This is a genomic window from Pseudomonas sp. WAC2 (genome assembly GCF_030403525.1).
Taxonomy (GTDB): Bacteria; Pseudomonadota; Gammaproteobacteria; order Pseudomonadales; family Pseudomonadaceae; genus Chryseomonas; species Chryseomonas luteola.
In genome coordinates this window covers 1-115343 of record NZ_JAUEPD010000012.1, presented here as the reverse complement: position 1 = coordinate 115343, position 115343 = coordinate 1, and the positions used below count along the sequence as shown (strand labels likewise).

The 115343-nt window shown below is 54.0% G+C and carries 111 protein-coding genes, 6 tRNA genes and 1 pseudogene (1 of these 118 running past the window's edge); 94 read left to right on the top strand and 24 right to left on the bottom strand.

Annotated features, from left to right (window positions below):
• From QWJ10_RS22095 to QWJ10_RS21860, 48 genes are all read left to right on the top strand, one after another.
• Positions 1-811, top strand: partial view of a phosphoenolpyruvate carboxykinase gene (locus QWJ10_RS22095; protein ID WP_125888626.1) — the 3' portion only. It extends 731 nt beyond the left edge of the window; only the last 811 of its 1542 coding nucleotides appear in the window; the start codon falls outside the window, past its left edge; the stop codon is at positions 809-811.
• 223 nt (positions 812-1034) lie between these two features.
• Positions 1035-1119 (top strand) — tRNA-Tyr (locus QWJ10_RS22090).
• A 22-nt stretch (positions 1120-1141) separates the two neighbouring features.
• Positions 1142-1215 (top strand) — tRNA-Gly (locus QWJ10_RS22085).
• A 14-nt stretch (positions 1216-1229) separates the two neighbouring features.
• Positions 1230-1305, top strand: a tRNA-Thr gene (locus QWJ10_RS22080).
• A gap of 81 nt (positions 1306-1386) precedes the next feature.
• The gene (tuf, locus tag QWJ10_RS22075) at positions 1387-2580 is read left to right on the top strand and encodes an elongation factor Tu (protein ID WP_010796738.1); all 1194 of its coding nucleotides are present in this window, start codon (positions 1387-1389) and stop codon (positions 2578-2580) included.
• Positions 2581-2634: 54 nt separating this feature from the next.
• Positions 2635-2710, top strand: a tRNA-Trp gene (locus QWJ10_RS22070).
• A gap of 36 nt (positions 2711-2746) precedes the next feature.
• Positions 2747-3115, top strand: a complete 369-nt coding sequence (gene secE / locus QWJ10_RS22065) for a preprotein translocase subunit SecE (protein WP_019366107.1) — start codon at positions 2747-2749, stop codon at positions 3113-3115.
• 9 nt (positions 3116-3124) lie between these two features.
• Entirely contained in the window at positions 3125-3661 is a 537-nt protein-coding gene (gene nusG, locus QWJ10_RS22060) for a transcription termination/antitermination protein NusG (RefSeq protein ID WP_074830397.1), read from the top strand.
• 113 nt (positions 3662-3774) lie between these two features.
• The gene (gene rplK / locus QWJ10_RS22055; RefSeq protein WP_010796741.1) at positions 3775-4206 is read left to right on the top strand and encodes a 50S ribosomal protein L11; all 432 of its coding nucleotides are present in this window, start codon (positions 3775-3777) and stop codon (positions 4204-4206) included.
• Entirely contained in the window at positions 4206-4901 is a 696-nt protein-coding gene (gene rplA / locus QWJ10_RS22050; RefSeq protein WP_010796742.1) for a 50S ribosomal protein L1, read from the top strand. Before rplK ends, rplA begins: the two co-directional genes overlap by 1 nt.
• 192 nt (positions 4902-5093) lie before the next feature.
• Positions 5094-5594 carry a 50S ribosomal protein L10 gene (gene rplJ / locus QWJ10_RS22045; RefSeq protein WP_010796743.1) on the top strand — a complete coding sequence of 167 codons (501 nt, stop codon included), beginning with the start codon at positions 5094-5096 and terminating at the stop codon, positions 5592-5594.
• Between the two features lie 78 nt (positions 5595-5672).
• On the top strand, positions 5673-6041 hold the full coding sequence (gene rplL / locus QWJ10_RS22040; RefSeq protein WP_010796744.1) for a 50S ribosomal protein L7/L12: 369 nt from the start codon (positions 5673-5675) through the stop codon (positions 6039-6041).
• 224 nt (positions 6042-6265) lie between these two features.
• Positions 6266-10339, top strand: a complete 4074-nt coding sequence (gene rpoB, locus QWJ10_RS22035) for a DNA-directed RNA polymerase subunit beta (RefSeq protein ID WP_122043688.1) — start codon at positions 6266-6268, stop codon at positions 10337-10339.
• Between the two features lie 64 nt (positions 10340-10403).
• Positions 10404-14606, top strand: coding sequence for a DNA-directed RNA polymerase subunit beta' (gene rpoC, locus QWJ10_RS22030; protein ID WP_289929677.1), 4203 nt, complete (start codon positions 10404-10406; stop codon positions 14604-14606).
• Positions 14607-14755: 149 nt separating this feature from the next.
• The gene (gene rpsL, locus QWJ10_RS22025) at positions 14756-15127 is read left to right on the top strand and encodes a 30S ribosomal protein S12 (RefSeq protein WP_010796747.1); all 372 of its coding nucleotides are present in this window, start codon (positions 14756-14758) and stop codon (positions 15125-15127) included.
• A gap of 96 nt (positions 15128-15223) precedes the next feature.
• Positions 15224-15697: a 30S ribosomal protein S7 gene (gene rpsG / locus QWJ10_RS22020; protein ID WP_010796748.1), complete on the top strand. Its 474-nt coding sequence runs from the start codon at positions 15224-15226 to the stop codon at positions 15695-15697.
• An 18-nt stretch (positions 15698-15715) separates the two neighbouring features.
• Entirely contained in the window at positions 15716-17818 is a 2103-nt protein-coding gene (gene fusA / locus QWJ10_RS22015; protein ID WP_010796749.1) for an elongation factor G, read from the top strand.
• A gap of 29 nt (positions 17819-17847) precedes the next feature.
• Complete coding sequence (gene tuf, locus QWJ10_RS22010; protein WP_010796738.1) at positions 17848-19041, top strand: elongation factor Tu; 1194 nt, start codon at positions 17848-17850, stop codon at positions 19039-19041.
• 142 nt (positions 19042-19183) lie between these two features.
• Positions 19184-19495: a 30S ribosomal protein S10 gene (gene rpsJ, locus QWJ10_RS22005; protein WP_003243886.1), complete on the top strand. Its 312-nt coding sequence runs from the start codon at positions 19184-19186 to the stop codon at positions 19493-19495.
• A gap of 83 nt (positions 19496-19578) precedes the next feature.
• Complete coding sequence (gene rplC / locus QWJ10_RS22000; protein ID WP_010796750.1) at positions 19579-20214, top strand: 50S ribosomal protein L3; 636 nt, start codon at positions 19579-19581, stop codon at positions 20212-20214.
• Between the two features lie 14 nt (positions 20215-20228).
• The gene (rplD, locus tag QWJ10_RS21995; RefSeq protein ID WP_010796751.1) at positions 20229-20831 is read left to right on the top strand and encodes a 50S ribosomal protein L4; all 603 of its coding nucleotides are present in this window, start codon (positions 20229-20231) and stop codon (positions 20829-20831) included.
• Entirely contained in the window at positions 20828-21127 is a 300-nt protein-coding gene (gene rplW, locus QWJ10_RS21990) for a 50S ribosomal protein L23 (RefSeq protein ID WP_010796752.1), read from the top strand. Before rplD ends, rplW begins: the two co-directional genes overlap by 4 nt.
• A gap of 13 nt (positions 21128-21140) precedes the next feature.
• The gene (gene rplB, locus QWJ10_RS21985; RefSeq protein WP_010796753.1) at positions 21141-21962 is read left to right on the top strand and encodes a 50S ribosomal protein L2; all 822 of its coding nucleotides are present in this window, start codon (positions 21141-21143) and stop codon (positions 21960-21962) included.
• Positions 21963-21980: 18 nt separating this feature from the next.
• Complete coding sequence (gene rpsS, locus QWJ10_RS21980; RefSeq protein ID WP_010796754.1) at positions 21981-22256, top strand: 30S ribosomal protein S19; 276 nt, start codon at positions 21981-21983, stop codon at positions 22254-22256.
• A 13-nt stretch (positions 22257-22269) separates the two neighbouring features.
• The gene (gene rplV / locus QWJ10_RS21975; RefSeq protein ID WP_003103908.1) at positions 22270-22602 is read left to right on the top strand and encodes a 50S ribosomal protein L22; all 333 of its coding nucleotides are present in this window, start codon (positions 22270-22272) and stop codon (positions 22600-22602) included.
• A gap of 13 nt (positions 22603-22615) precedes the next feature.
• Positions 22616-23302: a 30S ribosomal protein S3 gene (gene rpsC / locus QWJ10_RS21970; RefSeq protein ID WP_010796755.1), complete on the top strand. Its 687-nt coding sequence runs from the start codon at positions 22616-22618 to the stop codon at positions 23300-23302.
• 12 nt (positions 23303-23314) lie between these two features.
• Positions 23315-23728, top strand: coding sequence for a 50S ribosomal protein L16 (gene rplP / locus QWJ10_RS21965; protein WP_010796756.1), 414 nt, complete (start codon positions 23315-23317; stop codon positions 23726-23728).
• A complete protein-coding gene (gene rpmC, locus QWJ10_RS21960; protein WP_010796757.1) occupies positions 23728-23919 on the top strand; it encodes a 50S ribosomal protein L29 in 192 nt (63 codons plus the stop codon). The genes rplP and rpmC overlap by 1 nt, the downstream gene beginning before the upstream one ends.
• A gap of 2 nt (positions 23920-23921) precedes the next feature.
• Positions 23922-24188 carry a 30S ribosomal protein S17 gene (gene rpsQ / locus QWJ10_RS21955; RefSeq protein WP_010796758.1) on the top strand — a complete coding sequence of 89 codons (267 nt, stop codon included), beginning with the start codon at positions 23922-23924 and terminating at the stop codon, positions 24186-24188.
• A gap of 12 nt (positions 24189-24200) precedes the next feature.
• Positions 24201-24569 carry a 50S ribosomal protein L14 gene (gene rplN, locus QWJ10_RS21950; RefSeq protein WP_007161241.1) on the top strand — a complete coding sequence of 123 codons (369 nt, stop codon included), beginning with the start codon at positions 24201-24203 and terminating at the stop codon, positions 24567-24569.
• A 12-nt stretch (positions 24570-24581) separates the two neighbouring features.
• A complete protein-coding gene (rplX, locus tag QWJ10_RS21945; RefSeq protein ID WP_010796759.1) occupies positions 24582-24896 on the top strand; it encodes a 50S ribosomal protein L24 in 315 nt (104 codons plus the stop codon).
• A gap of 19 nt (positions 24897-24915) precedes the next feature.
• A complete protein-coding gene (rplE, locus tag QWJ10_RS21940) occupies positions 24916-25455 on the top strand; it encodes a 50S ribosomal protein L5 (RefSeq protein ID WP_010796760.1) in 540 nt (179 codons plus the stop codon).
• Positions 25456-25467: 12 nt separating this feature from the next.
• The gene (rpsN, locus tag QWJ10_RS21935) at positions 25468-25773 is read left to right on the top strand and encodes a 30S ribosomal protein S14 (RefSeq protein ID WP_010796761.1); all 306 of its coding nucleotides are present in this window, start codon (positions 25468-25470) and stop codon (positions 25771-25773) included.
• Between the two features lie 161 nt (positions 25774-25934).
• Complete coding sequence (gene rpsH / locus QWJ10_RS21930) at positions 25935-26327, top strand: 30S ribosomal protein S8 (RefSeq protein WP_010796762.1); 393 nt, start codon at positions 25935-25937, stop codon at positions 26325-26327.
• An 11-nt stretch (positions 26328-26338) separates the two neighbouring features.
• Positions 26339-26872 (top strand): 50S ribosomal protein L6, encoded by a 534-nt coding sequence (rplF, locus tag QWJ10_RS21925; RefSeq protein ID WP_010796763.1) that lies wholly within the window; start codon positions 26339-26341, stop codon positions 26870-26872.
• A gap of 10 nt (positions 26873-26882) precedes the next feature.
• Complete coding sequence (rplR, locus tag QWJ10_RS21920; RefSeq protein ID WP_010796764.1) at positions 26883-27233, top strand: 50S ribosomal protein L18; 351 nt, start codon at positions 26883-26885, stop codon at positions 27231-27233.
• A gap of 3 nt (positions 27234-27236) precedes the next feature.
• Positions 27237-27737 (top strand): 30S ribosomal protein S5, encoded by a 501-nt coding sequence (gene rpsE, locus QWJ10_RS21915; protein WP_010796765.1) that lies wholly within the window; start codon positions 27237-27239, stop codon positions 27735-27737.
• Between the two features lie 2 nt (positions 27738-27739).
• Positions 27740-27922: a 50S ribosomal protein L30 gene (gene rpmD, locus QWJ10_RS21910; protein ID WP_010796766.1), complete on the top strand. Its 183-nt coding sequence runs from the start codon at positions 27740-27742 to the stop codon at positions 27920-27922.
• A gap of 3 nt (positions 27923-27925) precedes the next feature.
• On the top strand, positions 27926-28360 hold the full coding sequence (rplO, locus tag QWJ10_RS21905) for a 50S ribosomal protein L15 (protein ID WP_019366103.1): 435 nt from the start codon (positions 27926-27928) through the stop codon (positions 28358-28360).
• Positions 28361-29689: a preprotein translocase subunit SecY gene (gene secY, locus QWJ10_RS21900; protein ID WP_010796768.1), complete on the top strand. Its 1329-nt coding sequence runs from the start codon at positions 28361-28363 to the stop codon at positions 29687-29689.
• Between the two features lie 29 nt (positions 29690-29718).
• The gene (gene rpmJ / locus QWJ10_RS21895; RefSeq protein ID WP_003281814.1) at positions 29719-29835 is read left to right on the top strand and encodes a 50S ribosomal protein L36; all 117 of its coding nucleotides are present in this window, start codon (positions 29719-29721) and stop codon (positions 29833-29835) included.
• 132 nt (positions 29836-29967) lie between these two features.
• Positions 29968-30324, top strand: a complete 357-nt coding sequence (gene rpsM / locus QWJ10_RS21890; protein WP_010796769.1) for a 30S ribosomal protein S13 — start codon at positions 29968-29970, stop codon at positions 30322-30324.
• Positions 30325-30354: 30 nt separating this feature from the next.
• Positions 30355-30744, top strand: a complete 390-nt coding sequence (gene rpsK, locus QWJ10_RS21885) for a 30S ribosomal protein S11 (RefSeq protein WP_003093689.1) — start codon at positions 30355-30357, stop codon at positions 30742-30744.
• Positions 30745-30760: 16 nt separating this feature from the next.
• On the top strand, positions 30761-31381 hold the full coding sequence (gene rpsD / locus QWJ10_RS21880) for a 30S ribosomal protein S4 (RefSeq protein WP_010796770.1): 621 nt from the start codon (positions 30761-30763) through the stop codon (positions 31379-31381).
• 22 nt (positions 31382-31403) lie between these two features.
• Entirely contained in the window at positions 31404-32405 is a 1002-nt protein-coding gene (gene rpoA, locus QWJ10_RS21875; RefSeq protein WP_010796771.1) for a DNA-directed RNA polymerase subunit alpha, read from the top strand.
• A gap of 43 nt (positions 32406-32448) precedes the next feature.
• Positions 32449-32841 (top strand): 50S ribosomal protein L17, encoded by a 393-nt coding sequence (rplQ, locus tag QWJ10_RS21870; protein ID WP_010796772.1) that lies wholly within the window; start codon positions 32449-32451, stop codon positions 32839-32841.
• Between the two features lie 167 nt (positions 32842-33008).
• Positions 33009-34466 carry a catalase gene (locus QWJ10_RS21865; protein WP_019366102.1) on the top strand — a complete coding sequence of 486 codons (1458 nt, stop codon included), beginning with the start codon at positions 33009-33011 and terminating at the stop codon, positions 34464-34466.
• Between the two features lie 129 nt (positions 34467-34595).
• Positions 34596-35468 carry an MBL fold metallo-hydrolase gene (locus tag QWJ10_RS21860; RefSeq protein ID WP_289929662.1) on the top strand — a complete coding sequence of 291 codons (873 nt, stop codon included), beginning with the start codon at positions 34596-34598 and terminating at the stop codon, positions 35466-35468.
• A 15-nt stretch (positions 35469-35483) separates the two neighbouring features.
• Here the strand turns inward: QWJ10_RS21860 and uvrA are convergent, their stop codons facing one another.
• Positions 35484-38318 (bottom strand): excinuclease ABC subunit UvrA, encoded by a 2835-nt coding sequence (gene uvrA / locus QWJ10_RS21855; protein WP_019366100.1) that lies wholly within the window; start codon positions 38316-38318, stop codon positions 35484-35486.
• 299 nt (positions 38319-38617) lie between these two features.
• Here uvrA and QWJ10_RS21850 point away from each other — a divergent pair, with 299 nt between their 5' ends.
• The 5 genes from QWJ10_RS21850 to QWJ10_RS21830 all read left to right on the top strand — a co-directional run bounded on the left by QWJ10_RS21850 (position 38618) and on the right by QWJ10_RS21830 (position 44943).
• Positions 38618-40006, top strand: a complete 1389-nt coding sequence (locus QWJ10_RS21850; RefSeq protein WP_289929661.1) for an MFS transporter — start codon at positions 38618-38620, stop codon at positions 40004-40006.
• Positions 40007-40031: 25 nt separating this feature from the next.
• Positions 40032-40544: a single-stranded DNA-binding protein gene (gene ssb / locus QWJ10_RS21845; RefSeq protein WP_019366098.1), complete on the top strand. Its 513-nt coding sequence runs from the start codon at positions 40032-40034 to the stop codon at positions 40542-40544.
• Between the two features lie 251 nt (positions 40545-40795).
• Entirely contained in the window at positions 40796-43009 is a 2214-nt protein-coding gene (gene yccS, locus QWJ10_RS21840; RefSeq protein ID WP_289929660.1) for a YccS family putative transporter, read from the top strand.
• Positions 43010-43115: 106 nt separating this feature from the next.
• Positions 43116-44015 carry a sugar nucleotide-binding protein gene (locus tag QWJ10_RS21835; protein WP_010796788.1) on the top strand — a complete coding sequence of 300 codons (900 nt, stop codon included), beginning with the start codon at positions 43116-43118 and terminating at the stop codon, positions 44013-44015.
• Complete coding sequence (locus QWJ10_RS21830) at positions 44008-44943, top strand: NAD-dependent epimerase/dehydratase family protein (protein WP_289929659.1); 936 nt, start codon at positions 44008-44010, stop codon at positions 44941-44943. Before QWJ10_RS21835 ends, QWJ10_RS21830 begins: the two co-directional genes overlap by 8 nt.
• 65 nt (positions 44944-45008) lie before the next feature.
• Here QWJ10_RS21830 and QWJ10_RS21825 read toward each other — a convergent pair whose 3' ends face one another.
• Positions 45009-45557, bottom strand: coding sequence for an outer membrane protein assembly factor BamE (locus QWJ10_RS21825; RefSeq protein WP_010796790.1), 549 nt, complete (start codon positions 45555-45557; stop codon positions 45009-45011).
• 92 nt (positions 45558-45649) lie between these two features.
• Between QWJ10_RS21825 and fur the strand changes: the two genes are divergently transcribed.
• Positions 45650-46054 carry a ferric iron uptake transcriptional regulator gene (gene fur, locus QWJ10_RS21820; RefSeq protein ID WP_010796791.1) on the top strand — a complete coding sequence of 135 codons (405 nt, stop codon included), beginning with the start codon at positions 45650-45652 and terminating at the stop codon, positions 46052-46054.
• Between the two features lie 61 nt (positions 46055-46115).
• On the opposite strand, the gene recN is transcribed toward fur, so the two are convergent.
• Positions 46116-47783, bottom strand: a complete 1668-nt coding sequence (gene recN / locus QWJ10_RS21815; RefSeq protein ID WP_289929658.1) for a DNA repair protein RecN — start codon at positions 47781-47783, stop codon at positions 46116-46118.
• 194 nt (positions 47784-47977) lie between these two features.
• Between recN and grpE the strand changes: the two genes are divergently transcribed.
• From grpE to greA, 8 genes are all read left to right on the top strand, one after another.
• On the top strand, positions 47978-48547 hold the full coding sequence (grpE, locus tag QWJ10_RS21810) for a nucleotide exchange factor GrpE (RefSeq protein ID WP_019366093.1): 570 nt from the start codon (positions 47978-47980) through the stop codon (positions 48545-48547).
• A gap of 91 nt (positions 48548-48638) precedes the next feature.
• Positions 48639-50564, top strand: coding sequence for a molecular chaperone DnaK (gene dnaK / locus QWJ10_RS21805; protein WP_010796794.1), 1926 nt, complete (start codon positions 48639-48641; stop codon positions 50562-50564).
• 116 nt (positions 50565-50680) lie between these two features.
• Complete coding sequence (gene dnaJ / locus QWJ10_RS21800) at positions 50681-51811, top strand: molecular chaperone DnaJ (RefSeq protein WP_289929657.1); 1131 nt, start codon at positions 50681-50683, stop codon at positions 51809-51811.
• Positions 51812-51871: 60 nt separating this feature from the next.
• Positions 51872-52678, top strand: a complete 807-nt coding sequence (gene dapB, locus QWJ10_RS21795) for a 4-hydroxy-tetrahydrodipicolinate reductase (protein WP_289929656.1) — start codon at positions 51872-51874, stop codon at positions 52676-52678.
• Between the two features lie 255 nt (positions 52679-52933).
• A complete protein-coding gene (gene carA, locus QWJ10_RS21790) occupies positions 52934-54070 on the top strand; it encodes a glutamine-hydrolyzing carbamoyl-phosphate synthase small subunit (RefSeq protein ID WP_289929655.1) in 1137 nt (378 codons plus the stop codon).
• A gap of 3 nt (positions 54071-54073) precedes the next feature.
• Positions 54074-54733, top strand: a complete 660-nt coding sequence (gene leuE, locus QWJ10_RS21785) for a leucine efflux protein LeuE (RefSeq protein WP_289929654.1) — start codon at positions 54074-54076, stop codon at positions 54731-54733.
• A 19-nt stretch (positions 54734-54752) separates the two neighbouring features.
• Positions 54753-57974 (top strand): carbamoyl-phosphate synthase large subunit, encoded by a 3222-nt coding sequence (gene carB / locus QWJ10_RS21780; protein WP_010796799.1) that lies wholly within the window; start codon positions 54753-54755, stop codon positions 57972-57974.
• Positions 57971-58447, top strand: a complete 477-nt coding sequence (greA, locus tag QWJ10_RS21775) for a transcription elongation factor GreA (protein ID WP_019366089.1) — start codon at positions 57971-57973, stop codon at positions 58445-58447. The genes carB and greA overlap by 4 nt, the downstream gene beginning before the upstream one ends.
• 178 nt (positions 58448-58625) lie before the next feature.
• Here greA and yhbY read toward each other — a convergent pair whose 3' ends face one another.
• Positions 58626-58937 (bottom strand): ribosome assembly RNA-binding protein YhbY, encoded by a 312-nt coding sequence (yhbY, locus tag QWJ10_RS21770; RefSeq protein ID WP_289929653.1) that lies wholly within the window; start codon positions 58935-58937, stop codon positions 58626-58628.
• Positions 58938-59199: 262 nt separating this feature from the next.
• Here yhbY and QWJ10_RS21765 point away from each other — a divergent pair.
• The 17 genes and pseudogenes from QWJ10_RS21765 to QWJ10_RS21685 form a co-directional block, all read left to right on the top strand.
• Positions 59200-59397, top strand: a pseudogene (locus tag QWJ10_RS21765) (SAM-dependent methyltransferase); the annotation flags it as partial.
• Positions 59398-59588: 191 nt separating this feature from the next.
• Entirely contained in the window at positions 59589-61499 is a 1911-nt protein-coding gene (gene ftsH / locus QWJ10_RS21760) for an ATP-dependent zinc metalloprotease FtsH (RefSeq protein WP_019366086.1), read from the top strand.
• A 7-nt stretch (positions 61500-61506) separates the two neighbouring features.
• Positions 61507-62355: a dihydropteroate synthase gene (folP, locus tag QWJ10_RS21755; RefSeq protein WP_289929652.1), complete on the top strand. Its 849-nt coding sequence runs from the start codon at positions 61507-61509 to the stop codon at positions 62353-62355.
• 15 nt (positions 62356-62370) lie between these two features.
• Positions 62371-63708, top strand: coding sequence for a phosphoglucosamine mutase (gene glmM, locus QWJ10_RS21750; RefSeq protein WP_289929651.1), 1338 nt, complete (start codon positions 62371-62373; stop codon positions 63706-63708).
• 66 nt (positions 63709-63774) lie between these two features.
• The gene (gene tpiA / locus QWJ10_RS21745; protein WP_286790295.1) at positions 63775-64533 is read left to right on the top strand and encodes a triose-phosphate isomerase; all 759 of its coding nucleotides are present in this window, start codon (positions 63775-63777) and stop codon (positions 64531-64533) included.
• Complete coding sequence (gene secG, locus QWJ10_RS21740; protein ID WP_219652548.1) at positions 64533-64919, top strand: preprotein translocase subunit SecG; 387 nt, start codon at positions 64533-64535, stop codon at positions 64917-64919. The genes tpiA and secG overlap by 1 nt, the downstream gene beginning before the upstream one ends.
• A 12-nt stretch (positions 64920-64931) precedes the next feature.
• A tRNA-Leu gene (locus tag QWJ10_RS21735) sits at positions 64932-65017 on the top strand.
• Between the two features lie 84 nt (positions 65018-65101).
• Positions 65102-65178: transfer RNA gene (locus tag QWJ10_RS21730), tRNA-Met, on the top strand.
• Positions 65179-65306: 128 nt separating this feature from the next.
• On the top strand, positions 65307-65765 hold the full coding sequence (rimP, locus tag QWJ10_RS21725; RefSeq protein WP_010796808.1) for a ribosome maturation factor RimP: 459 nt from the start codon (positions 65307-65309) through the stop codon (positions 65763-65765).
• Between the two features lie 47 nt (positions 65766-65812).
• Positions 65813-67294: a transcription termination factor NusA gene (nusA, locus tag QWJ10_RS21720; RefSeq protein WP_010796809.1), complete on the top strand. Its 1482-nt coding sequence runs from the start codon at positions 65813-65815 to the stop codon at positions 67292-67294.
• A gap of 26 nt (positions 67295-67320) precedes the next feature.
• Positions 67321-69915, top strand: coding sequence for a translation initiation factor IF-2 (gene infB / locus QWJ10_RS21715; protein WP_019366081.1), 2595 nt, complete (start codon positions 67321-67323; stop codon positions 69913-69915).
• Between the two features lie 94 nt (positions 69916-70009).
• The gene (gene rbfA, locus QWJ10_RS21710; protein ID WP_019366080.1) at positions 70010-70390 is read left to right on the top strand and encodes a 30S ribosome-binding factor RbfA; all 381 of its coding nucleotides are present in this window, start codon (positions 70010-70012) and stop codon (positions 70388-70390) included.
• Between the two features lie 2 nt (positions 70391-70392).
• On the top strand, positions 70393-71307 hold the full coding sequence (truB, locus tag QWJ10_RS21705; protein ID WP_010796812.1) for a tRNA pseudouridine(55) synthase TruB: 915 nt from the start codon (positions 70393-70395) through the stop codon (positions 71305-71307).
• A 95-nt stretch (positions 71308-71402) separates the two neighbouring features.
• Positions 71403-71672, top strand: coding sequence for a 30S ribosomal protein S15 (gene rpsO / locus QWJ10_RS21700; RefSeq protein WP_010796813.1), 270 nt, complete (start codon positions 71403-71405; stop codon positions 71670-71672).
• A gap of 153 nt (positions 71673-71825) precedes the next feature.
• Complete coding sequence (pnp, locus tag QWJ10_RS21695) at positions 71826-73931, top strand: polyribonucleotide nucleotidyltransferase (protein ID WP_019366078.1); 2106 nt, start codon at positions 71826-71828, stop codon at positions 73929-73931.
• 235 nt (positions 73932-74166) lie between these two features.
• Positions 74167-74529, top strand: a complete 363-nt coding sequence (locus QWJ10_RS21690; protein ID WP_019366077.1) for a BON domain-containing protein — start codon at positions 74167-74169, stop codon at positions 74527-74529.
• Positions 74530-74584: 55 nt separating this feature from the next.
• On the top strand, positions 74585-75028 hold the full coding sequence (locus tag QWJ10_RS21685) for a PA2169 family four-helix-bundle protein (RefSeq protein ID WP_019367432.1): 444 nt from the start codon (positions 74585-74587) through the stop codon (positions 75026-75028).
• On the opposite strand, the gene QWJ10_RS21680 is transcribed toward QWJ10_RS21685, so the two are convergent.
• From QWJ10_RS21680 to dksA, 16 genes are all read right to left on the bottom strand, one after another.
• Entirely contained in the window at positions 75029-75340 is a 312-nt protein-coding gene (locus tag QWJ10_RS21680) for a DUF2845 domain-containing protein (RefSeq protein WP_019367431.1), read from the bottom strand.
• A gap of 9 nt (positions 75341-75349) precedes the next feature.
• Positions 75350-75643 carry a DUF2845 domain-containing protein gene (locus QWJ10_RS21675; RefSeq protein WP_219652523.1) on the bottom strand — a complete coding sequence of 98 codons (294 nt, stop codon included), beginning with the start codon at positions 75641-75643 and terminating at the stop codon, positions 75350-75352.
• Positions 75644-75651: 8 nt separating this feature from the next.
• Complete coding sequence (locus QWJ10_RS21670) at positions 75652-78510, bottom strand: DUF748 domain-containing protein (RefSeq protein ID WP_289929650.1); 2859 nt, start codon at positions 78508-78510, stop codon at positions 75652-75654.
• Between the two features lie 80 nt (positions 78511-78590).
• Entirely contained in the window at positions 78591-79607 is a 1017-nt protein-coding gene (locus tag QWJ10_RS21665; protein WP_239382177.1) for a class I SAM-dependent methyltransferase, read from the bottom strand.
• Between the two features lie 71 nt (positions 79608-79678).
• Complete coding sequence (locus tag QWJ10_RS21660) at positions 79679-80557, bottom strand: oxygenase MpaB family protein (RefSeq protein ID WP_125888608.1); 879 nt, start codon at positions 80555-80557, stop codon at positions 79679-79681.
• A gap of 87 nt (positions 80558-80644) precedes the next feature.
• Entirely contained in the window at positions 80645-82594 is a 1950-nt protein-coding gene (gene acs, locus QWJ10_RS21655; RefSeq protein WP_197873319.1) for an acetate--CoA ligase, read from the bottom strand.
• 160 nt (positions 82595-82754) lie between these two features.
• Positions 82755-84419: a glucose-6-phosphate isomerase gene (gene pgi, locus QWJ10_RS21650; protein ID WP_289929649.1), complete on the bottom strand. Its 1665-nt coding sequence runs from the start codon at positions 84417-84419 to the stop codon at positions 82755-82757.
• A 182-nt stretch (positions 84420-84601) separates the two neighbouring features.
• Entirely contained in the window at positions 84602-85456 is an 855-nt protein-coding gene (panC, locus tag QWJ10_RS21645; protein ID WP_125888605.1) for a pantoate--beta-alanine ligase, read from the bottom strand.
• Entirely contained in the window at positions 85453-86253 is an 801-nt protein-coding gene (gene panB / locus QWJ10_RS21640; protein ID WP_019367423.1) for a 3-methyl-2-oxobutanoate hydroxymethyltransferase, read from the bottom strand. Before panB ends, panC begins: the two co-directional genes overlap by 4 nt.
• 254 nt (positions 86254-86507) lie before the next feature.
• Positions 86508-86993, bottom strand: a complete 486-nt coding sequence (gene folK / locus QWJ10_RS21635) for a 2-amino-4-hydroxy-6-hydroxymethyldihydropteridine diphosphokinase (protein WP_289929648.1) — start codon at positions 86991-86993, stop codon at positions 86508-86510.
• 3 nt (positions 86994-86996) lie between these two features.
• Entirely contained in the window at positions 86997-88400 is a 1404-nt protein-coding gene (locus QWJ10_RS21630) for a polynucleotide adenylyltransferase PcnB (RefSeq protein WP_122043650.1), read from the bottom strand.
• A gap of 688 nt (positions 88401-89088) precedes the next feature.
• Positions 89089-90519, bottom strand: a complete 1431-nt coding sequence (locus QWJ10_RS21625; protein ID WP_019367421.1) for a sigma-54 dependent transcriptional regulator — start codon at positions 90517-90519, stop codon at positions 89089-89091.
• Positions 90520-90581: 62 nt separating this feature from the next.
• Complete coding sequence (locus tag QWJ10_RS21620) at positions 90582-93539, bottom strand: sensor histidine kinase (RefSeq protein WP_074829436.1); 2958 nt, start codon at positions 93537-93539, stop codon at positions 90582-90584.
• The gene (locus QWJ10_RS21615) at positions 93523-93699 is read right to left on the bottom strand and encodes a hypothetical protein (protein ID WP_010796831.1); all 177 of its coding nucleotides are present in this window, start codon (positions 93697-93699) and stop codon (positions 93523-93525) included. The genes QWJ10_RS21620 and QWJ10_RS21615 overlap by 17 nt, the downstream gene beginning before the upstream one ends.
• A gap of 104 nt (positions 93700-93803) precedes the next feature.
• Positions 93804-94691, bottom strand: coding sequence for a tRNA glutamyl-Q(34) synthetase GluQRS (gene gluQRS / locus QWJ10_RS21610; RefSeq protein ID WP_010796832.1), 888 nt, complete (start codon positions 94689-94691; stop codon positions 93804-93806).
• 57 nt (positions 94692-94748) lie between these two features.
• Positions 94749-95192 (bottom strand): RNA polymerase-binding protein DksA, encoded by a 444-nt coding sequence (gene dksA / locus QWJ10_RS21605; protein ID WP_010796833.1) that lies wholly within the window; start codon positions 95190-95192, stop codon positions 94749-94751.
• Positions 95193-95430: 238 nt separating this feature from the next.
• On the opposite strand from dksA, the gene QWJ10_RS21600 reads away from it, so the two are divergent.
• The 6 genes from QWJ10_RS21600 (at position 95431) to deoA (ending at position 101819) form a co-directional block, all read left to right on the top strand.
• A complete protein-coding gene (locus tag QWJ10_RS21600) occupies positions 95431-96603 on the top strand; it encodes a pyridoxal phosphate-dependent aminotransferase (protein ID WP_289929647.1) in 1173 nt (390 codons plus the stop codon).
• 21 nt (positions 96604-96624) lie between these two features.
• Positions 96625-97332: a DNA/RNA nuclease SfsA gene (gene sfsA / locus QWJ10_RS21595; RefSeq protein WP_289929646.1), complete on the top strand. Its 708-nt coding sequence runs from the start codon at positions 96625-96627 to the stop codon at positions 97330-97332.
• A 367-nt stretch (positions 97333-97699) separates the two neighbouring features.
• Entirely contained in the window at positions 97700-98638 is a 939-nt protein-coding gene (locus tag QWJ10_RS21590) for a nucleoside-specific channel-forming protein Tsx (protein ID WP_037030719.1), read from the top strand.
• 58 nt (positions 98639-98696) lie between these two features.
• Positions 98697-99110: a cytidine deaminase gene (locus tag QWJ10_RS21585; RefSeq protein WP_074829428.1), complete on the top strand. Its 414-nt coding sequence runs from the start codon at positions 98697-98699 to the stop codon at positions 99108-99110.
• Between the two features lie 66 nt (positions 99111-99176).
• Positions 99177-100442 (top strand): NupC/NupG family nucleoside CNT transporter, encoded by a 1266-nt coding sequence (locus QWJ10_RS21580; RefSeq protein WP_289929645.1) that lies wholly within the window; start codon positions 99177-99179, stop codon positions 100440-100442.
• A gap of 69 nt (positions 100443-100511) precedes the next feature.
• Positions 100512-101819, top strand: a complete 1308-nt coding sequence (deoA, locus tag QWJ10_RS21575; protein ID WP_289929644.1) for a thymidine phosphorylase — start codon at positions 100512-100514, stop codon at positions 101817-101819.
• Positions 101820-102055: 236 nt separating this feature from the next.
• Here the strand turns inward: deoA and QWJ10_RS21570 are convergent, their stop codons facing one another.
• From QWJ10_RS21570 to QWJ10_RS21560, 3 genes are all read right to left on the bottom strand, one after another.
• Positions 102056-102853, bottom strand: coding sequence for a cyclic nucleotide-binding domain-containing protein (locus QWJ10_RS21570; protein ID WP_289929643.1), 798 nt, complete (start codon positions 102851-102853; stop codon positions 102056-102058).
• 75 nt (positions 102854-102928) lie between these two features.
• Positions 102929-103216: a TfoX/Sxy family protein gene (locus QWJ10_RS21565; RefSeq protein ID WP_010796841.1), complete on the bottom strand. Its 288-nt coding sequence runs from the start codon at positions 103214-103216 to the stop codon at positions 102929-102931.
• 115 nt (positions 103217-103331) lie between these two features.
• Positions 103332-104873, bottom strand: a complete 1542-nt coding sequence (locus tag QWJ10_RS21560) for a bifunctional aminoglycoside phosphotransferase/ATP-binding protein (protein ID WP_289929642.1) — start codon at positions 104871-104873, stop codon at positions 103332-103334.
• Between the two features lie 116 nt (positions 104874-104989).
• On the opposite strand from QWJ10_RS21560, the gene mrcB reads away from it, so the two are divergent.
• Genes mrcB through QWJ10_RS21545 form a run of 3 tightly spaced genes read left to right on the top strand, consistent with a single transcriptional unit; the run spans position 104990 to position 108386 of the window.
• Positions 104990-107311 (top strand): penicillin-binding protein 1B, encoded by a 2322-nt coding sequence (gene mrcB / locus QWJ10_RS21555; protein WP_289929641.1) that lies wholly within the window; start codon positions 104990-104992, stop codon positions 107309-107311.
• A gap of 11 nt (positions 107312-107322) precedes the next feature.
• Entirely contained in the window at positions 107323-108060 is a 738-nt protein-coding gene (locus QWJ10_RS21550; protein WP_150348143.1) for a tetratricopeptide repeat protein, read from the top strand.
• Complete coding sequence (locus QWJ10_RS21545; RefSeq protein ID WP_289929640.1) at positions 108060-108386, top strand: YqcC family protein; 327 nt, start codon at positions 108060-108062, stop codon at positions 108384-108386. The genes QWJ10_RS21550 and QWJ10_RS21545 overlap by 1 nt, the downstream gene beginning before the upstream one ends.
• 3 nt (positions 108387-108389) lie before the next feature.
• Here the strand turns inward: QWJ10_RS21545 and QWJ10_RS21540 are convergent, their stop codons facing one another.
• Complete coding sequence (locus QWJ10_RS21540; protein ID WP_125888593.1) at positions 108390-108839, bottom strand: DUF4124 domain-containing protein; 450 nt, start codon at positions 108837-108839, stop codon at positions 108390-108392.
• A 387-nt stretch (positions 108840-109226) separates the two neighbouring features.
• Here QWJ10_RS21540 and QWJ10_RS21535 point away from each other — a divergent pair, with 387 nt between their 5' ends.
• The 6 genes from QWJ10_RS21535 to msrQ all read left to right on the top strand — a co-directional run bounded on the left by QWJ10_RS21535 (position 109227) and on the right by msrQ (position 115230).
• On the top strand, positions 109227-110954 hold the full coding sequence (locus QWJ10_RS21535; protein WP_010796848.1) for an acetolactate synthase 3 large subunit: 1728 nt from the start codon (positions 109227-109229) through the stop codon (positions 110952-110954).
• A 2-nt stretch (positions 110955-110956) separates the two neighbouring features.
• Positions 110957-111448, top strand: a complete 492-nt coding sequence (ilvN, locus tag QWJ10_RS21530) for an acetolactate synthase small subunit (protein WP_010796849.1) — start codon at positions 110957-110959, stop codon at positions 111446-111448.
• A 39-nt stretch (positions 111449-111487) separates the two neighbouring features.
• Positions 111488-112504 carry a ketol-acid reductoisomerase gene (gene ilvC, locus QWJ10_RS21525; protein ID WP_010796850.1) on the top strand — a complete coding sequence of 339 codons (1017 nt, stop codon included), beginning with the start codon at positions 111488-111490 and terminating at the stop codon, positions 112502-112504.
• Positions 112505-112672: 168 nt separating this feature from the next.
• Positions 112673-113539, top strand: a complete 867-nt coding sequence (gene pssA / locus QWJ10_RS21520; RefSeq protein WP_019367407.1) for a CDP-diacylglycerol--serine O-phosphatidyltransferase — start codon at positions 112673-112675, stop codon at positions 113537-113539.
• 63 nt (positions 113540-113602) lie between these two features.
• Positions 113603-114613 (top strand): protein-methionine-sulfoxide reductase catalytic subunit MsrP, encoded by a 1011-nt coding sequence (gene msrP / locus QWJ10_RS21515; RefSeq protein WP_289929639.1) that lies wholly within the window; start codon positions 113603-113605, stop codon positions 114611-114613.
• Entirely contained in the window at positions 114613-115230 is a 618-nt protein-coding gene (gene msrQ / locus QWJ10_RS21510) for a protein-methionine-sulfoxide reductase heme-binding subunit MsrQ (RefSeq protein ID WP_197873330.1), read from the top strand. The genes msrP and msrQ overlap by 1 nt, the downstream gene beginning before the upstream one ends.
• Positions 115231-115343 lie beyond the last annotated feature (113 nt).

The following is a 115343-nucleotide window of genomic DNA, read 5'->3' as shown; positions in this document are numbered from 1 at the left end:
TGTCGGCACCGTCTTTAATATAGAAGGCGGCTGCTACGCTAAGTGTATCGACCTGTCCGAAAAGAATGAGCCTGTCATCTGGAAAGCCATTCAGTTCGGCGCTGTGCTGGAAAACGTGGTGCTTGATCCACAGTCTCGCCTGCCAGACTACTCGGACGATAGTCTGACCCAGAACAGCCGGGCGGCCTATCCTCGTGAGTTGATTGAAAAGCGTGCGGAACTGAACCGCGGTGGCGAGCCTAATGCGGTAATCTTTCTCACCTGCGATCTGACGGGTGTGCTTCCTCCTGTATCTATCCTTAATAACGAGCAGGCGGCTTATCATTTCCTTTCGGGTTACACTGCGCTGGTGGGTTCTACTGAAATGGGATCGGGGGCTGGCATCAAATCCACTTTCTCTACCTGTTTCGGCGCACCCTTCTTCCCGCGCCCGGCGGCCGAGTACGCTGAGCTTCTCATCAAGCGTATCAATGGGTTCGGCTCCAAAGTTTACCTGGTGAACACCGGGTGGACCGGGGGCGGTTACGGTGTAGGCAAGCGCTTCAATATCCCAACGACACGAGCAGTGATTGCCGCTATTCAAAGTGGGGCGCTGGTCGATGTTGAGACCGAGCATTTGCCCATTATCAACCTTGATGTTCCCAAGGTCGTAGCTGGTGTCGATACTGCATTGCTCAACCCGCGTAACACTTGGGAAGATAAAAATGCCTATGATGAATCGGCGAAGGCGCTGGCAGGCAAGTTCATCGAGAACTTCAAAAAGTTCAGTGGCGTCTCCGAAGCGATCAAGGCGGCTGGTCCACAGTTATAATCGTTAGGCTGAAAACAAAGGGTCGCTTAAGCGACCCTTTGTTTTTTAAGAAAAAATTTAAGAAAAACGCATTTAATGATTGCATGTGAAAAATTAAATGCATAAAATGCGCCCGCCTTGAACATGTAAGTCCACTGGTTGGCGGTCAAGGCAACGTAAGTTGAGGAAAAGTAAGAAAATCCTTGACACGACGGCAGCAGGCAAATAGAATGCTGCCTCCTTTGGAGGGATTCCCGAGCGGCCAAAGGGATCAGACTGTAAATCTGACGTCTACGACTTCGAAGGTTCGAATCCTTCTCCCTCCACCAAATTGCAAGAGCTACAGGCTCTGCGGGTATAGTTTAGTGGTAGAACCTCAGCCTTCCAAGCTGATGATGCGGGTTCGATTCCCGCTACCCGCTCCAGTTTGTTGTAGTTTGCTCATGTAGCTCAGTTGGTAGAGCACACCCTTGGTAAGGGTGAGGTCAGCGGTTCAAATCCGCTCATGAGCTCCATTATTAAGGGCAGATATGAGAATATCTGCCTTTATTTTATGGCGGCGTTACTTGCTCAATTCTTGATGGGAGAGAGTGTCGATGGCTAAAGAAAAATTTGAACGTAACAAACCGCACGTCAACGTCGGCACCATCGGCCACGTCGACCATGGTAAGACAACGCTGACTGCAGCACTGACCAAGGTTTGCTCTGAAACTTGGGGTGGTTCTGCTCGTAACTTCGACCAGATCGATAACGCTCCGGAAGAAAAAGCGCGCGGTATTACCATTAACACTTCCCACGTTGAGTACGATTCGGCCACTCGCCACTACGCTCACGTTGACTGCCCTGGCCACGCTGACTATGTGAAGAACATGATCACCGGTGCTGCGCAGATGGACGGTGCGATCCTGGTTTGCTCGGCAGCTGACGGCCCCATGCCGCAGACTCGTGAGCACATCCTGCTGTCCCGTCAGGTAGGCGTTCCTTACATTGTTGTGTTCCTGAACAAGGCCGACATGGTTGACGACGCTGAGCTGCTCGAGCTGGTAGAAATGGAAGTTCGCGATCTGCTGAACACCTATGACTTCCCAGGTGACGACACTCCGATCGTTGTAGGTTCCGCGCTGATGGCGCTGGAAGGCAAAGACGACAACGAAATCGGTGTTTCTGCTGTGCGTAAGCTGGTTGAAACTCTGGATGCTTACATCCCTGAGCCAGTTCGTGCAATCGACCAGCCGTTCCTGATGCCGATCGAAGACGTATTCTCCATCTCTGGTCGCGGTACTGTAGTAACAGGCCGTGTTGAGCGTGGTATCGTCAAGGTGGGTGAGGAAGTTGAAATCGTAGGTATCAAAGCTACGACCAAAACTACCTGCACCGGCGTTGAAATGTTCCGTAAGCTGCTAGACGAAGGTCGTGCAGGTGAGAACGTTGGCGCCCTGCTGCGTGGTACCAAGCGTGAAGACGTTGAGCGTGGTCAGGTTCTGGCCAAGCCGGGCACCATCAAGCCGCACACCAAGTTCGAGTGCGAAGTGTACGTTCTGTCCAAGGAAGAAGGCGGTCGTCATACTCCGTTCTTCAAGGGCTACCGTCCTCAGTTCTACTTCCGTACTACTGACGTGACTGGTAACTGCGAACTACCGGAAGGCGTTGAGATGGTAATGCCGGGCGACAACATCAAGATGGTTGTTACCCTGATCGCTCCGATCGCCATGGAAGAAGGTCTGCGTTTCGCTATTCGCGAAGGCGGCCGTACCGTAGGCGCCGGCGTGGTTGCCAAGATCGTCGAATAAGTTCTTGATCTTGGGTTGTTAGGCCGGCATAATAGTCGGCCTGATTTAAGTTACAGGCCAGTAGCTCAATTGGCAGAGCGGCGGTCTCCAAAACCGCAGGTTGGGGGTTCGATTCCCTCCTGGCCTGCCAGATTTAATCTGGCATTTCCTGACAGGATTTCAATTGATGAGCGTCAAGGCGGAAGCCAAAGAGTCACGCTTCGATGCGATGAAGTGGCTTGTGGTCGTCTTGCTGGTAGCAGTAGGTGTTGTTGCTAACCACTACTACTCAGCCCAGCCGATCCTGTATCGCGTTATCGGTTTGCTGGTTCTGGGTGCTGTAGCTGCTTTCGTTGCATTACAGACTGTCAAAGGGCAAGCGTTTTTCACGCTGCTCAAAGAGGCGCGCACCGAGATTCGTAAGGTTGTCTGGCCAAGTAGGCAAGAGACAACTCAGACCACATTGATTGTGGTTGCAGTAGTGCTGGTCATGGCGCTGCTGTTATGGGGATTAGATTCCCTGCTCGGATGGCTTGTTTCCATGATCGTAGGTTAAGGGTTCGCCGTGGCTAAGCGTTGGTACGTAGTGCATGCATACTCGGGTTACGAGAAGCATGTCATGCGCTCTTTGATTGAGCGCGTCAAGCTTGCCGGAATGGAAGATGAGTTCGGCGATATTCTGGTTCCCACTGAAGAAGTAGTGGAAATGCGTAATGGCCAGAAGCGCAAAAGCGAACGTAAATTCTTTCCAGGTTATGTGCTCGTTCAGATGGAGATGAACGAAGGTACATGGCACCTCGTTAAAGATACCCCGCGGGTTATGGGTTTTATTGGTGGGACGGCTGATAAGCCAGCACCGATTACTGATCGTGAGGCAGAAGCGATTCTTCGTCGTGTTTCCGACAGTAGTGATAAGCCCAAGCCGAAAACACTGTTTGAGCCAGGTGAGACTGTTCGTGTTATCGATGGTCCGTTTGCTGACTTCAATGGTGTTGTCGAAGAAGTGAATTACGAAAAAAGCCGGATTCAAGTGGCTGTCCTGATTTTTGGACGTTCTACGCCGGTTGAGCTGGAATTCAGTCAGGTCGAAAAAGTCGTCTAACTGATGCCTGGTCCCATACCCCGCAGTTTAGGCTGCGGGGTTTTGTCGTCAGTGGGATAAGGTGAATCAAACCGGGGAGCCTTAAGGCGTTAGACCCGTCATTGGAGTAGCAAATGGCTAAGAAAATCCAAGCTTATATCAAGCTGCAAGTTAAAGCGGCCCAAGCTAACCCGAGCCCGCCAGTAGGTCCGGCGCTGGGTCAGCATGGTGTGAACATCATGGAATTCTGTAAGGCATTCAACGCCCGTACCCAAGGTATGGAACCAGGTCTGCCTACTCCGGTAATTATTACCGTTTACAGTGACCGTAGCTTCACGTTTGAGACCAAGAGTACTCCTGCTTCCGTTCTTCTGAAGAAGGCTGCGGGCATTCAGAGCGGTTCTAGTCGTCCTAACTCTCAGAAAGTCGGCACCGTAACGCGTGCTCAGCTTGAAGAGATTGCTAAGACCAAGAATGCTGATCTGACTGCTGCTGATATGGATGCAGCTGTACGTACTATCGCTGGCTCTGCGCGTAGCATGGGCCTCAATGTGGAGGGCGTGTAATGGCCAAGCTCACTAAGCGTCAAAAGGCTATTGCTGCCAAGATTGAAGCAGGCAAGCAGTACAGCTTTGAAGAGGCTGCTGCGCTTCTGTCTCAGCTGTCCACTGTAAAGTTCAAAGAGTCGGTAGACGTTTCAGTTAATCTGGGCGTTGATCCTCGTAAATCTGACCAGGTTGTTCGTGGTGCTACCGTTCTGCCAAACGGTACTGGCAAGAGCGTCCGTGTAGCCGTGTTTACTCAGGGCCCCAATGCTGAAGCAGCGCTGGCTGCTGGTGCAGAAAAAGTGGGTATGGACGACTTGGCTGCCGAGATGAAAGCTGGCGATCTGAGCTATGACGTCGTGATTGCTTCTCCAGATGCAATGCGCGTAGTAGGTCAGTTGGGTCAGATCCTTGGTCCTCGTGGTCTGATGCCTAACCCCAAAGTTGGCACTGTGACTCCGGACGTTGCTACTGCAGTCAAGAACGCAAAGGCCGGTCAGGTTCGTTTCCGTACCGACAAGAACGGCATCATCCATGCCTCCGTTGGCAAGGTTGATTTCGAACCCGTTAAGCTTAAGCAGAACGTTGAAGCGCTGCTGGCTGACCTGAAGAGACTCAAGCCGTCTACTTCCAAAGGTATTTATGTCAAGCGCGTGACTCTGAGCACCACTATGGGCCCAGGTCTGCAGATTGATCAGGCTTCCCTGGAAGCCTAAGTGATTCGAGCGAAGCACTGCTTCGCTCTCTTATTGGGGTCCCTGCCTGGCGGGGGCTGTCCAAGACCGTAGGTGACGAAAGTCTTAAATTAAGCCTACGCAGATGGTGCTCCCGATTCGGTTACCGAGTCAGACACCAAAACGACGTCCGGCTTAGGTTGGGCGATACGGTAACATCCAGGAGTAAAACCCGTGGCAATTAAACTCGAAGACAAGAAGGCTATCGTCGCTGAAGTCAACGAGGCTGCCCAAAGTGCCCTGTCTGCTGTCGTGGCTGATGCCCGTGGCGTGACAGTAGGTGCAATGACCGGACTCCGTAAAGAGGCCCGTGCGGCTGGTGTTTACGTGAAAGTTGTGCGTAACACACTGCTGCGTCGCGCTGTTGAAGGTACTTCGTTTGACGTACTGAACGACGCGTTCAAAGGCCCGACCCTGATTGCTTTTTCCACTGAACATCCGGGCGCTGCTGCTCGCATTTTCAAGGAATTCGCCAAGGGTCAGGACAAGTTCGAGATCAAGGCAGCCGCGTTTGAAGGCAAGCTGATCCCAGCTAACCAGATCGACGTATTGGCAACTCTGCCAACCTACGACGAAGCTGTGTCCCAGCTGATGAGCGTTATCCAGGGCGCAACCAGCAAGCTGGCTCGTACTCTGGCAGCTATTCGCGACCAGAAAGAATCTGCTGCAGCCTAAGGCTAAGCATCTACTTTCTCGCTTTTTTGTTTAATTCTAGTGGCTACGAAGCCCCTAAACGATACAGGAATTAGAGTCATGGCTCTGACCAACGAAGATATCATCAACGCCGTATCCGAAATGTCCGTCATGCAAGTGGTCGAACTGATCAAGGCGATGGAAGAGAAGTTCGGTGTAACTGCTGCTGCCGCTGTAGCTGCTGGTCCGGCTGCTGCCGCTCCTGCTGCTGAAGAGCAGACTGAATTCACTATCATGTTGACCGAGGCTGGCGACAAGAAAGTGAACGTCATTAAGGTCGTTCGTGAACTGACTGGTCTGGGCCTGAAAGAAGCCAAGGCAGTTGTTGACGGCGCTCCTGGCGTTGTTAAAGAGGGCGTTTCCAAAGAGGAAGCCGAGGCTGCCAAGAAGTCTCTGGAAGAAGCTGGCGCCAAGGTCGAGCTCAAGTAAGCTCAGACATTGCGTCTACAGCCTGAGCGTTAAAGTTCGGCTGATGGCTGGTGGCAATAGCCACCGGCCTTTTTCTGTTTCGATGCAGCCCGGTCGGGCTTGTGATCAAATAGAAATAAAGAAGGCCATCATAGGTGATGGCGCAAACGATAACGTTTGCAAGATTTTCCGGCTGCTCCCGTCGGAGAGGCCAAACAAGCAGGTGACCAAGCTGGGGAACGCTGATGGCTTACTCATACACTGAGAAAAAACGTATCCGCAAGGACTTTAGCAAGTTGCCGCACGTTATGGACGTGCCGTATCTATTGGCTATCCAGCTGGATTCGTATCGCGAATTCCTGCAGGCGGGCGCAGGCAAAGATCAGCTCCGCGATATCGGTCTGCACGCGGCCTTCAAGTCCGTTTTCCCGATTATCAGTTATTCCGGCAATGCTGCCTTGGAATATGTCGGTTATCGCCTTGGCGAGCCGGCGTTCGATGTTAAAGAATGTGTTCTGCGCGGCGTGACATTTGCTGTTCCGCTGCGAGTAAAAGTGCGCCTGATTATTTTTGATCGTGAGTCGTCCAACAAGGCGATCAAAGACATCAAGGAGCAAGAAGTTTACATGGGGGAAATTCCCCTGATGACAGAAAACGGCACCTTCATTATCAATGGTACCGAGCGTGTCATCGTTTCCCAGTTGCACCGTTCTCCTGGTGTCTTCTTCGATCACGACCGTGGTAAGACCCACAGCTCCGGTAAGCTGCTGTATTCCGCTCGTATTATTCCTTACCGTGGTTCTTGGTTAGACTTCGAGTTTGACCCCAAGGACAGCGTATTTGTTCGTATCGACCGTCGCCGCAAGCTACCTGCGACCGTTCTGCTGCGCGCGCTTGGTTACGGTACTGAAGAAGTGCTGGATATGTTCTACGACACCAACGTATTCCACATCAAGGGTGAAACCTTGAATCTGGAATTGGTGCCGCAGCGTCTGCGTGGCGAAATTGCCAGCTTTGATATTAAGGACAATGCAGGCAAGGTGATTGTAGAGCAGGGACGTCGTGTTACTGCGCGCCATATCAATCAGCTTGAAAAATCAGGTATTACCGAGCTGGAAGTGCCATTCGATTATGTTATTGGCCGTACTACTGCCAAGGCGATCGTGCATCCTGCTACTGGTGAAATTATTGCCGAGTGCAATACCGAGTTAACCCTCGATATGCTGGCAAAAATTGCAAAGGCAAATGTCGTCCGCATCGAAACGTTGTACACCAACGACATTGACTGTGGTCCGTTTGTTTCCGATACGCTGAAGATCGATTCCACAACCAATCAACTCGAAGCATTGGTTGAAATCTATCGTATGATGCGTCCAGGCGAGCCTCCAACCAAGGAAGCTGCTGAGACACTATTTAACAACCTGTTCTTCAGCGCCGAGCGTTACGATCTATCTGCCGTTGGCCGTATGAAGTTCAATCGTCGTATCGGCCGTGACGAAATCGAAGGCCAGGGTGTACTGAGCCGCGAAGACATCGTTGACGTGCTCAGAACGCTGGTAGACATTCGGAACGGTAAAGGTATCGTCGATGATATCGATCACTTAGGTAACCGCCGTGTACGTTGCGTAGGTGAGATGGCTGAAAATCAGTTCCGTGTTGGCCTGGTGCGTGTTGAGCGCGCGGTCAAGGAACGTCTATCGATGGCCGAAAGTGAAGGACTGATGCCGCAAGACCTGATCAATGCAAAGCCGGTGGCTGCTGCGATCAAGGAGTTTTTCGGATCGAGCCAGTTGTCTCAGTTCATGGATCAGAACAACCCGCTTTCTGAGATCACGCACAAGCGTCGTGTCTCAGCACTCGGCCCGGGTGGTTTAACACGGGAGCGTGCGGGCTTTGAGGTTCGTGACGTTCATCCGACTCATTACGGTCGCGTATGTCCGATTGAGACACCAGAAGGCCCGAACATTGGTCTGATCAACTCGCTGGCAACCTATGCACGCACGAATCAGTATGGTTTTCTGGAGAGTCCTTATCGCGTAGTCAAGGATGCCGTGGCCTCTGATGAGATTGTGTTCCTGTCAGCGATCGAAGAAGCCAATCATGTAATCGCTCAGGCCTCTGCGGCTCTGGACGAAAATAACCGACTGGTCGATGAGCTTGTAGCGGTACGCCATCAGAACGAATTCACGGTTAAGAGCCCGGAAGACGTAACTCTGATGGATGTGTCACCTAAGCAGGTGGTTTCCGTTGCTGCTTCGCTGATTCCTTTCCTCGAGCACGATGATGCGAACCGTGCCCTTATGGGTTCGAACATGCAGCGTCAGGCTGTTCCGACTCTGCGCTCGGACAAGCCGCTAGTCGGAACGGGTATGGAGCGTAACGTAGCACGCGACTCTGGTGTTTGTGTTGTGGCACGTCGAGGCGGTGTGATCGACTCCGTTGACGCAAGCCGTATCGTGGTGCGCGTTGCTAATGCCGAAGTTGAAACGGGCGAGGCGGGTGTAGATATCTACAACCTGACCAAATATACCCGCTCCAACCAGAACACCTGCATTAACCAGCGTCCGCTGGTAAATAAGGGTGACGTCATTGCGCGTGGCGACATCCTGGCTGATGGCCCGTCTACCGATATGGGTGAGCTGGCACTAGGTCAGAATATGCGCGTTGCGTTTATGACCTGGAACGGCTTCAACTTCGAAGACTCGATCCTGTTGTCTGAGCGCGTTGTGCAGGAAGACCGCTTTACTACGATCCACATTCAGGAGCTGACCTGTGTGGCTCGTGATACAAAGCTCGGCCCAGAAGAAATCACTTCTGATATCCCGAACGTAGGCGAGGCAGCGCTTAACAAGCTTGATGAAGCCGGTATTGTTTACGTTGGTGCCGAGGTGCAGGCAGGTGACATTCTGGTCGGTAAGGTAACGCCGAAAGGTGAAACCCAGCTGACTCCAGAAGAAAAGCTGCTACGTGCCATCTTTGGCGAAAAGGCGTCCGATGTTAAGGATACTTCCCTGCGCGTACCAACGGGTACCAAGGGTACGGTCATTGATGTACAGGTCTTTACCCGTGATGGGGTAGAGCGTGACTCTCGTGCACTGGCAATCGAGAAGTCCCAGCTCGACGAGATTCGCAAGGACCTCAATGAGGAGTTCCGTATCGTTGAAGGTGCCACCTTCGAGCGTCTGCGTCAGGCACTTGTAGGTCAGGTTGCGGATGGCGGACCGAATGTCAAAAAGGGTTCTGTCATTACTGACGAGTACCTGGATGGTCTGGAGCGTGGCCAGTGGTTCAAGCTGCGTATGGCAGAAGATGCACAAAACGAGCAGTTGGAAAAGGCTCAAGCCTATCTATCCGATCGCCGTCAGCTCTTGGACGACAAGTTCGAGGACAAAAAGCGCAAGCTGCAGCAAGGCGATGACCTGGCACCTGGCGTCCTTAAGATCGTGAAGGTTTACCTGGCAATCCGTCGCCGTATCCAGCCTGGTGACAAGATGGCAGGTCGTCACGGTAACAAGGGTGTGGTATCGGTCATCATGCCGGTTGAAGACATGCCTTACGATGAGACGGGTACTCCGGTTGACATCGTATTGAACCCGCTGGGTGTTCCGTCACGGATGAACGTTGGTCAGATTCTTGAAACGCACCTAGGCCTTGCTGCTAAGGGGTTGGGCGAGAAGATCAATCGCATGCTTGAAGAGCAACGCAAAGTAGCTGAGCTGCGTAGTTTCCTGCATGAGCTCTATAACGAGATCGGTGGCCGCCAGGAAAACCTGGATGAGCTGAGCGACGAAGAAGTGTTGCGTTTGGCTAAAAACCTGCGTGGTGGCGTGCCGATGGCTACGCCGGTCTTCGATGGTGCCAAGGAACGTGAAATCAAGGCTATGCTGAAGCTGGCTGATCTGCCCGAAAGTGGTCAGATGCGCCTGTTTGACGGCCGTACCGGTAATCAGTTCGAGCGTCCGGTTACTGTCGGCTACATGTATATGCTGAAGCTCAACCACCTGGTCGATGACAAGATGCATGCCCGTTCCACAGGATCGTATAGCCTGGTTACTCAGCAGCCGCTGGGTGGTAAGGCGCAGTTCGGTGGACAGCGTTTCGGAGAGATGGAGGTCTGGGCGCTGGAAGCTTATGGTGCCGCCTACACCCTTCAGGAAATGCTGACGGTCAAGTCGGACGATGTGAATGGCCGGACCAAGATGTACAAGAACATCGTGGACGGAGATCATCGTATGGAGGCCGGTATGCCGGAGTCCTTCAACGTACTGATCAAGGAAATTCGCTCGCTCGGTATCGATATCGAATTGGAAACCGAATAACACGCGACGCCAAGAAGGCATGGCCGTCAAGGCGGTCATGCCTGGTCCGTGAGGAGGAAAGGCCTTGAAAGACTTGCTGAATCTGTTGAAAAACCAGGGTCAACTCGAAGAGTTCGATGCCATTCGTATCGGTCTGGCCTCGCCCGAGATGATCCGTTCCTGGTCCTTTGGCGAAGTGAAGAAGCCCGAGACCATCAATTACCGTACGTTCAAGCCTGAGCGTGATGGTCTTTTCTGTGCCAAGATCTTTGGTCCAGTAAAGGACTACGAGTGCCTGTGCGGAAAGTACAAGCGCCTTAAGCACCGTGGCGTTATTTGTGAAAAGTGTGGTGTAGAAGTTGCGCTGGCCAAAGTGCGTCGTGAGCGCATGGGTCATATTGAGCTGGCGTCCCCAGTTGCACACATTTGGTTTCTGAAGTCACTGCCGTCCCGTATCGGCCTGCTGCTGGACATGACTCTGCGGGATATCGAGCGAGTGCTCTATTTCGAGAGCTACGTTGTCATCGATCCGGGCATGACCACGCTTGAAAAATATCAGCTGCTCAACGACGAGCAGTACTTTGAAGCTCTTGAAGAGTTCGGTGACGATTTTGACGCCCGCATGGGCGCCGAAGCGGTTTTCGAATTGCTGGGCGGCATTGATCTGGAGCACGAAATTGGCCGTCTGCGCGAAGAAATTCCGCAAACCAATTCTGAAACCAAGATCAAGAAGCTATCCAAGCGCTTGAAGCTGATGGAAGCCTTCCAGGGCTCCGGCAATAAGCCTGAATGGATGGTCATGACGGTGCTGCCCGTTCTGCCTCCAGATCTGCGTCCGCTAGTTCCGCTGGATGGCGGCCGTTTTGCAACGTCTGATCTAAACGATCTTTATCGTCGCGTTATCAACCGTAATAACCGACTGAAGCGCCTGCTTGATCTGTCTGCGCCCGATATTATCGTGCGTAACGAAAAGCGGATGTTGCAGGAGGCGGTTGACGCACTGCTGGATAATGGCCGTCGCGGTCGCGCAATCACGGGCTCTAACAAGCGTCCGCTGAAATCGCTGGCTGATATGATCAAGGGTAAGCAGGGCCGCTTCCGTCAAAACCTGCTGGGTAAGCGCGTGGACTATTCAGGCCGTTCGGTTATTACCGTAGGTCCGACCTTGCGTCTGCATCAGTGCGGTCTGCCCAAGAAAATGGCGTTGGAGCTATTCAAGCCATTCATCTTTGGCAAGCTGGAAGCTCGCGGTATGGCGACTACCATCAAGGCCGCCAAGAAAATGGTTGAGCGTGAGCTGCCTGAGGTCTGGGACGTTCTCGCCGAGGTCATTCGCGAACACCCTGTATTGCTGAACCGTGCTCCGACATTGCACCGTTTGGGTATTCAGGCGTTTGAGCCTGTGCTCATTGAAGGCAAGGCGATTCAGTTGCATCCATTGGTGTGTGCGGCTTATAACGCTGACTTCGATGGTGACCAGATGGCCGTCCACGTGCCGCTGACACTGGAAGCTCAGCTGGAAGCTCGCGCATTGATGATGTCGACCAACAACATCCTGTCGCCTGCTAATGGTGAGCCGATTATTGTGCCGTCGCAGGACGTGGTGCTGGGCCTCTATTACATGACGCGCGAGGCGGTGAACGCCAAGGGTGAAGGTCGTATATTTGCTGACCTGCAAGAAGTCGATCGCGTATTCCGCGCTGGCGAAGCTGCGCTGCATGCCAAGATCAAGGTTCGTATCAATGAAAAGGTGAAGCAGAAGGACGGCTCTGTCGTTAGCAACACCCGTATCGTTGATACGACAGTAGGTCGTGCCTTGCTGTTCCAGGTTGTTCCTGCCGGTTTGCCGTTCGATGTCGTAAACCAGTCCATGAAGAAAAAGGCGATCTCCAAACTGATTAACCATTGCTATCGCGTGGTAGGTCTAAAGGATACCGTCATTTTTGCAGACCAACTCATGTACACCGGTTTCGCCTATTCGACCTTGTCGGGCGTTTCCATTGGCGTGAACGACTTCGTTATTCCAGACGAGAAGGCTCGTATCATTGATGCCGCTACGTCTGAAGTAAAAGAGATCGAAAGCCAGTATGCCTCTGGTCTGGTTACTCAGGGTGAGAAGTACAACAAGGTGATCGACCTTTGGTCGAAGGCTAACGACGAAGTATCCAAGGCGATGATGACCAATCTCTCGAAGGAGAAGGTGATCGATCGTGAGGGTAAGGAAGTTGATCAGGAGTCATTTAACTCCATGTATATGATGGCTGACTCAGGTGCGCGGGGCTCCGCTGCACAGATTCGTCAGTTAGCCGGTATGCGTGGTTTGATGGCCAAGCCTGATGGCTCCATCATCGAGACGCCTATTACTGCGAACTTCCGTGAAGGTCTGAACGTACTCCAGTACTTCATTTCCACGCACGGTGCACGTAAAGGCTTGGCGGATACCGCCTTGAAGACTGCGAACTCAGGTTACCTGACTCGCCGTCTGGTTGACGTTGCGCAAGACTTGGTTGTAACCGAAGTCGACTGTGGTACCGAGCATGGCCTGGTTATGACGCCGCACATCGAAGGTGGCGACGTGGTCGAGCCGTTGGGCGAGCGCGTCCTTGGTCGGACCATTGCACGTGATGTCTTCAAGCCCGGTGCGGATGACGAAGTCATTGTTCCTGCAGGCACTCTGGTAGATGAGCGTTGGGTTGAGTTCCTCGAGCTGAATAGCGTAGACGAGGTAGTGGTTCGCTCTCCAATTACCTGCGAAACACGTCATGGTATCTGTGCCAAGTGCTACGGCCGTGATCTGGCTCGCGGACATCAGGTTAATATCGGTGAGGCGGTTGGTGTTATTGCTGCTCAGTCGATCGGTGAGCCTGGTACACAGCTGACCATGCGTACGTTCCACATTGGTGGCGCGGCCAGCCGTACATCCGCAGCGGACAATGTTCAGGTGAAGAACGGCGGTACCATCCGTCTGCATAACCTGAAACACGTTGAACGCGCTGACGGTGCGTTGGTTGCTGTATCCCGTTCCGGTGAGCTAGCTATTGCGGATGACTTTGGTCGTGAACGTGAGCGCTATCGTCTGCCGTACGGTGCAGTAATCTCTGTCAAGGAAGGTGACAAGGTTGAGCCGGGTGCTGTGGTGGCCAAGTGGGATCCGCATACCCACCCGATCGTAACCGAGATGGACGGTACCGTAGCCTTTGTCGGCATGGAAGAAGGTATCACGATCAAGCGTCAGACCGATGAGTTGACAGGTTTGACCAATATCGAAGTATTGGATATCAAAGATCGTCCAAGCTCCGGTAAAGACATTCGTCCGGCTGTAAAGTTGATTGATGCAAATGGTCGCGACTTACTGTTGCCAGGTACTGACGTACCAGCCCAGTACTTCCTGCCGCCCAATGCATTGGTTAACCTGAACGATGGTGCCAAGGTTCATGTGGGTGACGTCATTGCACGTATCCCGCAGGAAACATCGAAGACCCGAGATATTACGGGTGGTCTGCCGCGTGTGGCTGACCTGTTCGAAGCGCGTCGTCCAAAAGAGCCGGCTATTCTTGCGGAAATCAGCGGTACGATTTCTTTTGGTAAGGAAACAAAAGGCAAGCGTCGTTTGGTAATTACGCCTACCGACGGTAGTGAGCCGTACGAGGAGCTAATTCCTAAGTGGCGTCACCTTAACGTCTTCGAGGGCGAGCAGGTGAGTCGCGGTGAGGTTATCTCCGATGGCCCAAGCAATCCGCATGACATCCTTCGGTTGTTAGGCGTAAGTGCGCTGGCGAAATACATCGTGAACGAAATTCAGGATGTATATCGTCTGCAAGGCGTGAAGATCAACGACAAGCACATTGAGACCATCCTGCGCCAGATGCTGCGCAAGGTGGAGGTAAGTGAAGTTGGTGATTCAAGCTTCATCAAGGGTGATCAGATGGAGCTGACCCAGGTGCTGGAAGAAAATGAGCGCCTGGTTGCAGAAGATAAGTTCATTTCCAAGTACGAGCGTGTGCTGCTGGGTATCACGAAGGCATCCTTGTCAACGGAGTCCTTTATTTCGGCAGCTTCCTTCCAGGAGACAACGCGCGTTCTTACTGAGGCGGCGGTAACAGGTAAGCGTGACTTCCTGCGTGGCCTGAAGGAGAACGTTGTTGTGGGTCGTCTGATTCCGGCGGGTACTGGTCTGGCTTATCACAGCGAGCGCAAGCGTCAGCGGGAAATTGGCAAGCCTCAGCGTGTGAGTGCGAGCGAGGCGGAAGCTGCGCTGACCGAAGCGTTGAACTCAAGTGGTAGCTAAGCAGTAAATCAAACGAAGCTTGGCCGAGTGGTCAGGGCTTCGTATTGACGGTGCGGGAGAACCTCTTTAGACTTTCGTACCCCGAAAATTGGCAGGGCCCATGGTCCTGCCATTTCGTTTGTGTCGTAAGACAATCAGTGGAGCTATAGATGGCAACTATCAACCAGCTGGTGCGTAAGCCGCGCAAGCGTCTCGTCGAAAAGAGCGACGTGCCTGCGCTGCAAAACTGCCCGCAACGTCGTGGTGTTTGCACCCGCGTATATACAACTACCCCTAAGAAACCTAACTCGGCACTGCGTAAAGTATGCCGTGTGCGTTTGACAAACGGCTTCGAAGTGACTTCCTACATTGGTGGTGAAGGTCACAACCTGCAAGAGCACAGCGTGGTACTGATCCGTGGCGGTCGTGTAAAGGACCTTCCGGGTGTGCGCTACCACACTGTACGCGGCTCTCTGGACACCTCTGGTGTTAAAGACCGTAAGCAGGGTCGTTCTAAGTACGGCGCGAAGCGTCCGAAGTAATCTATTCTTTTTGTTCGAGTCGATAAGAGTAAGGTCAGGCGTAACCTGCTTGTTACAGTCCTGAGCTAACCTGAAGACCGTTTTGAGGGCTTATCAATGCCAAGACGTCGTGTAGCGGCCAAGCGCGAAATACTTGACGATCCAAAATACGGAAGCCAGATCCTGGCCAAGTTCATGAACCACGTAATGGAAAGCGGCAAGAAAGCCGTTGCTGAGCGTATCGTTTATGGTGCTCTGGACAAGGTCAAAGAGCGTTCCAAGAATGCCGACCCCCTGGAAGTTTTCGAAAAAGCGCTCGACGCCATCGCTCCGCTGGTCGAAGTGAAGTCCCGCCGTGTAGGCGGTGCTACCTACCAGGTGCCGGTCGAAGTTCGTCCGTCCCGTCGTAACGCTCTGGCTATGCGCTGGCTTGTGGACTCTGCGCGTAAGCGTGGTGAGAAGTCCATGGCTCTGCGCCTGGCAGGAGAGCTCATGGATGCATTCGAAGGCAAGGGCGCCGCAGTCAAGAAGCGCGAAGACGTGCATCGCATGGCAGAGGCCAACAAGGCCTTCTCGCACTACCGCTTCTAATCAAGCGAGGACCTTATCGTGGCTCGTACTACCTCAATTAATCGCTACCGTAATATCGGTATCTGCGCCCACGTGGACGCAGGTAAAACGACTACCACGGAGCGTATTCTGTTCTACACCGGCGTGAACCATAAGATGGGTGAGGTTCATGACGGCGCAGCTACCATGGACTGGATGGTTCAGGAGCAGGAGCGTGGTATTACCATTACTTCTGCTGCTACCACAGCGTTCTGGTCCGGCTCCACTAAGCAGTATGACAAGTACCGCGTAAACATTATTGATACCCCTGGTCACGTTGACTTCACTATTGAAGTTGAGCGTTCCTTGCGTGTGCTGGACGGTGCTGTTGTTGTTTTCTGCGGTACTTCGGGTGTTGAGCCTCAGTCTGAAACTGTATGGCGTCAGGCTAACAAGTACGGTGTTCCGCGTATTGTCTACGTCAACAAGATGGACCGTGCTGGTGCCAACTTCCTGCGTGTTGTTGAGCAGATCAAAAAGCGTCTAGGTCATACACCTGTCCCGGTTCAGCTGGCTATCGGTGCTGAAGATAACTTTCAGGGTCAGATTGACCTTCTGAAGATGAAAGCGATCTTCTGGAACGATGATGACCAGGGCATGACCTATCGCGAGGAAGAAATTCCTGCAGAGCTTCAGGACTTGGCCGACGAGTGGCGCTCCAACATGGTTGAAGCAGCTGCTGAAGCTAACGAAGAGCTGATGAACAAGTACCTGGAGGAAGGTGAGCTGTCGATCGAAGAGATCAAGGCTGGCCTGCGTCAGCGTACTATCGCATGCGAAATCGTTCCGGCTGTGTGTGGTTCCTCCTTCAAGAACAAGGGCGTTCCACTGGTTCTTGATGCCGTGATTGACTTCCTGCCGGCTCCGACAGAAATTCCTGCGATCAAAGGTGTCCATCCGGACAACGAGGAGCAGGAAGATGAGCGTCATGCTAATGACGAAGAGCCCTTCTCTGCTCTAGCGTTCAAGATTGCCACCGACCCGTTTGTAGGTACGCTGACTTTTGCGCGCGTTTATTCTGGTGTTCTGAATTCCGGTGATTCGGTTCTGAACTCTGTGAAGGGTAAGAAAGAGCGTGTGGGTCGTATGGTGCAGATGCACGCGAACACCCGTGAAGAGATCAAGGAAGTTCGTGCAGGTGACATTGCTGCTCTGATTGGTATGAAGGATGTTACTACGGGCGATACTCTTTGCTCGCTAGAAAAGCCGATTATCCTTGAGCGTATGGACTTCCCTGAGCCGGTAATTTCGGTTGCGGTTGAGCCGAAGACCAAGGCTGACCAGGAGAAAATGGGTATTGCATTGGGCAAGCTGGCCCAGGAAGACCCGTCTTTCCGAGTTAAGACCGACGAAGAGTCTGGTCAAACCATTATTTCCGGTATGGGTGAGCTGCACCTGGATATTCTGGTTGATCGTATGAAGCGCGAGTTTGGTGTTGAGGCTAACATCGGCAAGCCTCAGGTAGCCTACCGTGAAACTATCCGGAACAAGTGCGAAATCGAAGGTAAGTTCGTTCGCCAGTCCGGTGGTCGTGGTCAGTTCGGTCACTGCTGGATTCGTTTCGCCCCGGCTGATGAAGGTCAGGAAGGTCTCGAATTTACCAGTGAGGTAGTGGGTGGTGTGATTCCGAAAGAATACATCCCTGCTATTCAGAAGGGCATCGAAGAGCAGATGAAAAACGGTATCGTTGCCGGTTATCCGCTGCTTGGCCTGAAAGCAACTGTATTCGACGGCTCTTATCATGACGTCGACTCCAACGAAATGGCGTTCAAAATCGCTGCTTCGATGGCGACCAAGCAGTTGACCCAGAAGGGTGGTGCTGTTCTGCTTGAGCCAATCATGAAGGTCGAGGTGGTAACGCCTGAAGACTACATGGGCGACGTAATGGGTGACCTGAACCGTCGTCGCGGCCTGATCCAGGGTATGGAAGATACTGTATCCGGTAAGGTGATTCGTGCTGAAGTTCCGCTGGGCGAGATGTTTGGCTACGCTACTGATGTGCGTTCCATGTCTCAAGGTCGTGCTAGCTACTCCATGGAGTTCGCCAAGTACGCTGAAGCGCCATCGAACATCGCCGAAGCTATTATCAAGAAACAAGCTTAATAAACGCTTTCTAGTAGGGGTTTATACTCGTGGCTAAAGAAAAATTTGAACGTAACAAACCGCACGTCAACGTCGGCACCATCGGCCACGTCGACCATGGTAAGACAACGCTGACTGCAGCACTGACCAAGGTTTGCTCTGAAACTTGGGGTGGTTCTGCTCGTAACTTCGACCAGATCGATAACGCTCCGGAAGAAAAAGCGCGCGGTATTACCATTAACACTTCCCACGTTGAGTACGATTCGGCCACTCGCCACTACGCTCACGTTGACTGCCCTGGCCACGCTGACTATGTGAAGAACATGATCACCGGTGCTGCGCAGATGGACGGTGCGATCCTGGTTTGCTCGGCAGCTGACGGCCCCATGCCGCAGACTCGTGAGCACATCCTGCTGTCCCGTCAGGTAGGCGTTCCTTACATTGTTGTGTTCCTGAACAAGGCCGACATGGTTGACGACGCTGAGCTGCTCGAGCTGGTAGAAATGGAAGTTCGCGATCTGCTGAACACCTATGACTTCCCAGGTGACGACACTCCGATCGTTGTAGGTTCCGCGCTGATGGCGCTGGAAGGCAAAGACGACAACGAAATCGGTGTTTCTGCTGTGCGTAAGCTGGTTGAAACTCTGGATGCTTACATCCCTGAGCCAGTTCGTGCAATCGACCAGCCGTTCCTGATGCCGATCGAAGACGTATTCTCCATCTCTGGTCGCGGTACTGTAGTAACAGGCCGTGTTGAGCGTGGTATCGTCAAGGTGGGTGAGGAAGTTGAAATCGTAGGTATCAAAGCTACGACCAAAACTACCTGCACCGGCGTTGAAATGTTCCGTAAGCTGCTAGACGAAGGTCGTGCAGGTGAGAACGTTGGCGCCCTGCTGCGTGGTACCAAGCGTGAAGACGTTGAGCGTGGTCAGGTTCTGGCCAAGCCGGGCACCATCAAGCCGCACACCAAGTTCGAGTGCGAAGTGTACGTTCTGTCCAAGGAAGAAGGCGGTCGTCATACTCCGTTCTTCAAGGGCTACCGTCCTCAGTTCTACTTCCGTACTACTGACGTGACTGGTAACTGCGAACTACCGGAAGGCGTTGAGATGGTAATGCCGGGCGACAACATCAAGATGGTTGTTACCCTGATCGCTCCGATCGCCATGGAAGAAGGTCTGCGTTTCGCTATTCGCGAAGGCGGCCGTACCGTAGGCGCCGGCGTGGTTGCCAAGATCGTCGAATAATATCGACGTTCGTCCAGAGAAGGCCCTTCGGGGCCTTTTCTGCTTTGTCTATTATTGACACCCCTCTGGCGTCTCTATAGAATTGCGCCTCCTTTTATCGGGCATATTCTGCCTGAGGGGAAAGCTTGGAGTCTGAGGTCAAATGCAAAACCAACAAATCCGTATTCGGTTGAAGGCTTTTGATCATCGCCTGATTGATCAGTCCACCCAGGAAATCGTGGAAACCGCGAAGCGTACTGGTGCTCAGGTGCGTGGTCCGATTCCTCTGCCTACCCGCAAGGAACGTTACACAGTGCTGATTTCTCCGCACGTCAACAAGGATGCACGTGACCAGTACGAGATTCGTACTCATAAGCGTGTGCTGGATATCGTCCAGCCAACGGATAAAACCGTTGATGCGCTGATGAAGCTCGACCTTGCTGCTGGTGTAGAAGTACAAATCAGCCTCGGCTAAAACCTTGGGGTTTTAGTCGTGTAACGCTCTGAAATGGGCGGCCATAGCGGGTGAAAGCCCCGTACACTCAAGAGGTTTATACAATGACTATTGGTGTAGTCGGTCGTAAGTGCGGCATGACCCGCGTTTTCACCGAGGAAGGTGTTTCCGTTCCGGTTACAGTCATCGAGATTGAGCCGAACCGTGTAACACAGATGAAAGTAGAAGAGACTGATGGCTATCGTGCTGTTCAAGTGACAGTGGGTGAGCGTCGTGCTTCTCGTGTTAGCAAGGCTCAGGCAGGTCACTTTGCCAAAGCGAGCGTTGCTGCTGGTCGTAGCGTTCTGGAGTTTCGTCTTGAAGAAGGCGAGTACAACGCTGGTGATCAGATCACGGTTGATATTTTCCAAGCTGGACAGCTGGTCGATGTGACTGGTCAGTCCAAAGGTAAAGGCTATGCCGGTACCATTAAGCGTTGGAACTTCCGTGGTCAAGATAATACTCACGGTAACTCCGTTTCTCACCGCGCACCTGGCTCTATCGGCCAGTGCCAGACTCCTGGTCGAGTGTTCAAGGGCAAGAAGATGTCCGGTCACCTGGGTGCTGAGCGTGTAACTGTGCAGTCCCTTGAAATTGTCCGTGTTGATGCTGAGCGCAACCTGCTTCTGGTCAAGGGTGCCATTCCTGGCGCGCCTGGCGGTGATGTGGTTGTTCGTCCTGCAGCCAAGGCTCGCGGTTAAGAGGGGAACGGAACATGCAACTAAATGTAAATGGCTCGCAGGCTATTGAAGTCTCTGAGCGCGCCTTTGGTGGCGAATTCAACGAGACGCTGGTCCATCAGGCAGTAGTCGCCTACATGGCTGGCGGTCGTCAGGGTACTCGCGCTCAAAAGACTCGCTCCGAAGTATCTGGCGGTGGCAAAAAGCCCTGGCGTCAAAAGGGTAGCGGTCGTGCCCGTGCAGGTACTATTCGTAGCCCTATCTGGCGTGGCGGTGGTACCACTTTTGCTGCTAAGCCGCAGAACCATGAGCAGAAGCTCAACAAGAAGATGTATCGCGCTGCGCTGCGCTCCATTCTGGCGGAGCTGGTACGTCTGGATCGTCTGGTCGTAGTGGACGAGTTTTCTATCGATGCCCCTAAGACTAAAGGGTTGGTAAACAAGCTTGACGGCCTTGGCCTGAAAGATGTCCTGATTGTGACTGATAACGTCGATCAGAACCTTTACTTGGCTGCCCGCAACCTGCCTTTCGTTGACGTTCGTGATGTACAGGGTTCCGACCCTGTTAGCCTGATCGCTTACGACAAGGTTTTGGTCACAGTGTCTGCCGTGAAGAAATTCGAGGAGCTGCTGGGATGAACCAGGAACGTGTATTCAAGGTACTGCTTGGTCCGCACATCTCCGAGAAGGCAACTGTGCTGGCGGAAAACCAAAAGCAGTTTATTTTCAAGGTTGCTACTGATGCAACCAAGCTGGAAATCAAGAAGGCGGTCGAGCAGCTGTTCGACGTTAAAGTGCGCAGTGTTAGCACCCTGAATGTAAAGGGTAAGACTAAGCGTACCGCACGTGGTCTGGGCAAGCGTAACGATTGGAAGAAGGCATATATTGCTCTCCAGCCGGGCCAAGACCTCGATTTCTCCAGCAATGCTGAGTAAGTAAGGGGGCATCATGGCAATCGTAAAATGCAAGCCGACCTCCGCTGGCCGCCGTTTCGTGGTCAAGGTTGTCAATGCTGATCTGCACAAGGGCGCCCCGTATGCTCCTCTTCTGGAGAAGCAGGGTAAGTCCGGTGGCCGTAATAACAACGGTCGTATCACCACTCGTCACAAGGGTGGCGGTCATAAGCAGCACTATCGTCTGGTTGATTTCCGTCGCGATAAGGACGGTATCCCGGCTGTTGTTGAGCGCGTTGAGTACGATCCAAACCGTACTGCTCACATCGCGCTGCTGAAGTACGCTGATGGCGAACGTCGTTACATCATCGCTCCGAAAGGTGTGACGGCAGGTGATCAGCTGATCTCTGGTGCTGGTGCTCCAATCAAAGCAGGTAACAGCTTGCCTCTGCGCAATATCCCGGTAGGTAGTACTGTTCACGGTATTGAGCTCAAGCCAGGCAAAGGCGCACAGATCGCCCGCTCAGCTGGTGCTTCCGCCCAGCTAGTTGCTCGTGAAGGCGCTTATGTAACGCTGCGTCTACGCTCTGGCGAGATGCGCAAGGTTCTAAGTGAATGTCGCGCAACGTTGGGTGAAGTATCCAATACCGAGCACAGCCTGCGTTCCCTGGGTAAAGCAGGTGCTAAGCGCTGGCGTGGTATTCGTCCAACCGTCCGCGGTGTGGCGATGAACCCTGTTGATCACCCGCATGGTGGTGGTGAGGGTCGTACCTCCGGTGGCCGTCATCCGGTGTCTCCATGGGGCTTCCCGACCAAGGGCGCGAAGACCCGTGCGAACAAGCGCACTGACAAGATGATCGTCCGTCGCCGCAAGTAACGAATTGAGGATACGACTGTGCCACGTTCTCTTAAGAAAGGTCCTTTTATCGATCTTCACCTACTGAAGAAGATCGAAGTTGCGGTAGAGAAGAACGATCGTAAACCAATTAAGACTTGGTCGCGTCGCTCGATGATTCTTCCGCAGATGGTCGGCCTGACCATCGCTGTACACAACGGCCGCCAGCATGTCCCGGTGCTAGTCAACGAAGACATGGTTGGTCATAAACTCGGCGAGTTCGCTGCTACCCGCACTTATCGCGGTCATGCGGCTGACAAGAAAGCCAAGCGTTAAGGGGTAAGGAAAGATGGAAGTAGCCGCTAAGCTGTCGGGCGCTCGAATCTCCGCCCAGAAAGCCCGCTTGGTCGCCGACCAGATTCGCGGGAAGAAGGTGGGCGAGGCGCTCAACCTCCTGGCTTTCAGCAGTAAGAAAGCTGCCGAGATCATGAAAAAAGTGTTGGAGTCGGCTGTTGCCAATGCCGAGCACAACGAAGGCGCAGACGTGGATGACCTAAAAGTCTCCACGGTTTTCGTCAACGAAGGGCGTTCGCTGAAGCGCATCATGCCGCGCGCCAAAGGTCGTGCTGATCGCATCGTGAAGCGGTCTTGCCATATCACGGTCAAGGTTGCGGACAAGTAACGGAGTCGATCAGATGGGTCAGAAAGTACATCCCAATGGCATTCGCCTGGGCATCGTCAAGGAGCATACTTCCGTTTGGTATGCAGATAAGCGCACTTACGCTGATTATCTGCTCTCCGACCTGAAGGTTCGTGAGTACCTCCAAGACAAACTAAAAAGCGCGTCCGTAAGCCGTATCGATATTCATCGTCCGGCGCAAACTGCACGCATTACCATCCACACTGCTCGTCCCGGTATCGTTATCGGCAAGAAAGGTGAGGATGTAGAAAAGCTGCGTCAGGACCTGACCAAGCAAATGGGTGTGCCTGTGCACATCAACATCGAAGAGATCCGTAAGCCGGAACTCGACGGTGCGCTGGTTGCGCAAAGCGTGGCTCAGCAGCTCGAGCGTCGCGTTATGTTCCGTCGTGCGATGAAGCGCGCAGTGCAGAGTGCGATGCGTCTTGGTGCCAAAGGCATCAAGATTCAGGTGAGTGGTCGTCTTGGCGGGGCAGAAATTGCTCGTACCGAGTGGTATCGCGAAGGTCGTGTGCCGCTGCACACACTGCGTGCCGATATTGACTACGCAACTGCGGAAGCGCACACCACTTATGGTGTGATCGGTGTGAAGGTTTGGATCTTCAAGGGCGAGGTCATTGGTGGCCGCCAGGAAGAGCTTAAGCCTGTAGCTCCTGCTCCGCGTAAAAAAGCTGCTAAGTAAGGAGTACGCATCATGCTGCAACCTAAGCGTACAAAATTCCGCAAGCAGATGACCGGTCACAACCGTGGCTTGGCTCATCGCGGTAGTAAAGTAAGCTTTGGCGAATATGCGCTGAAAGCTGTTGGCCGTGGCCGTCTTACTGCTCGCCAGATCGAAGCAGCTCGTCGTGCCTTGACTCGTCACGTTAAGCGTGGCGGTAAAATCTGGATCCGTGTGTTCCCGGACAAGCCTGTTACCAAGAAGCCTCTTGAAGTGCGTATGGGTAAAGGTAAGGGTAGTGTTGAGTACTGGGTAGCCCAGATCCAGCCGGGCAAGGTCCTCTACGAGATCGAGGGTGTTTCTGAGGTTCTGGCTCGTGAAGCTTTTGCGCTCGCGGCTGCCAAGCTTCCCGTTGAAACCTCCTTTGTTAAGCGGACGGTGATGTAATGAAAGCGCAAGAATTACGTGAGAAATCCGTCGAGGAGCTGAACGAGCAGCTCCTCAGCCTGCTGCGTGACCAGTTTAATCTGCGTATGCAGAAGGCAACTGGCCAATTGGGGCAGTCTCACATGCTCTCGCAAGTGAAGCGCGACATTGCTCGTGTCAAGACTGTGCTGAACCAGCAAGCAGGTAAGTGATCATGGCTGAAGCTGAAAAGACCGTCCGTACACTGACCGGCCGAGTGGTCAGTGATAAAATGGACAAAACCATCACTGTATTGATCGAGCGTCGCGTTAAGCACCCGATCTACGGTAAATACGTCAAGCGTTCCACCAAGCTGCACGCCCACGACGAAAACAATCAGTGCCGCGCTGGTGACCTGGTCACCATTCGCGAAACCCGCCCTCTGGCAAAGACCAAGGCGTGGACGCTGGTTGATGTCGTTGAGCGCGCCGTACAAGTGTAAGGGTGAAGAGCCATGATTCAGACTCAATCCATGCTCGATGTGGCCGATAACAGCGGCGCTCGTCGTGTTATGTGCATCAAGGTGCTGGGTGGTTCGCATCGCCGCTACGCAGGTATTGGCGACATCATCAAGGTCACCGTAAAAGAAGCCATTCCTCGTGGAAAGGTGAAGAAGGGCCAGGTGATGACGGCTGTTGTGGTGCGTACTAAGCACGGTGTGCGCCGTACTGACGGCTCCATCATTCGCTTCGACGGTAACGCGGCTGTTCTGTTGAACAACAAGCAGGAGCCTATCGGTACCCGTATCTTTGGGCCGGTGACGCGTGAACTTCGCTCTGAGAAGTTCATGAAGATCGTCTCCCTTGCCCCCGAAGTGCTGTAAGGAGTAGCCGTCATGCAAAAAATTCGTCGTGACGATGAAGTAATCGTCATCGCAGGCAAGGACAAGGGCAAGCGCGGTAAGGTGCTCAAGGTTCTGGCTGATGACCGTTTGGTTGTTGGTGGTGTTAACCTTGTCAAGCGTCACACCAAGCCTAACCCCATGCTGGGCGCGCAAGGTGGCATTGTTGAGAAGGAAGCTCCTCTGCATGTCTCCAACGTTGCTATCTTCAACCCTGAAACTAACAAGGCTGACCGCGTAGGTTTCAAGGTAGAGGACGGTAAAAAAATTCGTATCTTTAAGTCGAACCAGAAAGCGGTTCAGGCTTAAGGTTGCTAGGTAGATCACCATGGCACGATTGAAAGAAGTTTATCGGAAGGACATCGCGCCCAAGCTGAAAGAACAGCTTCAGCTGGCTAACGTGATGGAAGTTCCGCGTATCACTAAAATCACTCTGAATATGGGTGTTGGTGAGGCGGTAGGCGATAAGAAGATTATCGACAATGCGCTGGCTGACCTTGAGAAAATTGCTGGTCAGAAGCCGGTTGTAACTTATGCGCGTAAGTCGATCGCTGGTTTTAAGATCCGTGATGGTTGGCCGATTGGCGTCAAGGTAACTCTGCGTAGCGATCGCATGTACGAGTTCCTGGATCGTCTGCTGGCTATCTCTTTGCCGCGCGTTCGTGACTTCCGTGGTCTGAATGCCAAGTCCTTTGATGGTCGCGGTAACTACAGCATGGGTGTTAAAGAGCAAATCATCTTCCCGGAAATCGATTACGATAAAATCGATGCGCTCCGCGGTATGGATATTACTCTGACTACAACTGCTCGTACGGATGAGGAAGGTCGTGCACTGCTTCGTGCATTTAACTTCCCGTTCCGTAACTGATAGGAGCTACGTATGGCTAAGCAAAGCATGAAGAACCGTGAGCTGAAGCGTCAGCAAACGGTTGCTAAGTTTGCAGCTAAGCGCGCTGAGTTAAAGGCAGCTATTGCCAATCCCAACACTTCTCCGGAAGATCGTTGGGCTGCACAGGTTGCACTTCAAAAGCAGCCTCGCGACGCTAGCGCCAGTCGTCTGCGTAATCGCTGCCGTTTGACTGGTCGTCCGCACGGTGTATACCGTAAGTTCGGTCTGTCGCGTATTATGTTGCGCGAAGCTGCGATGCGTGGTGATGTTCCTGGTCTGGTTAAAGCCAGCTGGTAATTTCATAGCAATTTGCAGTAAGTATGCGAATCAAGCCCCTTTTGGGGCTTGATTCGTTTTTGTATGCCTACTAGAATATCCGGCTCGCCCGAGTCGGCATGTTTTCGGCTGGGCAGTTTCAGAGCTATAGGCTCATTTATGCATTTAGGAGCTACAAGCCCATGAGTATGCAGGACCCGTTAGCAGATATGCTAACTCGTATCCGTAATGCCCAGATGGCTGAAAAGTCCGTCGTAAGCATGCCTTCCTCCAAGCTGAAGGTAGCGGTAGCTAAAGTCCTTAAGGACGAAGGTTACATCGCGGGTTTTCAGGTCAGCACGGAAGTTAAGCCGCTGCTGTCCATCGAGCTGAAGTACTTCGAAGGTAAGCCTGTAATCGAAGAGCTTAAGCGTTCTAGCCGTCCTGGCCTTCGCCAGTACAAATCTGTTGACCAGTTGCCGAAAGTGCGCGGCGGTTTGGGTGTATCGATCGTGTCCACCAACAAGGGTGTGATGACTGATCGTGCAGCCCGTGCTGCTGGTGTTGGCGGCGAAGTGCTCTGCACTGTTTTCTAAGGGGAAGAAGCATGTCTCGCGTTGCTAAAAACCCCGTTAAGCTTCCTGCCGGTGTTGAAATTAACCTGGCTGGTCAACAGCTTTCTATTAAGGGTTCCAAAGGCTCTCTTGAGCTTAAGGTTCATCCTTCTGTTGAAGTCTCTCAAGAGTCCGGTGAGCTTCGTTTCGCCGCTCGTAATGGTGATCAGCAGACTCGTGCCATGGCTGGTACTACCCGTGCGCTGGTCAACAATATGGTCATTGGCGTGAGCCAAGGCTTTGAGCGCAAGCTTCAGCTGGTTGGTGTTGGTTATAAAGCTCAGGCCAAGGGCCAGGTTCTTTCGCTTTCCCTGGGTTTCTCTCATCCGGTCGACTATGAATTGCCGCAAGGCATTACTGCTGAGACCCCGAGCCAGACTGATATCCTGATTAAGGGTATTGATAAGCAGCTCGTTGGACAGGTGGCAGCAGAGATTCGTGATTTCCGTCCGCCAGAGCCCTATAAGGGCAAAGGTGTACGTTATTCCGATGAAGTCGTTCGCCGTAAAGAAGCCAAGAAAAAGTAGGGCATAGCAAATGAGCGTAAAGAAAGAAACTCGACTGCGTCGCGCTCGCAAGGCACGCCTGAGAATGCGCGAGCTGGAAACTGTACGTCTGTGCGTCTACCGTTCCTCTCAGCACATCTATGCCCAGGTCATCGCGGCCGACGGCAGCAAGGTTCTGGCCAGTGCGTCTACGCTGGACAAAGACCTGCGCGAAGGCGCAACCAGCAACATCGAAGCGGCGCAAAAGGTCGGCAAGCTGGTAGCAGAGCGTGCCAAAGCGGCTGGCGTTACTCAAGTAGCGTTTGATCGTTCTGGCTTCAAGTATCATGGTCGCGTTAAGGCGCTGGCCGATGCCGCTCGTGAAGGCGGGCTGGAGTTCTAAGTCATGGCAAACAACGATCAAAAGCGCGACGAAGGTTACATCGAGAAGCTCGTTCAAGTTAACCGTGTTGCTAAAACCGTTAAAGGTGGCCGTATCTTCGCTTTCACTGCACTAACCGTGGTGGGTGATGGTAAGGGTCGTGTTGGTTTTGGCCGTGGTAAGGCGCGCGAAGTTCCTGCAGCTATTCAAAAGGCTATGGAAGCTGCGCGCCGTAACATGATTCAGGTTGATCTGAACGGCAACACACTTCAATACCCAGTGAAGTCTGCTCATGGCGCATCCAAAGTTTTCATGCAGCCTGCTTCTGAAGGTACGGGTATCATTGCCGGCGGTGCCATGCGTGCCGTTCTAGAGGTGGCTGGCGTTCAGAACGTTCTGGCTAAGTGCTATGGCTCCACTAATCCAGTAAACGTTGTCTATGCAACGTTTGAGGGTTTGAAGCACATGCAGTCGCCTGAGTCGGTCGCGGCCAAGCGTGGCAAGAGCGTCGAGGAGATTCTCTGATCATGGCTACTTCAACTGTTAAAGTTACGCTGATCAAAAGCGTGAATGGCCGTTTGGCTAATCACAAAGCCTGCGTCAAGGGTCTCGGCCTGCGTCGCATCGGTCATACCGTTGAAGTTCTGGATACTCCAGAAAACCGCGGCATGATTAATAAGGCTTACTATTTACTGCGTGTGGAGGGTTAAGTTATGAAACTTAACGATCTACGTTCCGCTCCTGGTGCACGTCGTGAAAAGCTGCGTCCAGGTCGTGGTATCGGTAGCGGTCTTGGTAAGACTGGCGGCCGTGGCCACAAGGGTGCTACTTCCCGTTCCGGCGGTAAGGTTGCTCCTGGTTTCGAGGGCGGTCAACAGCCCCTTCACCGTCGTCTGCCGAAGTTTGGTTTCGTATCGCTGAAAGCCCTTGATCGCGCTGAGGTTCGTACTTCAGAGCTGGCAAAGGTAGAAGGCGGCGTGATCACTTTGCAAGCGCTGAAAGATGCCAATGTTATCAATCGTAGCGTTGTGCGCGTTAAGGTCGTTCTCTCTGGCGAAATCAGTCACGCTGTTACCTTGAAGGGCATTCCTGCCACTAAGGGTGCTCGCGCGGCTATCGAAGCAGCTGGCGGTAAGATCGAGGAATAAATGGCTAAGCAAGGTTCTCTCTCTGCGCTCAACAATGGCGGTTTGTCGGAACTGTGGGCGCGCTTGCGCTTCCTGTTTCTGGCAATCATCGTTTATCGAATTGGTGCGCATATTCCAGTTCCAGGTATAAATCCTGATCAATTGGCTGCACTGTTTCGGCAGAACGAGGGGACCATTCTTAGCCTGTTCAACATGTTCTCTGGCGGTGCGCTGGAGCGGATGAGTATATTTGCACTTGGGATCATGCCGTATATCTCGGCATCGATCATCATGCAGCTTCTCACTGCTATCAGCCCACAGCTAGAGCAGTTGAAAAAAGAAGGCGAGTCTGGTCGCCGCAAGATCAGTCAGTACACTCGTTACGGTACACTCGTGCTTGCGCTGGTTCAGGCTACGGGTATGTCTGTAGGACTGGCGAGTCAAGGTGTAGCCTTTTCAGCAGGGTTCAGCTTCTATTTTGTTGCTGTAACCACATTTGTTGCGGGCGCACTTTTTATGATGTGGCTGGGTGAACAGATAACCGAGCGAGGTGTTGGTAATGGAATTTCCATGCTGATCTTCTCGGGAATCGTTGCTGGCTTACCGCGGGCGATTGGTCAATCCTTCGAGTCTGCTCGTCAAGGCGATATTAATATCTTCGCTCTGATAGCTGTGGGCCTTGTTGCTGTTGCTATCATTGCGTTCGTGGTCTTCATCGAGCGCGGCCAGCGTCGTATCGCTGTTCATTATGCTAAGCGCCAGCAAGGCCGTAAGGTGTTTGCAGCGCAAAATAGTCATTTGCCACTGAAAGTAAATATGGCGGGTGTCATACCTGCTATCTTTGCAAGTAGCATTTTGCTGTTCCCGGCCTCGCTAGGCTCGTGGTTCGGTCAGTCTCAAGGGCTCGGTTGGCTTCAGGATGTGGCTCAGGCCATTGCTCCAGGGCAGCCGCTTAATATCTTGCTGTTTAGTGCGGGGATCATATTTTTCTGCTTCTTTTACACAGCCTTGATGTTTAACCCTAAGGACGTTGCCGAGAACCTAAAGAAGTCTGGTGCGTTTATTCCAGGAATCCGTCCTGGTGAGCAGTCTGCACGCTATATAGATGGTGTGTTGACGCGTTTGACCATGTTCGGCGCCCTGTATATGACGGCGGTCTGCTTGTTGCCCCAGTTTCTGGTGGTTGCAGCCAACGTGCCGTTTTACCTCGGCGGGACTTCGCTGCTGATCGTAGTTGTGGTGGTCATGGACTTTATGTCCCAGGTCCAATCGCATCTTGTATCCCACCAGTATGAGTCTCTGATGAAGAAAGCCAACCTGAAGGGTTACGGCGGCGGAATGCTCCGCTGATCTGTACCCGTAAGGTTAAGGAGTTGGTGATGAAAGTTCGTGCATCGGTCAAGAAGCTGTGCCGTAACTGCAAAATCATCCGTCGCGACGGCGTCGTTCGGGTGATCTGCAGCGCGGAGCCGCGTCACAAGCAGCGCCAAGGCTGAGTGTGAATACACGCGTATAACCCGACAGCTAGTGTGCTGTCGGGTTGATCATTTTTTATTACAGCGTTAATATCTCGCGCCCTTTTCTTGGCTTCCAGGGCGTGGGTTGCTGTCACATGGAGTTTTTCTAGAATGGCCCGTATTGCAGGCGTTAACATTCCGGATAACAAGCATACTGTTATCTCGCTGACCTATATCTATGGTATTGGTCGCACTACTGCTCAGAATATCTGTGCGGCCACAGGCATCAGCCCGTCCGCCAAAATTAAGGATCTGAGCGACGAGCAGATCGATCAGCTGCGTAATGAAGTCGCTAAGCTCGTCACTGAAGGTGACCTGCGTCGCGAACTCAACATGAATATCAAGCGCTTGATGGACCTGGGTTGCTACCGTGGCCTTCGCCATCGTCGCGGTCTGCCGGTTCGTGGTCAGCGTACCAAGACCAACGCGCGTACCCGTAAGGGCCCGCGTAAGCCGATCCGCAAGTAATCGCATCCGCGAATCGACAGGAATTTAGTCATGGCAAAACCTGCTGCTCGTCCTCGTAAGAAAGTCAAAAAGACAGTGGTTGATGGCATCGCCCACATCCACGCGTCTTTCAATAACACCATCGTAACCATTACTGATCGTCAAGGTAATGCGTTGTCCTGGGCTACTTCTGGTGGTTCCGGTTTCCGTGGCTCCCGTAAGAGCACTCCGTTCGCTGCCCAGGTTGCAGCTGAGCGTGCCGGACAGGCAGCTCTTGAGTACGGTCTCAAGAACCTTGACGTAAACGTCAAAGGCCCAGGCCCGGGCCGTGAGTCTGCAGTGCGTGCATTGAACGCCTGTGGTTACAAGATCGCCAGCATTACCGACGTGACGCCCATCCCGCATAATGGATGCCGTCCGCCGAAGAAGCGTCGCGTGTAATAGGAGACAGTAAGAAATGGCTCGTTACATTGGTCCCAAGTGCAAACTGTCCCGCCGTGAAGGCACCGATCTCTTCCTGAAGAGCGGTGTGCGCGCGATTGAATCCAAGTGCAATATTGAAACTGCTCCTGGAGCTCACGGTCAGCGTCGTGGTCGTTTATCCGACTATGGCCTGCAGTTACGTGAGAAGCAAAAAGTTCGCCGTATCTACGGCGTCCTGGAGCGTCAGTTTGCTGGTTATTACAAAGAAGCTGCTCGTCGCAAAGGTGCAACAGGCGAAAACCTGCTGCAGCTGCTAGAAACTCGTTTGGATAACGTTGTTTACCGTATGGGTTTCGGTGCTACTCGTGCAGAGTCTCGCCAGCTGGTTTCTCACAAGTCCATTACTGTTAATGGTCAGACTGTAAACATCCCGTCCTACCAAGTTAAGCCTGGTGATGTGGTAGCAGTACGCGAGAAGGCAAAGAATCAACTGCGTATCGCCCAAGCTCTCGAGCTTTGCGCCCAGCGCGGTCGTGTTGAGTGGGTAGAAGTCGACTCCGAGAAGAAGTCTGGTACGTTCAAGAGCGTTCCGGCTCGTGGCGACCTTTCCGCCGACATCAACGAAAACCTGATTGTCGAGCTCTACTCCAAGTAAGGGCTAGAAAATAGGTGCATCCATGCAGAGTTCGGTAAATGAGTTCCTGACCCCCCGGCACATTGATGTGCAGGCGGTCAGTCCAACCCGCGCCAAAATCACGCTCGAGCCTCTCGAGCGCGGTTTTGGTCATACCTTGGGCAACGCGCTTCGTCGCATCTTGTTGTCCTCCATGCCTGGCTGCGCGGTGGTCGAAGCCGAAATTGATGGCGTACTACACGAGTACAGCGCAATCGAAGGCGTGCAGGAAGACGTTATTGAAATCCTGCTTAACCTTAAAGGTCTGGCTATCAAGCTTCATGGTCGTGACGAGGTGACTCTGACCCTTTCCAAGAAAGGTCAAGGTCCCGTTCTGGCTTCCGATATTCAGCTTGAGCATGACGTTGAAATCGTCAATGGCGATCATGTCATTGCTCATCTGGCTGATAACGGTTCGCTGAACATGCGGCTTAAGATTGCTCGTGGCCGTGGCTATGAGCCGGCTGATGCTCGCCAGAGTGAAGAAGACGAGACGCGTGCGATTGGTCGCCTGCAGCTCGATTCCTCTTTTAGCCCGGTTCGCCGTGTGGCCTATGTGGTCGAAAACGCTCGTGTTGAGCAGCGTACTAACCTGGATAAGCTGGTTCTTGATCTTGAGACCAATGGTACTCTGGATCCTGAGGAAGCTATCCGTCGTGCTGCAACCATCTTGCAACAGCAATTGGCTGCTTTCGTTGATCTCAAAGGTGACAGTGAGCCTGTTGTCGTTGAGCAGGAAGACGAAATTGATCCGATTCTGCTGCGTCCGGTTGATGACCTTGAACTGACCGTCCGTTCGGCTAACTGCTTGAAAGCTGAGAATATCTACTATATCGGTGATCTGATTCAGCGTACCGAAGTAGAGCTGCTCAAGACGCCTAATCTAGGTAAGAAGTCGCTTACCGAGATTAAGGATGTCCTAGCTTCACGTGGTTTGTCGCTTGGCATGCGCCTGGACAACTGGCCCCCGGCAAGTCTTAAGAAGGACGATAAGGCTACAGCCTGATCGTTATTAGTCACCGAACGTTAGTTTGGTAAGGAATTTAACCATGCGTCATCGTAAAAGTGGTCGTCACCTGAACCGCACGAGCGCACACCGCAAGGCTATGTTCCAGAACATGGCTGTGTCGCTGTTCGAGCATGAACTGATCAAAACTACTCTTCCAAAAGCCAAGGAACTGCGTCGCGTTGCCGAGCCGCTGATCACTCTGGCCAAAGAAGATAGCGTTGCCAACCGTCGTCTGGCTTTCGACCGTACTCGTTCGAAAGCTGCTGTCGGCAAGCTGTTTAACGATCTGGGCAAGCGTTATGCAAATCGTCCAGGTGGTTATCTGCGTATTCTCAAGTGCGGCTTCCGTGCTGGTGATAACGCTCCTATGGCCTATGTTGAGCTGGTTGACCGTCCTATTGGCGGCACAGTTGAGGCTGAATCTGCTGAATAAGCAGTGAGTGTTATCAAAAGCCGGGCCTAGTGTCCGGCTTTTTTTATGCTTAAAATAGGTGGTTTTTCTATCACAAGGCTAGATCTAATAAATTAGATCTACCGTCCCGCTTTTAACATACTTCTCTGCAAGACGCGCTGAAGCGCAATTCCAAGGGAGAAGTTTTCATGAGCCAGAACAATACGCTCACTACTGCTAGCGGCATTCCAGTTGCCGACAATCAAAACTCTCGCTCTGCCGGTGAACGTGGCCCGTTGCTGTTGGATGATTTTCATCTTGTTGAAAAGCTGGCTCACTTCAACCGTGAAGTGATTCCTGAGCGTCGTGTACATGCGAAAGGTTCTGGGGCTTACGGCACTTTTACTGTTACTCAAGATATTACCCATCTATCCTCTGCTCGGCTTTTTGAAAGCGTAGGTAAGCAGACGCCGGTATTCTTGCGTTTTTCTACTGTTGGCGGTGAGCGTGGCTCGGCAGATACCGAACGTGATCCTCGTGGTTTTGCCTTGAAGTTTTACACGGAAGAGGGTAACTGGGATATCGTTGGTAACAACACGCCTGTTTTCTTCCTGCGTGATCCACTGAAGTTTCCTGATTTCATTCATACGCAGAAGCGCAATCCGCAGACTAACCTAAAGAGCCCGCAAATGATGTGGGACTTCTGGTCGCATTCTCCGGAGTCACTGCACCAGGTAACCATTCTATTCTCTGATCGTGGTATTCCTGACGGCTATCGCTTCATGCATGGCTTTGGGAGTCACACGTTTAGCGTTATCAATGAAGCGGATGAGCGGCGCTTCGTGAAGTGGCATTTTAAAAGCAAGCAGGGCATCAAGAACCTATCTTCCGCGGAAGCTACGAGGTTGGCCGGTACTGATCCAGATTATGCTCAGCGTGATCTGTTCGATGCAATCGAGCGGGGTGACTTTCCGAAATGGCGCGTTTGCATTCAGGTGATGGACGAAGCTGAAGCGTTTAGCCGCACAGAGAATCCGTTCGATGTCACCAAGGTATGGTCGCAAAAAGAGTTTCCGTTGATTGAAGTGGGTGAGCTGGTGCTTAACCGTAATCCGCTCAACTATTTTGCAGAGGTTGAACAGGCAGCTTTTGCTCCTAGCAATGTAGTGCCAGGGGTTGGTCTGTCGCCTGATCGAATGTTGCAGGGGCGTGTGTTCGCTTATGCTGATGCTCAGCGTTATCGCGTCGGAACCAACTATCAGCAGCTGCCTGTAAATGTTCCGCGTTCGCCTTACCAGAACTACCAGCGTGATGGTGCCATGCGTTTTGATGGTAATGGTGGGGCCGCACCCAACTATGAGCCAAACAGCTTTAGCAATGCACCCAAGCAGGCCCCTCAGTACCGTGAGCCTGCAATGACATTGAGTGGTGCAGCGGATCGTCATGATCATCGCCTGGACGAGGATTATTACTCTCAAGCAGGAGCGTTGTTCCGCCTGATGTCCGATGCGCAAAAGGCATTGTTGATCGATAACATCACTGGTGCTATGCGTTCTGTTGCGCGTGACGTTCAATGCCGCCAGATTGCTCATTTCCTTAAGGCGGATCGCGCTTATGGTGAGGGGATCGCCAGTGGTTTGGGTGTGTCCTTAAGCGAAGTGGAATAATTATCGTCAGTTCAGAAGGCCCCTCCTACGAGGGGCTTTTTTTATTGTCTGCAAATAAATGTACAGATAGAGGAAACACCTGCCGCCCGCGGTGTGTCGCAATAAAAGAATCACACTGGGATTGATCTCATGCGTATACATCATCTTAACTGCGGTTGTATGTGTCCGTGGGGCGGTGCGCTTTTTGATGGATTCAGCAAAGGCCTGACAGGACATCTTGTTTGTCATTGTCTGTTGATTGAGACAGACAATGATGGCCTTGTCTTGGTTGATACAGGGTTTGGTGCCCGTGATGTTCATGCACCGCACAAGCGTCTTAGCGGATTTTTCATTGGGTTCAACAATATCCAGTTTGAGATGCGTTATACCGCTATCGAGCAAATTCGGCAGCTTGGATTCCAGGCTAGCGATGTACGCCATATTGTGCTTACCCATCTGGACTTCGACCATGCGGGTGGTTTGGAAGATTTTCCAGACGCGACGGTTCATGTGCTAGAGCGTGAGATAAATATGGCCCGTTTGCCTCACGGCTATATAGGCAAGCGACGCTACCGCTTTCATCAGTGGGACCAGGTAAGGCGCTGGGAGCTATATGAGCCTCAAGGCGAGGCATGGTATGGCTTTTCTGCAGTTCGGGATTTGAAAGGGCTGCCTCCAGAAATTCTCATGATTCCATTGGCAGGCCATACCTGGGGACATGCGGGGGTTGCTATTCAGACACCGACAGGTTGGTTGCTTCACGCTGGCGATGCTTACTTTTATCGTGAAGAAGTCGGGCAGCCGAAGCGTTCCTGTACGCCAGGTTTGCGTTTTTATCAAACGATGATGGAAGTTAACCGAGAGCTACGTCTGCGTAATCAGCAGCGGCTGCGTGAGCTTTCGTTGACACATAAGAGTGAGGTGGAGCTTTTTTGCAGTCATGATGCAAAGGAGCTGGAGCGCTGCCAGCAGAGTAGGCCGACAGAGCTCCAAGTTGTAGATGCAGCGCCTACTAACCTATAAAGGTTAGTAGGGGCATCATGCCCGGTCACGCTCCAGCAATGGTTGCAGAAACCGTCCGGTATGCGAGGCTGGATTCTCGGCTACGTCTTCTGGTGTACCTGTCGCGATGATCTGACCGCCCTTCGAGCCGCCTTCAGGTCCTAGGTCCACCAGCCAATCTGCCGTCTTGATAACATCCAGGTTATGCTCGATTACTACGACGGTATTGCCGTGGTCACGTAGGCGGTGAAGTACGTCAAGCAATTGCTGGATATCCGCAAAGTGAAGACCGGTTGTGGGTTCGTCAAGGATATAGAGTGTCTTGCCTGTATCACGCTTGGATAGCTCTCGAGCCAGTTTGACGCGCTGTGCTTCTCCACCAGAGAGCGTGGTTGCGCTTTGGCCCAGGCGGATGTAGGACAGGCCGACATCCATCAGGGTTTGAAGCTTACGCGCCAGGGCAGGCACTGCATCAAAGAACTCACGCGCTTCTTCGATGGTCATGTCCAACACCTCTGTGATGGTCTTACCCTTGTATTTGACCTCAAGTGTTTCACGGTTATAGCGCTTGCCTTTACAGACATCGCATGACACATAAATGTCGGGCAAGAAGTGCATCTCTACCTTGATAACGCCGTCACCCTGACATGCCTCACAGCGGCCACCTTTCACGTTAAAGGAGAAGCGGCCCGGCCCGTATCCTCTAGAGCGCGCCTCTGGCACACCCGCGAACAGCTCACGTATGGGTGTGAAAATGCCCGTATAAGTCGCCGGGTTTGATCGAGGGGTGCGTCCAATAGGGCTTTGGTCGATATCGACAACTTTGTCGATATGCTGCAGGCCATCGAACGAATCATAGGGTGCTACTTCCAGCGTAGTGGCGCCGTTGAGTGCGGTAGCTGTAATAGGGAACAGGGTATTATTGATGAGTGTTGACTTGCCTGAGCCTGAAACACCTGTAATGCATGTGAACAAGCCTACTGGAATACGCAACTCAACGTTCTGTAGGTTATTGCCACGGGCACCTTTAATGACCAGCTCTTTCTTCTTGTCACGCTTGGTGCGCTCGGCAGGCACGACGATTTTCTTTCGTCCTGAAAGATACATCCCCGTTACGGACTCTGGGTGTGCCATGACTTCTGCCGGTGTACCTTGGGCAATGATCTGGCCGCCGTGTACGCCTGCCCCTGGGCCAATATCTACAACATAATCGGCAAGGCGGATTGCATCCTCATCGTGCTCTACGACGATGACAGTATTGCCCAGGTTACGCAGGTGCGTAAGTGTTCCTAACAGGCGTTCGTTGTCCCGTTGATGCAGGCCAATAGAAGGCTCATCAAGAATGTACATGACCCCGACAAGGCCTGCGCCAATCTGGCTGGCGAGGCGAATACGCTGAGCCTCGCCCCCGGAAAGTGTGTCGGCGCTGCGGTCCAGGGTGAGGTAGTCCAGTCCTACATTGACCAGGAACTGCAAACGCTCGCGAATTTCCTTGAGAATCTTGTCTGCGATCTGGCCTTTATGTCCGGCCAGGGTCAGGTCCGCAAAGTAGCTGGTTGCATCTCCTACCGGTAAGCGCGTCACGGCAGGTAGCGTTTTGTCCCCGACCCATACGTGACGTGACTCACGGCGCAGACGTGTACCGTTACACTCCGAACATGGCTGTGTGCTCAGATATTTGGCCAACTCGTCCCGTACGCTTTGTGATTCGGTTTCACGATAGCGTCGCTCCAGATTCGGCAGAATGCCTTCGAATGGGTGAGAGCGCTTGACGATGTCTCCGCGATCGTTGAGATAGCGAAACTCTACGCCCTCACGACCAGAGCCGTTGAGCACCGCTTTCTGATGGTTGGCGCTGAGGTTCTTAAAGGGTTCTTCAAGGCTGAAGCCGTAATGGGCTGCGAGTGAACCCAGCATTTGGAAGTAATAGACGTTGCGGCGATCCCACCCTCGTACGGCCCCTTCTGCCAGGGAAAGCTCGCTATTTACAACCCGGCGTGCATCGAAAAACTGCCTAACGCCTAGGCCGTCACAGGTAGGGCAGGCGCCGGCCGGGTTGTTGAACGAGAATAGCTTGGGCTCAAGCTCGCCGATGGAGAATCCGCAAATCGGGCAGGAGAAGCGAGCTGAAAAGAGCACTTCTTCACCATCCTCGCCCTCCAAGGGAGCGATTACAGCAATATCATCGGCCAGTTTAAGCGCTGTCTCAAACGATTCTGCCAAGCGCTGCTGGATGTCGCCGCGTACTTTAAAGCGATCGACTACGATTTCGATGGTGTGCTTTTTTTGCTTGTCTAGCTTGGGCAGGTCGTCTAATTCGTACAGGCGACCATCCACTCGGGCACGAACAAAGCCCTGCGCACGCATTTCTTCGAAGATAGCCTGATGCTCACCCTTGCGCTCACGGATGACAGGAGCCAGCAACATAAGGCGGCGACCTTCCGGCATGCTGACGACCTGATCGACCATCTGACTGACGGTCTGTGCTTCCAGAGGCACGTCGTGATCGGGACACCGTGGCGTGCCTACACGCGCGTAAAGCAAGCGCAGGTAATCGTAGATCTCGGTGATCGTCCCTACCGTTGAGCGAGGGTTGTGCGAGGTAGACTTCTGCTCAATGGAAATCGCAGGTGATAAGCCTTCTATGCTATCGACCTCAGGCTTTTCCATCATTGACAGGAATTGGCGAGCGTAAGCCGATAGTGATTCGACGTAGCGGCGCTGCCCTTCGGCATAAAGCGTATCGAATGCCAGAGACGATTTGCCCGAGCCGGACAAGCCTGTAATGACGATGAGCTGATCGCGGGGTAGGGTAAGGTCGAAATTTTTTAGATTGTGGGTTCGCGCCCCACGGATAAGGATCTTATCCACGTATGTTATGGCCTCGCTTGGCGGGCATCTGAGACCCCGCAATTGTACGACGTCGGCCGGGTGCGCGTCGAAACGTCGCGCCTGTGCCGGACAGGTCAAGACTGGTAAAATTGTGAGTGCTCTTCAGCAGTAATTGCCGCGTTGCCAAATTGGCAACGGTACAGCCAAGGGACAGCATGTCTGGGGTATAAGTCGGCATGCTTGGGCTTCGTCCCGCTTTCCTATATGTGGTCATTCTTTCGCTATTTTTAAAGTTATCCGGCACGATGAATTTTGAGGTGCCGACAAGAGGAGTATTCATGCACGATAAGCTCAGCGACCGCATGAGCGCTTTAGAGCGCCGTGCGGCGGTCGGACTGGCCCTTGTGTTTGCCTTTCGCATGCTTGGTATGTTCATGGTGTTACCGGTGCTGGCCACCTATGGTCAGGAGCTGGCAGATGCGACGCCAGCCCTCATCGGTTTGGCAATCGGTGCTTATGGTTTGACCCAGGCTGTACTGCAAATTCCCTTCGGTACGCTTTCTGATCGTATTGGTCGGCGGCCGGTTATCATTGCCGGCCTGCTGGTGTTTGCTGCAGGTGCTGCAGTGGCTGCTAATGCGCACAGCATATGGGGTGTTATTCTGGGTCGTGTCATTCAAGGGGGCGGAGCTATTTCTGCCGCCGTGATGGCACTGCTGTCCGATCTGACTCGCGAACAGCATCGTACGAAGGCCATGGCTACCATTGGAATGAGTATTGGCGTGTCCTTTGCGGTTGCAATGGTGTCCGGTCCTCTGCTGACGCGCTCGTTTGGTTTGTCAGGTCTCTTCTGGGCGACTTCTGCGCTGGCGCTGATTGGACTCCTGTTGATTCTTTTCCTCGTGCCCAAGGGGGCGCGCGTCATGCAACATCGCGAGTCCAGTGTTGCCAAACAGGCATTGGGCAAAACGTTGCGCAACAAGGACCTTTTGCGCCTGGACCTTGGCATTGGCGTATTGCATGCCGTGCTGATGTCCAGCTTTGTAGCGCTGCCATTGGCACTGGCTGAGCATGCCGGGTTGCCCAAGGAGCAGCACTGGTGGGTTTATCTGACTGCCTTGGTCGTAGGGTTCTTTGCCATGGTGCCCTTTATCATCTATGGCGAAAAGAGGCGGCAGATGAAGCGGGTGCTCGTGGGCGCTATTGCGGTACTGGCTTTGTGTGAGCTGTTTTTCTTTGCCTTTGATGAAAGTCTGACGGCACTGGTAATTGGCATCGTTGTATTCTTTGCTGCCTTTAATCTGTTGGAAGCTTCACTGCCCTCGCTAGTAAGCAAGGTGGCCCCTGCTGGAGGAAAGGGGACGGCAATGGGCATCTATTCCACCAGTCAGTTTCTGGGTTCGGCGGTCGGTGGCATTTTAGGTGGCTGGCTGTTCCAGCATGGAGGGTTGAATACCGTTTTTCTAGGGTGTGCGGCGCTTTGTGTCGTTTGGCTGCTAATAGCTGTTACGATGCGCGAACCCCCTTATGTCACCAGTCTGCGCATGCCGTTGGCGCCATCCGTTGCCCAGGATGCGGCATTGACTGATAGGCTAATGGCTTTGCCCGGCGTTACCGACGCGGTAGTCGTAGCGGAAGAAGCTGCGGTCTACGTTAAAATAGATACCAAACAGGTCAATCGTGAGGCCTTGGAGCGGTTGGTAAATCCCGCGGCGGCAGCTCATTGATTGATGAAGATTTCAGGAGAAGTAAATGGCTCGTGGTGTTAATAAAGTAATCCTGGTCGGGAACGTCGGCGGCGACCCGGAAACTCGTTATATGCCCAATGGCAATGCAGTGACCAATGTCACGCTGGCAACCAGTGATAGCTGGAAAGACAAGCAGACCGGCCAGCAGCAAGAGCGTACCGAGTGGCACCGCGTGGTTTTCTTTGGCAAGTTGGCTGAAATTGCCGGGGAATACCTGCGTAAAGGCTCACAGGTCTATGTGGAAGGTAGCTTGCGCACCCGTAAGTGGCAGGGCCAGGACGGACAGGACCGCTATACCACCGAGATCGTGGTAGATATCAACGGTACCATGCAGCTCCTGGGCGGCCGTGGTGGCGCGTCTGCTGGTGGTGGCGATGAGTACAATCAGACTCAACAGGCGCCTCGGGCACCTCGTCCCCAGCAAGCTGCGGCGCCTCAGCGTGAAAACCGTCCGGCACCTGCGCCACAGCAGCCGGCACCAGACTACGACAGCTTTGATGACGATATCCCGTTCTGATATGTATTGAGCTGGTTCTGAACGAAAAGCCCGACTTGAAAGAGTTGGGCTTTTTTATTTTTACCGCTCAAGACGTGTGCTTCAGTTATTCCTGTTCGAGCCGATCTTTGAGGCTGCTTGTCCTTGTATTGGTGGATTGGCCTGGAAACAATAAAAACACTTTCATCTGTAGGATGTCTTTTCCTCTTTGCCCAGCGTCTATTGGTAACAGCCTCGCTGAAGAGGCACAACGGAGCTAACGAAGCCTCACTATGACTTTATTCGGCAAACCTCTGCGTCATTTGTGGGCCCATGATAAGGCCAGCTACAGTGTTCGTGTGTTTGTCGCCCTGACAGGGGCTATGGCCGTATGCTGGTATCTAGGGGATCTACGCTCCATTTCTCCTGTCTTTCTCGGAATTATTGCCAGTGCCCTGGCCGAGACCGATGACAATTGGCTGGGACGACTGAAGTCCCTGCTGGTAACGCTGGTCTGCTTTGCCATCGCTGCGTTTTCTGTGGAGATACTGTTCCCTTATCCTTGGATCTTTGTCTGTGGGCTGGCGCTGGCTACATTCTTGTTGACGTTGCTGGGCGCGCTTGGCGAGCGGTATGGTTCAATAGCCCAAGCAACAGTGATCTTGTCCATCTACGGAATGATCGGTGTGGATCAGCGGCTTGGAGGCGAGGTGCCGATCTGGCATGAGCCCGCGCTTTTATTGGCGGGCGCCACGTGGTACGGCTTTCTATCGGTGCTATGGTGTGCCTTGTTTGCACATCAGCCGGTGCGGCAGCACCTAGCAGCTTTGTATTATGAACTGGGTCTCTTTCTACGCTACAAGGCTGATCTGCTTGAGCCGGTGCGTCAGGTAGATCTCCATGAGCGCCGCTTGAAACTGGCGCAGCAGAATGGGCGTGTTGTCGATGCACTGAACAAGGCCAAGGCCACTATTCTGATTCGCTTTGGCCGCTCGGGTAGACCAGGCGTACGTTCGGGGTTCTATTTCAAGCTCTATTTCATGGCTCAGGATATTCACGAGCGGGCCAGCTCTTCCCATTATCCTTATAGCGCATTGACCGAGGCGTTTTTCCATAGCGATGTGCTGTTTCGTTGCCAGCGGTTGCTGAGTCTGCAGGCAAAGGCTTGTGCCTTGCTAGGTGAGGCTACTCGATTGCGGCAGCCCTTTGAGTATGGCCAGCAGAGTCATCAGGCTATGGCTGACCTGCACGCATCGATCGAACACCTCAAACAGCAGAACAACCCCCGTTGGCGTGGACTGTTACGTTCTCTGGATTCGTTATCCACCAATCTGACGACTCTGGAGCGCCAGCTTTCCAATGCCAGCCAGCCTGATGTCAATATAGGAGAGTTGGATACCAGCCTGCTTGATCCAGCGCCGCGCTCCCTCAAGGACATGTTGCAACGCATACGGCTGCAACTTACGCCAACATCGCTTCTGTTTCGCCATGGGCTGAGAATGGCTATTGCTCTGGCTGCCGGCTATGGCATCTTGCATTTGATTCACCCGAACTACGGCTATTGGATATTGCTCACGACTGTTTTCGTATGCCGTCCAAATTATGGCGCTACGCGGGTACGTCTGGTTCAGCGAATAGTGGGTACCGTCATAGGTCTATTGTTGGGAAATGCCTTGCTGCAGCTTTTTGGCAGTACCGAGGCTCAGCTGTCGTTGGCGGTTATCGCAGGTACGGTCTTTTTCGTGACTCGGACCGATCGATATACCATTGCCACAGCGGCTATCACGGTTATGGTGCTGTTCTGCTTCAACCAGGTGGGCGATGGTTTCGGTCTGATCTGGCCGCGTCTGATCGATACCCTTATCGGTTGCCTAATCGCAGTATTGGCTGTCTTCTTTATCTTGCCCGACTGGCAGGGAAGACGCTTGCATCAGGTGATGGCCAACACATTGCTGACCAGCAATAACTACCTGCGTAGCGTCATCGACCAGTATCGCCACGGCAAGCGGGATGATCTGAATTACCGGGTGGCGCGGCGTAACGTACACAACGCAGACGCGATGTTATCGGCAGCACTGGCTAACATGTTGCGAGAGCCTGGGCATTTTCGCCGTAATCTAGAGGCAGGGTTTCGCTTTCTGGCGTTATCCAATACCTTGCTGGGTTATCTCTCAGCATTAGGGGCTCACCGTATACAGCTGGCTGAGCATCCCGTAGATGTCCTGATTGAAAAAGCCATGGACCGCTTGAGCGCAGGGCTGCTTGAAATAGCCCAAGCGCTCAATGAACGGCGTTCTCTGGTGCCTACGGCAGAAGAAGAAAATGCCTTGGCTGATGAGCTGGAACAGTTTCCGGATGATCTTGACGATGGGCATCGTCTGGTACTGACCCAATTGGCCTTGATCAGCCGTCTGCTACCCAATCTCAAGAGCGCAGCGGCCTATGTGCTGCGTGCGCCAAAAGAAAATACCGAAGATGAGACAACCGTTGAGGCTGTCCCATCCTGACGCGGATGACGAAAGCTTCCGCTATGCTGCACAATGATGACACTGTCGGCGTGCCTGTTTTCAGGCACGCCATTTATGATTAGATTTTGGAAGATACCCGAACTCCATGCGCATGCGCCTCATGCTGTTGGGCGGCGGTAATGCCCTGGGTCAGGCGCTGATCCGTCTGGGTGCTGAAGAAGATATTCACTTTCTTGCACCTCGTCCGCCAGCGCAGGGCTGGAACGCCAGCCACCTGACTCAGTTGCTTGATGACACCCGTCCCGATGTAATCATCAACCTGGCCTATTATTTCGACTGGTTTCAGGCCGAGCACGTCGATGATGACCAGCTCTCTCGGCAGGCCAGTGCTATCGAGCGGCTGGCTGAACTCTGCCAACATTACTCAATTGCCTTGATACAGCCCTCCAGCTACCGTGTTTTCGATGGGAGTAGAGCGAGTGCGTATAGCGAGAAAGATGAGCCCAATCCTCTTGGTGTTCGCGGACAGGCGCTATTGACTATAGAGCAAACAGTACGTGCCTTGTGCCCCCAGCATGTTCTGTTGCGATTGGGATGGCTTCTGGATGAAAGCCCGCAAGGTGAGCTGGACCGTTTCCTGTCGCGGGCTGAGGTAGGGCAATTGATGCCGCTTGCTGATGACCGTCGTGGAAGTCCAACCCCTGTCGATGACGCCGGGCGGGTTATCCTAGCCGTCATCAAACAACTGGATTGCAGTGCTCCTCTGTGGGGGACCTATCATTACGGCGGTATTGAGGCTGTTACTCAATTGACGCTGGGACAGGCGATTATTGCCGAGGCCCTGACTCTGCACGGGATGCCAGAGCCAAACCTTGAGCCAAGAGCTCATGGCGCGACTCTCGATGCTTCTGAAGAGCCGCAAAATGCAGTGTTAGCTTGCAGAAAGATTTTGAACACGTTTGGCGTCAAGCCGCGTAACTGGCGTAGCGGAATGTCCGCTTTGCTGGACCGTTATTATCGGCAAACAGGAAGTCGCCATGACTGAGCAACCAATTCTCATAACGGGCGGAGCCGGGTTCATCGGTTCTCATCTGGTTGATGTGCTACTAGCCAAAGGCAAACGTGTCCGGGTACTGGACGATTTCTCTACCGGTAAACGGGACAATCTCCCAGCAGATAATGCTTGGTTGGAAATCATTCAAGGGGACGTGGCCGATACCGATACGGTCCACCAAGCGATGACAGGTTGCTGTGCTGTTGTGCATTTGGCGGCTGTCGCCTCTGTTCAGGCGTCGGTAGACAACCCGGTTAGTACGCATCAGAGCAATTTTATAGGCACGTTGAATGTCTGCGAAGCCATGCGCAAGCATCATGTTCGCCGTGTGGTTTTTGCTTCAAGTGCTGCGGTATATGGGCCGAACGGAGAAGGGCAGGCCATTGCCGAGGAAACGCCCAAGGCGCCGCTTACGCCCTATGCAGCTGATAAGCTGGCTGGCGAGTATTACTTTGATTTCTACCGCCGTGAGCACGCTCTGGAACCGGTCGTCTTCCGGTTCTTCAATATATATGGCCCTCGGCAGGATCCGTCTTCACCATACTCGGGGGTCATCAGTATCTTTACAGATCGAGCACGTCAGGGAGAGCCAATAACCGTTTACGGCGATGGCGAGCAGACCCGCGATTTTGTATATGTGGGCGATCTGGTAGGGCTTATTGTCCAAGGTCTTGAAAGGGCTGAACCCGTGGTTGGGGCTGTCAATGTAGGGCACGGCCAAGTCGTTAGCCTGAATCAATTGTTACAGGAAGTTGGCGACTTAGTAGGTGGTCTTCCCAAGATCACACATGCAGCAACACGCGCGGGTGACATCCGTCATTCAAAAGCAGATAACTCGCGTCTGAAGGCATATTTCACTTTTGATCGCGTTACGTCTATGCGTGAGGGGCTGAGCCTGTTGTTAAAGACAGACAGCTAACCATGGCGCCCCCATAAAAAAGCCCCGTCAACCGGGGCTTTTTTATTTGAAATAGATAATGGAATCTATTCGTTCTGTGTATCAATAGGGGCTGGCGTAGGGACTGGAGTCGACTGTGTTCTATCGATTTCCTGCTGGATCTGCTCTTCAACTGAGCCAGGTGCTGGCGGTTGATCAACCGGCTGCTGAGGTTGCTGTTGAGCGGGTTGGTCCGCTGGGCTGGAAGTCTCTGGAGCAGCGGTTTGACCGTCTGTGCCCATGATTTCCTGCTCCCGGGTAACACCCGGTTTGAAGTCGCCGGCGAGGCCTACAAGATGATCGCTGTCATCGAAAACCAGGCTCACACGCTCCTGCTGGCGCTGACCGCCACCCGGCTGCATGCTATAGAGGTAATCCCAACGATTAGCGTGAAAAGTGTCGGTAATCAGGGGGCTCCCCATGATAAACCTTACTTGTCGTCGGGTCATTCCTGGGCGAAGCTGGTCTATCATGTCCTGCGTGACAACGTTGCCCTGCTGGATATCAATTTTGTAGACCCCCGGAAAAGAACATCCGGCGAGCGTGGCGAGGCTCAGAAAGGTAAGCCCGGTCAGCGTTAGCTTGAGGTTTTGCATCGGGGGAAGACTTCCACTATCTTGCTAGGCAATGAACTCTGATCATACCTGCATTCCGAAGTGCTGCGAAGCGTTCGAAGCCGAGAAAGAACATGGTTGAAAATAACGAGCTCCGTAAAGCCGGGCTAAAAGTGACTCTTCCAAGGGTCAAGATCCTGCAAATGCTGGATTCCGCCGGTCAGCGCCATATGAGTGCTGAAGATGTATACAAGGCGTTAATGGAGGCCGGCGAGGATGTCGGGCTCGCTACTGTTTATCGTGTATTGACCCAGTTTGAAGCCGCTGGACTGGTGGATCGCCACAATTTTGATGGTGGCCATGCCGTGTTTGAGCTGGCGGATACGGGACATCATGATCACATGGTGTGTGTAGACTCAGGCGAGGTCATCGAGTTCACAGATGCCTCAATCGAAAAGCGTCAGCGTGAGATTGTTGAAGAGCACGGCTATGAGCTGGTCGATCACAATCTTGTGCTGTACGTCAAAAAAAGAAAATAAGCCTTGCTGCGCAATAAAAAACAGCGGCCTTTGCCGCTGTTTTTGTTTCGTCTTAACGCTGTTATTTCGCTGTAACCATCTTTTTGGCATGCGCAAGGGATTCGCGCGTCAGGTCGATGCCCCCTAGCATGCGGGCCACTTCCTCAATGCGGCGCTGTTTGTCGAGTATCGCAACCGCCGTCCGTGTTTCACTGACGCCACGCTCCTTATGAACAAAGAGGTGGTGATGCCCCTGAGCCGCTACCTGTGGCAGGTGAGTAACGGTTAAAACCTGTCCATCTTCGCCGAGGCGTCGTAGCAATTGACCTACAATTTCAGCAGTAGGCCCGCCGATCCCTACATCCACTTCGTCGAATACAAGCGTAGGGACGCGTGACGTCTGGGCTGTGATGACCTGAATGGCCAAGCTGATACGAGACAGCTCGCCTCCTGACGCTACCTTGGCCAGAGGTTTCAAGGGCTGACCTGGGTTTGCGCTTACGCGAAACTCCACCGTTTCTTGACCGTAAGGTTGCAGGTCGTCTGAGGATTCAGGCTGTAGCGTAATAGAGAAGCGACCGCCAGGCATGCCGAGGCGCTGCATCTCTGTCTCTACGGCTGCCGCCAATTCGGGCGCACGGGTTTGTCGCCGTTCGCTCAGTTCATTGGCCTTTTCCTGATAATGACGTGCATACGCTGCCAGCTCTTCCTGGAGGCGCTCAACCGCTGCATCATCAGCATTAAGCGACTCGAGCTCACTCTGAAGTTGTGTCTGCAAGTGAACAAGCTCTTCGGGCTGTACGCGATGTTTACGCGCCATGGTGTAGATGGCATCCAAGCGCTCCTGTACTACCTGTTGGCGCTCTGGATCGGCCTCGAAGTTATCGATAAAGCGGTTGAGCTCGGAGACGGCTTCTTCGATCTGTATCTGCGCCGAACCAATTAGGTTTGTCGCTTCCTCTAGCGCTTTGGGCGCATGACTGAATCCGCCCAGGCGGTGAGTACTTGTGTTCAGGGCCGACAGGACGTTGCCGCCTTCGCCCTCACTGCATAGGTCGATGACCTGACGACAGGCAACAAGAAGCTGCTCTGCGCTGGCTAATGTCTTCTGCTCTTGTTCAAGTGCTTCGATTTCCCCTTCGCTCAAAGCGAGATTTGCCAGCTCTTCAAGCTGATAGCTCAGCAGCTGATAGCGAGCCCGTTGTTCTTCACCGCTGCTCGACAATCGCTCAAGGGTTTGCTTGGTCTGGCGCCAACGCTGTGAAGCCAACTGTACCTGGCGTGCCAGCTCTTTTGCCTCGGCAAATTCATCCAGCAAGCGACGATGGGTATCCGTTTTCAGCAGAGACTGATGTTCATGCTGGCTATGGATGTCGATGAGCAGGCTGCCCAATGCCTTAAGGTCCCCTTGAGGGCAGGGCGACCCGTTGATGTAGGCCCGCGAGCGACCTTCGGCTGTAATAACACGGCGCAAAATACATAACCCATCATTATCAAGGTCTCGCTCAGCCAGCCAGCTTTGCGCCTCGGGGATGCGTTTCAGATCAAAGGTGGCCAGAATGTCCGCCTTGTCGGCGCCAGGGCGTACTACGCCGCTATCTGCCCTGTCACCCATGGTAAGGCCGAGCGCATCCAGCATGATTGATTTGCCGGCGCCCGTTTCGCCGGTAATCACTGTCATGCCACGCTCAAGTTCAAGATCAAGATGTTCAACAATCGCGTAATTACGGACGGACAGATGCACCAGCATGTGGGTGGGCTCCGAAATCTGTTGATCTGGTTATTTATTCAGTGGTGTTCATTTATACAGTTTTTCTTTTCGTTCTGGCAATAAGCTCAACCCTTGAAGCTTTAAAAGCCGGCCCCATATTGCGGGCAGAACCGCAGGCTTTGCAGCGCTTTATATGGCGCCTCGCCTGCCAACTGATTCGACAGGAGGACGACATGGCTGACGAACAAAATCCAGATATTCAAAAGCCTGAAACCAATCAAGACGCCCAGGCTTCTCAAGGAGATGACCTGGCTGCTCGCGTAGCGTCATTGGAAGAACAGCTAGCGGCTGCACAAGATCAGATGCTGCGTAGCGCGGCTGAGTTGCAGAACGTCCGTCGCCGCGCTGAGCAGGATGTCGAGAAAGCGCACAAGTTTGCCTTGGAAAAGTTCGCGGGCGACCTATTGGCTGTGATCGATAGCCTTGAGCGTGGTCTTGAGATGTCGGATGCCAACAACGAGGCGTTGCGCCCTATGCGTGAAGGCATGGAGCTGACGCTCAAGGTTTTCCAGGACACGCTCAAGCGTTACCAGGTAGAGGTCATTGATCCGCATGGTGCGCCCTTTAATCCAGAGCATCACCAGGCTATGGCAATGGAAGAAAGTGCCAATGTCGAGCCGGGCAGCGTGCTGAAAGTATTCCAGAAGGGCTATTCCATCAATGGGCGCCTGTTGCGTCCGGCCATGGTGGTTGTTAGCAAAGCACCTTCGAATCAGCAGCCGACAATTAACGAAAAGGCTTGAAATAATCTGCTCGATCCCCATTTGGTGAAACAACCGAGCAAAAAAGATCCGCAGACGGATCGCACGGAATCAAGATTTCTGGAGAGTGAACATGGGTAAGATCATTGGTATCGACCTGGGGACGACCAACTCCTGCGTGGCCATCCTCGAAAACGGCAATGTAAAGGTGCTTGAGAACGCTGAAGGCGCTCGCACCACGCCGTCCATTATTGCCTACACCAACGATGGCGAAACACTGGTAGGTCAGCCTGCTAAGCGTCAGGCGGTGACTAACCCGCAAAACACGCTGTACGCCGTCAAGCGTCTGATCGGCCGCCGCTTCGAAGAGAATGTGGTACAGAAAGATATCCAGATGGTGCCTTACAGCATCGTCAAGGCAGACAATGGTGATGCGTGGGTAGAAGTGAAGGGCCAGAAGATGGCTCCTCCGCAGATTTCTGCCGAAGTGCTGAAAAAGATGAAGAAAACCGCCGAGGATTACCTGGGCGAGACAGTAAGCGAAGCGGTAATTACCGTTCCGGCCTACTTCAATGACAGCCAGCGTCAGGCTACCAAGGATGCCGGTCGTATCGCAGGGTTGGATGTTAAGCGAATCATCAACGAGCCGACGGCTGCTGCGCTGGCGTATGGCCTGGACAAGGCCAAGGGCGACCACACCGTTATCGTGTACGATCTGGGTGGCGGTACCTTCGACGTGTCCGTGATTGAAATCGCGGAAGTGGATGGGGAACACCAGTTCGAAGTACTGGCGACCAATGGTGATACCTTCCTGGGTGGTGAAGACTTCGATATTCGTCTGATCGACTATCTGGTAGACGAATTCAAAAAAGAAAGCGGCATCAACCTCAAGGGTGATCCGCTGGCTATGCAGCGTCTGAAAGAAGCTGCTGAGAAAGCCAAGATCGAGCTTTCTTCTGCTCAACAGACTGATGTGAACCTGCCGTACATTACCGCAGACGCAACAGGTCCCAAGCACCTGAACGTGAAGATCTCCCGTGCCAAGCTGGAGTCGCTGGTAGAGGACTTGGTCGAGCGCACCATCGAGCCCTGCCGCACGGCGCTGAAGGATGCCGGTATCGATGTGTCCAGCATCGATGAGGTGATCCTGGTTGGTGGTCAGACGCGTATGCCTCTGGTTCAGAAGCGTGTAGCTGAGTTCTTTGGCAAAGAAGCACGTAAAGATGTCAATCCTGACGAAGCGGTAGCTATCGGCGCTGCGATTCAGGGTGCCGTACTGGCAGGTGACGTTAAAGACGTTCTGCTGCTGGACGTAAGTCCGCTGACGCTGGGCATCGAAACCATGGGCGGCGTGATGACTCCGCTGATCGAGAAAAACACTACGATTCCAACCAAGAAGTCGCAGGTGTTCTCGACGGCAGATGATAACCAGAGCGCTGTGACTATTCATGTGCTGCAGGGTGAGCGTAAGCAGGCTGCACAGAACAAGTCCCTGGGTAAGTTTGACTTGGCTGAGATTCCGCCAGCACCCCGTGGCGTACCGCAGATCGAGGTCACATTCGATATTGATGCCAACGGCATTCTGCATGTGTCTGCCAAGGACAAGGCCACTGGTAAGCAGCAGTCCATTGTCATCAAGGCGTCTTCTGGTCTTTCCGAAGAAGAGATCCAGCAGATGGTTCGTGATGCCGAGGCCAATGCTGATGAGGACCGTAAGTTCGAAGAGCTGGTAACTGCACGTAACCAGGGCGATGCGCTGGCGCACGGCACGCGCAAGATGCTTACCGAAGCGGGTGACAAGGCGAGCGCTGACGAAAAAGCGGCCATCGAAAAAGCGCTTGGTGAGCTTGAAGCAGCGGTGAAGGGTGATGACAAAGAAGCCATCGAGGCCAAGATGAACGCTTTGTCTCAGGCTTCTGCTCCGTTGGCTCAGAAGATGTATGCTGAGCAGCCTGCTCCAAATGCAGAAGGCGCAGCCAAGGCAGATACCAACAGCGACAAGCCTGCCGGCGATGACGTTGTGGATGCCGAGTTCGAAGAGGTCAAGGACAATAAGTAAGCCTCGCGCTTGCTTGAGCCCTGGCAGGTCACTTGACCTGCCTGATCCGCTGCGCGGGAGCCTGCCTCCCGCGTTGGCGTGTCTGGAGGGTTGAAAAATGAAGGTGCAGGAAACTTATGGCCAAGCGTGATTATTACGAGATTCTTGGTGTCGAGCGTGGCGCTAGTGATGCTGACCTGAAAAAGGCTTACAGGCGCCTTGCGATGAAATATCACCCGGACCGTAATCCGGGCGATAAGGCCGCTGAGGAAAAATTCAAAGAGGCCAATGAGGCCTATGAAGTGCTGTCCGATGCGGGTAAGCGCTCTGCATACGACCAATATGGGCATGCAGGGATTGATCCCAGCATGGGGGCTGGTGGCTTCGGCGCCGGAGCGGCAGGCGCCAGCTTCTCCGACATATTTGGCGATGTGTTTAGTGACTTCTTTGGTAACGCTCGTGGAGGCGGACGTGGTGGTCCGCAGCGTGGCGCAGACCTGCGTTATACGCTGGATCTAGACCTTGAAGAGGCTGTGCGTGGCACTAATGTCACGATCCGTGTCCCAACACTGGTCGGGTGTAAGACCTGTGATGGCAGCGGTGCAAAGCCCGGCACGTCGCCAACTACCTGTACGACCTGTGGTGGTATTGGTCAGGTTCGCATGCAGCAAGGCTTCTTTTCGGTTCAACAGACCTGTCCGCGGTGTCATGGCACTGGCAAGATCATTCCTGAGCCATGCCAGACCTGTCATGGTCAGGGGCGTATCGAAGAGCAGAAGACGCTGTCGGTCAAGGTTCCGGCAGGTGTTGATACCGGTGACCGCATCCGCCTTTCTGGCGAGGGCGAGGCGGGAACGATGGGTGGGCCGGCCGGCGATCTATACGTGGTTGTGAACGTTCGTGAGCATGCCATCTTCCAGCGTGACGGTAAGCATCTCTACTGTGAAGTGCCGATCAGCTTTGCCGATGCGGCACTGGGAGGCGAGCTGGAGGTGCCAACGCTCGACGGCCGTGTGAAGCTCAAGATTCCAGAAGCCACCCAGACAGGCAAAATGTTCCGCTTGCGCGGTAAGGGTGTTGTGCCTGTGCGCGGGGGTGGTGCGGGTGATCTGATGTGCCGTGTGGTGGTCGAGACGCCTGTTAATTTGGACAAGCGCCAGCGTGAGCTGCTCGAAGAGTTCCGTAATACACTTCAAGGCAATAGCTCGCACTCACCGCGTGCCAGTGGGTGGTTCGATGGTATGAAGCGTTTTTTCGACGATCTATAAGCTAGGCGGGCGCAGGCTTGGCGGCGTGTCGGCCTGTTGCTAGCGGCATGGAGCATAACAATGCGACGTATAGCAGTAATGGGCGCCGCCGGGCGCATGGGTAAGACGCTGGTTGAAGCCGTGCAGCAAACCAGTGGTGCGGCGGGACTGACGGCAGCGGTGGATCGTCCTGACAGTACCCTGGTTGGAGCGGATGCCGGTGAGTTGGCTGGCATTGGTCGTATCGGCGTGCCTCTATCTGGCGATCTGGCGCGGGTTGCCGATGAGTTCGATGTGCTGATTGATTTTACTCATCCAACCGTAACGCTACAGAATCTGACTTATTGCCGTCAGGCAGGCAAGGCCATGGTCATTGGAACCACCGGCTTTTCTGCAGAGCAGAAACTTATGCTCATGGAGGCGAGTAAACAGGTTCCGATCGTGTTTGCAGCCAATTTCAGTGTAGGCGTCAACCTGTGTTTGAAGCTTCTTGACACGGCTGCTCGTGTTCTTGGAGATGAAGTTGACATTGAAGTTATCGAGGCTCACCACCGGCATAAAGTCGATGCTCCTTCCGGTACAGCGTTACGTATGGGCGAGGTCGTTGCGCAGGCCTTGGGTCGAGATCTGAATGAGGTGGCTGTATACGGTCGTGAAGGTCAGACCGGAGCGCGTGACCGCAAGACGATTGGTTTTGCTACTGTCCGGGCGGGCGATGTGGTTGGAGACCATACGGTATTGTTTGCTGCCGAGGGCGAGCGAGTCGAGATTACCCACAAGGCGTCAAGTCGCATGACCTTCGCAAAGGGTGCGGTCCGCGCAGCGCTGTGGCTGGAGGGGAAAGAGCCTGGCCTTTACGATATGCAAGATGTTTTAGGGCTGCGTTAAATTATCTTTTCGCTAGGCGCTTATGGGGTTCGCTTAGAGGTGCTTTAGATTATCTAGTTTCGTTTTGGCATCTAAGGCGATGAGCTGCATCAGTAAGTGTGGATTTGCTCAAATACTTTCCGTATCATGCAGCTTTAGTGTGTCCACTAAAGCCAGCGCAGCATGATCTAATAAAAAAGCGGGATGCGGTTCATACCACATCCCGCTTTTTTACAACCTGCGTTTGCCTCTTCAGACTAGATTTTGGGAGGTCTCTTGACTAAGCCAGCCATTCTCGCACTTGCCGATGGCACGATTTTCCACGGAGAATCCATCGGTGCCGACGGTCTTACAGTCGGTGAGGTGGTGTTTAATACCGCTATGACCGGCTATCAGGAAATCCTCACCGATCCTTCCTATGCCAAGCAACTCGTAACCCTCACTTATCCTCATATTGGCAACACCGGTACGACACCTGAAGACGGTGAGGCCAATCAGGTATGGGCCTCCGGCCTGATTATTCGTGATCTCCCCCTGGTAGCCAGCAACTGGCGTAACAAGCAGTCACTTCCTGACTATCTTCGTGCCAATCAGACTGTAGCCATTGCTGGAATCGATACCCGCAAGCTGACCCGTATTCTGCGTGAAAAGGGCGCTCAAAACGGTTGCATTCTTGCAGGTGATGACCTCACTGAGGCGCAAGCGCTTGAAGCAGCCCGTGCGTTCCCAGGCCTCAAGGGAATGGATCTTGCCAAAGAGGTGAGCGTCAAGCAGTCCTACGAATGGCGCCGCTCTGTTTGGGGTCTGGAGACAGATAGTGCTCCAGAGATTCCGGCTGACCAGTTGCCTTACCATGTGGTTGCGTTTGACTACGGTGTCAAATACAACATCCTCAGGATGTTGGTTGCTCGCGGCTGCCGAATTACTGTTCTGCCCGCGCAAACCCCAGCCAGCGAAGCCTTGGCGTTAAATCCTGATGGTATATTCCTAGCCAATGGTCCGGGAGATCCTGAGCCCTGTGATTATGCAATCCAGGCTATTCAGGAAGTGCTCGAAACAGACATTCCCGTTTTTGGTATCTGTTTGGGGCATCAGCTTTTAGCGTTGGCCTCTGGTGCGCGTACAGTAAAAATGCCTAACGGGCACCATGGTGCAAACCACCCGGTGCAGGACCTCGATACGGGTGTTGTGATGATCACCAGTCAAAACCACGGTTTTGCTGTAGATGAAGCGACATTGCCGGGCAACGTTCGCGCAACTCACAAGTCGCTGTTTGACGGCACTCTCCAGGGCATCGAGCGTACTGACAAGGTCGCGTTCAGCTTCCAGGGTCATCCGGAAGCAAGTCCGGGGCCGCATGATGTGGCGCCACTGTTTGATCGCTTCATCAATGCCATGGCGGGGCGGCGTTAATAAATGGCCTGGTCGGAGTTGGGTATCACTGACCTTTGGACATATATAGCGGGTGTGATTTTCGTCGTATTGCTGCCCGGTCCCAACTCCCTCTTTGTGCTGGCGTCCTCTGCAAGAAGAGGCGTGGCAGTCGGTTATCGTGCTGCCTTTGGCGTCTTCTTTGGGGATGCGTTGCTTATGACGCTATCCGCGTTGGGAGTAGCCTCACTCTTGAAAGCCGAGCCCCTGTTTTTCATGGGGCTCAAGTACCTGGGCGCAGCTTATCTACTGTATCTAGGTGTAGGAATATTACGTGGCGCCTGGCGTCAGTGGCGTTATCCCCTGTCGCCCATTGAGCAGCAGACTCAAGAAGAGGGCATCGACAAGCCTTTTAAAAAGGCACTTCTATTGAGTTTGTCGAATCCAAAGGCCATTTTGTTCTTTGTGTCCTTCTTCATACAGTTTGTCGATCCCGGGTACGCTCATCCAGGATTGGCATTCGGGGTGCTCGGGCTGATTCTTGAAGTGATCAGCGCGATATACCTCAGTTTTCTGATTTTTACCGGTGTGCGTTTGGCGGCCTGGTTCCGCCAGCGGCAGCGGCTCGCCGCCAGTGCCAATACTGGTGTAGGCGCATTATTCGTTGGCTTTGGTATGAAGCTGGCGACCGCAACTCTGACTTGATTACTGCAACGAGAATCCCATGCCCAAGCGTACAGACATAAAGAGCATCCTGATCCTCGGTGCCGGCCCTATCGTTATCGGCCAGGCCTGCGAATTCGATTACTCCGGTGCACAGGCCTGTAAGGCCCTGAAAGAAGAAGGTTTCCGCGTCATTCTGGTGAACTCCAATCCGGCCACCATTATGACTGACCCATCCATGGCTGATGCGACCTACATCGAGCCTATCAAGTGGGCAACGGTAGCTAAAATCATTGAGAAGGAGCGCCCTGACGCACTGTTGCCTACCATGGGTGGCCAGACAGCGTTGAACTGTGCGCTGGATCTTGAGCGGCATGGCGTCCTGGAAAAGTTTGGCGTCGAAATGATCGGTGCCAATGCTGATACGATCGATAAGGCAGAAGACCGTTCCCGTTTCGACAAGGCCATGCGTGCCATCGGCCTGGCTTGTCCGCGCTCGGGTATTGCCCACAGCATGGAAGAGGCATACGGCGTGCTGGAGCAGGTTGGTTTCCCTTGCATCATCCGCCCATCCTTCACTATGGGTGGCAGTGGTGGCGGTATTGCCTATAACCGTGAAGAGTTCGAAGAGATTTGCTCTCGCGGTCTGGACCTTTCACCAACCAACGAGCTTTTGATCGATGAGTCTCTAATCGGTTGGAAAGAGTACGAAATGGAAGTTGTCCGCGATAAAAAGGACAACTGCATCATCGTCTGCTCCATCGAAAACTTCGATCCTATGGGTGTGCATACGGGTGACTCCATAACCGTTGCGCCTGCGCAGACGCTAACCGATAAGGAATACCAGATCATGCGTAACGCCTCCCTGGCGGTGCTGCGTGAAATTGGTGTCGAAACCGGTGGCTCCAACGTGCAGTTCGGTATCTGCCCTGATACAGGTCGCATGGTTGTCATCGAGATGAACCCACGCGTCAGCCGCTCTTCAGCGCTGGCATCCAAGGCCACAGGTTTCCCGATTGCCAAAATTGCAGCCAAACTCGCAGTTGGCTACACGCTGGACGAGCTGCAGAACGACATTACCGGTGGGCGCACCCCAGCATCGTTCGAGCCGGCTATCGACTATGTCGTAACCAAGATACCGCGTTTTGCCTTTGAGAAATTCCCTAAGGCTGATGCTCGCCTGACTACCCAGATGAAGTCAGTGGGTGAGGTAATGGCGATCGGTCGTACCTTCCAGGAATCGGTCCAAAAAGCATTGCGTGGCCTGGAGGTTGGCGTAAATGGATTTGATCCCAAGCTCAATCCAGAAGATCCTGAAGCCGATAGCATTCTCAAGCGCGAACTTACAGTGCCTGGCGCAGAGCGTATCTGGTACGTCGGAGATGCGTTCCGTCGTGGTCTGAGCGTTGAGCGTGTGTTTGAGCTGACCAAGATCGATCCGTGGTTCCTGGTGCAGATCGAAGACCTGATCAAGGATGAAGAAAAGGTCAAAACCCTGGGGTTGGCGGATGTCGATCGTAATCTCATGTGGAAGCTCAAGCGCAAGGGCTTCTCGGACGCACGTCTGGCCAAGCTGCTCGGTGTGACGGAAAAAAGCCTGCGTCGCCATCGCTACAAGCTGGAAGTGCTCCCGGTCTACAAGCGTGTCGATACCTGCGCCGCAGAGTTCGCGACCGACACTGCGTACATGTACTCCACGTATGAGGAGGAGTGTGAGGCCAACCCATCCAGCCGTGACAAGATCATGGTGATTGGGGGTGGCCCCAACCGTATCGGACAAGGTATCGAGTTCGACTACTGCTGTGTTCATGCGGCTCTGGCTATGCGTGAAGATGGTTACGAAACCATCATGATCAACTGCAACCCCGAAACCGTGTCGACGGATTACGACACGTCTGACCGCCTGTATTTTGAGCCGGTTACGCTTGAGGACGTGTTGGAAATCGTGCGTGTCGAGCAGCCTAAGGGTGTAATCGTTCAGTTCGGTGGCCAGACACCGTTGAAGCTGGCTCGCGCGCTGGAGGAGGCCGGGGTTCCGATTATCGGTACCAGTCCCGATGCAATCGATCGTGCTGAGGATCGTGAGCGCTTCCAGCAGATGATCGAGCGTTTGAATCTGCGCCAGCCGCCGAATGCTACTGCTCGCAGCGAAGAAGAAGCGATTGCTGGTGCCAAGCGTATCGGTTATCCGTTGGTGGTTCGCCCTTCATATGTGTTGGGTGGCCGTGCCATGGAAATCGTTTACGAAGAAGAAGAGCTCAAGCGCTACATGCGCGAAGCGGTGCAGGTATCCAATGATAGCCCTGTGTTGCTGGATCACTTCCTGAACTGCGCGATAGAAGTAGACGTGGATGCAGTATGTGACGGCAAGGACGTAGTCATTGGCGCTATCATGCAGCACATCGAGCAGGCGGGTATCCACTCGGGTGATTCGGCGTGCTCATTGCCTCCGTACTCCCTGCCGGCACACATACAGGATGAAATGCGTGAGCAGATCCGGAAAATGGCGCTGGAGCTTGGCGTGGTCGGACTGATGAACGTGCAGTTGGCCCTTCAGGGGAACGATGTTTATGTGCTGGAAGTAAACCCGCGTGCCTCCCGTACAGTGCCATTCGTTTCCAAGTGCATTGGCGAGTCACTGGCCAAGGTGGCGGCACGTGTAATGGCGGGTAAAACCCTGGAAGAGATCGGGTTTACCAAGGAGATCATTCCGCCTTATTACAGTGTTAAGGAGGCAGTGTTCCCCTTCGCCAAATTCCCTGGCGTCGACCCGCTTCTCGGCCCAGAAATGAAATCTACCGGAGAGGTCATGGGCGTAGGCGACAGCTTCGCCGAGGCATTCTCGAAAGCCCAGTTGGGTGCGAGTGAGATTCTTCCTAATAGTGGTTGTGCCTTTATCAGTGTTCGGGATGACGATAAGCCTTTTGTCGCTGAAGTGGCTAAAGAGCTGGTTGAGCTGGGCTTTGAGGTTGTTGCTACGGCTGGTACGGCCCGTGTCATTGAGGAAGCTGGCCTGCCGGTTCGCCGTGTTAACAAGGTGACTGAAGGTCGCCCGCACGTTGTCGATATGATCAAAAATGATGAAATTACATTGGTGATCAATACAACCGAAGGACGTCAGTCTATTGCTGACTCCTACTCAATTCGCCGGAATGCGCTTCAACACAAGATCTGCTGCACGACAACGCTTGCAGGCGGCCAAGCGATTTGTGAAGCTTTGAAGTTTGGTGCAGAAAAGACTGTGCGCCGGCTTCAAGATTTACATGCAGGAATCAAGGCATGAACAAATATCCTATGACAATCCAGGGCGCTCGCGCCCTGGAGGAAGAGCTCAAGCATCTCAAGACGGAGCTTCGTCCCCAAATTACACAGGCGATTGCCGAGGCGCGCGAGCTGGGTGATTTGAAAGAAAATGCGGAATATCATGCGGCTCGCGAGCAGCAGGGTATGGTCGAGGCGCGTATTCGTGATATCGAAGGGCGTTTATCCAATGCCCAGGTAATCGATATCACAACGATTCCGCGCTCGGGCAAGGTGATTTTTGGTACAACCGTTGAGATCGTAAATGTTGATACGGACGAGTCGGTGACGTATCAGATCGTTGGTGACGACGAGGCAGATATAAAGTCTGGCAAGATCTCGGTTAGTTCTCCAATTGCTCGCGCATTAATCGGCAAGCAAGAGGGCGACGCGGTGATCGTTAAGACCCCGGGCGGCGATGTTGAGTACGAAATCGTCGAAGTGCGTCATATCTGATGTAGATAGCCAGCTGTCCAATCGCTTCCCTTGAGGTAGCGATTGGAGGCAGGTAGGCAGGTTGTCAAAGGATGACTTGCCGAATAAGCATTAAGGTGAGAGGTCTGCCAAGTTGGGCCTGCTTTCTCTTCCCATCAGACAGAATGCAGTTATCTGTATGCCTGGTTCGTTCCGGGCATTACAAGCTATGGCGGACTACGTTTGAAAGCGAACGGTTCTGCGGCTGAGCCTTGCGATAGATAAGTGCTATTTTGCCAATGGTTTGAACCAGTTCGCATTTGGCGGACTGGCAAAGTTCTTCCATTAGGGTTCGCCGATCTTCGCGCTCGCTTAAATTGAACTTGACCTTGATGAGTTCATGATCGTTGAGTGCCCGCTCAAGCTCAGCCAGTACACCTTCAGTAAGACCATTTTCACCTACTATCAATACAGGCTTTAAATGGTGCCCAATAGATTTGAATTGCTTTTTCTGCTCTTGATTGAGAGCCATAATTAAACCCCAGAGAAAAGGTATCTATTGTACCCTAGCGGCTAGGTATAGCCCAGAAGGACAGGATAAAGTACACGTGGCTCGATCAGAAAAGCAGCGTGTTTTTGCTCAGGTAACATTGTTCAGAGTGTTTTCACGCAACATAAAGTTTTTGAACAAATTAGCAAGGCGATTAGTGGAGCTTTCGAAGACCTTGTTATTTCTGATAGGGCCCCAATATGTGGGGTTTGAGTACAGTAAGTCAGCTGCAAGCTAAATGTTTTGTAAGCTGGCGCCTGATCCTGCGCAGTGTCTACTGCGTCCGGCTGGTGAATTCTTAATCAAAATATTTCAAGACGAGGGGTTTGGCAGTTACCTGAAGCTGGAGCGGGAGAACTTCGACAAGGTTGTTATGCGCACGTCTTCTGCGTCACAAGATCGCCTGCATGAGCAGTATTTGCTGGTGCGAGGCTTAAGGTAACGCGCAGTCAGATGCAACGGCAGACTCTTCTGAAAGTCTCAGCTAAAGTGAGAAGAGCGACGGATCTCATAAAGGGTTACAGACGGCCGCTGCTCAGCGTCAGCGTTGTGTAGTAACTTACCGGCCAATAGCCGGTTTCGATACGAACGGTTCCAAGCGAAGCCGGCTCAGAGGGTAGTCAATTGAACGATATGGCAAAGAATCTGATTCTGTGGCTCATCATCGCGGCCGTACTGGTCACGGTGATGAACAATTTCTCCAGTCCCAATGAGCCGCAAACGCTCAATTATTCTGACTTCATTCAGCAAGTGAAGGATGGTCAGGTTGAGCGTGTGACTGTCGACGGTTACGTCATCACGGGAAAACATCGTGGCGGCGATACGTTCAAGACGGTTCGACCTGCTATTCAGGACAACGGTCTGATCGGTGATCTGGTCAACAATAATGTGGTCATCGAAGGCAAAATGCCTGAGCAGCAGAGTATCTGGACGCAGCTACTTGTAGCGAGCTTTCCGATTCTGGTGATCATTGCCGTGTTCATGTTCTTTATGAGGCAAATGCAAGGCGGCGCAGGTGGACGCGGCGGGCCCATGAGCTTCGGCAAGAGCAAGGCGCGACTACTATCTGAGGATCAGGTGCGAACAACGTTCGCAGATGTTGCTGGCTGTGACGAGGCAAAAGAAGAAGTTACTGAGCTGGTAGAGTTTCTGCGTGACCCCGGTAAGTTCCAGCGCCTGGGCGGGCGTATTCCTCGTGGTGTGCTGATGGTAGGTCCGCCCGGTACAGGCAAGACCCTGTTGGCAAAGGCTGTTGCCGGTGAGGCCAAGGTACCTTTCTTCACTATTTCAGGTTCCGACTTCGTTGAAATGTTCGTGGGCGTTGGTGCTAGCCGCGTTCGTGACATGTTTGATCAGGCGAAAAAACATGCGCCCTGCATTATTTTTATCGACGAGATCGATGCGGTTGGCCGCCACCGTGGAGCGGGTATGGGCGGTGGTCATGATGAGCGTGAGCAGACCCTGAACCAGTTGCTGGTTGAGATGGACGGCTTCGAAATGAATGACGGTATCATCGTCATAGCTGCTACCAACCGTCCTGATGTACTAGACCCTGCTTTACTGCGCCCGGGTCGCTTCGATCGTCAGGTCGTAGTAGGTCTTCCGGATATTCGTGGTCGTGAGCAAATCCTTAAGGTTCACATGCGGAAAGTTCCAATGGGAGACCGTGTGGATGCCGCTGTTATCGCGCGTGGCACCCCGGGGTTTTCGGGCGCTGACCTTGCCAATCTGGTAAACGAAGCCTCTCTATTTGCAGCGCGCTCCAATAAGCGCACCGTAGATATGCGTGAATTCGAGTTGGCCAAAGACAAGATCATGATGGGCGCAGAGCGCAAGACAATGGTCATGTCCGAAAAGGAGAAGCGCAACACTGCTTATCACGAGGCGGGGCACGCTATCGTAGGTCGCCTGGTACCTGAGCATGACCCTGTCTACAAGGTCTCGATTATTCCTCGTGGACGCGCTTTAGGTGTAACCATGTTCCTGCCTGAGGAGGATCGTTACAGTCTGTCCAAGCGGGCGTTGGAGAGTCAGATCTGCTCGCTGTTTGGAGGACGGATCGCTGAGGAGATGACGCTTGGCTTCGAAGGTGTCACTACTGGCGCTTCGAATGACATCATGCGCGCTACTCAGTTGGCTCGCAATATGGTCACTAAGTGGGGCTTGTCTGAAAAGCTCGGCCCGCTACTCTACGGTGAGGAAGAAAGTGAAAGCTTCCTGGGTCGTGGTTCGGGTGGTGGTAGCGGCAGCATGTCAGGTGAGACAGCCAAAGAGATCGACTCTGAAATCCGGCGAATCATCAATGACTGTTACAATACAGCCAAGCGTCTGTTGGATGAGAATCGAGACAAGCTGGAAATGATGTCTGACGCTCTGATGAAATACGAGACAATTGATGCTGATCAGATCGACGACATCATGGCAGGTCGTGTACCGAGGGAGCCGCGTGATTGGCAGGACGGTTCAGGTCCTACCGGCACTAATGCTACTCAAGGAGATAGTCGTCCCGAAACACCAATAGGTGGACCGGCAGGCGAGCACTAATTCCTCCATGATTCCTGTTTCAATCCAAACCCGACTGCTTTGCGGCAGTCGGGTTCTTGATTTATCACATCCCCATGTCATGGGGATCCTCAATGTCACTCCTGATTCCTTTTCTGATGGCGGCCGGTTCAATACCTTGGATAGCGCGCTGTTTCATGCACGTGCTTTGGTATCGGCAGGTGCCACCCTTGTTGATATTGGCGGCGAGTCAACAAGGCCTGGAGCTCCTGCTGTTTCAGAGGACGAAGAGCTCAGTCGGGTAGTGCCTGTAGTTGAAGCTATATCTAAAGAATTGGACGTTATCATTTCGGTTGATACCTCTTCACCTCAGGTGATGCTTGAAAGTGCAAAGGTGGGGGCGGGACTGATTAATGACGTGCGTGCCTTGAAGCGTCCCGGTGCGCTTGAGGCCGCCGCTGCAACAGGCCTACCTGTCTGTCTGATGCATATGCAGGGTGAGCCTGGGACAATGCAGCAAAACCCTCATTATGAGGATGTGGTTACCGATGTGATTGCCTTCCTGAGTGAGCGGGTTGCTGCTTGTGAAAAGGAAGGGATTCGTCACGACCAACTTATTCTTGATCCTGGCTTTGGGTTTGCCAAAACGCTTGAGCATAACCTTGTTCTGTTCAAGCGTATGCCGGAGCTGTTTGAGCTGGCGTTGCCGCTGTTAGTAGGCGTTTCACGTAAGAGCATGATCGGGGCGGTCCTGACCAAGCCTGTCGAAGAGCGTTTATATGGCAGTCTCGCTTTAGCTGCACTCGCGGTTGCCAAGGGAGCCAGTATTATCCGGGTGCATGATGTAGAGCAGACGGTTGATGTTATAAAAATGATTGCTGCGGTAGAGCAGGCTTAAGGCAAGGCGATAGCAATGGCTAGAAAGTATTTTGGAACAGATGGAATTCGTGGTCGCGTAGGTGAGTATCCCATTACCCCTGACTTTATGTTGAAGTTGGGATGGGCTGCGGGCATTGCGTTTCGTAGTCAGGGTATCTGTCGTGTCTTAGTAGGTAAGGATACGCGTAACTCTGGTTATATGTTCGAATCTGCACTTGAGGCCGGGCTTTCAGCCGCTGGCGCAGATGTCATGCTTTTAGGGCCGATGCCAACACCAGGTATCGCTTATCTTACACGTACATTCCAGGCTAATGCCGGTATTGTTATCAGTGCCTCCCATAACCCGTTCTACGATAACGGGATCAAGTTCTTTTCCGGGTTGGGCACTAAGCTGCCCGATGAGGTAGAGCTGATGATTGAGGAGTTACTGGATCAGCCGATGACTGTTGTGGAGTCTGCTCGCATCGGTAAAGTATCTCGTATCAATGATGCCGCAGGGCGCTATATAGAGTTCTGCAAAAGTAGTGTGCCAGCGGGTACTAGTTTTGCTGGTATGCGGGTCGTAGTCGACTGTGCTCATGGTGCGACTTACAAGATTGCTCCAAGTGTCTTCCGTGAGCTGGGTGCTCAGGTTAGTGTTATCGGTGCTCAGCCAGATGGTCTCAACATCAACAAAAATTGCGGCTCTACTCATTTAGGCGAGCTGCAGAAGGCTGTGCGGGATCAGCATGCTGACCTTGGTATTGCCTTTGATGGCGATGGTGATCGTGTGTTGATGGTTGACCATACGGGCGCAATCGTTGATGGGGACGAGCTCTTGTTCCTGATTGCGAAGGATCTCAAAGGCCGCAACCGCCTTGATGGTGGGGTCGTGGGTACTCAGATGAGCAATCTAGGGTTGGAGCTTGGTCTGGCTGAGTTGGAAATTCCATTTGCCAGGGCCAAGGTCGGCGACCGCTATGTCATGGCTGAGCTCTTGTCCAAGAAATGGACGCTAGGTGGCGAGAGTTCTGGTCACATTGTATGTTGCCAGTACACCACAACGGGCGATGCCATTATTTCCGCTTTGCAGGTTTTGATGGCACTGAGGCGCGCTGGGCAAACATTGGCAGAGGCGCGCAAGGGCCTCAAAAAGTATCCTCAAGTGCTTATCAATGTGCGCTACTCCGGAGACGTAGACCCCTTGGCGCATCCTGACGTACAAAAAGCATGTACAGAGGTGACCGAGCAAATGGCGGGCAAAGGGCGTGTTTTACTGCGTAAGTCGGGAACAGAACCGCTTGTTCGGGTAATGGTTGAAGGCAGCGACGAACGCCAGGTTCACAAGCATGCAGAAGCCTTGGCTAAGCTGGTAAGTGAGGTATGTGCTTGATTTGGCTTGTCAAAGCAAAAAAACTTAGATAATATCTGCGCCCACTTCGCTCACTGAGGCATTAGCATGCGCAAGCCTTTGGTCGCTGGTAACTGGAAAATGCACGGAACACGTGCAGATGTAGCCGAGCTGATAGAAGGGTTGAGTAAGCTCGCCTTGTCTGATGAAGTTGAGATGGTAGTGTTTCCGCCATTTCTGTTTATTGATCAGGTAGAGGTAGGCCTTGCGGATAGTAGTATAGGCCTCGGCGCGCAAGATTGTGCCGTGCAGCCTGAGCAAGGTGCGCTCACTGGTGAGATAGCAGCTTCTCAGTTGCGTGATGTGGGCTGTGGATATGTGCTTGTAGGGCATTCCGAGCGTCGTTTGATCTTGCTAGAAGATGACGATACGGTTGCAAAAAAGTTTGCTTCAGCCCAAAAGATGGGTATAGTGCCGGTCCTTTGTGTTGGTGAGACTCGAGAGCAGCGAGAAGCTGGTAAGACCTTTGACGTTGTTAAAGGGCAGCTCAAATCTGTAATAGATGTGCTGGGTATCGAGGCTTTTGAGTCTGCGGTTGTAGCCTATGAGCCTGTATGGGCGATAGGTACAGGATTGACAGCAACTCCTGATGAAGCTCAGGCGGTGCATCAGGAACTGCGACAGTTTATCCGCTCTTATAGCAATGTTGTGGCTGATAAAGTTCGGCTGCTATACGGTGGAAGTGTAAAGGGCGGTAATGCTGCCGAATTGTTCGGTATGCCTGATATCGATGGTGGGCTTGTAGGTGGAGCCTCCCTAAATGCGAATGAATTTGGCGTGATTTATCACGCTGCTGGAAGTAAATGATGTTAGAAACTCTAGTTGTTGTCGTGCATCTGCTAATGGCGCTGGGACTGGTTGTCCTAGTTCTTCTTCAGCAGGGTAAAGGTGCGGACGCTGGTGCTTCTTTTGGTGCAGGTGCTTCGGGTACTGTTTTTGGAAGCCAAGGTTCTGCTACCTTTTTGAGTCGTTTTACTGCTATACTGGCGGCGGTTTTTTTTGCTACTAGTTTAGGTTTGGCTTATTTCGCTAAGGAAAAAGCCAACGCGTTGCAGGAAGTGGGACTTCCTAAGCCTGCAGCCATGCAGCAGGCGCCTGAAGTTCAGAAGCCTGCGGCAAATGATGATGTTCCCATGTCACAGCAGAAACCTTCGGCATCCTCAGAAGGTGATGTTCCGGGAAATCAGAAATAGTAAGAAGTTTTTGCCGAAGTGGTGGAATTGGTAGACACGCTATCTTGAGGGGGTAGTGGCCAACGGCTGTATGGGTTCGAGTCCCATCTTCGGCACCATATTTAGACACTGAAAATAGTGTCGTGAGCGTAAGTAGATTGACCTGAAAGAGACTCTTTCTTATACTTTCGCTCCAGCTTTGACGCGGGGTGGAGCAGTCTGGTAGCTCGTCGGGCTCATAACCCGAAGGTCGTAGGTTCAAATCCTGCCCCCGCAACCAGTCAACAAAGGCCCCTTTATAGGGGCTTTTTGTTAGCTGAACAATCAGGTCGTGCGTTCTTGCAGCGACCACAAGGGATGGGCGTTATCGCCCATTTTTTATTTGCACAGCATGCGTGAGGCAACCAGGTGTCGAGCAAGCTAGAACAGTTGCAAGCCATGCTGGCCCCCGTCATCGAAGCGCTTGGCTATGAATGCTGGGGCATCGAGTACATTTCCCAGGGCCGGCATTCTCTGCTAAGGGTCTATATCGATCATTCAAACGGAATTCTGGTTGAGGACTGTGAAAAAGTCAGTCGTCAAGTTAGCGGGATTTTAGACGTAGAAGATCCTATTCCGGGCGAATACACCTTGGAGGTTTCATCTCCAGGTATGGATAGACCTTTATTCACTCTTGAGCAATTCAACGCTTTTGTCGGTGAGCAAGTAAAAATAAGGCTTCGTTCGCCTTATGAAGGCCGCCGCAATTTTCAAGGCCTTTTGCGCGGTGTGGAAGAACAGGATGTCGTGGTTCAGGTTGATGATCATGAATATCTGCTTCCCGTCGAGATGATCGATAAGGCTAATGTCATTCCCCGATTTGAATAAGGCGCAAATCCGCGGATCCCAAAGGATTGCGACAGGCGAGGCGTACGATGAGTAAAGAAGTTCTACTGGTAGTGGAATCGGTTTCCAATGAAAAAGGTGTTCCGCCCGGTGTCATTTTCGAGGCATTGGAGCTAGCCCTGGCCACTGCCACAAAGAAACGCTACGAAGAAGATGTAGAGCTGCGTGTGGCTATTAATCGCCACAACGGTAGTTATGAAACGTTTCGCTGCTGGACAGTTGTCAAAGATGAAGACTTTGATAATCCAGCAGCAAACCTGACGCTTGATGAAGCTCAGGAAATCAATCCAGATGCCAAAATTGGCGATCTGATTGAAGAAAAGATCGAATCCATAGAGTTCGGCCGCATTGCGGCTCAAACAGCCAAGCAAGTTATTGTCCAGAAAGTGCGTGAAGCTGAGCGTGCTCAGATTGTTGATGCTTACCGCGAAAAAGTGGGTGAGATCATTTCTGGTACAGTCAAAAAAGTTACGCGAGACAATGTAATCGTCGACTTGGGCAACAATGCAGAAGCCTTACTGGCTCGTGATCAGATCATCCCACGGGAAAACTTCCGTGTTGGCGTTCGGGTTCGTGCACTGCTCAAGGAAATCCGGACGGAAAATCGTGGTCCTCAGCTAATCCTGTCGCGCACAGCGCCTGAAATGTTGATTGAGCTGTTCCGGATTGAAGTACCGGAAATATCTGAGCAGCTGATTGATGTTATGGCCGCTGCTCGGGATCCAGGCTCGCGTGCCAAAATTGCCGTGCGCTCGAAAGACAAGCGTATCGATCCGCAGGGTGCCTGTATCGGCATGCGGGGATCGCGTGTCCAGGCCGTGTCTGGCGAATTGGGCGGTGAGCGAGTAGACATCGTTTTGTGGGATGACAACCCTGCGCAGTTCGTTATCAATGCCATGGCGCCTGCTGAGGTTGCGTCAATCATTGTTGATGAAGATACCCACACCATGGATATCGCAGTTGCCGCTGATAATTTGGCTCAGGCTATTGGTCGTAGTGGCCAAAACGTTCGCCTTGCAAGTCAATTGACAGGCTGGACGCTGAACGTGATGACCGAAGAGGACATCATGGCCAAGCAGCAGGCAGAGACGGGCGATATTCTTCAGCAGTTTGTAGACGAACTGGACGTAGATGAAGAGTTGGCTCAGGTGTTGGTTGAAGAAGGTTTCACCACGCTCGAAGAAATCGCCTACGTTCCCATGGAGGAAATGCTCAATATTGATGGTTTCGATGAAGACATCGTCAATGAGCTTCGTAACAGGGCTAAGGACCGCCTGTTAACCCGTGCCATCGCGACGGAAGAACAACTGGCTGACAAGAAGCCGGAAGAAGATTTGCTTAGTCTCGAAGGCATGACTGAGGAACTCGCGCTTGAGCTGGCGCAGCGAGGCGTTGCCAATCGCGAAGATCTTGCCGAGCAGTCCATCGATGACCTGCTCGATATTAACGGCATGAATGAAGAGCGTGCCGGCAAGTTGATCATGGCTGCCCGTGCCCATTGGTTTGAGTGAGCGGTGCTGCCTGAGGAGAAGAGTGCATGACGCAAGTCACGGTGAAAGAACTGGCCCAAACGGTCAATACACCGGTTGAACGCCTGCTGCAGCAAATGCGGGAAGCGGGTCTGTCCCATAGCAGTGCAGACCAGGTTGTGACCGACACTGAAAAGCAAAAACTGCTGTCTCATCTGAAAGGAAACACCAAGCTGGAAGAACCGCGTAAAATAACGCTCCAGCGCAAGACTCAAACGACATTGAAGGTGTCTGGAAGCAAGACGGTTAATGTCGAAGTCCGTAAAAAGAAGACCTACGTCAAGCAAGGTCCCGATGAGTTGGCGACCGAACAGCAGCGTGAGCTTGAGGCACAGCGCGAGGCCGAAGAGGCTGCTCGCTTGAAGGCCGAAGAAGAAGCTCGCCAGCGAGCAGAAGAAGAGATTCGCTTGAAGGCCGAAGAGGAAGCTCGCCTTAAAGCTGAAGAAGAAGCTCGCCAGCAGGCTGCTGCCAAGGCCGCTCAAGAAGTGGCAGAAGCGGCTGCGAAAGCCGCTACAGAAACCAAGCCCGAGGAAGTAGTGGAAGAAGTGGTTGCAAATAAAGCAGCACCGGCAGCGCCGGCGGTTGCATCTGATGAGCGTAAGCGCGAAGAACCGCGTCGTCCCGTAGCGCCGCCTGTAGCAGGCAAGCGGGATGAGGATGAGCGTCGCGACCGCAAGCATGCACAGCACCGTCCTTCCTTGAAGGAGAAGGATAAGGTTAGTAGTCCGCGCGTTGTTCGTAGCGCCGGCGATGATGAAGATGATGGTTTTGGCGGTCGCCGTGGCGGCCGAAACAAGTCCAAGCTCAAAAAGCGTAACCAGCATGGCTTCCAGAACCCTACAGGGCCGGTTGTTCGTGAAGTCGCTTTAGGCGAAACAATTACTGTTGCCGAGCTGGCCCAGCAGATGTCTGTCAAGGCAGCTGAAGTCATCAAGTTCATGTTTAAGATGGGCTCGCCTGCTACGATCAACCAGGTGCTGGATCGTGAAACCGCTCAGCTGGTTGCTGAGGAGCTTGGTCACAAGGTTAAGCTGGTTAGCGAAAATGCGTTGGAAGAGCAGCTGGCTGAGTCCCTCAAGTTCGAGGGCGAGCAGGTTCACCGTGCGCCGGTGGTTACGGTCATGGGTCACGTTGACCATGGCAAGACTTCCTTGCTGGACTACATCCGTCGCGCCAAGGTTGCAGCAGGCGAAGCGGGTGGCATCACCCAGCATATCGGCGCCTACCATGTAAACACTGATCGTGGCATGGTGACGTTCCTGGATACCCCTGGTCACGCAGCATTTACCGCCATGCGTGCTCGTGGTGCTCAGGCAACCGACATTGTTATTCTGGTTGTCGCTGCCGATGACGGTGTCATGCCACAGACAGAAGAAGCTATCCAGCACGCTAAGGCTGCTGGTGTGCCGATCGTTGTTGCAGTAAACAAGATCGACAAGCCTGATGCAGATCCGGACCGTGTTAAACATGATCTGGCTGGGCGTGATGTCATCCCAGAAGAGTGGGGCGGTGATACTCAGTTTGTTCATGTATCTGCCAAAGCAGGTACTGGCGTTGATGAGCTGTTAGAAGCCATTCTTCTGCAGGCTGAAGTTCTTGAATTGACTGCAACACCTTCGGCTCCAGGTCGTGGTGTAGTAATTGAGTCGCGCCTTGATAAGGGTCGCGGACCGGTTGCTACTGTTCTGGTGCAAAACGGTACTCTGCGTCAGGGTGATATGGCCCTGGTCGGTGTTAACTTCGGTCGTATCCGTGCCATGCTCGATGAGAACGGCAAGCCGATCAAAGAGGCAGGCCCATCCATCCCCGTCGAAATTCTTGGCTTGGATGGCACGCCGGATGCCGGTGATGAGCTGACTGTTCTGACCGATGAGAAAAAAGCGCGTGAAGTTGCCTTGTTCCGTCAGGGTAAGTTCCGTGAGGTCAAGCTGGCACGTGCTCAGGCAGGCAAGCTCGAAAATATTTTCGAAAACATGGGCCAGGACGAGAAAAAGACGCTTAACATTGTTCTCAAGTCCGATGTGCGCGGTTCTCTAGAGGCTCTGCAAAGCTCGCTAAGTGGTCTGGGGAACGATGAAGTTCAGGTGCGTGTTGTTGCTGGTGGTGTAGGGGGTATCACTGAAAGTGATGCGAACCTAGCGCTGGCTTCTAATGCGGTTCTCTTCGGCTTTAACGTTCGTGCCGATGCTGGTGCTCGTAAGATCATTGAGCAGGAAGGTTTGGATCTACGTTATTACAACGTGATCTACGACATTATCGAAGATGTTAAGAAAGCGCTAACGGGTATGCTGGGCAGCGATGTTCGCGAGAACATTCTGGGCATTGCAGAAGTTCGTGACGTCTTCCGCTCACCGAAGTTTGGCGCTGTTGCAGGCTGTATGGTTGTTGAAGGCATGGTCCATCGCAATCGTCCGATTCGTGTTCTACGTGAAGATATTGTGATCTTTGAAGGTGAACTTGAATCTCTGCGTCGCTTCAAAGATGACGTGGCTGAAGTTCGTGCCGGCATGGAATGCGGTATCGGTGTGAAGAGCTATAACGACGTTAAGGTCGGCGATAAGATCGAAGTTTTCGAGAAGGTCGAAGTAGCACGCTCGCTGTAATTCACGCAAGCGAAAAGCCAGGAGCTGGAAGTTGCCGCAAGGCAGCTTCCAGCTTCGTCTTTTTAACAGCACCTGGCTTTAAGAGAGAGCGAAGATGGCTAAAGAATACACTCGTACTCAGCGCATCGGTGATCAGATGCAGCGTGAGTTAGCGCTTTTGATTCAGCGGGAAATTAAAGATCCTCGTCTGGGCCTGGTAACGATTACTGACGTCAATGTGGCGCGTGATCTTTCCCACGCCAAAGTATTTATTACTGTTTTGGGTAAAGATTCGTCTGAGGATATTGCCCAGAATTTAGGGATTCTGAATGAAGCCTCTGGCTTTTTGCGTCAGCAGTTAGGACGCGCAATGAAGCTTAGGACGATCCCGCAAATGCGCTTTCATTATGATGAGAGCATCCGTCGCGGAGCGGAACTGTCTGCGTTGATCGAGCGTGCAGTATCTGAAGATCGTCGTCACGAGGATGGAGAGTAAGCGTGGCGCAAGTGAAACGAATCCGTCGATCGGTTAACGGTATTCTGGTACTCGACAAGCCGCGAGGCCTGACCTCTAATGCGGCCCTGCAGAAGGTACGCTGGTTGCTTAATGCTGAAAAAGCGGGGCATACCGGTAGCCTTGATCCATTGGCAACAGGTGTTTTGCCGTTGTGCTTTGGTGAGGCAACAAAGTTCTCCCAGTATCTGCTTGATGCGGATAAAGGGTATGAAACGGTTATGCAGCTAGGTGTCACTACAACGACAGGTGATGCCGAGGGAGAAATCGTTGACCGTCGAGAGGTGAACCTTGACGCCTCGGCTGTAGAAGCAGCCCTGCCAGTGTTTCGAGGTGATATCCTACAGGTTCCGCCTATGTATTCGGCGCTGAAGCGAGACGGTCAGCCGCTCTATAAGCTGGCTCGTGCAGGCGAGGTGGTGGAGCGTGAACCGCGTTCTGTTACTATTAGCCGTCTCGAGCTGCTGGCGCTGACAACGGATCGCGCTACACTCGATGTGCACTGTAGCAAGGGCACCTACATTCGGTCCCTGGTCGAAGACTTAGGCCAGACGCTTGGTTGCGGAGCTCATGTAGCGGAACTACGCAGAACTCAGGCAGGCCCCTTCGCTCTGGCTCAGTCTGTAAGCCTTGAGGTGCTTGAAAAAGCGCACGAAGAAGGTGGTGCAGAAGCGTTGGATGCCTTCCTGCTCCCGGTTGATAGTGGTCTGGAGCACTGGCCGCTGCTACAACTGACCGAGCACACAGCCTACTATTGGTTGCATGGTCAGCCGGTGCGAGCGGCGAACGCGCCCAAATTTGGCTGGATGCGAGTACAGGATAATGAAGGTCGCTTCATCGGTATCGGTGAGGTGACTGACGACGGGCGTATTGCGCCGCGTCGTTTGGTTCGGTCGTAAGACTGATATGAGGGTGGCTGTTAACAGGCATGGTCATTCCTCTTCTCTGAACACGGGGGTAGTTCCCTCGGCCTGTTATATCTAGGAGCCCTATCATGGCACTTAGCGTTGAAGAAAAAGCCCAGATCGTTAACGACTACAAGCGCGGCGAAGGCGATACCGGTTCTCCGGAAGTGCAGGTTGCTCTGCTGTCTGCCAATATCGACAAGCTGCAGGGTCACTTCAAGGCCAACAGCAAGGACCACCACAGCCGTCGTGGTCTGATCCGTATGGTTAACCAGCGTCGTAAGCTGCTGGACTACCTGAAGGCCAAGGACACTACTCGTTACAGTGACCTGATCAGCCGTCTGGGCCTGCGTCGTTGATCACGATGCAAGCTGGACGCTAGTCGCTTAAAAGCTGGGGGTCGGCTATGCCGGTTTCCAGCTTTTTTGCTTCATGCGTCCCTGAGATCGCGCCGGGTCCGATACCCCGCCGCTCTCAAGATTTCCCCAAGGGCAATACAAGAAGGAAATACTGTGAATCCAGTAATTAAGACATTCAAATTCGGTCAGCAGACCGTAACCCTGGAGACGGGCCGTATTGCGCGTCAGGCCAGTGGTGCAGTACTTGTCAGTACTGAAGACGTTAGCGTTCTGGTCACTGTTGTGGGCGCCAAGTCTCCAGCAGAAGGCCGCGACTTCTTCCCGCTGTCTGTCCACTATCAGGAAAAGACGTATGCGGCAGGTCGTATCCCCGGTGGCTATTTCAAGCGTGAAGGTCGTCCAAGCGAAAAGGAAACATTGACCTCCCGCCTGATCGATCGCCCGATTCGTCCTCTATTCCCCGAAGGCTTCATGAACGAAGTACAGGTTGTCTGTACTGTAGTTTCTACCAACAAGAAGTCTGATCCGGATATTGCTGCCATGATCGGTACGTCTGCCGCTCTGGCTATTTCCGGCATTCCGTTCGCAGGCCCGATTGGTGCTGCACGCGTAGGGTTCCACCCAGAGCTGGGCTATATCATCAACCCAAGCTATGAGCAGCTTCAGAGTTCCAGCCTGGACATGGTTGTTGCAGGTACCTCTGACGCGGTTCTAATGGTTGAGTCCGAAGCGGACGAGCTGACTGAAGACCAGATGCTGGGCGCTGTACTGTTTGCCCATGAAGAGTTCCAGGTTGTCATCGAGGCAATCAAGGCATTTGCTGCTGAAGCAGGCAAGCCTACGTGGGACTGGCAAGCTCCGGTCGAGAACACAGCTTTGGTTAACCAGCTGCGTGCCGAATTTGGTGAGGCAATCTCTCAGGCTTATACCATTACCATCAAGCAGGACCGTTATGCGGCTCTGGGTGAGCTGCGCGATCAGGCTGTGGCCAAGTTTGCGGGTGATGAAGAGGGTCAGTACAGTGCCGCCGAGGTCAAGGAAATTTTTGGCCTGTTGGAATATCGCACTGTACGCGAGAACATCGTAGGCGGTAAGCCGCGTATCGATGGTCGTGATACCCGTACTGTTCGTCCGCTGAATATTGAAGTGGGTGTGCTGCCTAAGACTCACGGCTCCGCATTGTTTACGCGTGGTGAAACTCAGGCGCTGGTAGCGACTACCCTGGGTACTGCCCGCGATGCTCAGATCCTCGACATGCTAGAAGGCGAGCGCCGTGACACCTTTATGCTGCACTACAACTTCCCGCCTTTCTCGGTCGGTGAGTGCGGACGTATGGGTAGTCCAGGCCGCCGTGAAATCGGTCATGGCCGTCTGGCACGCCGTGGTGTGCAGGCTATGCTGCCTTCTCAGGAAGAGTTTCCCTACAGCATTCGTGTTGTTTCAGAGATCACTGAGTCAAACGGCTCAAGCTCCATGGCTTCTGTCTGCGGAGCCTCGTTGGCATTGATGGATGCTGGTGTTCCAGTTCGCGCTCCGGTTGCTGGCGTTGCGATGGGCCTGGTAAAGGAAGGCGACAGATTTGCTGTTCTGACCGATATTCTAGGTGATGAAGATCACCTCGGCGATATGGACTTCAAGGTGGCCGGTACTGACAAGGGCGTTACCGCTCTACAGATGGACATCAAGATCAACGGTATTACCGAAGAGATCATGGAAGTCGCTCTGGCTCAGGCTCTGGAGGCTCGCCTCAACATTCTGTCCCAGATGAATCAGGTAATCGCCAAGCCGCGTGCAGAGCTGTCTGCCAATGCACCGACCATGATTGCCATGAAGATCGAGCCAGACAAGATCCGCGACGTCATCGGTAAAGGCGGCGCTGTTATTCGTGGAATCTGTGAAGAAACCAAGGCGTCGATCGACATCGAAGATGATGGCAGCGTCAAGATTTACGGCGAAACCCGTGAAGCTGCCGAGGCCGCCAAACAGCGCGTTCTGGGTATTACTGCAGAAGCTGAAATCGGCAAGATTTACGTTGGTAAGGTCGAGCGCATTGTCGATTTCGGTGCGTTCGTAAATATCCTGCCTGGCAAAGATGGTCTGGTACACATTTCCCAGATCAGCGATCAGCGCATCGAGAAGGTTTCCGATGTACTGAAAGAAGGACAGGAAGTGAAGGTATTGGTATTGGACGTGGATAACCGCGGCCGTATCAAGCTCTCTATCAAGGATGTCGCAGCAGCTGAAGCTTCTGGCGCCTGATAGTTAGTAAGTTGAAAGCCCAGCCTTGGCTGGGCTTTTTTATGTCCGTTGTTCATGCAACTTGCATGTATTGCATGAACGATTTATTGCAATGTGCAACGGTTTATTAAAAAGCCAAATTATTAACTTATTGATATTTAATGATTTTTTTGTGAAGCCGAGTTGGCATGCTGATTGCGATCATGATTAGTGCTAGCGCCAGGATACGGCGTACACTCAAAACAGGAGTCACACCATGAAGAAGACTTTCAGCCATTTCGCTCTTGCCGCCGCCGCTTTTACCGCTCTAAGCATGCCGTTTGCCGGAGGTGCGTTTGCTGCCACAAACCATCAAACGATGACGTTGGCCGCTAATGACAACGTGGAGAAGGCAGAGGAAACAGTTTCCGACACATGGATCACTGGAAAGGTGAAATCTTCTTTCCTTGCTGATGATCATATCAAAGGGACCGATATCAAGGTTGAGACCAACAAAGGTGTAGTCTCCCTTTCCGGTACCGTTGCGACAGACGCTCAGCGTGAGCTGGCTGTTGAAAAAGCAAAAAATATCAAAGGTGTTAAAGCCGTATCGGCTGATGGCTTGAAATCGGCCGAATAATCTAAGGTGGCGGGCTTTGAAGCCCGCCACTTTTAGTATCTATGAGGTAAGTGCCATGTCTGGAAAAGCAGATGCCTTTGTGGATCTGATTGAAGTTTCTCGTAATGGCAGAACATTCTACGAGTCAGCGATCAATGTGGTGAGCAGTCCCCAGCTCAAAGCGTTGTTCTCTGAGATGGCTCAGATGAAAGCGGGTCTGGTTATCCTGTTAAGTAGCCAGACATCCTTGCATGGCAGGCAGCCTGCTAATGACAGTCTTTTTGTAAGCTCCTTCAAAGAGCTTTATGAACAGACCAGAGCTGCTCTAGCAGAAGCGGGGGATACCACCTATATTCAAGTGTTAGAGGAGTCTGAGGACCAGCTTCTCCACCTGCTGGAACAGGCCATACACGATATGCCCGAACTGGAAGCCAAGCCGCTGGTTCAGGAGCAGCTACAAAAAGCCAAACTGTGCCATGATCACCTTTTAGAGCTCAAGCTTCGCCTTAACGTGGCGTAATTATTGCCCGCGCTTGCTTTCAATCTTGAACAGCCGGTCGCCGCGAAACGTCAAATAGTGATACATGCCGTTCCATGGGCCATACACCCATTCTTCGACTTTAACGTCGCTACGTCTTCTGTAACTGTCTACGACCTCAATGTAACCCAGGTTAGCACGGCTGCTGGGCCTTCCACATTTACGGTAAATTTCGCTGATATGGTCATCTGTATTGACCAGCTGACTACCGCATCGTAAGGACTCGGCATGAGCAGGCCACACTATGGTAGAAAGGATGAGCAGTACAGAGACTCGAAGAGCATTAAAGGGCATGAACAGGCTCTAATCACGTGTGAATTCGATGCTGACAAGCCGGTTGGCTTCAAATGTCAAGATGTAGGTTCCACCATTCCAGGGACCGTAAACCCATTCTTCCCGTGTCGATTCCCTACGACCATAGTCACCCTGCGTGTAGCCTATAAAATCTCGATGCGCAGGTTCGCCGCATTTCCGTTGTACCTCAAACGTACGGTCGCCCCGGTTAACCAAGTTACTGCCGCAGCGGAGCGTGTCACCTAGCGCCACCGAGACGGAGAGCGCTAGCAATAGGGCTATGGCGGTTGTGGTGTATCTCATCTGCTGTCCTAGCTACTGCCAAGATGAAGTTGTGCCGCGATACGCCCATTATTGCCTTGCTGGCTTGTATTGACATCAATTAAATAAATACGCCCTTCCTCAAGCCCGGTCTTTTCTACGAGGTATTGCTTGATGTTTTGAGCACGCGCCTGTGCCAGTCGTCGCAGAAGCAGATCACTCGTTTTCCATGAATCAAGAATGGCGGCACTCAGACGCTGCTGCCGCTCGGTATCGCTCAGGTGTGTCCACTCGGCAGGCGGCTGTTGTTTAAGGCGGGTACGGTAAATCCCCTCCAGCAAGGCAGGTCGCATATCTTCCGGTACGGCAAGCTGGGTGGCATCTGCGGGAACCTTGTCGCCTCGCCGCTGCAGCAAATTGTAGTATTGTGTCTGGAATTCGCGCTCCAAGCGCTGCGCAGAAAGTGAAGGGCCATCGATCTCAACCGCGCTACGGCCTTCTACATCCAGCTGCAGCTGCGGACGATTTTTTAGCGCCTGGGCCAGCGTATCGAGCGACTGACGCGCCTCACCCGTCAAGTTGACCGAGGCCGCTTCAAAGGGTATCTCGTTGAGGTCCGTTTCTGCTCGACCTGCCAAGCCTGCCAGCATCTTGAAGGGCGATTGGACAGCCCTTGCAATGACGTTACGCATCGTTTGCCAGATGATGGGCGCCACGCTGAAGTTAGGGTCGTTGAGGTTACCCGCGACAGGGAGAGTCAGGTCAATTCTGCCGTGGGAGTCCTTGAGTAGCGCAACCGCAAGCCTGACAGGCAGGTCGACGGCATCAGGGCTGTCAATCCGTTCACCTAGCTCAAGCTGATCCAATACCAGATGGTTTTGAGCATCCAGCTTGCTGTTGTCGATCCGGTAGTTGAGATCCAGGTCCAGGCGCCCTTTGCGGATGGCATAGCCGGCGAATTTTCCGGAATAGGGCGTGAGGGTTGTAAGTTCAACATGACGGAATGCTGCTGTCACGTTGAGTTTGTTAAGCGGATCCAGTGGGTTCAGACGACCTTTGATATTGACGGGTGCAAAGCGATCCACCTTGCCGGTCAGGCTTATTTCCGCCGGATCGGAGGCCTTTGTATCCAGCGTGCCGATCTGACCGTTCAGCTCCTGAATAGCCGTTATGAAGCTGGGCGTAAGGCTATAGTCTGCAAAATTGGCCGAGCCGTTAACGACATGAATACCGCCGATGTGCAGGGTTAGCGGAGTGGTGTCGTCAGGTGCTTCGTCTTTGGGTTGAGGAATCAGCAGCTGACGAAAGTTGGTGGTCAGGTCTTCGTTGATAATAAGACGGGCATAGGGGCGCAGCAGGGTAATGTCATCAATGGCGAGACGCTGGCCATGCTCGTAGCTGATACCTTTGAGCGTAAGCGTTTGCCAGCGCAGGAAGTCACGCTGGCGCTGGGTATCTAGAGTATGCAGCTGGGTGAGCTGGGCCTGCCCGGTCACGGACAAGGCAAGAGGCGCTGTATCATGGAGGGAGAGGTTGATGTCGCTTGCCAGCATGCCGCTCCGCACTTCAAGACGGATATAGGGGGCAATATAGGCTTGGGCTAGGCGTAGATCGATATCATTGTTAATGATATGCAGGCGAGCAGTCACAGGATTCAATGTCAGCTCACCGCTAACCTCAAGCTGCCCATGTAGACCAACTTGAGCGTTGAGGTTGACCGTGGTCGGCATTTGGCCTGCCAGATCAAGGCTGGATAACGCCAGGTTGATGTCCTTTATGTCCAGATCCACTGGTGCTGAAGCGGCCAGGTCTTTTAGATGAAGGCGGCCGCCTTGTAGGTCAGTCTTGCCAAGGCTGATCTGCCAATTCGGTGTGTCGGGCAACGCCTCGGGTTGCTCCGGGAAGGTGAACAGCTTGGCCCAATCCAGCTGACCGTCCCGATCCCGAGAGACCCAGGCCTCCAAGTTTCGGGTCTCGAGCTTTCCCAGATGAATCTGGCGTTTGGTCAGGTCCAGTGTGGCATCGGCAATAGCGAGGTGGTTTAGATGTATCTGTGGCGTGGCATTGACTGCTTTGCTGGAAAGCTCATCAAGGCTCAGGCTGGTCTTGGACAGTTGTAGTTGAAAGGTTTTTCCTGTTTCGAGGTGGTACTGAGCATGCCCATTCAACCGACCCTTATCGAGTGAAAGCGGTAGCGCTTCGCTGACGTAGGCCCACCAGGGGGCCAGCGCAGCCTCCTTGAGTTCCAGAGAGCCATTAAGGGTGAAAGGGACCAAGTGGAGCGTTCCTTCGCTTGTGAGTGCACCATCCTGGCCTGCTTGGGCATTCAGGCTGTAGCGGCCTGGATTTTCTGTACGGGTGCCGATGTTTTTCAGGGTCAGATCAATGGGGTTGAAACTCACTTCGACGGGCTGTTTGAGCTGTTGATCTCGGTAATGCACCTGGGCCTTCTGAAGGACAAGAGCATCGATGGTCAAGGGAAAGGGTTGCTCGGTTGAATTTGCCGTAGGCTTGTCTTGAGGGTCGGAATTCTCAGGCGTTTTAAACAGCTCGGTAAGATTTAGCGTACCGTCTTTCTCGAGCCTAACGTCGACAACGGGCTCTTCCAGCTCCAGACGCGCCAGATGTGCTTCCATTCGCCATAAGCTGTTCAGCTCAAGGTCAGCATAGAGGCGCTTGGCTGCCAAGACGGGGTGTTCGGGAGAACCAATGCGAAACCCCTTCAGTTCTACTTCAAATGTGAAGGGATTGAAGGTGATCTCATCAATCTGAGCAGGCTGCGTGGTGTAACGCGTCAACTGCTGGTTTGCAACGTGCAACGCAACGCGCGGGAGAATCAGAAAACCAAGCAGGCAATACAGCAGGAGGAGCGACAACACAATGGCGGCGCGTTTCAATGCTTTGGGCATGGCGTCTATCCATCAAGAGTGCTCTCCAGTATCGCACGTGCTGCTGTGGTGCCAACGGCAGCATGCGCAAAGCGTGATCTTTACAACTGTAAAATCAAGGTCTTAAGGGGCGGTTGGCCGTCAAAGGACGGGAAGTCCTCGTCTGGCGCGATAACCTGACAGTCACGTACCGGTCTTCCCTGTTTACTGGCGCAGCGCAGAACAGACTCGCGCCATTCTGCCATGGAGACTTTAGCCAGGTTGTTACAGCACACCAGGGTGCCGTTTTCGGCAGTAGCTAGGAGCGCTGGTTTGAGCAGGCTTTGATAGTCACGCTGAAGGTCTACCGTTCCAAAGGCACTTTTGGCCCAGGCCGGTGGATCAAGAAACACAAGGTCAAATTGCTTTGGGTCCAGGCGAGGATAACTGGGCAAGCGCTGGCCTCGACGATGAGTGATAGGTAAGCCGGCTAGCTGGCGAATAGCGGGGAAATAGTCCGACTGAACGAACTGCATGGGCGGCAATGAAGGATTGAGAGTACCGTTTTCCTGACCTACAGCCAGATTGCGCGTAGCGAAGTCCAGATTCCAGACCTCCTGTGCTCCACCAGCCGCAGCGCAGAGTCCTACACCGCAGGTATAGGCAAAGAGATTCAGGACTGACTTATCCTGGCTGTTCTGCTTGACCCAGCCTCGCGCGTTACGCAAGTCAAGAAAGAGTAACGGGTCTTGGCCGGCATGGCGGCCCCGCACACGATAGGTCAAGCCCCATTCGTGAGCAGCGGTGGCCTCCAGTGCATCTGGTTCGGTTGTATGGGCGGTGCTGCTTCGATCAATCCGGGAATTGCCTTGCGACCGGTCGTTATAAACGAGAAATAATTCCTGGCCCAAAAAACGCTGAACCTGCTGATGCAGTGCAAGGATCACGTCATTTTCGACAGGGGCGTGAAAGCTCTGAATCAGTAATTGCGGGCCGTACCGGTCGAGCGTAAGTCCTGCTGCTCCCTCCTGTGATCCATGAAACAGTCGATAGCAGTCCGTACCCTGGGTGTGGAGTCGTGCCAGGAGCGACTCACGGCGGGACAATGCTGCGTCCAGAGCGGAGAAAAGGGTTTGCATGGGCAGGCCTTGAGGCGAAGAGCAATAAAGGCGTACAGAATACAGATTATTGTGGGCTGCCGTGCGACCGATCAGGGCTTGTTGGGCTGACCCATGCGGCGGCGCGCCCGATGTGAGGAGCCGTTGCGAACCGCCCAGCGTAACAGGGGAGCTGTACGATTGACGCCGGCCCTTACCAGATGCCGCTCCGCGTGGCCGGGCAGAATATCCAGTTGCTGAGCGGCCCATTCGGGTAGCAGATCAATCCCTGCTCTCATGATCAGTGAACCGAATGGCTTGGCCAGCGCACTGGGAGCTGGGGCTGAGAGCAGGATCTGCGTAATCTCACGCGTACGTTCATCGCAGACCAGCTCTGGGCGCATCGTGTTAAGGTAATGTTCGATTTCTATTCGTGATACCGGGACTTGCTGGGCGCCTAGTTGCCTGGCAATCAGAGAAACTTCGCGGTAATAGCGGTCCTGCTCCGCAAGGGAAAAGTGGGGATTGAAATAGCGAAGGTAGGCTTTCAGGAAGCTGCTCACCTCCGCGACATGTACCCACGTCAAAAGATCAGGATCATCGGCTGCGTAAGGGCGTCCATCCAGGGCAACTCCTTTGATATGGCCATGAATTATCCGGACTTTTTCGATCAACCGTTGTGCATCGGCCTGGTTGCCAAAGGTGGTGGCGGCAATGAATTGGCCGGTACGCCGTAATCGGCCCAGCATATCTTCTCGAAAGCGGGAGTGATCCCAGACACCTGCCAGTGCCAAGGGATGCAGCATTTGTAGAAGCAGGGCGGCGACCCCGCCGATCATCATGCAGGTAAAGTCACTGTGTACCTTCCAGCAGGCGGAATCAGGTCCGAACAGGCCAGGGTCCCCAGGTGGGTTTTCGTAATCGACTCCGCCCAGGCTTAGCCCGGTAAGGCTCATGACCTGACTTTCAATACGGCGTCGCAGGATTTCCATTACAGCCCCAAATGATGCTTCATCACGTAAAGCTTAATGGATAACGAGCCGCCAGACATCCAACGCTATGCCCGGCGGCGGTTTTACTCACTTTTTGGCTGCAAGATTCTGCCGATGCTCAATCAGCTCCTGCACGACGGAAGGATCAGCCAGGGTGGAGGTATCGCCCAGAGTGTCCAGCTCATCACAGGCAATCTTGCGCAGGATACGTCGCATGATCTTGCCAGAGCGTGTCTTGGGTAGCCGCGGCGCCCACTGGAGGAAGTCCGGTTTTGCAAAGCTGCCAATCTCGGAACTGACCTGAGCCAGCAGGCGTTTTTTCAGCTCATCCGTGGGTTGCACACCGCCCATTGGGGTGACAAATGCATAGACGCACTGGCCTTTTACATCATGGGGGCAGCCTACTACAGCGGCCTCGGCCACTTCGTCATGTAAAGCCAGCACGCTTTCCACTTCTGCCGTGCCGATCCGGTGGCCGGATACGTTGATTACGTCATCCACGCGGCCGGTAATCCAGTAATACCCATCTTCATCACGGCGGGCACCGTCGCCGGTGAAATAGTAGCCGGGGTAAGCCTTGAAGTAGGTATCGATCATACGTTGATGATCGCCATAGATGCTTCGGATCTGGCTGGGCCAGCTGGCCTTGATAGCCAGAACACCTGCGGCAGGGCCTTCGATCTCCTTGCCTTTGTCGTCCAGAAGAACAGGCTGAACGCCAAAGAAGGGGCGTGTAGCCGAGCCGGGCTTTAGGTCCGTTGCGCCAGGGAGCGGTGCGATCAGGATGCTGCCTGTTTCGGTCTGCCACCATGTGTCGACAATAGGGCAGCGCTTCTCACCTACGACGCGGTAGTACCATTCCCACGCTTCAGGGTTGATGGGCTCGCCTACACTACCCAGCAAGCGGAGGCTGGCGCGGGAGCTTTTGTGCACATGGGCGTCTCCCTCACGCATTAGCGCCCGAATGGCGGTAGGGGCTGTATAGAAGATGTTGACCTGATGCTTATCCACGACCTGCCAGAAGCGTGAGGCATCCGGATAACTGGGCATGCCTTCGTACATCAGCGTTGTTGCCCCATTGGCCAAGGGACCATAGACGATGTAACTGTGGCCGGTTACCCAGCCGACGTCCGCGGTGCACCAGAAGATCTCACCTTCGTGATAATCAAATACATACTTGAAGGTCATTGCAGAGCCCAGCAGGTAACCCCCGGTGGTATGCAATACCCCTTTGGGTTTACCGGTCGAGCCCGAGGTGTAGAGGATGAAGAGCGGATCTTCCGCATCCACCGGTTCGGCTGGACATTCATCACTAACGTTTTGCACGGCGTCGTGGTACCAAACGTCCCGACCTTCGGTCCATGCAATATTGCCCTTGGTACGCTGTACCACGATCACATTGGAAACATTCGGGCATGAGGACAAGGCCTTATCCACATTGTTTTTGAGCGGGACACATTTGCCGCCGCGGGTCCCTTCATCGGCGGTAATGACGGTACGGCAATCGGCATCCAGGATACGGTCGCGCAGGGCATCGGGAGAAAAACCGCCAAACACCACGGAGTGGACCGCACCCAGCCGGGAGCAGGCCAACATGGCATAGGCCGCTTCAGGAATCATGGGGAGATACAGGCACACACGGTCGCCTTTCTTGACGCCATGCGCCTTCAGAACGTTAGCCAGCCTGCAAACATTCTGGTGCAACTCACGGTAGGTGATCTTCTGGGAATCGGAGGGATTGTCGCCTTCCCAGATAATGGCGACCTGGTCCGCACGCTTGTCCAGATGGCGGTCGACACAGTTGTAGGACACATTCAGTTGACCACCCTTGAACCATGAGGCTTCACCCTTGGCCAGATCGCTATGGTGAACTTCATCCCACGGTTTGAACCAGTCAAGCATGGCTTTGGCCTGCTCACCCCAAAAGCGCTCAGGGTCTTCAATGGACTGGCGATAGAGACGCTCATAGCCTTCTTTATCTAGAAGGGCTTGCTTTTGCACTGCTTCGGGCACGGGGTAGCGATGGTGTTCCGACATGGCGGGCTCCTGTTGTGGTTGTTCTCCGCTTCCATCCACATTAGGCGCTATTTGGGCGATGGGGTTCAGCCAGGCGATAGAGTGTGTGTATTTCTGGCCGAAAGTCGTAGGTAAAAATAAAAAACGCCGCAAGAGCGGCGTTTTGAGCGGAGCGGATTGGTCAGCCGCGATGGTGCTGGCGGAAGTACTCGATCAGACCTTGAGTCGAGGCATCTTCCGCAGCCTCTTCTCCATTGCCAACCAAATGCTGATAGACGCTGTTACCCAGCTCTTTACCCAGCTCTACGCCCCACTGGTCAAAGGCATTGATACCCCAGATCACGCTTTGTACGAATACCTTGTGCTCATAGAGCGCCACCAGGGCGCCTAGGCTGCTCGGGGTTACGCGCTCGAATACCAGCGTATTGCTGGGGCGGTTGCCCGGGATGACCTTGTGCGGAGCCAGGAATGCTACTTGCTCATCAGGCAGGCCCTTAGCGCGCAGTTCGGCTTCCGCTTCTTCAAGCGTCTTGCCGCGCATGAGGGCCTGGCTCTGGGAGAGGCAATTGGCATACAACCAGGGGTGATGGTCAGCAATGGGATGATGGCTGGAGGCCGGCACGATGAAATCGCATGGAATCATCGGGGTGCCCTGGTGCATCAGCTGGTGATACGCGTGTTGCCCATTGGTGCCTACGCCACCCCAGATGACCGGGCCGGTTGCCGTGGCGACGGGAGTACCGTCCTGGCGAACACGCTTGCCATTGGACTCCATATCCAGCTGCTGCAAATGCTTGGTGAAGTCGCGCAGATAGTAATCGTAGGTCAGTACAGCGTGGCTCTGAGCATCCCAGAAGTTGCCATACCACACACCCAGCAGGCCCAGCAGCACGGGCAGGTTGCTTTCGAAGGGCATCTTCAGGAAGTGCTGATCCATAGCATAGGCGCCGGCCAGCAATTCCTTGAAATTGGATACACCGATGGCAATGGCAACAGGCAGGCCGATTGCCGACCACAGCGAGTAACGGCCCCCAACCCAATCCCACATCGGGAAAATGTTTTCTTCGCTGATCCCGAACTCAACGGCTGTCTTCACGTTGCTGGAGACTGCAATGAAATGCTTATGCAGATCCTGCTCGGCGCAGCCCTGGCCAAGGCACCACGCACGTGCAGCCTGGGCGTTTTTCAGGGTTTCCAGGGTACCGAAGGATTTGGAGGAAACGATGAATAAGGTCGTTTCGGCTTCCAAGCCGGTCACCAGCTCATGGAATTCGCTGCCATCGATGTTTGCGAGGTAATGGCAGCGGACCTGCGACTGTGCGTAAGGCGTGAGTGCCTCGGCAACCTGTTGGGGCCCGAGGAAGGAGCCGCCAATTCCGATATTGACGACATCTGTGATCGGCTTGCCTGTGTGTCCTCGCCAGAGGCGGTTATGGATACGGTTGACCAGGTCGGTCATGCGGCCCAGTACCCGATGTACCTCCGGCATGACATCCTGCCCGTTCACCATCACCTTGTCGCCTAGCGGGCGGCGCAGGGCTGTATGGAGTGCAGGACGATTTTCCGAGGAATTGACGGGCTCGCCTGACAATAACGCCTTGATCGCGCCTTCAAGGTTTGCTTCACGTGCCAGGTTGATTAGCAGGTCGCGAGTCTGCTGAGTTAGCAGGTTCTTGGAGTAGTCCAGAAACAGCCCGCAGGCGCTCAATGAAAATTGCTTGAAGCGTCCTGGGTCCGCCGCGAACGCATTACGCATAATGAAGGACTGCATCTCCTGACGATGTTCTGTCAGTGCCTGCCAGGACTTCAACTCGGTAACGTTGATAGGCTGTTTGTAATACTCCATTGGGATTCGCTTCCTTCTGTAGGTATTGTCGTACGTTGTGCACTACATCTTGGGATAAAGCTTGTGGCACGCCCGGCTATAGCACGCCAGATAGAGCGCGTCAGTCAAGCTAATGATGGCCGTCAGACACGAAAAAGCCCGGGGTGTTCCGGGCTTTAGCGAAGCGGTGCTCATCCTGCTGATTAGATATCAAGCTCGAATGACAAATTATCAATCAACCGCGTGTTGCCAACATAGACGGCCAATAGTATTACCAGTTGCCGATCGGCTTCTGCCGCCGGGCGCAATGTGCCTTGCTGACGAAGCTCCAGATAATCCACTCGCAGGCCATCCGCTTCAAGCTGCTGTCTGGCCTCGTCGAGCAGGGCAGGGTAATCGCGGCGACCTGCCTGGATACGCTCGGCCACTTGTTTCAGCAGGCTATACAGGCAAGGGGCCGTGGCGCGCTGTTCGCCATTGAGGTAGCCGTTACGTGATGATAGTGCCAGCCCATCGGTGTCTCGAACGGTAGGCTGACCTATGATCTCGATAGGCATGTTCAGGTCATTGACCATCTTGCGGATGACGGCAAGCTGCTGGTAGTCCTTTTCACCAAACACAGCGACATCAGGCTGGACCATGTTGAACAGCTTGCTGACAACCGTGGCGACGCCTTCGAAATGACCGGGGCGGCTGCCGCCACACAGGCCTTCCGAAACGACCGGGACGCTGACCCGCGTCTGGTGGTCCATCCCTTCGGGATACATCTCCGATACGGCAGGTGCAAACAGAACTGCGCAGCCGGCCGCTGCCAGTTTCTCCTGGTCAGCGGCAAGCGTTCTCGGGTATTTGTCCAGGTCTTCGGTGGGACCGAACTGCAGCGGATTGACGAAAATACTGGCAACCACGAAATCGCTATGGACCCGCGCTGTTTCAACCAGGGCGACATGGCCTGCATGCAGATTGCCCATGGTGGGAACAAAACCGATGCGCTTGCCTGAGCGGCGGGCCTCAGCGACTGCGTTTCGCAGCTCGCTGATAGTGTGTACGGTAATCATGCCGAAAATCCGTGTTCTGGTGCGGGAAAGGTGCCGCTCTTAACGGCCTGGACATAGGCTGTGAAGGCTTCCTGGATACTGCTCTGGCCGGCCATGAAATTCTTCACGAACTTGGGTGAGCGGCCTGTCAGAGCAAGGCCTAGCATGTCGTGCATGACCAGTACCTGCCCATCCGTGTCCGCGCCGGCACCGATACCGATGACCGGTATGTTGGCAGCGCGTGTGATGTCGGCCGCCAGCGGGCTGGGGACACACTCAAGCACAATCATGGCAGCTCCGGCTGCCTCAAGCGCCTTGGCATCTTCACGCAGCTGCTGGGCGCGAGCCTCATCACGCCCTTGTACCTTGAAGCCACCAAACACATTTACTGACTGAGGCGTAAGGCCCAGGTGCGCGCAGACCGGAACGCCCCGTTCAGCCAGCTGGCGAATGGGTTCTGCCAGCCAGGCAGCGCCTTCCAGCTTGATCATGTGCGCGCCGGCCTGCATCAGTGCGCCAGCATTCTGGAAGGTCTGTTCCAGTGTCGAGTAAGCCATGAAGGACATATCGGCCACGATAAGTGCGCCACGATTGCCGCGTTTTACACAGGCCGTGTGATAGGCCATATCGGCTGTGGTAACAGGCAGGGTGCTGTCGTGGCCCTGAAGGACCATGCCCAGGGAATCGCCTACCAGCAGTATTTCGACGCCCGCCTGGCTAGCCGTATGGGCAAAGGTTGCGTCATAGCAGGTCAGCATGGTGATTTTTTCACCGCGCTGTTTCAGCGCCTGCAAAGTGGTGAGGGTAACCTCAGGCATATCAAACTTCCTCTTCAGGCTGTGTCCTGAATAGCTGGGGACATACAGTCGTATCTTTTTATTCTGGTTGATGGCTGTAGCGAACTACAGATCTCGTCGCTTGCCTGCCAATTCTGCAGTGGACACAGCCTGTCTGTAGGCAGTAACAAAGGGATGGCCAGGCAAGTGGGTGCCTATAGTCTCGGCGAGTTCAGGGGAAGTCAATCACGATGTGTTACCGGAACGTTACTGTAACACTATGACTTGCAAGCCCCTTATTGCAGTCGCTCCAGGCCTGCGAACGGGCACTCGTCCAGCAGAGCCTGCAACAGGCTGCCATCGGGCAGGCGCAACTCACCCGAGGCAATTTCGGCCAGAGGGTAGAGAACGAACGCCCGGGCATGCATGTGATAGTGCGGTACGGTCAGGCGGGGCTCATTGATCGTGTGGCTGCCGAATAGCAGGATATCAAGGTCTAGTGTTCTGGGGCCCCAGCGCTCATCCTTGCGGACTCGACCCTGCTGTTGCTCGATGGCTTGCAGCTCATCCAGCAGCGCAAGTGGTTCCAGAGCGGTATCAAGCGCTGCGACAGCATTTACATAGCGGGGCTGATCAGCCGGACCCAATGGGTCGCTTCCATAAAAGGAGGATCGGGATACAAGTCGGCTTTGCGGAAGCGTATTCAACGCCGCCAGCGCTGATTCAAGCTGGGTACGGGGCTCCGCCAGATTACTGCCGAGCCCGATGTAAACACGCTCCATCGATTACTCCGCTGGCGGGGTAGGTTTGTCGGTGCCAGGTGTGCGACGCTTGCGTGACCCACCGCCACGGCGGCGCTTGCGGACCGCGCCCTTGCCGTCTTCCTGACTCAGTTCACGAATCATCTCTCGACGTTGACTGTCGCTGACTTCCTGATAACGCGTCCACCATTGACCCAGGTTACCGGTACGCTCGCCGGCGCTCTCACGCAACAGGAGGAAGTCATAGCCTGCCCGGAAGCGGGGGTTTTCCAAGAGCATATCGGCGCGTTTGCCTTGACGGCGAGGCAAGCGCTCCTGCATGTCCCAGATCTCGCGCATGGGAATGGTAAAGCGCTTGGGAATGGCGATCCGGCGACACTGCTCGAGCGTAATATCGTGAGCCGCTTCCTGCATGGCTGGAATCGGTGGCAGCCCCTTTTCCTGATGGTAATCCACGCGGGCGGGAAGGGCAGGCCAGAGCAGCGCTGCAAACAGGAAGGCGGGTGTTACCGGCTTGCCTTCACGAATACGTGCGTCCGTATTGGCCAACGCCTGCTTGATGAGACGGCCTGTGTATTCAGGGTTCTTTTCGAGCGCTTCAGCTGTTGCCGGGAACAGAGGGGCAAAGAGATCATAGGTGACCAGCAGCTCATAGGTGCGCTCTGCGTTACCGCTCAGGAACAACTTGAGCACTTCATCGAACAGACGGGAGGCTGGGATATCCCTCAACAGGTGTGCCAGGCGGCGAATAGGTGCTGCTGTCTGCTCTTCGATCTCGAAGCCCAGCTTAGCCGCGAAGCGTACGGCTCGCAGCATGCGTACTGGATCTTCCTGGTAGCGCTGCTCGGGATCTCCAATCAGGCGAATCAGGCGATTACGAATATCCGAGGCGCCATTGGCATAATCGAAGATACGTTCCTGGGTAGCTTCGTAGTACAGGGCATTGATCGTGAAGTCACGCCGCTGTGCATCCTGCTCCTGATTGCCATAGATGTTGTCGCGAAGGATGCGTCCACTTTCGTGGCGGGCGGAGTGAACGGAGTCTTCATCCTCTTCTTCTTCGGGGTGATTGGCGCGGAAAGTCGCCACTTCAATGATCTCTCGGCCAAAATGTACGTGGACCAGCTTGAAGCGACGTCCAATGACGCGTGCATTGCGAAATTCAGCGCGTACCTGCTCAGGCGTTGCGTTGGTCGCGACGTCGAAATCCTTCGGCTCAACGCCCAGCATCAGATCTCTTACGCAACCACCGACCAGATAGGCCTGGTAGCCAGCCTTCTCCAGCCGATCCACAACGCTCAGGGCATGGCGACTAATCTGTTCACGCTCCAGCGCGTGCTGGCTACGAGGAATCACGATAGGTAGTTCAGGCTTACTGGGTGCGCGACGTAATGGCGAACGCAGGGACTGGATCAGCTTTTTCAGCATTGATAGCACTGTTCTTGAGGTCGGCGGAGCGAGCGGAAACCCGCGGTTATGGCGGATTCTAGCATTATAGGAGGGGATCTTGAATGATGGCTGGCGTGAAGCTTAAGGCACTGGGGGAGCCGAAGCTCCCCCCCAAATTGGTACGTGCTTTGTTTTTATTGTTATATCGAACCTGTTGTTTTTCTTGTCTGGTCCGTCCTGGTCGGATACCTGCCGCCAGGAGGGCTCCCAAATTTGGGGCCAAGAGCAAACGGATTACTTTGGACGCTGATGTCGTCATGATCACAATTGATCTATCCAGTGCAGGTGCTGCCTCAGGGCAGTTTTATTATTCTCGGACTGGTACGGGGCAAATGCTCCGCAATCGACTCTTCTCCAAAATGATCAGTTAGCTACGCCTCCGCCTGCTTGTTCTTATTGTGCTGGAGTCGTTACGTCTTATTTTTATTAGGGGTTTTACTGATTTTTTATTTTTGTTGTGCCAGATATAAAGCAGATGCTGTGCCAACTTTTGAAAATCGTTTTAAAACAAAGGCTTATGAAAATATGTAGTGTTTTTTGAGGCGGGCAACATAAGAAATTCGTTACCGTTAACCTCGCCTGATGTTACGGCGGTAACACATTCTGAAATGATGGCCCTGTGTTACCCGCAAAAAAAACGCATCGGTAACGATGCGTTTTCTGTCTATCAGGACAGGTCGGTGCTGGTAGCGCCCGTTTTTCGGCGCGGAATACCAAGCCGTTGACGTCGCTCCCACAAGCACTTGCGACTTATGCCAAGCTTGCGGGCTAATTCGGTCTCGGTCATGTGGTCCTGATGTTCAAGTACGAAGTGCTGGAAGTAGTCCTCCAGGGAGAGGTCTTCCGTAGGCTCATGGCTGACATTGGAGGAGCCCAGAGGCGTCTCGAGTGGATCCAGGAAGTGTTCGGAAAGGTCCAAATCTTCCAGTTCAATATCGATGCCGAGCAGGTCCGGTTCGATTTCGTTCTTCTCGCTGAGAATGACGGCTCGTTCGATTGCATTCTCCAGCTCCCGAACGTTACCCGGCCAGCTGTAATGGCGAATGGCGAGTTCAGCTTCCTGGCTGAAATGCATGGCCTCGCGACCCATGCGGTTGGACTGGCGGGCCAGAAATACGCGGGCGATTTCCAGCACGTCATTGCTTCGCTCACGCAACGGCGGAAGGCGCAGGGAAATAACATTCAGACGATAATAGAGGTCTTCCCGGAATTGCCCGGTCTTGGCCAATGTCTTCAAGTCACGGTGAGTGGCTGCAATCAGGCGGACATTGACCTTTTGCGACTGCACCGAGCCGACGCGGCGAATCTCGCCTTCCTGCAAGACACGCAGCAGGCGTGCCTGAGCTTCCAGCGGCAGCTCGCCGATTTCGTCCAAAAAGAGCGTACCGCCATCAGCTGCCTCGACCAGGCCGGTGCGGCTTGCGCTAGCACCTGTAAAGGCTCCTTTCTCATGGCCGAACAGTTCGGACTCGATCAACGTTTCGGGAATGGCAGCGCAGTTCACAGAAATCAGAGGTGCTTTTACCCGACGTGACAGGTTATGAAGTGCACGAGCCACCAGCTCCTTGCCCGTACCGGACTCCCCCTGAATAAGCACGGTGGAATCGGTAGGGGCAACCTTGCGAATCTTGCCATACAGATCCTGCATGGGAGCACAACTGCCGATGATACCAATGTCGCTGTCGTGGACTGGCAGCGCTTCGCCGCGAGTGGCTGGACGCTCCGGCGGTGTCTGCTGCGGGGCCTGTTCGCGCTCGATGAGAATGCGCGCAACCGCCTGCAGCATCTCGTCATGGTCGAATGGCTTGGCGATGTAGTCGACAGCGCCTTGCTTCATGGAGTCTACGGCAGAGCGCAGGCTGGCATAGCTGGTCATGATCAGCACCGGCTTGCCTGCAGCCAGGTCGATCAGCTCAGTCCCAGGGGCACCGGGTAGGCGCAGGTCACTGATAATCAGGTCGAACGATGGAATGTCGTAACGATCCTGCGCTTCCTGCACAGAGCCAGCCTCGCTGACCTGAAACTGATTGCGCTCGAGCAATCGGCGCAGGGCCGAGCGAATGATGGTTTCGTCTTCGACGATCAAAATATGTGCCATATTGGGCTCTCTCGACGGTGGCAGAGCGGAGGCGCCAGGCAGTGGCGCATCTCGTTTCCGCTCTACGTTCCGGTTACGGCTCGATCAGGTTGTTCAAAATGACGCGGCAAATTCACACGTATACGCGTACCGCGGCCTTGCACAAGGTCGATCGGGCTGTCGATCATTATGTCTCCATAATGCTCTTCCACGATGGAATAGACCAGAGCAAGGCCAAGTCCCGTCCCTTTACCAGGGTCTTTGGTTGTAAAGAAGGGCTCGAAAAGACGGCTGATTATGGCTTTTGGGATGCCGGAGCCTTCGTCCTCGACGATAAGCGTTACCGTCTGCCCACGGGCTTCGCTACGCACCTTAATCGTGCCGGTGGGTGGCGAGGCATCGCGAGCATTGGACAATAGATTGATCAATACCTGAGCAAGCCGTTGCGGGTCGCCTTTGACCCAGTGCTCCGGATCGCACAGGTTCTGGAACTCGACATCGACGCTGCGGCGGTTAAGCGACAACAGCGAGATGGCTTCTTGTGCAGTATCTAACAGTCTGACCGGCTCTGGGTCATGTTGCCGACCACCGGCATGGGCAAAGCTCATCAGCGATTGAACGATGCGGGTGATGCGGCGTGTCTGCTCGACGATCTGTCCGCTAATCTCCTGAATTTCTGCATCCGCTTCGCGTTCTTCCTGAAGGATCTGTGCCAGGCAGGCAATACCGGTAACCGGATTACCAATCTCGTGGGCGACTCCTGCTGCGAGGCGGCCAATAGAGGCGAGGCGCTCGGAGTGAATCAGTCGATCCTCAAGCAGTTGGGTCTCACTGATGTCTTCCACGACCAGAACGTTGCCGCTGTTACCGGGGGCAAGAGGCTCGTCGATGGCCGCCTTGTGCAAATTGAGCCAGCGCTGGTTGCTGTCGAGTGCCAGGCGCTGTTTGTATAGATGCTGGTCGGGAGAGCGGAGAAAGCGTTCGAACAGGGCTTTCCAGGGCTCAGGTAGTGCCGAAAGGCGCGAGCCTACAACTTGCACTGAGTCGATGTTTGTCAGCCGCTCCATGGCCCGGTTCCACATCAGGATCTCGCAGTCCTGGGCCAGCGCGCAAACACCCATGGGCAGTTCCTGCAGGGTTTGCCGGTGGTAACGACGCAAGGCGTCCAGTTCGGCTGCAAGACCTGTAAGACGGGACTGATAATCTTCCAGACGGCTTTCAATAAAATGGATGTCTTCGGTGACATAGGCCTCGCTGCCTTCCTTGTAAGGCAGGAACGTTTCGACGATATCCTGGGCGACCCGTGGCCCCATCAGGCCTGACAGGTTGGCCTCGATACGGTCTCTGAGCCGACGTAGCGCGTACGGGCGACGCTCGTCGAAGGGAAGCAGCAGATCGCTGAGGGCGCGCTCTACTTCCTTCTGGGCGGTCTTGGCACCCAGGGGCTTGGCCAGCTGAGTAGCGAACTCCTGGGGCGAGGCGGCAATCAGCTCCCGCCGCTGGGGCCGTCTGACATTATCCACCGCACAGGCTTCCGCCGCGCTTTTTTCCTCATCGCTGGCTTCGGTGAACAGAGAGACCAGTGCAAACACCAGAACGTTAGCGGCCAGTGACGCCAGGGCTGCCAAGTGCCAGTTGGTGGCATCGATGTAGTAGGAGAAAGGACCGACTTCGAAGCCTTTCATGAAGCCAAGCGCCGGCAGCAGCATGGTCAGCGTCCACAGGCCCATGCCGGTCAGAAGGCCTGCGATAAATCCGCGGTGATTGGCGGTCTGCCAGTAGAGAACGGATAATGCGCCTGGTAGAAACTGCACCGTGGCCACAAAGGCAACAATGCCAAGACTCGACAGGTCGCTATGATTACCGATCAGGCGGTAAAACCCATAGGCGGCCATGATGATGGCTGCAATCAATCCGCGGCGCGTCCAGCGTAACCAGCGATAGATATTGCCGTCGGTAGGTGGCTGATACAGGGGCAGCACCAGGTGGTTGAGCACCATGCCAGACAAGGCCATGGTCATCACGATGATCACGCCGCTGGCGGCGGACAGGCCTCCTACAAACGCTACCAGCGCCAGCAGCGGTTTATCCAGCGCCATGCCCACGCCCAATGTGAAATATTCCGGGCTCGTGGGCGCTCCAAGAGCAAGACCGCCCCAGAGAATCGGTGGAATAGCCAGGCTCATCAATAACAGGAACAACGGAAGGCCCCAGCTGGCGCTGACAAGGGCACGGGGGCTCAGGTTTTCCGTGAACGCCATGTGATACATGTGTGGCATCACGATGGCCGCCGCAAAAAAGACAAGGAGCAGGATCCGCCAGGGGCCTTCCTGCAAGGGCGTATGCAGTGTGGAAAGTGCTGTCTGATTCTGGGTCAGCCAGGTTTCAAGCCCAGATGGACCATCGAACACGGTATAGAGCGTTACCAGGCCAACAGCACCTAGCGCGATGAGCTTGACCAGTGATTCGAAAGCAATTGCTACCACGAGTCCTTCATGGCGTTCGCGAGCGGTAATCTGTCGCGCGCCAAACAGCATGGCGAATAGCGTAATCAGAAAGCAGAAGGCCAGTGCCGGGCCGTCCTGTGCCGGTGCGCTGATCAGAATGCCGGTGCTGGTAGCGACCGCCTGGATCTGAAGGGCCAATAATGGCAGAACGGCAACTACCATCAGCAGGGCCGTGAGGGCGCCTGCCCAAGTGCTGCGAAAGCGAAAGGCGAAAAGGTCTGCCAGTGAGGACAACTGATAGACACGTGTCAGCCGCAGAATGGGGTAGAGCAGTACAGGCGCCAGCAAAAATGCGCCACATAGACCCAGATAATAGGAAAGAAAGCCGTACCCATAGTCGTAAGCCAGGCCAACCGTTCCATAAAAGGCCCAGGCACTGGTATAGACACCTAACGACAGGGTATAGATGATCGGATGTCTGACCAGGCGGCGGGGGACCCAGCCTCGCTCGGTCATCCAGGCTACGCCAAAGAAAATCAGCAGATAACCTGCGCTGATGGCAAGCAGTTGGGAAATACTAAAGCTCATCGGCATCGCGTTGGCTCTGAAGAATAAAAGTAACCACGATCAGAATCAGCCAGAGTAGGTAAGGGCGATACCAGGCACCAGTCGGGTCGATCCACCAATCCATGATGGCAGGGGAAAACAGGTAGATGCCCACAACCAGGAGCAGGACCAACCGGTAGATATACATACTGCATTCTCAAATAGGCCTTGGCTGGATGGTAGCCGATGGATGGGGGATCCTGCATCCGTTAGCGCAGGTCTGCCTTATCCGTTTTGAGACAATCTGCGTTGTTACCGGAGTTCAGCTTCGGCAAGTGTATGGGTATGTGGTATCCGGGCAGGCTGCCAGGATTGTATACCCCAGGTCAGAATCTCTCGGGCACTGGCGCCATGGAGCTCGGAGGATGGCTGCTGGCCTAGCGCACGCAGGGCTCTGAGCAGTAGCGGTCCGGCTTGATCGTGCGGAAGAGGCGGAGAGCGGTACGATTTGCCCAGCTTGTGTCCGTCAGGCTGAATGATCAGCGGGACGTGCAGGTAGCGAGGCTGGGGAAAGCCTAGCAGTTCCTGCAGATAGAGCTGACGCGGCGTGGAGTCGAGAAGATCTGCACCTCGGACGATATCGGTAATGCCCTGCCAGGCATCGTCCAGTACCACGGCGAGCTGATACGCAAACAAGCCATCACGCCGACGGATAATAAAGTCGCCTACGTCCCGTCCTAGATGCTGGCGGAATTCGCCTTGTACCCTGTCGGTAAAGGCATATTCGAGCTCAGGAACCCGGATGCGTATCGCGGCCATGTCATGGGCATGCTGGGCGTTACGGCAGTGGCCTGGATACAGTCCCCCATAGCCTTCCAGCTGTTTGCGCGAGCAGGTACAGGCATAGGCCAGGCCGCTATGCAGCAGGCGCGCTACGGTAGCCTCATAGGCATCATGACGATCACTTTGCCGCTCTACGGCGCCATCCCATTCGAAGCCATAGCGTTCCAGCGTGTCGAGAATGGCTGTTTGGGCGCCTGGAACCTCACGAGGCGGATCGAGATCCTCCATGCGTACAAGCCAGCGTCCTCCTGCGGCACGGGCGTCCAGATAAGACGCAACGGCTGCAACCAGTGACCCGAAATGCAGGTAACCGCTAGGTGTCGGGGCAAACCGGCCTATATAGGATGAGGTCGTCATGGTGGGGAACGACAATCGTTAAAAAGCAAGCGGGGCGCCTGAGCGCCCCTTGATCGGTCAGGAACCGATCTGCTTTTCCTTGATTTCCGCCAGTGTCTTGCAGTCGATGCACAGACTGGCAGTCGGACGTGCTTCAAGGCGGCGGATACCGATTTCGATACCACAAGAGTCGCACCAGCCGTATTCGTTGTCTTCGATCAGCTGAAGCGTCTCGTCGATCTTCTTGATCAGCTTGCGCTCACGATCACGGGTACGTAGCTCGAAGCTGAACTCTTCTTCCTGGGTCGCACGGTCGGCCGGGTCGGCATGGCTGCCGGCATCTTCCTTCATGTGACTTACAGTGCGGTCTACTTCTTCCCGCAGTTCCTGCTTCCATTTATTCAGGATGTTAGTGAAATGGGCGCGCATGCGCTCACTCATGTACTCCTCGCCAGACTCCTCCTGATAAGGTTCGAAGCCACGGGTCAAAGGGGTGTTTTGCTGTTTTTCGTCGGTCGCCATGGATGACCCTCTCACTTTCGCTAATCCTGTCCGCAGGCTGGATACGTCTACTGGGCAAGAGGCCCCCGCGGATGCAAGCGGGCGAACTTACCAGAAGCCTTGGTGCGGCGCTACTACCTGAAGTCCTTGTTATCAAGCTCCAAGGCATATCTTGTGGGTCTTGCTCGAATTATATGTATTGGTGCCGTCTTTATAGCCTTGGTTAGAATCCCCTCTCTCTAACAAGTTCGGATAGACCATGACCAAATCATTTAGTGCGCGTAGCCGTGCCATTGAGCCCTTCCATGTCATGGCCCTGCTGGCTCGTGCCAATCAGTTACAGGCCGCTGGGCATGATGTCATTCACCTGGAGATCGGCGAGCCGGATTTCACGACAGCAGAACCCATCATCCAGGCTGGGCAGGCGGCGCTGGCGAATGGTAATACCCGTTACACCGCTGCGCGCGGTCTGCCTGAGCTGCGCGAAGCCATTGCCGAGTTCTATGCCAAGCGCTATGCCGTCAATATTGATCCCGAACGCATTATGATTACGCCCGGAGGCTCAGGCGCACTTCTGCTAACCAGTGCGCTTCTGGTCGACCCGGGCAAGCACTGGCTGATGGCTGATCCCGGTTATCCCTGTAATCGCCATTTCCTGCGCCTGATCGAAGGGGCGGCCCAATTGGTCCCAGTCGGTCCGCAGACGCGCTACCAATTGACGCCTGAGCTCGTCGACGCCCATTGGACGCAAGACAGCGTAGGTGCTCTAGTAGCATCGCCTGCCAATCCTACGGGAACGGTCCTGCACAGGGATGAGTTGGAGGCACTCTCCAGGAGTCTATCCACACGAGGCGGTCATCTGGTGGTGGATGAGATCTACCATGGTCTGACCTATGGGTCGGACGCGGCAAGCGTGTTGGAAGTCGATGACGAGGCCTTCGTTCTGAACAGTTTTTCCAAATACTTTGGAATGACCGGCTGGCGCCTGGGCTGGCTTGTCGCACCGTCGGAGGCTATTCCAGAGCTCGAGAAGCTGGCACAAAATCTTTATATCAGCGCACCCACGATTGCTCAGCATGCGGCCTTGGCCTGTTTCAAGCCAGACGCGATCGAGATTTTCGAGGCCCGACGTACAGCGTTTCAGCAGCGTCGCGACTTCCTGCTGCCAGCCTTGCGGGCGCTGGGCTTTGGAATTGAGGTCGAGCCGGAAGGCGCGTTTTACCTCTACGCCGATATGTCTGCCTTTGGCGGCGATGCGTATGCTTTTTGCCAGCATTTCATCGAGACCGAGCATGTAGCCTTTACTCCGGGGCTCGACTTCGGACGCTACCGTGCCGGTCAGCATGTCCGCTTTGCCTATACCCAAAGCCTGCCGCGGTTGGAGGGGGCCGTCACGCGCATTGCTCGCGGCCTCAAAACCTGGCGTCCCTGATCATCGAAGCGGAAGTAGTCCATGCAGTTTGATCCACCCCTGGAAGAGGGGCTTTTGATCCGGCGTTATAAACGTTTTTTGGCTGATATCGAGACGGTGACGGGCGAGACCCTGACGATTCATTGCCCGAATACCGGATCGATGCTCAATTGTCAGGCAGAGGGCGCTCGTGTCTGGTTCAGCCGTTCCAATGATCCCAAGCGCAAGCTTCCTGGGACATGGGAGCTTGTAGAGACCCCTCACGGGCGGCTCGCCTGCATCAATACCAGCAGGGCGAACCGGTTGGTGGAGGAAGCGCTATTGGCTGGGGCAATTCCAGAACTTGCCGGCTTTAGCGCGTTGCGTCGTGAGGTGGCTTATGGCGCTGAAAATAGCCGGGCGGATTTTCGTTTGACGTATCCCTCAGGAGAGGTTTTTGTCGAGGTGAAGAGCGTAACGCTCGGCTACAACATGGACTGTGTGGCAGCTTTCCCGGACGCCGTTACGGTTCGGGGAGCCAAGCATCTACGTGAATTGTCGGCGCTGGCGCGTGAGGGCGCGCGTGCGGTGCTGTTGTATTGCGTCAATCTCACAGGTATCGAGGCGGTTCGTCCTGCCGATGATATCGATCCTGCCTACGGACGTGCATTGCGCGAGGCGCTGGAGGCCGGAGTCGAGATTCTGGCTTACGGTGCTGATGTTACGCTACAGGCCATACAGGTGACTCGTCGGCTTAAGGTCGTGATGTAGCTCTCGGTGCGATGAGCACGACCACGTCGTTGTGCCCTTCACAGGGCACGAATGAGTCATGACGGTGCAGCGACCAACGGATTCACTAATGTGAGGCCGACTGATTCTGGTGTGCATGGGGAAAATGCGGGCCGGCAGCGGCTCTTGCCTGAATCCTGTTCAGCGAGTCAGGTTTGGCACATCCCGTGCTTACGCTCCCTCCCACTTTACAAACGTATCAATACGTAACCTTTTTATAATGCGGTTACTCCGTACAGGGTAAAGCCTATGGCCTTCTGCTGTGCCTAATCCGGCGGGTGATGTAACCCTTTGAAGGAGTGCAACATTGGAGTACGCGGTTATTTCTCGTTTCTTTACCTGTTTACCTATGACCAAGCGGACTCAAAAGGTCTTGTTAGGTGTCTCGCTGACTGCAGGCATTGGCATGCCCGTGTTTGGAGCGACGCCACCTGCGCAAGGAGAGGAGAGTGCCCAGGGCGAGGACCTCAGCTACGAAGTCGCTCCGCCGGAGAAAGGAACCTATCTGTCCTCCTGGTATAACCAGAACGTGACACTGATCGGTAGCAAGGACATCAGCTTTGGTCCACGTCCCGTCGATGATATCTATCTCGAATATGAATATTTCGGGCGTAAAGGGCCTTTCGAGCTCTATGGGTATGTCGATATTCCCAAGGTGTTAGGGATCGGTAACAGTCACGACAGCGGTGTATGGGATAAAGGCTCTCCCGTGTTCATGGAGCATGAGCCGCGGGTATCCATCGATGAGCTGCTGGGTCGCAAGCTGGGGTTCGGCCCTTTCAAGGAGTTCTATGTTGCGTTTGACTGGATTTATGATCACGGCCATAACCGCGAGAACCGGGGCAACACGCTTTATAGCGGCCTGGGAACGGATATCGAGACGGGGACGCGTCTCAACCTCTCTGCTAACCTGTATGTGCGCCGTCAGTGGGAAAATTATGGCGCTGCCAATGAAAACTCCTGGGATGGCTACCGGGCGCAGCTAAAGTACATTCTACCCTTGGGGACGTTCGACAACGGAGCGTCCCTAACATATGTCGGCTTTACCAACGTTGACTTCGGCTCGGATCTGCACGACAAGGCAGGCCCTGCTCGTACCGCCAACGCGACCGTCGCTACCAATGTCCTTTTATATTCCTTTACGCACCTGCGCCTGATGGCAGTGGGGCGCTATTTCCATAATGGCGGGCAATGGAAGGATGGCACCGAACTAAATTTTGGTGACGGCCCCTTCAGGGCTCGCTCGAACGGTTGGGGCTATTACTTCGGCGTGGGTTATCAATTCTGATTCATAAAACGAGGCTGGAACGTTTAAAGTGCCGGCCTTTTATCTGCGAGGACCCTTTATGAGCGAGCATGCCGCCACTGAGCATGAACAATTGTTGGAAGAAGCCAAGCTGGCTGCTGACCAAACTTACTCACCGTATTCTCAGTTTCCAGTGGGCGCTGCACTGTTGACCGAGGACGGGCGCGTAATTCATGGCGTAAACGTCGAAAATATTTCCTACGGCCTCACCAACTGTGCCGAGCGTAGCGCATTGTTTTCGGCCATCAGTCAGGGATTTGCTCCACGCAGCTTCAAGGCAATTGCCGTTTATGCTCCCAAGGTTCCTCTGATCAGCCCGTGCGGTGCCTGTCGTCAGGTCCTGCTCGAACTTATGGCGCCTGATGCAGTGATCATCTGCCAGGGTAGCGACGCGTCGGCCACCAAGGTCTGGACACTCAAGGAATTGCTTCCGGGCGCCTTTGATTCTTTCTAACGTCACCGAAGGCTTGCCGGCGTTCGAGTCGGCGCTTGAGGTCCTATTGTGTTCGGAGACAACACCATGATCAGTCTTGTCGGGATGGCTGTGCTCGTCGCTATTGCCGTCGCGCTATCCAGCCATCGCCGGGCCATCCGGCCGCGTACGGTTCTCTGTGCCTTTGGCATTCAGGTCGCGCTGGGGGCCTTTGCACTCTATATCCCCTGGGGGCAGACCGTGTTGGCATCGATCTCCAGTGGCGTCTCGTCGCTACAGCTTTATGCGGACAAGGGCATCGAGTTTCTCTTCGGCGGCTTGAGCAGTGCACGCATGTTCGAGGTGTTCGGCAATGGCGGCTTTGTATTTGCCATCAAAGTACTGCCGGTCATTGTCTTCTTTGGAAGCTTTATCTCCGTACTCTACTACCTGGGCATCATGGGTTGGATCATTCGGCTGATTGGAGGGGGCTTGAGGCTGATGCTGGGGACCAGCCGGATTGAGTCGATGGCAGTAACGTCGGCTATCTTTATTGGCCAGTCTGAGGTACCGCTTGTCGTTCGGCCATTTATCGCCGATATGACCCGGTCAGAGTTATTTGCAGTGATGGTTGGCGGGTTTGCAGCCGTTGCCGGATCGGTATTGCTGGGCTATGCCGGGTTGGGTGTTGATCTCAAGTACCTAATCGCTGCCAGCTTCATGGCCGCACCGGGAGGCTTGCTTATGGCCAAGCTGATGGAGCCTGAAACCGAGGCGACCCGGGACGAAGCCATCGTGGGTAACCTGGGGCAGGGCGAGAATCGGCCAGCCAACGTCATTGATGCGGCCGCTGAAGGCGCTCAGGCGGGTTTGAAGCTTGCCGTGGCCGTAGGCGCAATGTTGCTGTCGTTCATTGCGCTCATTGCCATGCTTAACGGATTGCTCGGCTGGGCTGGCAGTTGGCTGGGTTATCCGCAGATCACGATGCAGCTGATTTTGGGTTATCTGCTGGCGCCTGTCGCATTTCTCCTCGGCGTGCCGTGGAATGAAGCGGTTCAGGCAGGCGGTTTCATTGGCCAGAAAATCGTTCTGAATGAGTTCGTGGCCTATGTGGATCTTGCCAACTACATGGATCCTGCCAAGGCAGCGGCTGCAGGCGTGCAGGTCTTGTCTACCCATACACAAATCATTGTGACTTTTGCTTTGTGCGGCTTCGCCAACTTGGCATCCATTGCCATTCAATTGGGTGGCTTGAGTTCCATTGCTCCGCAACGCCGCTCTGAGCTGGCACGGCTTGGACTGCGCGCCATGATTGGCGGGACGCTTTCCAACTTCATGAGCGCCGCGATTGTGGGATTTTTCATCTCGATATGAACCAGGCGGCGCGGCAGTTATCTGCTGCGCCTACCTCGTGATGGTGGATTAGCCTGGAGGACTGCCAGGATGTGGTTGGCTCAGGAAGTGATTCGTCGCAAGCGTGACGGCTTGGTACTGGAGCGCTCGGATATCAAGCGTTTCGTTGCAGGAATAACGGACGGAACCCTTAGTGAAGGACAGATCGCGGCGTTCGCCATGGCTGTTTTTATCAAGGGCATGACAGTAGATGAACGCATTTCCCTTACGACTGCCATGCGCGATTCGGGACAAACGCTCTCCTGGAGCCTGCCCGGTCCTGTAGTCGACAAGCACTCCACCGGCGGTGTGGGTGATGTGGTAAGCCTCGTTCTTGCGCCATTGCTGGCAGCTTGTGGCTGTTACGTGCCGATGATCTCAGGTCGCGGCTTGGGCCATACCGGCGGTACGCTGGACAAGCTGGACAGTATTCCCGGTTATAACTGCCAGCCATCACCTGAGCAGTTGAGGCGGGTCGTGGCTGAAGTGGGCTGTGCCATCATTGGGCAGACCGCTGACCTGGCACCGGCGGATAAACGGCTTTATGCCATTCGCGATGTGACCGGTACGGTTGAGTCCATTGATCTTATTACCGGGTCGATTCTGGCCAAGAAGCTGGCGGCAGGACTGGATGTTCTGGTCATGGACGTCAAGACGGGTAACGGTGCCTTCATGGCAGAGACTAGCCAGGCGCAAGCGCTAGCACAGAGCATTGTCGCGGTAGCCAACGGGGCAGGTGTCAAAACGCGGGCATTGGTTACCGATATGAACCAGCCGCTGGCACGCAGTGCGGGAAACTCCCTGGAAGTGGCTGAGGCTATCGCGCTTCTCAAAGGCGAGATCCGTAGTCAGCGACTTTGGGAGGTAACAATGGCCTTGGCTGCACAGGCTCTGGTTTTAGCAGGGCAGGCCAATACAACAGTCCAGGCCCATGAACAATTGCTCGGGGTCTGGAGAGACGGTTCCGCCCTAGAGTGTTTCGCTCGTATGGTGGCCGCGCTGGGCGGCCCGGTTAACCTGACCAAAGCACCGGAGCGGTATCTACAGCAAGCGCCTGTCGTCATGCCTGTTTTCAGCAAACGACCGGGACGTGTGGTGTCCATTGATACACGTTCGGTAGGCCTGGCTGTTGTAGTCCTGGGTGGCGGTCGTCAGCACCCAGCCGATCAAATCGATCTGTCGGTTGGTTTAAGTGAGCTGGCTTTTGTAGGCGAGGCCGTAGACGAGCAGAAACCTCTCTGCTGGGTTCATGCTGCCAATAAGGACAAAGCCCAGGAAGCAGCTGTCTCGATCAAGCGTGCCTACCGCTTGGGAATGGAGAGCCCTGTGCCCGGCAGACTGATTCACGAGTACATCTGAAGGCTGGATAACCAGTTACGCACTTAGAGCAGTCGCTTTTCTCCAGACAAAAAAAGACCCGGCAGAGCCGGGTCGAAACCGTGATTAGCCTGATGAGGAGATAACCTGAAAGGCCGACCTGCTAGTCTCTCAGTTATCAGAGCCAGTCTCGCGACCAGCTGATTCAAATAATAGCTATTCTCATTTCTGTGTCAAGCTATTCGAGAATATTTCTTATTCTCAAATAGGAAGCAGGCTTATGATTTGAGCTGCTGGCGCAACTGCGTGACTTCCCTGTTAAGCAGATCGATGCGGCGAGCCATATTCTCAATAAGGTTGTGAGCGATACGGGGCGTGCTGTACATCAGGCTTAAAAACTGATCCTTGGGAATGATCATCACTGTGCAGGGCTCGGTCGCTACTACAGTCGCACTGCGTTTCTCCTGGGTGAAAACCGCCATGGCGCCAAAGATTTCGTCTTTGCACACATCGCCTACCTTCTGATCATTGACCCGCGCCTCGGCGTGGCCTTCGATAATAATGAAGACGTGGTCAGCCTCATCCCCCTGACGGATCAACTCTTCGCCTATGGCAAATTGCTTGAAGCCTGTGCTGGGGCGTACTTCCTGGGGCTTGAGTCGCACCAGTGCATCGGAAAGCAGCGCGTTTTGACCAATAAGGTATTGAAGCAGCAGCTCCTGGCGCTGTTCGCTGCTGTGGATATGGCGAAACACATCCGAGCGCCGGTAGGGAATGAGCGTGACGGGCTCGTCGCTTTTATAGGTGCACTCGGGAAGGTCCAGCCCTTGTCTCATGCCAACCAGGTCGCCTTCCTGCAAATAAAACAGGGGACGCCCCTCCACTAAGGCATGCACCATGCCTTTCTGTATCAAAAAAAGATGGTTGGCTGGCTCGAGCTCGCTCAAGCCATACAGGCAGTAAACGGAAATAGGCTCGCCTGAAGGGGAAAGTCCTTCGAGCAACTGCGCCGGAATACCCTGTAGACGGCTGATCAGCTGGTCGGCATAGGTAGGCTGCTCGCCAAGGAGATACATGGCCCTGAATCCTTTATATCAGAGGTGTGAAATAGCTCGCACAATAAGCAAGCCGGTGGACGGCGTAAATCCTCATCAGCGGAGCTTGTGAGCTATCTCGTGTTCCTGAGCCAAGGCTCTGGCCTGAGCGAGTAGGGCCTGCTTGTGTTGAGGTGTCAGTTCATTCCAGTGAATGTTGAGCAGAGCGCCCTCCAGGGCATAAAGCAGAACTTTCGATGTACGAAAACCGCGTGCACATACCGCCATGTAAGCTCCCGCCGAGCCCCGATTGCGCAACTCGTCTACCGTACGGATACCTACCGCATGTAACCAAAGTACTGACGTCTTGCCGAGATTCTTCAACAACAGTAAGTCATTACTCATCGTGCCCTCCAGGCCCGTTTTGCCTAGTGCTCACTGAATGCACTCGCCTGAGTACCTCTTCAGTGTAGCGGTCTCTCCGGGCGCTGGAGGAGGAAACGATGTGTGGAGCCTGCAGTCAGTTGACCGGTAGCTTGTCTTGCATGGCCTTGACGAGCGCATCCAAGTTGGTCGGATCGGTCATGTCAACATGCCGTGTTCGGATCAATTCCTGCTCTGTCAGTGCTTCACGGCCTTGCTGCTGAACCTGGACGACCGCCAGAGTCGCATCGGAGGGATCACGGCCTTCAGTTTGGCGCTCGGCCAGCCACTGGGCGATCATGGTATCCGGAGCGTGGCAGTCGATGATCAGGAAGGGGACGGCTGCCGTTTCTGCCACCTGAGCAGCTGCTTCGCGCTGAGCCTGTTTCAGATAGGTTGCATCCAGTACCACTGGGTAGCCAGCCTGAAGGATACCCGCCGCCAAGTGATGCAGGCGATCATAGGTTGCCTTCCCGGACTCAGCGCTATACAGCACGTCAGGCGTAGCGTCCTGAATCAACCGCTTGCGCTCGACATCCGAGCGAATACGAATCGCGCCCAGTGCCTCCACCAGTTTGAGCGCTGCGCTGCTTTTGCCTACAGCGGATACACCGTGGGTAATGGCCAACAGGCAGTACGGAATGGCGCAGTAACTTTCTGCCAGAGACGCATAATTGCGGTAGCGTGCCAGGATTTCAGCCTTTTGAGCCGGATCGGAGGCCTGGCCGTACTGGAAGAGGTTGACCTTGGCCCGAACCATGGCCCGGTAAGCCTTGTAGAACGGCAGAACATGCAGCCCGTCATAATCGCCGGTCATCTCGAAATAGGCATTGATAAAGCGGCGGGCCAGCGTCTTGTGCTTGCGGTCTTCCAGGTCCATCGCCAGGAAGGCGGTATCGGCAATCACATCCGTCATACGGAAAGGCTCGTTGAACTCGATGCAGTCAAAGAGTACGACCTGTCCGTCCAGTTGAGTCACATTGGCAAGGTAGATGTCGCCGTGGCACTCACGAATGAAGCCCTCCGCCTTGCGCCGCTCGAACAGGGGATGCAGCCGGGCAAAATGCTCTTCTGCCCAGGCCTCCAGGTGATCCAGTTGGGCAAGGTCTTGTTCATGCTCAAGCATCGGGCGGATCTGCTCGAAGTTTTGGCGCACAGGTGCCATCACCGAGTCGGGCGACCCCAGTTCGTTTGAAGCATCGACAACCGGTGCGCTCAAATGAAAGCGCGCAATCTGCTCGGCCAGTGCATCAATATGCTGCTCGGTGAGTTCGCCGCGTTTTTCAATCTCGCTCAAGAGCTGACTCTGAGGAAACTCGCGCATCTTGATGGCATATTCAATAACCGGACCTTCGCCATCTATCTGGGGTGCCTCTGGACTGCCTGTAATGGGAACGACATCCAGATACAGTCCTTTCGTCAGGCGTTGGTTGAGGCGTAGTTCCTCGCCACAGAAGTGCTCTCTGGCTTTCAGGTCGGTAAAGTCAAGAAAGCCGAAGTTCACCGGCTTCTTGATCTTGTAGGCATACTCCCCTGTCAGAACCACCCAGGAAATATGCGTCTCGATAACATTGAACGCGGTAACCGGATGCGGATAGAGGGCCGGGTTCTGCAGCGCAGCGATCAGGGTCTGACTCACAAGCGGTCCTTAGCGTAGCCATGAAAAGTGATCGCCATTATGGCCGCTGTGAGTGACCCTGCAAACCGCTGGCTGGCGTCTGCCCGCTAGAAGCAAAGTGCGTATAATGCGCCGCCATGAAACGCACCCGATCCTCTCGCTCAAAAAAACCGTCCCGCCAATTCTTCAACTGGCGCTCCCTGTCCGGCTGGGCTCTTAAATTAGGCCTGGTGGGCTTGGTCGTCCTTGCGGGATTTTCTATTTATCTCGACGCTATCGTGCAGGAGAAATTTTCCGGTAAGCGCTGGATGGTTCCTGCCAAGGTATATGCACGGCCGCTTGAGCTGTTTACAGGGCTTAAGCTCAGCAAGGATGACTTCCTGACCGAGCTTGATGCGCTAGGCTATCGCCGTGAAAAAGCCATTCAGGGGCCGGGTGACGTCTCGGTTGCAGGCTCCAGCGTCGAGCTGGATACCCGAGGCTTTCAATTTTACGAGGGTGAAGAGCCTCCTCGCTCGATCAAGGTAAACTTCTCTGGCGATTTTGTCTCGGGTCTGAGTAGCAAGGACGGCTCGGATCTGGCCGTGGCGCGTCTTGAGCCTCTGTTGATAGGCGGCATATACCCTGCCCACAACGAAGACCGTATCCTCGTTAAACTGGATCAGGTTCCGGCTGCCCTTATCAATGGACTGGTTGCGGTCGAGGACCGTGAGTTCTGGGATCACCATGGCGTTTCGCTGAAGTCGATTGGACGAGCCGCCTGGATCAACGTTACTACAGGGCAGTTGCGTCAGGGTGGCAGTACACTGACCCAACAGTTGGTCAAGAACTTCTACCTCACCAGTGAGCGCAGTCTGACTCGTAAGCTTACCGAAGCCCTGATGGCGGTATTGCTGGAGCTGCATTACGACAAGAACGAAATCCTTCAGGCCTACCTCAATGAAGTTTTCCTGGGGCAGGATGGCACCCGCGCCATTCATGGTTTCGGTTTGGCCAGTCAGTATTTCTTTAGCCAGCCGTTGTCCGAGCTCAAACTGCACCAGGTCGCTCTGCTGGTAGGAATGGTAAAAGGACCTTCCTACTACAACCCGCGGCGTTATCCGGAGCGTGCCCTGGCTCGTCGTAACTTGGTCATCGACCTGATGGCCGAACAGGGTGCAGTCACAAAGGAAGATGCGGAAGCGGCCAAGCAGCGGCCCTTGGGGATCAGCAAGGCAGGCTCGCTGACAAACAGCTCCTATCCCGCCTTCATCGATCTGGTTAAGCGTCAGCTCCAACAAGACTACCGGGAAGAAGATTTGACTGGTGAAGGGCTGCGTATTTTCACCAGCTTCGATCCAATTCTTCAGCTCAAGGCCGAGACCTCCATGACCGAGGCCTTGAAGCGCCTCGACGGCCGCAAGGGTGTGGAAGGCATTGAGGCGGCCATGGTGGTCACCAACCCGGAAACCGGTGAAGTTCAGGCGTTGCTGGGCGGGCGAGATCCTCGCTTTGCCGGCTATAACCGGGCGCTGGATGCAGTTCGGCAGGTCGGCTCCATCATCAAGCCTGCGGTATACCTGACAGCATTGGAAAGGCCGAGTCAGTACACCCTGACCACATTCATCAAGGACGAGCCGTTCTCCGTTAAGACAGGTGATGGTCAGGTTTGGCGTCCGCAGAATTACGAACGTGATTCCCACGGGACGATTTTCCTGTATCAGGGACTGGCTCATTCCTACAACCTGTCTACTGCCCGACTGGGCCTGGATTTAGGCGTGCCTGAGGTGCTCAAGACCATTGAGCGTCTGGGGGTGAGTCGCTCGTTGCCGCCTTATCCTTCAACGCTTCTGGGTGCTGGTGCGTTAACTCCCATGGAAGTCGCCACCATGTATCAGACGCTGGCCAATGGTGGGTTCAATACACCGCTGCGTAGCATTCGTAGCGTTCTGGCATCTGACGGTGAGCCGCTCAAGCGTTATCCGTTCCAGATTCAGCAGCGTTTCGATCCGGGGGCTATTTACCTGACCCAATACGCGATGCAGCGTGTCGTGCGCGAGGGCACAGCTCGCTCGGTCTATAACCAGCTGCCTTCATCCTTGAATCTGGCGGGCAAGACCGGTACGACCAACGACTCACGAGACAGTTGGTTCTCGGGCTTCAGTCAGGACTTGCTTGCTGTGGTCTGGCTGGGTCGTGATGACAATGGCAAGACGCCGCTAACCGGCGCGACAGGAGCCCTGCAGGTATGGACCGGGTTCATGAAACGCGCCAAACCAACCTCACTGGATCTGCCGCTGCCCGATAATGTTGTTCAGGCATGGGTTAATCCGGCCACAGGGCAGGGGACCGATCCAAATTGCCCCGGCGCGGTCCAAATGCCCTATATTCAGGGAAGTGAGCCGCCCCCTGGGCCGGCATGTGGTGGACAGAACCCTTCCGACTCTGTCATGGACTGGGTCCGCGGTTGGTTGAATTAAGAGGGTAGAACGTGACTAAAGCGGTATGGGCGGCACTGGCCGCTACGGTAGTTCTGGCAGGTTGTGCCACGCCACAGCAAGGTGCTATTCCGGTTGTGGACTCAAGCACGCCTGTTTCCAATCAAGAGCTGGCGCGTAGTGGCGGTCGCATGCCGACTAATTCACCGCCGCCTATGGCTGCCCAGGCGCCACAGCAGGATGGCGGTGTAACGGTGATGGTGCCCGGTGATAACCCGGCGCCCATCCAGACCTTTGCGGCAGCTCCGGCTACAGCGCCTATTTCGACAGGGCCTATAACGGTGGGACCCTCTACCGGTGCGCCAGCTGCTCAGGGGTATGATAGCTACTCAGCGCCCCAGCCAGCACCCAGCGCGCCTACGGGAATTCCTTCCGGCCGTAGCAGTGCGCTGTCGGCCGATGAGCAGCTCGATGGTCCCGTATTGGCCTTGCTGACAACAGCACAGCAACAGCAGGGCGGCGGCGACCTTAACGGAGCGTCCTCAAGCCTGGAGCGTGCCATGCGCATTGCGCCTCGCGAGCCGCAAGTGTTATATCGGCTGGCTGAAGTCCGCCTGGCCCAAGGCGATGCCGCGCAGGCTGAGCAGCTGGCTCGACGTGGACTGACGTACGCCAATGGCCGTCCTGCCCTGCAAGCCAGTCTGTGGGAATTGATCGCTCAATCGCGCGAACGCCAAGGCGATGCCGCGGGTGCGGCTACAGCACGTCAGCGTGCCAAGGTGGGTGCCTGATGGATGCTCGCCTGTCTGATCTGGCGGAGCAATTGCTTCTGATCGAGCGAGAGTTGCGTGTACTAGGGTGGTGGGAAAGCGTGCCACCCAGCGATCAGGACCTGGCCAGCCAAGAGCCGTTCTGTGTAGACACGTTGAGCTTTGCGCAATGGCTTCAGTGGATTTTTCTACCACGGATGAAGGTCATCATTGAGTCGGACAGCGGGTTGCCCGGACGCTCAGGCATTCGCCCTATGGCGGAAGTGGTCTATCAAAACGACATGCGCAGCGTGGCAACGCTTTTGGAGGCGCTGGGCGAGTTCGATCGACTGATCGAACATCGCTAAGGCTTAATTGCAGTTCTGATTGATCGAAAATTCGGCTTCGCTGATACGCTGCTGGCGTTCTTCCTCGGTGAGCCGTCTCATTTGACCCCGACCTTCTTCGACCATGACCCGAGGATTACTGCGCAGCTGTGCCAGGTTGGTTCGCGCAGCCTTACAGTACTCCTCACGCTTCTTTTCTTGTTCTCTGACGTCTTGCTGAACCTTCTGCTCGATAGAGCGCTGTTCTGCATTGTTCACGGCGTCGCCCGTACCATTCCCGGCTCCCGGTGTGTTGGCCTGGCCTGAAAGACTGGGTGCCGGTTTTACCTTCATTTCATCTGCACTACGGTCAGCAGGCGGTTGCGCGCTGAAGTGGGTGACGCCTTGGGCGTCGACCCACTTGTAGACCTGAGCGGCGTGAACGGAGCCCATCAAGACAAAGGCACTGCTAATGGCTAAAAACGTACGCCACATGTTGAATCCTTTAGCGTAAGGGTTAGAGCGCTCTACTATAGCGAAACTTGCCTTTAAAAAATGAGACTTCGATCTGTGCATAAATTAAGTGCATAGACGGCTTGACTTGCACCGGCTGAATGCGAAGAATCCAAAGTTCGCTGTAGAAAGCCGGCCCAAAGCTAGCTTCTCGGCAGACCATGAGGTGCCTACCCGCGCCGCCGCAGTCATACCCGTAACGCGTTACCTCGCGCTGGGTGGAGGAACTCGGTAACTCTAGAGCTCTTCCAACACGGCTTTCTTGGCAGCTGTCCCGTCGGCGATCACCGTCGCCCATGCTCTGCCTTGCAGTCGATCGAACCCCGAAAGCCCACTCGTGGGCGCTCGTATTGCGTTGAGAGGTGAAACGTGGAGCTCTTATCCGGCGCTGAAATGGTCGTCCGTTTTTTGCGTGACGAAGGCGTTAAATACATCTATGGGTATCCTGGTGGTGCCCTGCTGCACATCTACGATGCCCTCTTTAAAGAAAAAGAAGTAACCCATATTCTTGTTCGCCATGAGCAGTCAGCCACGCATATGGCAGACGGCTATGCACGTGCGACCGGAAAGGCAGGCGTCGTTCTGGTAACGTCAGGCCCCGGTGCCACCAACGCCATTACAGGTATCGCTACGGCGTATATGGATTCCATTCCGATGGTAATCCTGTCTGGGCAGGTTGGCAGCAACATGATCGGCTCCGATGCGTTCCAGGAAGTCGACATGGTGGGGATTTCCCGGCCTATCGTTAAACACAGCTTCATGATCAAGCACCCCTCCGAAATTCCAGAGGTCATGAAAAAGGCCTTCTATCTGGCGGAGTCGGGTCGTCCCGGGCCGGTTGTGGTTGATATCCCGAAGGATATGACCAGCCCCACGGAGAAGTTCGAATACGTATACCCCAAGAAGGTCAAGCTGCGTTCCTATAATCCGGCTGTTCGTGGTCATTCTGGACAGATTCGCAAAGCCGCTGAAATGCTGTTGGCGGCCAAGCGGCCTATTCTGTATTCGGGCGGCGGCGTCATCATGGGGAACGGTGCAGCCCAGCTGACCGAGCTTGCTAAGATGCTCAACCTGCCAGTTACCAACACGTTGATGGGGCTGGGCGGTTTTCCAGGCAGTGATCGTCAGTTCCTGGGTATGCTAGGTATGCACGGCAGTTACACAGCCAACCTGGCAATGCACCATAGCGATGTCATCCTGGCAGTAGGTGCCCGCTTTGATGATCGCGTCATCAATGGCGCCAAACGTTTCTGCCCCAATGCCAAGATCATTCACGTCGATATCGATCCTGCCTCCATCTCTAAAATGATCAAGGCGGATGTTCCGATTGTTGGGCCTGTCGATAGCGTTCTGACGGAAATGGTTGCCATCCTCAAGGAAATTGGCGAAAAGCCAGCAGCAGAAGCTCAAGCCAATTGGTGGAAGCAGATTGAGGAATGGCGCAGTTCGCAGGGCGGCCTGTTTCCCTACGACAAGGGGGATGGAAGCATCATCAAGCCGCAGACGGTGATCGAGACGCTTTACGAAGTAACCCATGGAGATGCGTTTATCACTTCTGACGTAGGTCAGCATCAGATGTTCGCTGCACAGTACTATCTGTATGACAAGCCAAACCGCTGGATCAACTCCGGTGGCTTGGGCACCATGGGGTTCGGCCTGCCAGCGGCCATGGGCGTCAAGCTGAACTTCCCTGACGTCGACGTCGCTTGTGTAACAGGCGAGGGCAGTATCCAGATGAATATTCAGGAGCTGTCCACCTGTCTGCAATATGACCTTCCCGTCAAGATCATTACGCTGAACAACCAGGCCCTGGGCATGGTTCGCCAGTGGCAAGACATGCAGTACAACAGCCGTTACTCGCATTCCTATATGGAATCGCTCCCTGACTTCGTCAAGGTGGCTGAGGCATACGGGCATGCCGGTATGCGCATCACGCGTCTGGCTGATCTCAAGCCCATGATGGAAGAGGCCTTTGCCATGAAGGACCGTCTGGTCTTCCTGGATATTCAGGTTGATACCAGCGAGCACGTCTATCCAATGCAGATTAAAGATGGGTCGATGCGCGAAATGTGGCTGAGCAAGACGGAGCGGACTTAATCATGCGGCACATCATTTCCCTTCTGCTAGAAAACGAGCCAGGCGCATTGTCCCGTGTGGTCGGCCTGTTCTCGCAGCGCAACTACAACATCGAAAGCCTGACCGTTGCTCCGACAGAAGACCCAACGCTCTCGCGTCTGACGCTGACAACCGTGGGGCACGATGAAACCATCGAGCAGATTACCAAGAACCTCAATAAGCTGATCGAGGTTGTAAAGCTGGTGAATCTGTCCGAGGGCTCCCACATTGAGCGTGAGCTTCTGCTGATCAAGGTCAAGGCGACCGGAGCTCAACGCGATGAAGTCAAACGCACCACGGATATCTTCCGTGGACAGATAGTGGATGTAACGAGTAGCGTCTATACGATTCAGCTGGCTGGTACGAGTGAAAAACTCGACAGCTTTATCCAGGCGATCGGTACGACGTCTATTCTGGAAGTCGTACGCAGTGGTGTCACAGGGATTTCCCGTGGCGACAAGGCTCTGAGCATTTAAATTTGATAAAGCCACGCGGCTAATTCTAAGGAGAATTTCATGCGCGTTTATTACGATAAAGATTGTGATCTTTCCATCATTCAGGGCAAGAAAGTCGCCATTATCGGCTATGGCTCTCAGGGCCACGCTCATGCAAACAACCTGAAAGACTCAGGTGTAGACGTTGTCGTCGCGCTGCGCCCGGGCTCTGCCTCTGCCAAGAAGGCCGAAGCGGCTGGACTGGCTGTCAAAAGCGTTCCAGAAGCCGTTAGCTCTTCCGATGTCATCATGATTCTGACGCCTGACGAATTTCAGGCTCAGCTGTACAAGAATGAAATCGAACCTAACCTGAAGCAGGGCGCTACCCTGGCGTTCGCTCACGGCTTTGCAATCCATTACAACCAGGTTGTGCCGCGTGCGGATCTGGACGTCATTATGATTGCACCCAAGGCCCCGGGTCATACTGTTCGCTCCGAGTTCGTCAAGGGCGGCGGTATTCCTGACTTGATCGCCGTTTACCAAGATGCTTCCGGCAATGCCAAGAACGTAGCGCTGTCCTACGCTTGCGGCGTGGGCGGCGGCCGTACCGGTATCATCGAAACCACATTCAAGGACGAGACCGAGACCGACCTGTTCGGTGAGCAGGCTGTTCTGTGCGGTGGTACCGTTGAGCTGGTTAAAGCAGGCTTCGAAACACTGGTTGAAGCGGGCTACGCTCCTGAGATGGCCTACTTCGAGTGCCTGCATGAGCTGAAGCTGATCGTGGACCTCATGTATGAAGGCGGTATCGCCAACATGAACTACTCCATCTCCAACAATGCGGAGTATGGCGAGTACGTGACAGGTCCTGAAATCATCAACGCCGAATCTCGCCAAGCTATGCGCAATGCGCTCAAGCGTATTCAGGATGGCGAATATGCCAAGATGTTTATCAGCGAAGGCGCAAGCAACTACCCATCCATGACGGCATATCGTCGCAATAATGCGGCGCATGGTATCGAGCAGATCGGTGAAAAACTGCGCGCTATGATGCCTTGGATTGCTGCTAACAAGATCGTCGACAAGAGCAAAAACTAATCATTAGGGCCATTAAAGCTCCTGTTGATCTCAGTTTCGGAAAAACGCGGCCACGGCCGCGTTTTTTCGTTTCAGCTCGTCTTCTGATATAAAAGCTGTAACGTGTTAAGGATGAACCCTGAGAGGAGGGGATCATCCAAGACTTCAAGTCCTATGCAAGGAATTTTCATGAGCGAGCGTCCCGACGAAGCTAACGAAACAGCTTCCTCAAGCACTGAAAGCATTATTCCCGTCGATGAGCATTTCGAAGAAACACACGATGCCCAGGGACGAAAGATTCGCCGTCGAGGCGTCTATTTACTTCCGAACCTCTTCACGACAGCCGCGCTTTTTGCAGGACTTTATTCAATCATCAAGTCCATTGCGGCACAGACTGCATTTATCCAGGGACAGTCGGAAGAGGCTGCGGTAGGGTTTGCAGCAGCAGCGGCAGCCATTTTTATCGCCATGATCCTTGATGGATTGGATGGTCGTGTTGCACGCTTGACCAATACCCAGAGTGCTTTTGGGGAGCAGTACGATTCGCTGTCCGACATGGTGGCCTTTGGTGTAGCGCCGGCCATTCTTGCATTTGAATGGGCTCTGATCAGTCTAGGCAATGTAGGTTGGGCTGTGGCCTTTATCTATGTGGCAGGTGCAGCACTCCGACTGGCGCGTTTCAACACTCAGATCGGCTCCGTCGATAAGCGTTACTTCATTGGATTAGCCAGTCCGTCCGCCGCTGCGCTAGTTGCTGGAACAGTATGGTGCTTTAGCGACTTTGGTATTCAGGGCTCCAAACTCTCATTCCTGGTTGCGTTCATGGTTGCTGCTGCAGGAATGCTCATGGTTAGTAATTTCAAGTACTGGAGCTTCAAGACCCTGGATATGAAAGGGCGTGTTCCGTTCGTGGGCATCCTCATCGCTGTCCTGATCTTCGCCATTATCTTTACTGATCCGCCACGTGTCCTGCTGCTGGGTTTCCTTGCTTATGCTGTGTCAGGTCCCGTCAAGGCATTAATGCGCTTCCGCCGTCATCGCGACCGCACGCATTGATTAATTCCCTGATTATCTCCACAGTGAGACTACGTATCGACAGTAGTCGCTGTGGAGATTGCCATGCTGATTAACATCCCTCCGCGTTCTGCCTGCAAGCCATCTGAAATCACTTCAGAAAATATCTATTTGTCTCGCCGTCAATTCATGGGTGCAGCCAGTGCTGCTGTCACTGCTACGGTGCTGCCCGGCTGGGCGCTTGCTGACGGATCTGTTTATTCAGATGTGGAACCAGGCAAAGCGCCTGATTGGTTTGCCGAGAAACAGTCTGCTATTCGTTGGAAGGCGGTAGATATAAAGGGTGAGTCCATAACGCCTTTCAAAGACGCCACGCAATACAATAACTTTTATGAGTTCGGCCCTGATAAAGGTGATCCCTATACCAATGCAGGGCAGATGGTGGTCGAGCCTTGGACAGTCAAGGTAGACGGAGAGGTTGGTAAGCCAGGTACCTACTCGCTGGAGGACATTATCCGGCCTCAGCAGTTGGAAGAAAGGATATACCGCCTGCGTTGTGTCGAAGCCTGGTCCATGGTTATCCCGTGGCTGGGTATTCCACTAGCAGATGTCATTAAACAGTTCCAGCCAACAGCTAATGCCAGGTACGTTCGTTTTGAAACATTGAATGATCCCCAGCATATGCCAGGGCAGCGTTCCAGTTTCTCTCTACTGGATTGGCCTTATCGAGAAGGGTTGCGTATGGATGAAGCCATGCATCCATTGGCTATATTGGCGGTAGGCATGTATGGGCAAGTACTGCCTAATCAGAACGGCGCACCCATTAGATTAGTTGTGCCGTGGAAGTATGGATTCAAAAGTATCAAGTCGATTGTTCGCATCAGCTTGGTGAGTGATCAACCGCAGACAACCTGGCAAAGCATGGCGCCAAATGAGTATGGCTTTTATGCCAACGTCAACCCGCAGGTCGATCATCCCCGTTGGAGTCAGGCTAAAGAGCGACGGCTTCCTAGCGGTCTATTTAGTCCTAATATTAAAGAAACACAGATGTTTAACGGTTATGCAGAGGAGGTTGCTGGCCTATACGCCGGGATGGACCTGAGGAAGCAGTATTAATGATGCTGCAAGTATGGCGATTGGTCGTTTTAATCAGTGCGTTTTCGGTGCTTGGTGCTTGGCTGTACGAGGCATGGAGTTCTGCCTTGGGCCCTGACCCCGGTAAGGTAATCATTGATAGGCTTGGCCTGGGGGCGCTAGTACTCTTACTGATAACGCTCAGCTTGACGCCCTTGCAGAAAATGACGAGCTGGAAAGGATGGGCATTGGTTCGCCGCCAGTTAGGCCTGTGGACATTCACCTATGCAGCGCTTCATTTCTGCTCTTACCTGGCCTTTGTATTAGGCTGGGATTTTTCCCGCTTGGGTATTGAATTGCAGAAGCGTCCCTATGTGATTGTAGGGTTCATTGCCGTGCTGGGGCTGCTTCCTCTAGCTCTGACCTCGAACCGTTACAGCATGCGTAAATTAGGCAAGCAGTGGAAGCGGCTGCATCGCCTCATTTATATAGCATTGGTTATGGCCTTGCTGCACATGTGCTGGATAACTCGCTCGGATATCCGCGAGTGGCTGATATACGCCTCGATAGGAGGCCTGCTGCTTGTGCTTCGCTTACCATTCATCGCCACTCAGCTAAGACAAAAGAAGATTTTTCAGTCCGGTCAAAATAAAGCTTGACCTGTGAGCGGAGGGGCCTATAATGCGCCCCACTTCCGCTGCAACGGAACAGCAAAAAGCCTTGTAGATCAATGGGTTAGCTGTTTAGTCAGGGTCAGGCCTCCGGTCTGGCA

Bases quoted from the DNA above. Each gene is read 5' to 3' on its own strand.
- QWJ10_RS21565 (WP_010796841.1), bottom strand. From the start codon at position 103,216: ATGAGTAATGACTTACTGTTGTTGAAGAATCTCGGCAAGACGTCAGTA.
- recN (WP_289929658.1), bottom strand. From the start codon at position 47,783: ATGCTGGTGCATCTGTCCGTCCGTAATTACGCGATTGTTGAACATCTT.
- QWJ10_RS21630 (WP_122043650.1), bottom strand. From the start codon at position 88,400: ATGCTGAAAAAGCTGATCCAGTCCCTGCGTTCGCCATTACGTCGCGCA.
- rplA (WP_010796742.1), top strand. From the start codon at position 4,206: ATGGCCAAGCTCACTAAGCGTCAAAAGGCTATTGCTGCCAAGATTGAA.
- rplC (WP_010796750.1), top strand. From the start codon at position 19,579: ATGACTATTGGTGTAGTCGGTCGTAAGTGCGGCATGACCCGCGTTTTC.
- mrcB (WP_289929641.1), top strand. From the start codon at position 104,990: ATGAAACGCACCCGATCCTCTCGCTCAAAAAAACCGTCCCGCCAATTC.
- pssA (WP_019367407.1), top strand. From the start codon at position 112,673: ATGAGCGAGCGTCCCGACGAAGCTAACGAAACAGCTTCCTCAAGCACT.
- rplO (WP_019366103.1), top strand. From the start codon at position 27,926: ATGAAACTTAACGATCTACGTTCCGCTCCTGGTGCACGTCGTGAAAAG.
- rplN (WP_007161241.1), top strand. From the start codon at position 24,201: ATGATTCAGACTCAATCCATGCTCGATGTGGCCGATAACAGCGGCGCT.
- deoA (WP_289929644.1), top strand. From the start codon at position 100,512: ATGTGGTTGGCTCAGGAAGTGATTCGTCGCAAGCGTGACGGCTTGGTA.
- QWJ10_RS21835 (WP_010796788.1), top strand. From the start codon at position 43,116: ATGCGCATGCGCCTCATGCTGTTGGGCGGCGGTAATGCCCTGGGTCAG.
- QWJ10_RS21685 (WP_019367432.1), top strand. From the start codon at position 74,585: ATGTCTGGAAAAGCAGATGCCTTTGTGGATCTGATTGAAGTTTCTCGT.
- grpE (WP_019366093.1), top strand. From the start codon at position 47,978: ATGGCTGACGAACAAAATCCAGATATTCAAAAGCCTGAAACCAATCAA.
- carB (WP_010796799.1), top strand. From the start codon at position 54,753: ATGCCCAAGCGTACAGACATAAAGAGCATCCTGATCCTCGGTGCCGGC.
- rplV (WP_003103908.1), top strand. From the start codon at position 22,270: ATGGAAGTAGCCGCTAAGCTGTCGGGCGCTCGAATCTCCGCCCAGAAA.
- QWJ10_RS21580 (WP_289929645.1), top strand. From the start codon at position 99,177: ATGATCAGTCTTGTCGGGATGGCTGTGCTCGTCGCTATTGCCGTCGCG.
- QWJ10_RS21600 (WP_289929647.1), top strand. From the start codon at position 95,431: ATGACCAAATCATTTAGTGCGCGTAGCCGTGCCATTGAGCCCTTCCAT.
- QWJ10_RS21690 (WP_019366077.1), top strand. From the start codon at position 74,167: ATGAAGAAGACTTTCAGCCATTTCGCTCTTGCCGCCGCCGCTTTTACC.
- dnaK (WP_010796794.1), top strand. From the start codon at position 48,639: ATGGGTAAGATCATTGGTATCGACCTGGGGACGACCAACTCCTGCGTG.
- rpmD (WP_010796766.1), top strand. From the start codon at position 27,740: ATGGCTACTTCAACTGTTAAAGTTACGCTGATCAAAAGCGTGAATGGC.
- rpsL (WP_010796747.1), top strand. From the start codon at position 14,756: ATGGCAACTATCAACCAGCTGGTGCGTAAGCCGCGCAAGCGTCTCGTC.
- rpsJ (WP_003243886.1), top strand. From the start codon at position 19,184: ATGCAAAACCAACAAATCCGTATTCGGTTGAAGGCTTTTGATCATCGC.
- rplE (WP_010796760.1), top strand. From the start codon at position 24,916: ATGGCACGATTGAAAGAAGTTTATCGGAAGGACATCGCGCCCAAGCTG.
- rpmJ (WP_003281814.1), top strand. From the start codon at position 29,719: ATGAAAGTTCGTGCATCGGTCAAGAAGCTGTGCCGTAACTGCAAAATC.
- QWJ10_RS21675 (WP_219652523.1), bottom strand. From the start codon at position 75,643: ATGAGATACACCACAACCGCCATAGCCCTATTGCTAGCGCTCTCCGTC.
- yccS (WP_289929660.1), top strand. From the start codon at position 40,796: ATGACTTTATTCGGCAAACCTCTGCGTCATTTGTGGGCCCATGATAAG.
- QWJ10_RS21615 (WP_010796831.1), bottom strand. From the start codon at position 93,699: ATGTATATCTACCGGTTGGTCCTGCTCCTGGTTGTGGGCATCTACCTG.
- rplW (WP_010796752.1), top strand. From the start codon at position 20,828: ATGAACCAGGAACGTGTATTCAAGGTACTGCTTGGTCCGCACATCTCC.
- rpoA (WP_010796771.1), top strand. From the start codon at position 31,404: ATGCAGAGTTCGGTAAATGAGTTCCTGACCCCCCGGCACATTGATGTG.
- QWJ10_RS21670 (WP_289929650.1), bottom strand. From the start codon at position 78,510: ATGCCCAAAGCATTGAAACGCGCCGCCATTGTGTTGTCGCTCCTCCTG.
- rplL (WP_010796744.1), top strand. From the start codon at position 5,673: ATGGCTCTGACCAACGAAGATATCATCAACGCCGTATCCGAAATGTCC.
- tpiA (WP_286790295.1), top strand. From the start codon at position 63,775: ATGCGCAAGCCTTTGGTCGCTGGTAACTGGAAAATGCACGGAACACGT.
- QWJ10_RS21830 (WP_289929659.1), top strand. From the start codon at position 44,008: ATGACTGAGCAACCAATTCTCATAACGGGCGGAGCCGGGTTCATCGGT.
- QWJ10_RS21680 (WP_019367431.1), bottom strand. From the start codon at position 75,340: ATGCCCTTTAATGCTCTTCGAGTCTCTGTACTGCTCATCCTTTCTACC.
- rpsG (WP_010796748.1), top strand. From the start codon at position 15,224: ATGCCAAGACGTCGTGTAGCGGCCAAGCGCGAAATACTTGACGATCCA.
- tuf (WP_010796738.1), top strand. From the start codon at position 1,387: ATGGCTAAAGAAAAATTTGAACGTAACAAACCGCACGTCAACGTCGGC.
- glmM (WP_289929651.1), top strand. From the start codon at position 62,371: ATGGCTAGAAAGTATTTTGGAACAGATGGAATTCGTGGTCGCGTAGGT.
- QWJ10_RS21660 (WP_125888608.1), bottom strand. From the start codon at position 80,557: ATGGAAATCCTGCGACGCCGTATTGAAAGTCAGGTCATGAGCCTTACC.
- rpoB (WP_122043688.1), top strand. From the start codon at position 6,266: ATGGCTTACTCATACACTGAGAAAAAACGTATCCGCAAGGACTTTAGC.
- ssb (WP_019366098.1), top strand. From the start codon at position 40,032: ATGGCTCGTGGTGTTAATAAAGTAATCCTGGTCGGGAACGTCGGCGGC.
- rpsM (WP_010796769.1), top strand. From the start codon at position 29,968: ATGGCCCGTATTGCAGGCGTTAACATTCCGGATAACAAGCATACTGTT.
- QWJ10_RS21570 (WP_289929643.1), bottom strand. From the start codon at position 102,853: ATGTATCTCCTTGGCGAGCAGCCTACCTATGCCGACCAGCTGATCAGC.
- msrQ (WP_197873330.1), top strand. From the start codon at position 114,613: ATGATGCTGCAAGTATGGCGATTGGTCGTTTTAATCAGTGCGTTTTCG.
- QWJ10_RS21590 (WP_037030719.1), top strand. From the start codon at position 97,700: ATGACCAAGCGGACTCAAAAGGTCTTGTTAGGTGTCTCGCTGACTGCA.
- panC (WP_125888605.1), bottom strand. From the start codon at position 85,456: ATGATTACCGTACACACTATCAGCGAGCTGCGAAACGCAGTCGCTGAG.
- rpmC (WP_010796757.1), top strand. From the start codon at position 23,728: ATGAAAGCGCAAGAATTACGTGAGAAATCCGTCGAGGAGCTGAACGAG.
- rpsH (WP_010796762.1), top strand. From the start codon at position 25,935: ATGAGTATGCAGGACCCGTTAGCAGATATGCTAACTCGTATCCGTAAT.
- QWJ10_RS21825 (WP_010796790.1), bottom strand. From the start codon at position 45,557: ATGCAAAACCTCAAGCTAACGCTGACCGGGCTTACCTTTCTGAGCCTC.
- secE (WP_019366107.1), top strand. From the start codon at position 2,747: ATGAGCGTCAAGGCGGAAGCCAAAGAGTCACGCTTCGATGCGATGAAG.
- pgi (WP_289929649.1), bottom strand. From the start codon at position 84,419: ATGGAGTATTACAAACAGCCTATCAACGTTACCGAGTTGAAGTCCTGG.
- QWJ10_RS21620 (WP_074829436.1), bottom strand. From the start codon at position 93,539: ATGCCGATGAGCTTTAGTATTTCCCAACTGCTTGCCATCAGCGCAGGT.
- folP (WP_289929652.1), top strand. From the start codon at position 61,507: ATGATTCCTGTTTCAATCCAAACCCGACTGCTTTGCGGCAGTCGGGTT.
- yhbY (WP_289929653.1), bottom strand. From the start codon at position 58,937: ATGGCTCTCAATCAAGAGCAGAAAAAGCAATTCAAATCTATTGGGCAC.
- fur (WP_010796791.1), top strand. From the start codon at position 45,650: ATGGTTGAAAATAACGAGCTCCGTAAAGCCGGGCTAAAAGTGACTCTT.
- rplK (WP_010796741.1), top strand. From the start codon at position 3,775: ATGGCTAAGAAAATCCAAGCTTATATCAAGCTGCAAGTTAAAGCGGCC.
- QWJ10_RS21865 (WP_019366102.1), top strand. From the start codon at position 33,009: ATGAGCCAGAACAATACGCTCACTACTGCTAGCGGCATTCCAGTTGCC.
- dnaJ (WP_289929657.1), top strand. From the start codon at position 50,681: ATGGCCAAGCGTGATTATTACGAGATTCTTGGTGTCGAGCGTGGCGCT.
- nusA (WP_010796809.1), top strand. From the start codon at position 65,813: ATGAGTAAAGAAGTTCTACTGGTAGTGGAATCGGTTTCCAATGAAAAA.
- gluQRS (WP_010796832.1), bottom strand. From the start codon at position 94,691: ATGACGACCTCATCCTATATAGGCCGGTTTGCCCCGACACCTAGCGGT.
- rplD (WP_010796751.1), top strand. From the start codon at position 20,229: ATGCAACTAAATGTAAATGGCTCGCAGGCTATTGAAGTCTCTGAGCGC.
- sfsA (WP_289929646.1), top strand. From the start codon at position 96,625: ATGCAGTTTGATCCACCCCTGGAAGAGGGGCTTTTGATCCGGCGTTAT.
- rbfA (WP_019366080.1), top strand. From the start codon at position 70,010: ATGGCTAAAGAATACACTCGTACTCAGCGCATCGGTGATCAGATGCAG.
- rplF (WP_010796763.1), top strand. From the start codon at position 26,339: ATGTCTCGCGTTGCTAAAAACCCCGTTAAGCTTCCTGCCGGTGTTGAA.
- QWJ10_RS21860 (WP_289929662.1), top strand. From the start codon at position 34,596: ATGCGTATACATCATCTTAACTGCGGTTGTATGTGTCCGTGGGGCGGT.
- QWJ10_RS21665 (WP_239382177.1), bottom strand. From the start codon at position 79,607: ATGCAAACCCTTTTCTCCGCTCTGGACGCAGCATTGTCCCGCCGTGAG.
- QWJ10_RS21625 (WP_019367421.1), bottom strand. From the start codon at position 90,519: ATGGCACATATTTTGATCGTCGAAGACGAAACCATCATTCGCTCGGCC.
- ftsH (WP_019366086.1), top strand. From the start codon at position 59,589: ATGGCAAAGAATCTGATTCTGTGGCTCATCATCGCGGCCGTACTGGTC.
- dapB (WP_289929656.1), top strand. From the start codon at position 51,872: ATGCGACGTATAGCAGTAATGGGCGCCGCCGGGCGCATGGGTAAGACG.
- QWJ10_RS21850 (WP_289929661.1), top strand. From the start codon at position 38,618: ATGCACGATAAGCTCAGCGACCGCATGAGCGCTTTAGAGCGCCGTGCG.
- ilvN (WP_010796849.1), top strand. From the start codon at position 110,957: ATGCGGCACATCATTTCCCTTCTGCTAGAAAACGAGCCAGGCGCATTG.
- greA (WP_019366089.1), top strand. From the start codon at position 57,971: ATGAACAAATATCCTATGACAATCCAGGGCGCTCGCGCCCTGGAGGAA.
- QWJ10_RS21585 (WP_074829428.1), top strand. From the start codon at position 98,697: ATGAGCGAGCATGCCGCCACTGAGCATGAACAATTGTTGGAAGAAGCC.
- QWJ10_RS21545 (WP_289929640.1), top strand. From the start codon at position 108,060: ATGGATGCTCGCCTGTCTGATCTGGCGGAGCAATTGCTTCTGATCGAG.
- QWJ10_RS21540 (WP_125888593.1), bottom strand. From the start codon at position 108,839: ATGTGGCGTACGTTTTTAGCCATTAGCAGTGCCTTTGTCTTGATGGGC.
- rpsC (WP_010796755.1), top strand. From the start codon at position 22,616: ATGGGTCAGAAAGTACATCCCAATGGCATTCGCCTGGGCATCGTCAAG.
- dksA (WP_010796833.1), bottom strand. From the start codon at position 95,192: ATGGCGACCGACGAAAAACAGCAAAACACCCCTTTGACCCGTGGCTTC.
- rpsN (WP_010796761.1), top strand. From the start codon at position 25,468: ATGGCTAAGCAAAGCATGAAGAACCGTGAGCTGAAGCGTCAGCAAACG.
- rplQ (WP_010796772.1), top strand. From the start codon at position 32,449: ATGCGTCATCGTAAAAGTGGTCGTCACCTGAACCGCACGAGCGCACAC.
- ilvC (WP_010796850.1), top strand. From the start codon at position 111,488: ATGCGCGTTTATTACGATAAAGATTGTGATCTTTCCATCATTCAGGGC.
- secG (WP_219652548.1), top strand. From the start codon at position 64,533: ATGTTAGAAACTCTAGTTGTTGTCGTGCATCTGCTAATGGCGCTGGGA.
- rpsE (WP_010796765.1), top strand. From the start codon at position 27,237: ATGGCAAACAACGATCAAAAGCGCGACGAAGGTTACATCGAGAAGCTC.
- leuE (WP_289929654.1), top strand. From the start codon at position 54,074: ATGGCCTGGTCGGAGTTGGGTATCACTGACCTTTGGACATATATAGCG.
- secY (WP_010796768.1), top strand. From the start codon at position 28,361: ATGGCTAAGCAAGGTTCTCTCTCTGCGCTCAACAATGGCGGTTTGTCG.
- rplR (WP_010796764.1), top strand. From the start codon at position 26,883: ATGAGCGTAAAGAAAGAAACTCGACTGCGTCGCGCTCGCAAGGCACGC.
- panB (WP_019367423.1), bottom strand. From the start codon at position 86,253: ATGCCTGAGGTTACCCTCACCACTTTGCAGGCGCTGAAACAGCGCGGT.
- infB (WP_019366081.1), top strand. From the start codon at position 67,321: ATGACGCAAGTCACGGTGAAAGAACTGGCCCAAACGGTCAATACACCG.
- folK (WP_289929648.1), bottom strand. From the start codon at position 86,993: ATGGAGCGTGTTTACATCGGGCTCGGCAGTAATCTGGCGGAGCCCCGT.
- rplB (WP_010796753.1), top strand. From the start codon at position 21,141: ATGGCAATCGTAAAATGCAAGCCGACCTCCGCTGGCCGCCGTTTCGTG.
- rpsK (WP_003093689.1), top strand. From the start codon at position 30,355: ATGGCAAAACCTGCTGCTCGTCCTCGTAAGAAAGTCAAAAAGACAGTG.
- rplP (WP_010796756.1), top strand. From the start codon at position 23,315: ATGCTGCAACCTAAGCGTACAAAATTCCGCAAGCAGATGACCGGTCAC.
- rpsO (WP_010796813.1), top strand. From the start codon at position 71,403: ATGGCACTTAGCGTTGAAGAAAAAGCCCAGATCGTTAACGACTACAAG.
- msrP (WP_289929639.1), top strand. From the start codon at position 113,603: ATGCTGATTAACATCCCTCCGCGTTCTGCCTGCAAGCCATCTGAAATC.
- rpsQ (WP_010796758.1), top strand. From the start codon at position 23,922: ATGGCTGAAGCTGAAAAGACCGTCCGTACACTGACCGGCCGAGTGGTC.
- rpsD (WP_010796770.1), top strand. From the start codon at position 30,761: ATGGCTCGTTACATTGGTCCCAAGTGCAAACTGTCCCGCCGTGAAGGC.
- acs (WP_197873319.1), bottom strand. From the start codon at position 82,594: ATGTCGGAACACCATCGCTACCCCGTGCCCGAAGCAGTGCAAAAGCAA.
- rplX (WP_010796759.1), top strand. From the start codon at position 24,582: ATGCAAAAAATTCGTCGTGACGATGAAGTAATCGTCATCGCAGGCAAG.